The organism is Pseudoalteromonas sp. BZK2, assembly GCF_014349195.1.
GTDB classification, from domain to species: domain Bacteria; phylum Pseudomonadota; class Gammaproteobacteria; order Enterobacterales; family Alteromonadaceae; genus Pseudoalteromonas; species Pseudoalteromonas simplex.
Window position 1 is genome coordinate 1 of the sequence record NZ_JACSOG010000020.1, and the last position, 84,452, is coordinate 84,452.

The window sequence follows — 84,452 nt, forward strand, 5'->3', positions numbered from 1 at the left end:
AGGTGCAAGAGCAGGCGCAGTTAACACTGTAGTAAACAACGCCCCCTTCTAGGGGGCTAATGCAAAGCCACCTTCTTTAGAAGGTGGATCTTTTACTTTATAATGCCGATAACAAAGACGCTTGTATACTCATTGGTTTTTAATGCAAACATCAGATTTATACCACCATTTTTTAGCACAATTGCTGCCTTTGCTGAACGCTCAGCAAAGTTGCTTTAGCGTTGCCTTATCTGGCGGTGTTGATTCGGTTGTATTGTTACATTTAATGAAGCAAGCTCAACAGCAGCACTCAGAACTTAAAATTGAAGCTGTGTATGTTAATCATGGTTTGAGCAAGTATGCTGATGAGTGGCAAGGGTTTTGCCAATCGCTATGTGAAGAGCTCGATGTCTCATTTAAAGCGGTGCAAGTTGAAATTCATCAGCGCTCGCGTACATCACTTGAGGCACAAGCACGAGAGGCACGATACCTAGCACTCGACGAAAACTGTATGTTAGGTAGTGTAATACTGCTTGGCCAGCACTTGAATGATCAACTTGAGACTTTCTTACTTCGTCTAAAACGCGGCTCAGGCTTGCAGGGCTTAGCATCAATGCCACAAACACGATTATTAGCGTCTGGGCGTGTGTGTTTTAGACCATTGATTAATATCTCGCGTGAGCAAATTGAACAATTTGCCGATGAACTTGCTATTACCCATATCACCGATGATTCAAATGTTGATGAGCGCTTTGATCGCAATTTTTTACGTCATCAGGTTCTGCCTATTTTAACGAAGCGTTTTCAAGGGTTTGAAAAAAGCGCAGCGCGCAGTATTCGGCTTTTACAGCAACAGCAATCACTGCTCGATGAATATACGCAAAGTGACCTTGCGCATTGCCAAAATTCGCAGGGTGGCTTAAGTTGTCAGGCAATTTCGCCCTTTAGCCAGCCCAGACAAGCAAACCTTGTGCGTGCGTGGCTGAATCAGTTTACCCATCAACTACCTTCTGAGAATCAGCTTCAGCAAATTATTGAGCAAGGTTTAACGGCAAAAGCCGATGCCCAGCTAAAAATTTGTTTGCAAAGCGGTGATGTTCGCCGGCATCAGCAGCATTGGTACTTTGTGAAAGAGCAGGCAATACCTGAGGCGATGGATATTGCTTTGCAAAGCGTTGAACTGATTGATGGCCGAAAACTAATAGTGAAAGTGGGTAAGGGTATTAGAAAACCAAAGCCCGATGAGCAAGTAAGGGTTGAATTTAATAAGCCGCAAGCACGTATCAAACCTTTACATAAACCCGGCTCAAACACCTTAAAACATTGGTTTAAAGATGCCAAAGTAGCTCCTTGGTTACGTGCGCAGACACCACTAATTTTTTATAACGATCAACTTGTGCAAGTTGTTGGCTACTTTGTTAGTGAACAGCACAGTGTTGAAGATGGAATTCTTTGGGAGACACTCTATGAGTGAACAACCTCATGTAGGTTTATCACTAGTTAATAAAGCACCACTTGGCTTTGCGTTGTCGGTGCTAGTGGCTGTAATTGCTGGTTTTGCTTATACAGAGCTGACAATAAATACACTTTTTTATGCACTAGCTGGCGGCCTAGTATGCTCATTATTGCTGCTAGGTTACTGGTCAGGCAAAGGCGGTATTTTCTTTATTCTGGGCGTACTTACGCCGCTGGCATTAGTGATGGTATCGCCCCTTACCACCATGGCTGCCTTGCTTTACTTATTAAGCGGCTTCTTCGCTGGTTTTTGGTTAGTATTATTTGGTTATAAACTTATAAACAAAAAAGCCTAGCGGGGGATGCTAGGCTTTTACTCAATTAGTAAGCTCTTGCGCAGTTTCTTCCTGCTGCTTTTGCCTTATAGAGGCCCTTGTCAGCACGGGCAAACACTTCGTTTTCGCAGTCTTGGTTGTTGGCTAGCGTATAACCAATGCTTGATGTTACATCATATTGAGCCATCAACCCTGAGTTAGCAACTAAGCTCATAATGCGATCAGCTATCACCTTATTGGTGGTAAACTCAGGGTCATCGATTAATAATGCAAACTCATCTCCACCAAAGCGGAAAATCGAGTCAGTGCCGCGCACACTACTGCGCAGTACGTTAGCAAATTCTTGTAACACATCATCGCCAATTTTATGACCAAAGTTATCGTTTACTTGTTTAAAGTTATCTAAATCAAGCAACATTAAGCTAAATGGGCGATGTTGACGGCGGCAACGTTCTAGCTTTTGTGCCAAGCTGTCATTAAATTGACTACGGTTATTTAAGCCTGTTAGCGCATCTTTAGTCGCTAAACGTAATACGCGGGTGTACATAAGCGCATTACGTAATGGGTAAACGAGGGCTGTATGGAGCTGCTTTAATTTTGCTTCAATCGCTTTACCCATAGGGAACTGACTAAAGTAAATTAGCTGCCCTAAGCGTTCACTTTCGATATCTAAATCAAAAGAGTACGGTGTTTGGCTGGTATCGCTGCCTGCGCTTTGTGACACTCCGAGTGCAGATTGGAACTGTAAGCCAGATAAATTGATTAGTTGCTTTGCGTGCTCGGCAAAAATAGTCAAAATTTCTTCGATTGATAACGTGGTTTGTAACTTTGCGACCAAATCGTGTGGACTATTTGTTTCATTTATTCGGTAATGCTCTGCCGAAAACGGCAGAAACTCGCCTCGCGCAGACACCCGCTGCGTCAAAATATGGACATTTTCCATGATAATTCTCCCCCCGGAGTGTTTAGATACTCCCATGTAGCGAGATTTGTGCCATATTTTTAAACTGGCCGAAAAACAGATGGTTGCTATATTTAAAAGAGAAACCAGTTTTGTCACTAAGTCTAGGGAGTTGATTGCTTGCAAAATGTGCTGATCCAAGTGTTTGGCTTGCTCGTCGCTGCCGTATTATTTGTTTGGTTTTTCAAGCGAATTGGTTTACCACCCATTCTTGCTTATCTTGCGACAGGTGTACTGGCAGGGAGTCATGGTATTGGCTGGATGGCGCAAAGCCATGAAATGCACTTTGTTGCTGAGCTCGGCATTGTGTTTTTACTGTTTAGCTTAGGGCTTGAGTTTTCATTGCCGCGTTTAATGGCAATGCGCAATATTGTATTTGGTCTTGGCTCCTTACAGGTCGTGGTAACCAGCATAGTGTTTATGCTAATTTTACTGCTGCTAGAGCACAGCCTTTTAAACAGTTTTACTATTGCTAGTTTAATGGCGCTGTCTTCAACGGCGGTGGTGGTGAAGCTACTTAAAGAATCTGGAGATTTAAACCAGCGCCGCGGCCAGTTGGCAATAGGGGTGTTGCTGTTTCAAGATATTGCTGTTGTCCCTCTGCTCATTGTTTACCCCTTGCTAGCCCAAAGTGGCTCTGAAGAAATTGCCGGTGCATTGGCTTTTGCACTTACTAAAGGTGCTTTAGTGTGTATTTTATTGTTCGGCATAGGTAAATGGATTTTGCCTAAAGTGTTTAGCGAAATAGCGCTGGTAAGAACCGATGAGCTATTTATGCTAACGACTTTATTGGTTGCCTTGTTTGCCGCAGGCCTGACTTACCTATTTGGTTTATCGATGGCGTTAGGCGCCTTTTTAGCCGGCATGATGTTAGGAGAAAGCCATTATCGTCACCAACTAGAAGCCGATATTAGACCGTTTCGCGATATATTAATGGGGCTATTCTTTGTGACTGTTGGTATGCAGTTAGATGTGCTTTATGTACTTAATAGTTGGTACTGGATCATCGCGGTATTAATTGGCTTATTGCTATTTAAAATTGCGGTGCTTGCTATTTCTGCGCAAGTGATGGGGGAGCGAAAGCAAGATGCGGTATCAGCGGGTATTATGCTTTGGCAAATGGGAGAATTTGGCTTTGTATTAATTGCACTTGCTTCGCAGCATTTGCTGATAAGCTCAGAGCAAGCTTCGTTTTTAATTGCAGTTGGCGTACTTTCGATGGCGCTAACGCCTTACTTAATTGAAAAAACACCGCTTATTCTCAAAAAACTTGGCCTTTTAAGCCATGCAGGACAGTACTGGCAACAGCCCGCGACAAGTAGCCCTTTGTATCAAAATCATGTCGTTATTTGTGGTTTCTCCCGTGTAGGGCAAACTGTTGCGCGCTTTTTAAAGCCAGAAGCAATTGAATACGTCGCGGTCGAAAGTAACCCTATCTTATTGCAAGAAGCGAAAGCGGCTGGTGAACCGGTTATATTTGGCCATGTGAATCAAAAAGATATTTTAAAATCAGCGGGCGTTGAGCGTGCAAGGTTGGTGATTATTACCTTTACCGATTTTGAGCAAACGCAAATAGTTGTTGATGCCATCAAACAAATAGCACCTGATGTAAAGATATTGGTACGAATGCGCGATGATACCGAAATGGAAACGCTTAAAGAACTCGGTGTTACTGAGGTGGTACCAGAAACCCTTGAAGCAAGTTTAATGTTAGTTTCGCATGTACTTTATATGTCTGGTGTGCCGATGACACGGATCATACGCCGTGTTAGTAAAGAGCGGCGCAACCGTTATAAGTTCTTAAATGGCTTTTTCACTGGCGATAAACTCGATGGTGAAGAGGCCAGTTCAGATAGGCTTGAGTATTTACATGTTATAGCTCTGCCAGAACACGCTTATGCGGTTAATCAGAAAATTAGTGAGCTTAAACTTGAGCAGCGCCGTGTGTCGGTTAGAGCGCTGCGCCGACAAGACCGTGAAATTGACGCGCCTTCATCACAAACTATTTTATTAGCAGGCGATATTTTAGTGTTGCAAGGTAAGCCTCGCCGAGTAGAGCGGGTAGAGAGGTTTTTACTCGACGGTATGGAGTAGCTATTAGCTACTCCAGCTCTAAGAATTTACGAATTTCAGGTAGCTTTTTAAGGCCATCTTGGTAGCCAATTTCAATGAGCTTTTGGGTATAACGTTTTTCAAACAGTAAGTAGCTTGTTAAACTCGATTGCGAACGTTTCTTAACACCAATCATACGTAGTAACACCTTAATTGCCATGGGCATGTCATCATAAAACTGAGCTGCGATTGCATTAAAGTTTTGCGATGGATTGATCACGCAAGTTTCAATTTGTTTAAGCTCTTGGTGTTTGTCGCGTGCAGGTAATAGGCTCAGCGTGCGATTGATACGTTGTAAACGCTCTAAATCAGACTGTAGCGTGTCGGTAAAGACGCTATCGAGTAAGTGGCCTGCAATATTCGAAAGACCAGGGTAATGAGGCTGATAACCCGGCGGATGCAATTCTTTTGGTTCATCAACACCAATAATAAAGATTTTTTCAGCACCTAAATGAACCGACGGACTCAGTGGCGAAAGTTGGTGAATAGAGCCGTCGCCGAAATAGTGGTTATACACATTCACACTTGGGAACACCATAGGTATGGCACTCGACGCCATTAAGTGCTCAACATTTATGCGGGTTGCTTGTCCTTCACGTTTTGCTCTGCGCCACGGCTTTTGTGTAAGTGACTGAAAAAATGCCACAGAGTCACCAGTTGTATAGCTCGAAGCAGTAATCGACACTGCATCTAGGTAGTTTTTATGCAGGTTTCGTTCGATACGCGATAAATCGAGTATTTCGTGTAGCAGTTTTCGCAGCGGCTTATTGTTCAGCAAACTCGCTGGTGGGTGATTTATATGTTCAGATTGAAAACTTGTAAGCATGTTGCGGGTAATATGCAAAAACACACTTAAAAAGTCGCTTTTATAAACTTGAGAGGTCGAAAAATTCTTCCAAACCCATTCAAGTTTTTTGCATGCTAAATGTGCACACGATGCATAACATGCTAATGCAGCGGAATTAATTGCCCCAGCTGATGTCCCATTAATAATAGTAAAGGGCAGCGGTGCTGTACGAGGCATGCTTTGCGTTATCGCTTTAAGCACACCAACTTGATAAGCCGCTCGCGCGCCACCACCTGTTAGTAATAAAGCGATTTTAGAGTGTTGTGTTTTTTTTAACTTACTGCTCATGGTTGCATTTAAATAGTTGTGCGTCTTTACTTTATTTATCAACTGTAAGTCTTTAAGCTAGAAGAAGCAAAGATTAGCTCAAGGCTAAATGGTTTTTTCGTATTTTTATCTGTTTTATTTTTAAGGGAGTGTCTATGTCAGAGCATTCGTCAGAGCCTGAAGTACAAAAGGGTTCATCAAATAACAACCTGATTTTTGCGGTGGTTGTGCTTATCCTTGTTGCTGGTGTGGCAGCGTTTATTTTATTGAAGCCTGAAGATAAACCAGTGCAAGTTGTTGAAGACATTGTTAGCGAACAAGCGCCAGTTGTTGAGTATCAAGAGCCAGAGCCTGACCCAGAACCTGAAGTGACAGAGCCTGAGCCAGAGCCCGTTGTTGTAGATACTGCACCAGAGCGCACTCCAGAGCCAGTTCCAGAAGTTGAGCAACTACCAACGTTAAATGAAAGCGATGAAGTGGTTGTTGCTCGCATGGATGAGTTACTAAGCGACCAAGTGATGAGCTTAATGGTGACTGATGATATTATTCGCCGTGGTGTTGTGTACGTTGATAACATCGCAAAAGGTAAAGTGGCAGTTAGCCATGCACCTGTAGAACGCCCTAAAGAGTCGTTTAAAGTTATCGAGGGCGATATTTTAACAATCGACCCAAATAGCTATGAGCGCTATACGCCGTACGTAAAATTATTTACCAGCCTTAGCGCTGCTCAAGTTATTCGTATGTATGATGAATATAAACCCCTTATCAGTGAAGCTTATGCAGAAATTGGTTACGAAGGTGATGCATTCACAGGCACGTTAGAAGAGGCGATTGATGTACTGCTTGATACGCCAGAGCCTAAAGGTGATATGCCACTCGTTCGTAACTCAGTTACGTATCAATATGCTTACTCTGAGTGGGAAAACTTACCCGATGCGCAAAAACAATTGCTGCGTATGGGCCCAGAAAATATGAAGAAAGTGAAAGCTGCGCTGCGCAACATTAAAGCTGAACTTGAAAAGTAAGCGATAACCCCCTTAATGACAGTGCGATTGTATACCAAGTATGCAATCGCACTTTCTTTTTCGAATACCCCTTGAATAACTGGCTAAAAGTAGAGATAATCCCTCCCGCGCCAAACAAGGCCCTCAATGGTAGTCTTATTGGTCCTCTCGCAACACTAGCAGGTGAACCTGGTCAGGCCCGGAAGGGAGCAGCCACAGCGTGTGACGTGTGTGCCGAGATGCGGCTGGTAAGACTGCCACCCAAAATTCTATTTGGGTGACTTATTTCATTTAAATTCCTTTTAAATTTTTTTAGAACCAATCTTTTATTCTTGTATTAATCTAACTTTCTTTGAGCTTTTTATTTCTTAAGTTATCAAGACATCCACTTTAAGGTTATCTAGACACCCAAGTTAAACAATATAAATTCCGGCTCAATGTTGATGATTTGATTGAAGATGACACAGCTGGTTAGGTACAGGTAATAAAGTTATTCGGACATCCACTTTTGTAGGTATTTTAATAACTAATTTTAAAGCCGGCTTGCTTAGTCGTTCTAAATTAATTTACAGATAAATGTAATGTTTAGGTGATTCTGTAGACATTGTCTGATTAGCGCCTGATTTGGGCAAACTTAGTCCAAATCAGGCTACTTTAAACATTTTCGAGTTTCGGTTTAGGTAAATAGTGCACGACTAGTGCTAATAGAGCTTCTTCGTTTTCGTTTCATGTGATTTGTGTAAGCTGTGATTGCTTGCTCTTTACCAGCCGTATTTTTAAACGAGCGAGTAAAGGAAGTGGTGAGTGTAAGCCAGTTGTCAGTACAAATATCTAGTCTTTCAAGTATTGGTAATGCATCTTCAGGGATTTTCCCTGGTTTATCTTCTCGTATTGAACGGCCTGTCCAATCTACAAGTTGCAGATATGTCTTGAGCTCAAATGGTAGTCCCTTAGGCATATGTTTACGTGGTTTACCTGCAAAGCGCATAAGTGATTTCGGTTGCTTATTATTTTGAGCTGCATTAATTCTAGATTTAATACTGGTGTAGTCAGATTGCTCAGGTAAATCAGCCGCTTTCGCTCTTACAGGGTTTAGGTCAACATACGCAAGGCAAGCTGCAAGAGCTGCTTCATCAAGTAAAGCTTGTGATTTAAAGCGACCTTCCCAAAAGCGTCCTTTGCACTCATCTTCTTGATTTGCTTGTCGTGCAATACTCTCATTAAGAACGCGCATAAACCAACTAATACTGCTGAGCCGTTCTCGATATAAATTTACTCTGGCATTAACCGCAGCGAGCTCGGTTTGTGTTAGCAATTCGCCATTTAAGAATCGTTGGCAAAGGAATGTACTTTTAAATAACTTGTGCCATTTAATCAGAATCGCTTTATTATTCAAACGCTTTGCTTTTGCTATATCAATATGAAGTACTAGATGAGTATGGTTACTCATAACCGCGTAAGCGCAAATATCAATACAAAATATACGACCAAGTTGAAGTAGTTTCTTTTCAACCCAATCGCGCCGGTGTTCATACGAACGACCTGTTAGTGGGTCTTGCCCGCACAAATAAGCGCGACGAACGCAGCGTGAAATACAGTGATAGTAAGGCGTGTTTGAAACGCTAATTAAGTTTCTACGAGGGGTTGCCATGCTCTTCTCCTCCATGAGTTGAACACTATAAGCTTAGCTGTAATTCTAAAGAGTGAGAAACAGAAAGTAGTTTATTCGCTTTTTTGTTAAACAATTGACAATTTGTTTCGCAAGTAATCTTAGGTTGATTATACTTTAAAAACTAGTAAGTTAACTCGAAATCATAAATGTTGACTTGCTAGAATCCCAACATATAAGTTTCTTTATTTCTAGCTCTTTTAGTATGTTGAGTAGTTCGGTTTCAGAAAGACAGCAATTCTGTTTTAGGTTATCAATAGAAATTTCTTTATTAGAGTTGTTAACTTTTGAGGCTAACATAATACGATAAATTAATTTTGACTTGCGATTCATAATGCACTCCCCACATTTGCATAGCATTTTATAATAAATTGCTACTCTCTAATTTGTTAAAGCTTGGTTTTGTTGAGGAAAGGCATTGCAAGCTTCCTCTATATAGTTTCATTACAAGCAAATTAGATGTGTTTATTATTAGATTTTATGTGTATTGATGATTTTTTCGACTATGAGCGATCTTTTTCGCTAAGTCAAATGCAATTGATATGCTAATTTTACCAAAAGTGGGTGTCTAATTACGTGATGTCTCTAGTCCTCTCTAAAGTAGGTGATTAATTATCTTTAAACATGGGTGTCTTTTTATCATTTCTCAATTAATTATCTTTAAACATGGGTGTCTTTTTATCATTTCTCAGACACTAGCTGTTGGGATTTAAACTGTTAGTGCTGGAGTCATGTTCTCTAATTATGGGGCCGTTTTTATTAATCAGATAAGTTTTGGCTGTGCTGTGAAATGGCATTATTTAAGGCTTCAAAGAGTAGATGTTTTTCAATGGGCTTACCAACATGGCAGTAAAAACCACAGTTCTTGTATTCTATAATATTTTCTTTCATGACATTTGCTGTTAACGCGATTACCGGAGTCGTAGGGTTTAATGCTCGAATGTGTGCACAGGCTTCAATCCCCCCCATTTTTGGCATTTGGATATCCATAAGAACGAGCATAGGGTTTATTTTTTTAAATAAATCTATAGCCTCTAAACCATCTTTGGCAAACTGAACATTGGCATTTGTTTCGGCCATTAAGGATTGAATGACCATAGTATTAAGTGGGTTATCTTCAGCAATTAGAACTGTTTTACCTTCAAGATTGGGAACATCAGTTATATGGGGGCTTTCTATGATTTGCTGCTGCTCTGCTATTTCTAGCGGTAAAAATATGGTAAAGCGTGTGCCTTCGCCTAATTTACTATCAACGTCTATAGTACCTCCCATCCGTTTAATTAAGTTTGTTGTTATTGACATGCCAAGGCCTGTGCCGCCAAAGCGGCGTGTAATACTATTATCAGCCTGTTGAAAGCGTTGAAAAAGATTTGCCAAACCTTCTTCACTCATACCTATTCCTGTGTCTAATACTTGTAACTCGATACCTGGGATTAAGTTTTTTACTTTTTTCTTTACAATAACTTGTATACCACCTTGCTCTGTGAATTTCACAGCGTTAGAAACTAGGTTTAAAATTATTTGCCTAATACGAACAGGATCACCAATCCATATATTTTCGACATTTTTGTCTATATCAATGTTTAGCTCGATAGACTTTTCGTTACAGATAGGTAAAAAATCAGAATTTATAGATTCAACTATTTTTATCAAAGAAAAGTTAACATTTTCGATTGTAAGCTCGTTCGCTTCCATTTTAGAAAAGTCTAAAATATCATTAATAATAGTAAGTAATGATCGGCATGAAAAAAGAGCTTTTGAGACAATTTCTATGTTTTGGGGCTTTTGAACATTAGGTTGCAGGATTTGTAGTAAACCCATAATGCCATTTAAGGGGGTTCTAATTTCATGACTCATATTAGCAAGAAATTCTGATTTAATTCTTGCCCCTTCTAATGCTTGATCAGTTAAAGCTTGTTGCTCTTTATATGAGGTAGATAGCTTTTTAAAGTAAAAGAGCAAAATACCAGCCAAAAGTACAATCGTCAGAATATGAACTGTATATGCAAATTTAAAGTTTTCATTAATCGCCACACTCTTTTTCTTAAGCATGGTGTTTACGTGGCTTTCAAAGTCAGATAGAGCTGCAAGGGCTTTCGCATCATCAACTTTTACAATGTCGTCAATAGCTTCACTAGAAGCGCCTTGTTCAATCATTTTGAGCGCTAAATCAAGCTTTTCCTCATAATTAGCTAGGGTCGTTCTTACACCGCCGAGAGCTTGCTTGTCGTAATTTTCTACAGCTTCTAGCTTTTCAAGTATTACTTTTATTTCGTAAATTTCTTTTTTTATACTAGGGAGGTAAAGATCAACATTTTTTCTTAAAATTAGATTTTTAAAGTGGTGTATAAAGCCACCATATCCTAACCTTTGCACCAAGGTGTCATGTAAAACATAAACGTTGCTTGCAGTATTGGAATAATCACGCCATTGGTTATCAACATGCTTGTAAAAGAATAATGAAGTCACTGTTAGCAGAATGACTAATATAATCACAATTACCGCGTTTACTCTCAGCCTTGTTTGAGTTTTCTTTAGCGATTGAGTCATGAGTCTTGTACCTACTAATTAGTAACTCTAAGCATAGCATTTAAAAAGACAATCCGTGACTTTTATTACTTAAGTTTTACCTATATCATTATTTAATAATACTTAATTATGTTTTATGTAAGGCTATTGCTACCTGTGTTAAGAGTTTCTGATTTTCGACTGCATGGATACAGAAGGGAGAGCAATGCGGGAGCAATTGCCGAAAATAACTAAATAATGAAATTTTTGCTTTGTTATCAACGAGGTTTTATTGCCTCAAAATAGTCTACCTAATTAAGCGCATAGGTATTAGTTTTTGCTATTAAATCGTGCAGGGTGCTCATAATAGAGTAATCATTTTTTATTTATCGTTTCCCACTCTGGCGAGTTACCTATTTTTTCGACTAAGAAATCTATAAGAACTCTTACTTTAGCCGTAAGTACATTTGATTTCGGGTATACAAGCCAGATAGCGCTGTTATCACTTATTTGATAATCAGGTAAAACTCGAATTAAAGAACCTGCTTCTAGCTCAGTATGAATATTCCACAATGAACTCATACAGATACCCACGCCAGCTTTTGCTGCTATACGCATACTTGCGCCATCATCACACAAAATGCGTGGCTTACTTTTTTCAGGTGGAAAACTAAAATGATCGCTGCAATTAGGGGTAATTAACTTACGGGGTTTGGTATTTAAAAACACTAATAATTGATGTTGGATAAGCTCTTCAGGATTCCTCGGTGTGCCATTACGAGCCAAGTAGTCTGGTGAGGCACACAATATCCGAGTGTCTTTGGCAAGGCGTCTGCAAATCAAGCTACTATCTTCCACAGCGAGGTTTCTCAGTGCTAGATCAAACCCTCCTTCAATTAATTTAACTTGGCCATCTGAGAGCATGAGTTCAAGGTTTATATCTGGGTAGCGGTCTAGGAATTCTGGCAAAATAGGCATGATAAAGCGCTGCGCAAACGTACTTGATGCAGCAAACCTCAATGTTCCGCTAATATTAAGGTTACCTTGTCCTAAGGTTGCAAGCGCGGCTTCTTGTTGAGCAAGGATCTCTTTGGCATAAGGTAAAAACTCCATGCCAGCAAGTGATAAAGTTACTTTCCTTGTCGTTCTGTGGAATAGGTCTGCTCCAACTTGCATTTCTAATTTGGCTAACCAGGCACTTGCTACAGATGGAGTAAGGCCCAGCTGCTCGCCTGCAGCACTAATGTTGAGTGTCTCAGCCGCTAACACAAATAGTTTAATGCAATTAGTGTCCATCAATTATCTCGAAAATCAGAATTCTGATTCTTTTTATACGTTATTTATTCGTTTTATCCAAAGCCTTAAGCTTTATTTGTAAAACTAAACATGACAAATGCAACTAAAGGGGAGAGTTTCAAATGTGAACGTAAGCCGTATTTATCAACTGCATAGCAGTGATGAATTTATTTCTTTGACTAACTTCACTGACCCCTTATTAAAAGGAATCATTATGTATGCCTAAAACAATTCTATTAACAGGCGCTACAGATGGCATTGGCCTAGAGACGGCAAAAAAACTTGCTTCATTAGGTCATACGCTTTTACTTCATGGTCGTAGCCAGCAAAAGCTTTTACAAGCAAAAGAGTTGATAGAGGCGCTTTATAGCGGTGCAAAAATTGATACGTTTTTAGCAGACTTATCAGAGCTAAAACAGGTGGTTGAATTAGCCAATCAGATCAAAGCTAAATATTCACATATTGATGTACTGATCAATAATGCTGGCGTTTTTAAAATAGCAAATAATCTAGGCGAGGGTGGTCTAGATGTACGCTTTTTAGTGAACACGATTGCGCCTTATATTTTGACCAAAACTTTATCTGCTCTTATGAATGAAAATAGTCGCATAGTGAACCTATCTTCAGCGGCGCAAGCACCGGTTAGTATTGCAGCACTTAAAGGCTTGCAAGCATTGTCTGATAGCAGTGCTTATGCGCAAAGTAAATTAGCGCTAACTATGTGGACGCTACAATTGGCAAAACAATGGGCAGACAATACTCCTTCTTTAGTGGCAGTTAATCCAGCCTCTTTTTTAGGAAGCAAAATGGTTAAGGAAGCATATGGTTCACAAGGAAAAAATTTGGCTATCGGGGCTGATATTTTAGTTAAGGCTGCGTTAAGTGACCAATTTACAGGTATGACTGGCCGTTATTTTGATAATGATATTGGTGCATTTTCGAACCCACATCCAGATGCGTTTGATACAGCAAAAAATACTACTTTGATTATGGCGATGGACGAAGTTTTAACTCGTCTAGATGTAAAAATTTAGAGCTTATTTTTACGATAGCTTTTTTACAGCCGCAACCAATAAAAACACTAGGGATAATTATGAAATACGAAGGATTTACAACATTCACGACCACTCAGTCTGGTGGTGTATTAACTGTTACGTTTGATTTTGGGCCAGTTAATGTTCAGGGCCAAGAAATGCTTGCTGATTTAAATAGTTTAGCAATGCGTTTAGAGCGAGATAAAAACACTAAAGTTGTTATTTTTCAATCAGCAAACCCTGAAATTTGGGTTTGCCACTATGATACTGAACTATTGAAAGATATGTCAGTTGAAGTTGTTTCACGCGATGAAGCGAAGCCGCTGGACTTACAATCAATTTGTGAGCGCTTAAGTAAAGTGCCGCAGGCAACAATAGCAAAACTAGAAGGTTTTGCACGCGGTGGTGGCCATGAACTAGCGCTAGCGCTTGATATGCGATTTGCAGCTCGTGGTAAGTTTAAATTTATGCAAATGGAAGTTGGTATGGGTATTTTACCCTGTGGTGGCGGTGCTTCAAGAATGGCTCGCCAGACAGGTTTAGGTCGTGCTTTAGAAATTATTTTGAGTGCCCGTGATTTTGATGCAGATGAGGCTGAGCGCATGGGTACCATTAATAAAGCGCTTAACCCCGATGAGATTGATGAATACGTTGATACGCTAGCAAACCGAATTGCTCAGTTTCCTGCTGAATCAATTAATGCATGCAAACAAATGGTATATGAATCAATTGATAAGCCAATTGCGGAGGCATTAAAAGCAGAAGCATATTGGTTATATCAAGCAACCAGTAAAACACCTGCAATTAAGCGCTTCACTATTGCCGATGAGCAAGGCCTTGAGCATGACATAGAAAATCAGCGTAATTGGCCGGAGTTAGTGATGAAGGTACAAGAAATAAATTAGTACTGTGCTAACAACAAGATTTGTAACCCCAAGAGAGTTCTCTTGGGTTTGCTATTAGAGGAAATTTAATATGTTAAAGCTATCATCACTAACAACAAGTGTAGTACTTATTGCTGCATTTTCAGCCGCTGCTGATGAAAAAAGGTTGGATAAGTCTGAACTTGTCCCCTTAGAGTCTGTAAACTGGGGATATTTAAACCCTCTACGTGGTGACAAAAGCCCTGGCGCAGCAAACTTATGGGGCGACAGAACAATAGATTCTGCAACCGGTATGCTAGTGCGCTTTAAACCGGGCTTTTCATCTCCTGCGCATATTCATAATATTTCATACCGTGGCATTGTCATTAAAGGACTGATGCATAATGATGACCCAAATGCGGAATTGGATTGGATGGCAACAGGGTCATTTTGGACGCAACCTGCAGGGCAAAATCACATAACAGCTGCTAAGGCTGAGACCAATCTCATATACCTTGAAATCGATGAAGGGCCTTATTTGGTTAAGCCTTCTAAGGCGCAGTTTAATAATGGCGAGCACTCACTCAATCTTCATTCAGACAACATGGTATGGTTCAATAGTGATGAGTTAACGTCATTAGACTCTAAAAAGGTTACCCTTACCCCTCTTTGGCAAAAACAAAATCAACAAGGTGTTTTAGTTAAACTTGATGCGGGTTTTAATGGGCAATTAACAAGTGAAAGAGGTTCATTACGCGCAGTTTTGATCAGCGGCGAGCTTAACTACCGATCTGTTGAACATAGTGAAGCAAAACAAATTGAGGCTGGTAGTTACTTCTCGTCAGTTGCCGGTTTTAAACATCAGCTAAAGACTGAGGGTGGAGCAATCGTTTATGTGCGATTTAACAATAAACTACAGATCAGTGAACAATAACTATTTCAAAAGATAATGCTTTAAATTAACTAACTCTACTGTACTTTTTTTGTACTTGCTGTATCTTAAGTTGGTACGCAATTTTAAGGTTTCATTGAGTGTAGACTAACACTCATATGTTAAGTGGAGTAAAGGATATGCACGCACACACAGTTATAGAGTCAGCAGCAACTATTCAATCGGGTGTCGCAAAAGCGGATGGTAAGCTTGTAGTTACTGAACAAGACATTGTTTTTGAACCGTTTAATAAAGAGCTAGGCTTAGGCCCATACACATTTTCCCGAGCGCAAATCAATAACGTTGGTAAGTGTTCAGGTAAAGGCGCGGGTATTTTGCCAATCACAGCAGATGGAATTCGCATAACTTTAAATAATAACGATATATTTGAGTTCATTTTAGCAAACCCAGATGAGTGGCTAAGCGTACTAGCTCACTAAGCAAATCTTCAAAAAGACGGCATATTTTAGCAACTTGTCATAATATGCCGTGTTAGCTTTTCATTAATTAATTTCCTTTCTTCGCAACTATTTACACTTAAAAACAGCATACATTGCTATACATTCACACCCTAGCAAGGCATCATAACTTTTTCTAAGGAGAGGTTATGATGCTTAAATCTTTGTTACCACTGGTTTTATGTACCAGTTCTGCAATAGCTGCAACAAATCTGCCGGATAATCGTCATATTGTTGTTAAAGGTGAGGCTGTTGTGCGTACAGCCCCCGACAGGGCTGACATCACGTTAGAGTTTGAAGCTGTTAAAGCTGAAAGCGTGCAGGCTAAGCAGCAAGTCGATGAACAAGTAAATAAACTCCTTGCGGGCTTAAATAATTTCTCAATAGACGAAAAAAGTATCTCTGCGGGTCGAATTTTCGTAGAGCCGAACATGCGCTATGACGAAAACGATAACCAAGTTAAAGATGGTTTTCGAGCCACGCGAAAGGTCAAAGTCAGCCTTAAACAACTCTCCCTTTTGGATGGCTTTTTAAACTTTGCGCTTAAAGTGGGTGTCAATCAAATCGATCAAATTCAACTTTTATCAACCAAAGCCTCAGATTACGAGCAAGCCGCTCTTGATAAAGCAGTAGCGAATGCCAAACAGCAGGGAAGTAGCCTCGCTAGCGCATTCGAAGCGAAACTTGGTCGGGTGTATAGTATTCAATCGCAAGAGGTAGGTAGTCACTTTGGCTATGGCAGCAACACAAATATTGAACGAATCATGGTAACGGGCTCACGTATTAATACAGTCCCAGAAGGTAAGTATTTACAAGAATCGATTACCTTCAGAGCAAGTGTCAATGTTGTGTTTGATTTAGTTTTGGAATAATTAATTCCCTGTTTTTAAAACATCAAGGCAGCCTATGAATCTTTAAAAGCAGCTTTGATTTTGTTTCTTCTCTTTTCATTGCTAACAAGGTATTGATTGTATTTAGTTTATCTCTTTATGGGTGGTGAACGCTTAAAAGTTGAGAATTAAATATTTTACCCCAAGTGTGTTTTTCAGAATAAAATATCTTGATTTTATAATTTATTACTAATATTGTAGCCGCATTGTAACAATAAAGTTGTTACCAATTGTTGTTCTTAAGAGCATTTATGTAGTTTGTAGTCACAAAATCTCTCACTTTACAAAAACTATAAGGTTACAGTTCCATGAATAAAAAATTCTCAGCGCTAGCGGCTGGTGTTAAAAAAGCACTTATTCCTACTTTAGTTTTAAGTACATCAGTATCTGTTTATGCAGCTGATCAACTGCCAGAAAAGAAAAAAGCAACTAAAGAAGATATCGAGCAGATTGAAGTAAGAAGTTATGCTGCATCAGTTGAGAAAAGCATTAATATGAAGCGCTTTTCAAACAGTGTAGTTGATGCCGTTTCTGCTGAAGATATTGGTAAATTTCCAGATCAAACTGTCGCTGATGCACTACAGCGTATTCCGGGTGTACAAGTTGAAAAAGACCTAGGTGGTGAAAGCGACCGAGTTAGTATTCGTGGTACTGCACCGCATTTAAATATTACCTTGTTAAACGGGCAAAACGTTGCTTCAGCAACTGCTTCAGCTTCAATTACGCGTCCTTCACGAGGGTTTAACTACTCGCTGCTACCAGCTGAATTAGTAGATACGCTTGAAGTATATAAGTCGGCAGAAGCAGACATTGATGAGGGTTCTATAGGTGGTACCGTTGTTGTAAAAACTCGTAAACCGCTCGATAGTGAAGCGAATTACGCAGCGCTCTCTGTTAAGGCTTATCATTTTGAAAATGCTGAAGAAACTAAACCGTACCTTTCTGGTTTGTATTCGTGGAAAAATGAAGCACAAGATTTTGGTTTTAATCTAGGATTTGTTCATAAAGAAACTGCGACCCAACGTGATAGCAAAGAAGTTCGATTCGGCTATCGCAGTACCGATGCAGATCAAGATGGCAACGCAGAGTTTTACCCTGGCGCGGTAGGCTATAACCGATACGCAAGTGATAGTGATTTAGATACCGCAACTTTGACGTTTCAATATGCAGCTAATGACAACGTAGATTTTGTTTTTAATAACTTATATTCAAAATCTGAGCATGAGTCATACGGAACATACTCAAGCGGCTTTATTTTGCAAAACATTGCAAATGTAGAAAATCCAGTCATTGTTGATGGCACTTTGATTTCGGGAGATCTGCCGGCCCATAATAATTTAGGATATTATGGCAATGCAGGTTATGAGGGGGAGTTTAAAACTCAAGCGCACGATTTAAAAGTGACATATAAAGCAGACAATTACACTGTTACAGGTCAGCTAGGTTATAGCAAGGCTGATGGTGAAGTAAGTGATGTTTACTCAGAATATTACGCAAATACAAGCGCATCATTTACATTAGACAATGGAACGCCAGATGTAACATTAGACGCTGATTTAAGCGCTGATGATTATCGCTTAGACTACAACCATAAAAATGACATATACAACGACTCAAAGGAAGTTTACGGGCAGCTAGATTTTGAGTATCTATTAGATGGTGACTTCTTCAAAGCAATCAAGGCTGGGGTTAAGTACCGAGAGCATTCAAAAGCTGCAAGTTTAATAAAAGCGAATTATCCAAAAGTATCATCAGATGGTGAACAATTTAACTTAGGCATGTTCGCAAGCGATTCGACAGATAATGCAATTTTATGGCAGTTTGATAATTCAAAATATGCTGATTGGATATCATCAACAACACCTTCTACAGCGCCATATGAACACCTTGATTACACATTCGATTTAGAAGAAACCGTCACCGCAGGGTATGTAAAAGCGGTGTTCGATCATAATAAGTGGCGCGGTAATTTTGGGGTTCGAGCTGTGAAAACAGAGCTAGATTCTCGTTCTGTTGAATACACAGGGCGCAGCTTTGCACCTGAAAATATTCAAGATATCAATAGCTCTAATAGCTACGATGATATCTTGCCGAGTGTGAATATCAACTACGACTTTACAGATGATGTGGTTGTGCGTTTTGCTGCGGCAAAAGTCATGTCTCGCCCGGATTATGACTTCTTATCTGCCCGCAAAAGTGGTTATTGTGCTGCAGCTACAGGCTGTAAAGGCTCTGAGGGTAACCCGAACCTGAAGCCTTACCGTGCGACTCAATATGACTTATCTGCTGAGTGGTACTTTAATGAATCATCTATTTTATCGTTTGCTTATTTTTATAAAGATATCGACTCATACATAACCAATGCCACTATTGAAAAACAATGGACCTGGACAGATCCTGATACAGGCGTGGAAGAAGTTCGTGATTTTTTAGTGACCCAGCCTCTGAACGGTTTAGGCGGTGAGAACTCAGGTTTTGAAGTTAACTACACGCAGAAACTCCCTTACGGCTTTGGAGTACAGACAAACTACACCTATTCAGATGCACAGTTAAAACAAACTGCAGAGCAAAAAGAGGCAGGTGAAGAAGCCGTTTTACCTAATAATTCAGAAGATACCTTTAACGCGACAGTATATTATGAAAACACAACCTTTAGTGCCCGTGTTTCTTATACTTATCGTTCAGAGTATTTCTACACTAACTATCTTGGTTTGAACCAATATAAAGATGGTTTTGGTCAGTATGATCTTAATATTAGTTACAATGTTACTGAAGATTTAAACCTTGTATTCCAAGCAATTAACCTCACGGATGAAGAGCAAGAAGCAACGTCGGGCAATAGCACTGGCATGTCAGATGCTAATCGCCCATTAGCGATACACGATTATGGTCGTCGTTTCTTACTTGGCGCACAAATGAAGTTTTAATTTTTCCTTTTGAATTTGATACATGTAGGCACAGCAAGTCTTTGTTGTGCCTTTTTTGTGGGGTATACAATGTACTTTAAAAACGTTTTCTCTTTGATAATATGCTTTGTTTTGAGTGCGTGCAGTTTCGTACAAATAAAGGAGATGTCTAATACTGAAAAGCAGTTGTTAGGTAACATCCATCAAGATCATGTTGCAAGGGAGTTTCGTGCGGCATGGGTTGCTACTGTTGCCAATATTAACTGGCCTGATGAGCCAGGGCTGTCAGTGATAGAGCAAAAAGAACAAGCTATTCAAATTCTTAATTCACTTCAAAAACATAACTTTAATACGGTTATTTTTCAGGTTCGACCGCAAGCCGATAGTTTGTATCAAAGCTCTTACGAACCTTGGTCTTATTACCTTTCTGGTGAGCAAGGTAAAGCGCCTGAGCCGTTTTATGACCCATTAAAATTTTGGATAGAGCAAGCACATAAACGAGGTTTAAAGTTGCATGCATGGATAAACCCTTATCGTGCTCATCATCATATAGGGGGCCCAATTTCAGAACAATCAGTTGTTGAAAAAATGAATGAAAAGGTAGTAAAACTCAAAAATGAGACCTATTGGTTTTTACCAACCGATCAAGCCGTGGTTTCACATACATTAAATGTATTAACCGAACTTGTAGATAGCTATGATTTAGATGGTATTCATTACGATGACTATTTTTACCCTTACCCTTCTTACAACAACGATGAAGATTTTCCTGATGCTGAACAATACAGGCAATATGTGGCTGAAGGCGGGGCACTTTCGATAGGTGATTGGCGTCGTGAAGCTGTAAATCAGTTCGTTAAACGCTTATATCAACGAGTAAAGCAATCGAAGCCTCATGTACTTGTTGGCATAAGCCCATTTGGTATCTATAGACCTGGTGAACCTGAAACTATTCGCGGGATGGATCAATATGACAAGCTGTTTGCTGATGCTAAGCTTTGGCTTAATGAAGGATGGCTTGACTATTTTTCGCCGCAACTTTATTGGCCAATAAACCAGTATGCACAAAGTTACCCGCTCTTATTAAGTTGGTGGCAATCTCAGAATACGCATGAACGACATCTGTGGCCTGGTATTAATGCGTTACGCTCATTTGATGAGGCCGGCGTTGATGAAGTCGTGAATCAAATCATGATTAATCGTGGTTTTTTATCAACATCACCCGGTACAGTGTTTTGGAATGTAGCAGCACTTGATGGCAGCCAATTGATGAGTGATGTGATTGCACAAGGCGTTTATCAGCATCAAGCATTAATACCAGAAACTCCGTGGATAGCTGCGCCGCACTTAGCGGCTGTTAATGTTGATATGAATTATGTTGGCGAAGACATCCATCTTACTTGGAGTCATTCTAATTCTGAGCAAGTATCACAGTTACTTGTCTATCTAAAATATGCACAGCAGTGGCAATATCATATCTACTCAAGTGAGGAGAGTGTAATTTCTGTTGCGGCCTCTGAAGGACAACGACCATTAGAGGCAATTAAGGTAATTGCTATTGATAGGCTCGGTAACCAAAGTGATGAGATTGAGTTGTTATTCCAATAGCACCTGTACTGCAAATACAAAAATTTGTTACGCTTTGGATAATCAAATTTTTAACCATAAAAGTGAATACAATGAAGTATTTTGCGGTCATTTTCTTAGGTTGCTTTATCTCATTTTCAACAGCTGCCGCAACAAAGCACATAAGTATTGTCAAACCTGTGGTTGCTGCGTTTAAGGCGGGTGATGAAGCTGCAATTGCTAAAAGAGTCCATTACCCGCTAAAGCGCAAAGCGCCGCTGCAAGCAATTGAAAATGAGCAAATGTTTATAGAAAAATTTGAGCAAATTTTCGATAAACAGTTTGTTGAAGAAATAGCTAACTCCAACATTCGCCATGATTGGGAAATGATGGGCTGGCGCGGCATTATGTTTGATTCAGGTAAACTGTGGCTGGATTTTGATGGCTCTATTTGGGCTGTGCCCTATGAATCAGAGACAGAAAAAGCACAACGCGAAGCGCTAATTGACGAGCAAAAACAAGCATTGCACAAAAGCCTGCGTGAATTCACAAAGTCGATATTAACGTGGCAAACAAAAAAGCATTTAATTCGTATTGATGAACTGGCTGATCATCAATACCGCTATGCGGCATGGAATAGGGATCAATCTATGCAAGATGAGCCAAGCCTGGTGATCACAGGGGGCACATTAAGCTTTGATGGCAGTGGAGGGAATCATTTTTATACCTTTACTAACAACGGTTATCGTTATGTCTGTCATGTTACAGCGCTTGGTACTGAACACTCGCCATCAGGGCTGTTAGAGGTGTTTAAAAATAATGTACAAATATTGTCTGAGCCTGTTTTAAGTTATTAGTATGTTCTTCTTATTTTGCACTACACTTATTCTTCCAAAGGAGTTTTTCTAAAGGAGTAAGTTATGGGTACAAAATTCTGGGTGATCAGAGCCGCTAAAGTTTTTACGCTGGTGTCTATTTTATTATTTATGATAGAAATTCTAAAAGGTCACGAGACACTCAGCGCGTTAGGTTTTGCGCTACTTTGGTCTTTTATTGCCACGGCCATTTTTATTGCAACCCGTTTATATCATTCATCAAAAGGGCGCCACTGTGCACTTTGTAATGACACCCCTGATGATAAAAAAGTAAGCTAACTTAGGTTATTAATAAACACGCCGCCCCAGACCAACACACAAATTGTTAGAGCAATCAGTACGGCTGCGGATCCTAAGTCTTTAGCTAGGCCTGATAATGGATGAATTTCAAGGCCTATTCGGTCTATGGCGGCTTCAATTGCCGTATTGACGACTTCAGCAAACATCACAAATAGCACTGATACAAGCAGCATTATTTTCTCATACAGGCTGATCTGCCAGACAAAAACCACTGCTATGGCAAGGACCAACAGTATCAGCTCTTGTTTAAAAGCAGACTCATGCTTTGCTAACCACGTGAATGCTCGTTGGGAGTTTTTGAATGCGAGGAGGATACGTTTAATGCCAATGGGTTTGTTAGTGCTATCAAATTGCATAGTTTGAAATCTCTATTTCGTTAGCTTTGTGTTGAGCAAGCATTAAAAATATCTTGCTCTGGGCGATATTCAGTGCTTTGTATATGAGTTAAGCCAAGTAGGGTGTCAAAAATGTTATCGTGCGAAAAAGCATGGTTACGCTGCTGTTCGATACATTGATTAAAGCGGGTATCGGCCAGTTTATTACTCCAAAATAGCATAGGCACATGGGTTTGCTCTTTAGGCGCTAATGCATATGGGAAGCCATGTAAGTACAAGCCTTTTTCACCCAGTGATTCACCATGATCAGAAACATACAGCAGGGCTTTATCATCCGCCGGACTGTTTTGCAGTAATTTAATAAGCTTACTCAGCACTAGGTCGGTATAAGCAATGGTATTGTCATACGTGTTTGTCAGTTGCTCAGTGCTACAATTTTGAATATCGCTACGTGGGCAGTCCGGCAAAAATTTAGTGTATTTTTCTGGATAGCGGCGATAGTAGGTTGGCCCGTGTGAACCTATCATATGTAACACTATTAGTTGGTGCTTTGCACTACTTTTGGCAAGCTTTGCAGCTAATGCTTCAACCAATACTTCATCAAAACAATAGCGTCCGTCACAAAGTGGATTGCTCTTTGTGGGTTCTACCGTTTGTGAGTTTACTCGTGCGCAAACCCCTTTACAGCTGCTATTGTTATCAATCCACGTTACTTCGACACCACTTCGTTGAATGATATCTAGGGCATTTTCTTGGCTTTGCGCGATGCGCGAATCATAGTGATTGTGGTCTAAGCGCGAGAACATGCAAGTTACTGAAATGGCCGTTGCGGTGCCACATGAACTTACATCACTGAAATATTTAACGCCAAGTTTAGGGGTATATTGATTAGTTGGCTTGTCGTAACCTTGCAGTGAGAAATTTGCTGCACGGGCTGTTTCACCTACCACCATAATCGTCAGTGAACTTTGTTGCTTAGCTAATAGGTGCGGTGTTTTATCTAAGACTTTAAATGGTAAAGGTGGGTAAAAATAATTATCGCGTAGGTACTTATAGCCCGCAGTATAAAATGCAAAAGGGGTAATGTAGCTGGTTAATTGGCGATTATTACGCCCTACAGAGGCGTAATCTTTATAAAAAGGAACGGCAATAACAGCTACAGCAATAAACGCTGTAACGTTAAGAAATGCAAAGCTTTTAAGACGAATACGAAAGTTTCCGATAATTTTAAAGCGAGAAAACAAGTAAGCAGGCAGTACGCCTAGCACAGTAATAAAAGCGATAACTTGTACATTAAGATATGAAAATGCTTCGCCTGTATTTGTCTCTAAGATATTTTGCAGCATGCTTTTATCAAAGATAACACCGTAATTTAAGGTTGCATAAAACAACAATGATGAAACCACGATGCTTGTTAAAAGCACAGGTTTTACGAAGGTGATTAACGATAACCAACTTAACACCATTGCCGTCAGTGCTAATAAGAAAAACGGTACGCTTGCTATAAATAACCAATTGACATGTTCAGGTTTGCTGGCTGCTTCAAGCGTGTTAAATAAAAACAGGCCATTAAATGCAATCACCAAGTACAACGACACCAACCAGACAAATTGGCTGTAGCTAACGTGCCATTTTTGAGTAAAGAGTTGTTTAATTTGCATGCTCATAATCATTCCTCATCGCTACGATTTATTTGGTAAGCGATACAACTGTTCGGTATAAGCTAAATTGCTAAATAAGACGTGCGCTAAGGCTTTTTTGGCAAGCCCAACGCTGCTACCTGTGTTATCGATGGCAACTTGGGTTTTACTTGTAGGGTCATAGCGCCAATAGCTCACTTTTTGGTTTGGCATCAGGATCACGGCCTCACCATTTTCTACGTAAGCAAAGTTGTCGTAGTACTGCATCATGGCGCGCTCTACAGGGTATTGTTTCGTTAAATCATAACCAAGCATAGGGGTTGCTTGCTCAACGCCTAATAACGACAACAAAGTAACAGGTAAATCAATTTGGCTGACTAAGCGAGTATCGCGCTTTGCATCCATTTCACTATTTAAGATCACAGCAGGGATATGGAAAGATTTAAGCGGCACAGGCTCTGAACCAAACACGCGCACATCATGATCAGCAACCACTAAAAATACCGTGTCTTGCCAGTAATCTTGCGTTTTTGCTTTTGCGATGAATTTACCGAGTGCATAGTCAGCATATTTGATTGCTAGATCGCGTTTGTAGTTTTCTGGGTCGTGGCCTTCAGGCAGTGTTACTTTATCTTCTGGAATATCGAATGGGTCGTGGTTACTTGACGTAAACACAAGGCTGAAAAATGGTTTGCCTGATTTATTTAGCTCACTTAGCTCTATATCAGCTTGATTAAACAAGTCTTCGTCGCTTGCTCCCCATGAAGAAATAAACTCTGGGCTTTGCATGTCATTAATATCGACAATATCGCTAAAGCCATTGCCTAAGAAAAAGCTTTTCATATTATCGAAATGGCTTTCACCGCCGTAAATAAACTGGGTGGTATAGCCGGTGCGGCTTAATACATCAGCAAGTGAGAAAAAGTTACGCTGAGATTTAGAAAGTTTGACCACCGAGCGCGAAGGTGATGGGGTAAACCCAGTTGTTACCGCTTCGATACCGCGCACTGAGCGTGTGCCAGTGGCATATAAGTTATCAAACCCCCAGCCTTGTTGATAAAGCTTATCTAGTTCAGGGGTCACTCCAATGCCACCTAGTTCGCCAACAAAGCGTGCGCCTAAGCTTTCTTCTAAAATAATCACTAAATTCTTTTGTTTGCCTGTGTTAAAAGGTGTGTTGTTGGCAAGAGTAGGAATAGTTCCAGTGATAAACTGCTGTTTATAGGCTGCTTGCTTTACTGTTTGTAAAATCTCATCACGTGGCATAGTACCGTATAAACTACTGGCATTTTTTTCATTGCCCATATTCTTAATAGCAAATGCGACACTGTAAGTTGAATTAAGGGCTAAGGAGTTAACCAGTGAGTCACTTGAAAAGTACACTAATGCAGGGTTTAACGGGCGATGGCTTACAGTGCCTCTTGCGCTAATTAAGCAAACTAATAAAGTCGTAAAGAGTATCACCACTTGGCTAACCGTTTTAGCATTTTGCTGTTTGCTAAATGCAGCATTAATATAACGATACGCAAACACACAGCTAAGCGTTGCAATAATTAAAGTGCTTATCATGGCAAACAGGTGGCCATGTAATAGCATAGAAAAGACTTCTTGAGGGTAGTCTAGGTATTCAACAAATAAACGATTTGGTCGTACATCGTATTGGGTAATAAACGCGGGGGTCGAAGCCTCAACAACCACGATTAAAGTCACAACTATGCTGCTATAAAGAGTAAAAACATGCTGAAAAAAAGCGGTTTTGCTGCGCACAAGCAGATCAGCGAGTAATATCAAAACAGCCAAGGCTGACAAGTAGCCTAAACTACTTAAGTCGACTCTTAAGCCGCCAAATAAAACGGCTAGGCTATCGCCATCAGCTAACCTTTGGTGTTGCCATACAAGCAAGGCTATTCTCGACAGTATAAAAACTGACATTAAAATTAATGAAAAACGGAACAAAGGTTTTAAAACAGAGAGTTTTGCTGTCATAGTCGTACTTACTTAATCGAAACTACGGCAATACTAGGAGTCGAAACTTAAGAAACCCTGATGGTAATCTTAATATTTTCTAAACTAGAAAAACTTCAGTAAATCTTAAGTGAACCTTAAGATTAAAAGCGTAACCTGATGACGCTAAAGCGGTTTTTGCCTAAATGAGTAACTTATGAAATTGTTGATTATAGAAGACTCGGTGTCATTAAGACGTAGTCTACGAATTGGCCTTGAGAACCTAGGTTTTACTATTGATGAAACCGGCGATGGTGCTGAAGGTTTGAGTATGGCAATGACAGGTGAGTACGAATTAATCATACTCGATATTATGTTACCCAGTATTGATGGTATTACGTTATTACAAACCATAAGAGCAAAACAGCTTGATGTGCGTGTGCTAATTTTATCTGCCAAGCAAGAACCAGAAGACAGAGTGAAAGGGTTACTCACCGGGGCCGATGATTACCTGACCAAGCCATTTTCGTTTGATGAGCTGCACGCAAGGTTATTAAATTTAATGCGTCGAGGCGGCCTGAAAACAATTAGCGATGTGATCTATATTGATAACTTGGCTTTAAATTTACAATTAAAACTCTTGCAAGTTGATGAGACTGTAATCGATTTAACCCCCAACGAATATAAAATAGTCGAGTGTTTATTTAGTAACCAAAATAAAGTGATCACTGCTGAAAAGTTAAGTACTTATATTGCAGGGCAATATGATCTAGTTTCAAAGAACTCTATTGAAGCGCATTTATCCTCAGCGCGTAAAAAGGTGAGGGCAGCAGGTAGTGAACTACCTATTCAAACTAAGCGTGGTTTTGGTTATATCATTCAAGGAAAATAATGAAGTCAATTCGCAGTAGGTTAGTAACCACATTATCGATTACTATAACTGGACTGGTACTAAGTATTTTAGTTGCTACTGATATCGCCGTTGATAGTTGGATTGATAACGAATTTAATCGTGGCATGAAATCCAAAGCCGGTATGCTTATGTCATTGATTGATATTGACGAAGAAGGAATTGATTTTGATTTTTCAGGGCTGTTTATGCCTGAGTTTTCTGGAAATACAGAAACTGAGTATTTTCAACTTTGGTCGCAGTCTGGCGTGTTCGCGCGTTCAGAAAGTTTGGATCTTTTCTCACAAAAGAGCTTACCTTTAGAAAAAATTAAACTGGGCGAGACAAAAATCATCAATATCGAGTTACCTGATGGTCGAAATGGTCGAGTTATTTATACTCGCTTTATACCGCCTTTAGACCTAGATGATGATGAAGACCTCACTGAAGGTGTTAACACCTCTTTGCAACAACCCATCACGTTAGCTTATGCAGCTTCATCAGAAGAAGTTGATTTTGTTTTATGGCTAATCGACGTTATTTTTGTTGTTTCTACTGTGTCGGTAATTGTATTCATTCGTCTATTTGTGCGTAAATCAGTCGACAGTTCTCTAGCGCCGCTGAATAAACTAAACCGGGATATTAGCCAGCTGAGTATTGCTGATAAAAATGCTGTAATCGCGATAGAAGAACCTGTCAAAGAGTTGCAACCCATTGTTGATAGCTTAAATGCTTTTATCCAAGAAAACCGCCAGCTTTATTTTCGAGAAAAACGCTTAACCTCAGATATTGCTCATGAGTTAAAAACGCCGATTGCTGAGCTTATAAATATGGCTGAAGTGGCCATTCGTTTCCCAAATGAAAAAGAGCTTGAGGAAGACTTTAAACCCGAAGTGCTAAAAATTAGCCAGCGCTTAAAGAGTATTGTGTCGAACTTATTACTACTGCATAAGTACAGTGATGAAGCACTCCCAAAGCAAGATGCATGTGATTTAAATCAGGTTATTTTGCGCACCTTAGAAAAGTGTGATTTAGAGCGGGTTAAGTTTGAGTTTCAAGATGATATTCCCGCCGTTGTCAGTAACTTATTTGCCCTTGAATCAATTATCACCAATCTTGTAAATAACGCGAAACAATACAGCCCCGATGAGAGCATCGTGATTGTAAGCACGCTATTTAGTAAAGATGATAAGTTGTATCTCTCTGTTACAAATGAATTAAAAGTCCCATTAACAGAAGATGATTTGAGCCAGTTATTTGATCCACTCTGGCAAAAAGACAGTGCCAGAACCTCTAATGATAACTTTGGGTTAGGCTTATCTATTGCCAAATCGTTAAGTAAAGCAATTGATGCTGCACTTCAGGTGTCGTTAAGTGGGCAAAACATAACCTTTAGTTTGATTATTTCTTAAGGCTTTGCAGGCGTTTAATATGTGTGCAACACTGAGGTTATCAAAAAGAAATTAATAACAATAAGGAACAACACGATGGGAAAAATTATAGGTATTGCTTTAATCGTTATTGGTGTGGCGCTAGCCGTATGGGGATATAACGTTTATGATTCTGCAAGTGCGCAAATTAGCCGTACTTTTAGTGGTGATACACCAATTGAAGCTTGGCTCGGTATGGTCGGGGGCGCAATTTGCGCAATTGTGGGTATTTTAAAAGTTAAATAACCGCAAACATTGAAATCAATTAGCTAATACCTGATACTGTGTTTATATACAGTGTCGGGTTTGGCTATGAAAACACAATTACCAGCAAAATATTATTTAAGTCACTTCTTTGAGCTTGCTGAATTTATTCAATCTCAGTGCAAGCATCTGCTTCTAGCAGAGCAGCAGTTATTTCTTGAAAAACTCCTTCAGCTTGATGAGCAAAGCTTATGTACTTTGCTACGTATATATTCTCGAAAGCCAAAAATCGTTGCGTTGTCATCTTTAAATTATGAAGAGATCCCCAACCTGCACGGTGCTATTTTTAAGCTAAAACAGCAAGGGCTGGTGGCACATCCTAGTAGTGACGAATTAGATCTATTGCTTGAGCATTTAACCAAGCCAACCCTGTTAACCTTATTAGCAAATGATGAGTTAATGGCGACTAAACCTGATTACAAAAAGTCAGCCAGTAAACAGCGCTTGACCCAACTGTGTAAAGAGCATATTGATCGCAACCACAGTGAATTAGAGGCGTTGTTTAGTCAGTTCGTGGTCAATAGCCGTTGCCAGTATTATGAATACTTTGAGTTTTTACATAGCGGCCGACTAAGTGGCGGCGATATCAATCATCAAAATCGTTTTGTGATGCGTGATTTAGGGATTGCAAAAGTGCGAGCTGATGTGAGTGAGAGCATCTCTCGTTTTCAAACGCTAGCCGAAGCACAAACGCATTATCAATTAAATAAGCTGCGAATGCAGTTCAAAGAAAGTGACTCAGAATCACAGTATCAAAATTTAGCCCAAGCGCTTTTAGCCATTAGCTGTGAAGATGAATTAGCCCAGAGTATCAAAAACAAGTTATTGATCCGTTTGTATAAGCAGCTTAAAGAGCATGACTTAGCATTTGCATTTGAATTACTTGAGCACTGTGAAGGCAGTAGTGAAGCGCAAGAGCTGGCAATTCGTCAGCGTTACAAACAAGGTGATAAAAATTGGGTTGAACAAAAGCTTGAGCAAGTTATTCAAGACCCGCTTGATGATGGCATTTTATATTTTGCAGAGGACTTTTTACAGCGTAAATATAATAAGCAACAACGCTCACGCCTAACACAAATGCTCATTGATACAGAGCATCAATTAGAGGTTGATGATATTTACCGTGGCGATGTAGAGCAAGGAGTGTGTGAGCATTATCAACAGCTGGGTAATACGGTTTTTTTTACCGAGAATAATCTTTGGTTGAGCTTCTTTACCTTAACGTTTTGGCAAGAGCTCTTTATAGAGACTCCGCACCCGCCGTGTAATGAATTTGATCTTTATCCAAAGGTGTTGCTGGCTGATTGTTTTTACACAGTGCAACAAACACAAATTGAGCAAAAGCTTGCCAAATTCACTAGTAATGAAGCCTTATATAAATATGTTTGCAAAAACGTAGGGCAGTTTTATGAAGCCCCCAATAGCGTGTTTGTGTGGCACAGCGACATGTTAGAGCCGCTAGAGGTATTAATAAAACACAGCCCGCTTGCAAATTTAAAAGCGCATTTACTACAAATGACAAAAACCTTTAAGCAGCTCAAAGATGGCTACCCAGACTTGATGGTGTTAAAGGGGGATACACTCACCTTTGAAGAAGTGAAAGCCCCTGGCGACAAATTAAGACGCAACCAACTTGTCAGTATTGAGGTGTTAAAACAACAAGGCTTTGCAGTAAATATCGTTGCGGTAAATTGGTTTAATGATCCGAATCGTATTTACAGTGTGGTGGATATAGAAACCACCGGCGGCGTACAAGGTAATAATAAAATTACCGAAATAGCGGTTGTGCAGTTACAAGCGGGTGAAGTAATCAATCAATGGGCGAGTTTAATCAATCCTGAGCGCAGTATTCCTGCTTTTATCACCAAGTTAACGGGGATAAACGCTGCTATGGTTCGTGATGCGCCACGCTTTGAAGAGATTGCCGATACACTGCGCTCACTATTAAAAGGCAGTGTATTTGTTGCTCATAATGTGAATTTTGACTTCGGCTTTATTCGCAAAGAATATGGTGCACTTGGGCAAGGCTTTAAAATGCCAAAGCTATGTACTGTAGTTGAATCACGAAAGGCATTTCCAAAGCTTAAGTCATATTCGCTTGGTAACTTAGCGGCACATTTTGAATTGAATTTAACGAATCACCATAGAGCGTTAGCTGATGCAACTGCCACAGCAGAGTTGTTAAATCTGATTCAACAAACACAATCAAAAAAGGCGAGTTAAACTCGCCTTTTCACTTAGCTATGTCGTTATTCGTATTCGATAGGGTCGGTAACCTTGTTTAATGCAAAGGCTTCTAAGCGCTCTTGGCAAGCACCACATTTACCACAGGCCTTGTCGCGGCCGTTGTAACAGGTCCACGTTTGGCTGTAGTCAAGACCCATTTTTAAACCGTCTGTCAAAATGTCGATTTTGGTATTGTTTAAGTATGGGCTGAAAATTTCAACAGCGTCGTAGTTGGCAATACGGCAAACATCATCCATTTTTTGTACGAACTCAGGGCGACAGTCTGGATAAATTGCATGATCGCCTGAGTGGGCACCGTAATAAACTTTACTAGCCTTTAAAGACACCGCATAACCCACAGCCAGTGAGAGTAAAATCATATTGCGGTTAGGCACAATTGTGCTCTTCATGCTTTCTTCTTCGTAGTGACCTTCTGGTACTTCGATATCATCAGTTAGTGATGAGCCACCAATCAATTGGTTGATCGCTGAAATATCAACAATCTTGTGAGAAACACCTAACTTTTCACATACTTGAGCAGCTACTTTAAGCTCTTTAACATGACGCTGGCCGTAGTCGAAAGACAGGGCATACACTTCGTGGCCTTGTTGCAGGGCTTTATTTAATACGGTAAATGAGTCCATACCGCCGGAATAAATCACAACTACTTTTTGCGTCATATCTGTTTTGCTCTTACTTTTGATAGAGGTTTACTTCAGGGCGCGATATACTACACGGCTCGGGCCTAAATAACAATTTTTGCGCGTGTTTTTGGTTTTTTGATGGTATGTATTTTATACCGTTGCGTCGTAAGTGAGATGTCTTTTGTACAAAATTAACGAAGTGTTTGAAACAATTCAAGGTGAAGCGAGTTTTACGGGTACACCTTCAATCTTTTTACGTTTACAAGGCTGCCCTGTGGGTTGTGCTTGGTGTGATACAAAACAAACATGGGACGTTGATAATGTGTATAAAGTGTCACTTGATGACACCGTTGAGAAAAAAGCAGACTCAGATCATTGGGCAGAAGCAACAGCAGAGCAAGTGTTAGCGCTATTTAAAGAACGTGGCTACAACGCAAAACATGTGGTGATCACCGGTGGTGAGCCTTGCATGTACGACTTAAATCCAGTGTGTGAATTATTACATGCAAATGGCTATTCGACTCAAATTGAAACCAGCGGTACATTTGAAATTTTAGTCCCTGAGCAGACATGGGTGACTGTATCACCAAAAATTAATATGCGTGGTGGCTATAAAGTATTACGCAGTGCAATGCAGCGCGCTGATGAGATTAAACACCCAGTGGCAATGCAAAAGCATGTGGAAGAGCTCGAAGACTTATTCTTAAAAACAGGTGTGAATCCACGTTTAGTGTATCTACAACCAATTAGCCAAAAGATCTCAGCAACTAAACTTGCTATTGAAACTTGTATTGCAAAGAACTGGCGTTTATCGGTTCAAGTACATAAGTATTTAGGAATTAGCTAGGGTTTAGCCGTTAGCCGTCTGATCTGACCCCGATAAAGTAGACACGGGGTTTAATATTTCCAGTTAAAAACAAAAAAGCGTTGCACCATGGCAACGCTTTTATACTATGTTCTTGTAACTATCAATTCTGCGCTAAATAGTCCAACACCACCTGATGATGGTCTTTGGTTTTGAACTTATCAAACACATGTTTGATTTTACCGTCTTGGCCTACAAGGAAGCTAATACGATGAATTCCTTCGTATTCTTTACCCATAAACTTCTTGTAACCCCAAATACCAAAGGCATCAGCAATCGCGTGATCTTCGTCGGCTAATAAATCAAAGTTAAGCTCTTTTTTGGTTTCAAAATTCTTTAAACGCTTGATTGGATCAGGGCTGATACCTACAACACGTGTATTTAATTTAGCTAGCTCAGCTTTTTCATTACGTAAGTTTTCTGCTTGCACAGTGCAACCTGGTGTTGATGCTTTAGGGTAGAAATAAACCAGTACTTGCTGCTCTTTTAAAAGATCAGCGAGTACGATAGTTTCGTCATTTTGATTTTGTAAACTAAAAGCTGGGGCTGTGTCGCCTGCTTGTAATGGATTAATTGTTTTCATGCTTTGCTCCTTAGCGAATGCGTCTGAAAATATAATCTACGTTCAAACTACGAGAAAGATCTTCAAAGCTCACTTTAAAGTTATCAATATCGACTTCAACAGGAATATTAAACTCAAGTTCACAGCGCATTTTAAGCTCGTTATCTTCATCATAAGTGTCCGATTTAAGAGAACAAATGCTGATGTTGTTATCAGCAAAAAAGCGCGTAACTTTACTTAATGTTCCTGGTGTATCAATACCTGTGTATTCGAGGGTGTAACCGGCACAAAATTCACATGCAACATGACTTGCAGTGCGTTTCATCATGGTTAAAAGGCCTAGTTCCATTCCTTTAGTTGGCAAAGTATGTTCAATGCGGCTAATTGCCGACATATCACCTGCTAGTAGCATGATAAAGGTGAACTCGTTGCCCAAAATAGCAATGCGACTGTCAATTATATTGCAATGGCAATCACTCACTAACTGAGTTAATTCGCTGACGATACCGGGTCTATCTTCGCCAATCGCAGTGAGTACTATCTGATGATTTGTAAAAGCAGTCATGGAATTTTAAATACCTAGTAATTAACAATACCAATGGATATAAGCTTGATTAAGCTTTAATTTCACGTGAGTTTAATACCGCACGGCGGCGAAGTTTAACATAATTTGCTTAGTTAACGATAGCGACGATTAATTAAGCCGTGAATAAAGTGCGCTCTTTCTTGTTTTTAGGGGCATCAGAAAGTACCATAGTTAAAATTTTGCAAGGCGATAAGCATTCAAACACGTTACGCTAGCCCAATCTATTCGGGTTTTTTGCATAAAAACAAGAAATGTAAAGTTAAAAGTGATTTTACAGTGAACCAAATCGGTATTACCCACTCATATATTTGTTAAAAGAATTAAGGGTTTGCTAAGGAGAAATATCTGTGCAGTATTGGATCTCAAAGGCGCTTGCTGTAAGCGTAATGGTAAGTTTAACTGGGTGCGGTGTATTTACCGACGAAGCGCACCACAAACGCAATTATCGTGCTAATCAACCAGTCAAAGCACCTGAAGGTTTAGCGCAACCGGCTCAAGATCCGACATATAAAATGGACGTTGCGCAATACGACAATAACCCTGAAGCGAAAAACTACCGTCCGCCAGCACAGGTTATTACCATTGCTCAAGGTAGTTGGGTAGAAGAGGGTGACAAAGATGCGCGTGTTTATTTTGATAAAAACGACGGTATTGTTGATTTAGACGAGTTTATTTGGGACTCGATCCACGCCGTGTTGAACGAAAAAAATACTTCTGCAATAAAAGAAGATAAGCTTTTAGGAAGTGTTGAAACAGATTGGTACACAATTATAAAACCAGAAGATGGTTGGTTTTGGGAAAGCGAAACCGAAGTATCACAACAACGTTTCTTATTTACTATTGAAGAAAAATCGCACCAACGTACTGCGTCATTAAATGCTAAGTTAGTAGATTATAAAAGTGATAGTCAACCACTTACACCGCTTTTACAGCAACAGCTAGAAGTGCGTGCGTTAAACCAAGTTGTCGCTGAATTTGATTATCGCTATCGTCAACTTGAAGTTGAAATGCGCAAAAAGCAAGGTGTTATCTCGTTAGAGATGGGGTTTGATGACAAAGGGAATGCAGCTTTAGTGACTGAGCAGGACTACTTTGCTGTGTTTGAGCGTTTTTCAGGTTTCTTAGAGCGCTTATCTTTCACTATTGTAGAAATTGACCAAGATCGTGGCTTGATCACGGCTGATTATAAAAAGCCAGAATCAAGTGTATGGGACTCAATTTGGGGTGAAGAGTTAGCTGAGCTGCCAATTGAAGATGGCCAATATCAAATTCTTGTTAGTCGCACTAAAGAAGGTGGCACAAGCTTAACGTGGATGGATTCTGCAGGCACAATTCTTGAGCCAGGAACAATGAATGATCTCCAGCAAGCATTAGAGAATGCACTGCGTCAGCGCGGTATTAATATTTAATAATTATAATAGTTAAAACCACCACAAAAAGAGCTTAGCCGCTCTTTTGTGGTTTTTACAGGTTGAAAATATGTCTAACTTAAACACAGCCCATCGCAGTGACTTGCGAACCTTGTTTACCTTTTTCGTTCCCTCACTTATAGGTGTCTTCTTGTTTATGACGCCGGTACCCATAGGTGAGGCAATGACCATTCCGATTGCTGTTATGGCAAAAGCTGTGCAGGCGTGGATAGCTCCTTTCGCGCTTGGTTTAATTACGAGCATTGTTTGCATTACCGGTATTTTATCTTTAGTGATAAAGTTGTTTAAACCGCAGCCATTACTTAAGTTCTTTTTAATTAAACATTTATTTGATGTTAGTTGGCTTTGGCTGAGTGTTCGATTACTGGGTATGGTTTTTATCGTTTTGACCTACACAAAACAAGGGCCTGAAATGATTATTTCCGGTAATACCGGTGCACTGGTTTTAAACGACTTGTTGCCTGTGTTGTTTTCTGTGTTTGTTTTAGCGGGCTTACTATTACCGTTATTATTAAACTTCGGCTTGTTAGAGCTAGTCGGTACCTTATTAACTAAAGTGATGCGTCCACTTTTTGGTGTGCCAGGTCGCAGTGCGGTTAACTGTGTAGCATCTTGGTTAGGTGATGGTAGTGTGGGTATTTTGATGACCGCTCGTCAGTATGAAGATAAACATTATACACAACGCGAAGCTGCCATTATTGGTACTACTTTCTCTGCAGTATCAATCACCTTTTGTTTAGTTGTTATTGGCCAAGTAAAGCTTGAACACTTGTTTGCACCGTTTTATTTAACAGTGTGTTTGGCGGGTTTTGTTGCGGCATTAATTGTGCCTCGCTTACCACCATTACGCTTCAAAAAAGACCTATATTTTGATGGCTCAGAGCCAGATAAAGACGCAGAATCAGTGCCTGAAGGTAAAACATTAGTCTCTCATTCACTTGATGTGGCGCTTGCCAAAGCACGCACTGCACCGGGTTTTGCTGGTACAGTGAAAGAAGGTCTACATAACGCCTTTGATATGGTATTCGCTGTGTTACCTGTCGTTATGGCTGTGGGCACATTTGCCTTGATTATTGCTGAATATACGCCAATTTTTGAATATATGGGCAAGCCGTTTGTGCCATTTTTAGAGCTATTACAAGTACCTGAAGCTGAGGCCGCAGCACAAACAATTATGGTTGGATTTGCTGATATGTTTATTCCGTCAATTCTTGCAGCGGGTAGTATTGAAAGTGATGTAACACGGTTTATTATCGCAGCAATGAGTGTGACGCAATTGATTTATATGTCGGAAGTGGGAGCACTGCTTTTAGGTAGTAAAATTCCGGTTAATATTATCGAATTGTTCTTCATCTTTATTTTAAGAACTTTAGTGACATTACCGGTGATTGTCTTAATGGCGCATTGGTTAGTTTAATCTTAGCTAAAGCATTAAATAGAAAAGCCCTGATTATTCATCAGGGCTTTTTTTATCTTCATTATCATCGCTTTTAGGCACTTTGAAGTCCATTTTTGCTGCATGTTTTAGCAACATAAGGTTACCAATTACTACACCAAACACAGCAACAACAATGGCTATAATTTGCCAAGTTTCCATCTTGAAATCCTGCCGATATACACAGCGATATAGTAGCACTTAAAATCGTCTTGCATAAGACAGTGAAATAAAATCAAGGCCAGGGTTAGGGCTCTTGAAACCCGCATTTGAGTAATGTAAATATCTAAGTGCTAAGCTTGAGTCGTCACCTAAATCCGCAACTAGACCCAATCTATCTTCAAACTGATAGTGAGTACTAACGTTTTTGCCTGCAAAACGGGTGTCGTCCAACAGTGAAACGCCAATTCCAAACTCCACATAAACAGGCATGTTTTTCACATTAAACACAGGGTATTGGATCACCGGAGACATAGCTAACACGATATTAGTTTGATGTTTGTTGTCTTTGCCATACTGCCAAATATTAAAACTAGATTCGAAGTACAAACGGGCGTGTTGTAAGGGCAACTTTTCATTGGGTACATGGTACTGATAGGCCAGTTTTAGACCTTTTACATCACCTTCACCTTGAATGTAATCAATGGCATAACCATGATTTGAAGCTGAATAACTTGGTGCTGCTAAAAGAGCAGCTGCACTCAAAATAAGTGCTTTTAACGGCTTTTTAAATTTCATTTCGGTACTTCTCATTATGTCGATGAGCAAGTAAATAAGGCGGTGTTAGGGGCTTTTCAATGTGCAAAAAAACACAGAAGCTGTGCACATTCTCATATTTCTTAGCAATTAGCTGAAAACTATGGAAAAAATCGATTGGTGCTTAATTGGCATTAAAACGGTGTCAGATTGTTTCTTTTTTTACGGATTTAATATCGGTATATTAGCGAAAATTTTCGTTGAGAGGTGAATACGATGACCAAACTAATTAACTCATTTTTATTAATTGCAGCATTTTTTGCTGCATCTGCTTTTGCCAGTGAAGACCGCTCGCCTAAGCAACTATTAGAATCAGTCACAGCAGATTTATTTGTTGATATCGCAAATGTAAATGCGAAAGGCGATGCAAGCTCAGAAGCAATGGCGAATATTGTAGAAAAACGCTTATTGCCGCACATGGATATTAAGTTTGTATCGTATAAGCTTTTAGGTAAGCACATTAAAGGGCTGCGCCGTGAACAAGCCGTTGATTTTATTGCTGCGGTTGAGCATTACTTAACAGTGACTTATGCCGGCGCGCTAATGAAATACACAGGCCAAAAAGTAATTTTTGATCAATCACAACTCATCGACGATGATTATGCAACTGTTAAGACACAAATTGTTGATGACAATGCGCCAGCCATTGATTTGCACTTTAAATTACGTCAAGGCAAAGATAAGCAATGGAAAGTATACGATATCGTTGCTGAAGGTATCTCACTGTTAAGCGCAAAGCAAAAAGAAGTGCTGCAGCGCATTAGCCAAGTTGGCATTGATGAAGTGACACACGAATTAGCAAGTAAGTAAGTCAGCTAAAAAGCGCGATTACCTTCACCTCATCGGGCTTTTTAGTTACTTTCAGTCTCCAACCAAGCAGTGAGTACCGTCCATGTGCCGCTGCTTTTCTATTTTCTTTAAAAATCACCTACTTTGCGCTAGCACCTGTAACCCTCTGTGGTAGAATCATACTACTTTTCTTGTTTACCAGAGTATCTGTCAGATACTGTGTTATTGATGACAATATTAAGCAAACTGTCAGTTAAATTTTGCTATAACTAAGTGCTTAATTAGACATCGAATAATGTGCAGCGGAGTTGTGTTTTTTTAATGGAAAATGTACTGATTTGGCCAAAGGAATACCCGTTACTGATCAAAGGATTAGCTGAGCAAAACGGGGCTTATATTTTAGACGCTTTAGAAGCTTGGCCGGCATGTCGTTCTACTAATGAAGATGACGGTGTGTGTACGACGGTTCTTCCGCCTATTTACTATCTTACATGGTTGACTCCTCTTGAACCGTTTGAAGAGTGTTATTTCCAACACATCTCTGAATTTGATGAAGCTGCGCTGCATTACATTAATGCTATGAAAGCGCACTTTTTAGAAAACGACTACACCCCTGAGAGTCTTGTTTTAATGTTATGCCAGCGCTTAGAGAAATACGCTAGCGCATTTGCTCAATCGGCTGTTAAAACACCTATAACTTTGATTCACCAGTTATTTAATCGTCGCTATTTTACTGTGATAGAACATGTGCTTAATCACGGTGCAAAAATGTCTGCGGACGATGTATTAGAGCTGTGGACCGAAGTTGACTTTAGAGAGCGTTTTAGTGGTTTTATCCCTGATTCAGTGGCTGATCTTGAATCATTAACGGCGCTTGCAGCTGAAAAAGTTGCTCACGGTGAAGATTACTTCACTTTACTAAAACTTGTATCACCTGATGTTGACTCAGCATCGTTACTTGAACAAGCTTTACTTGCCCACTTGAGCCACGAAAATGCTAAACAAACCATGGCAAAGCGTTTTATTGAGCAAGGCGCAACAGGTGCATTAGCAGACGAAAACGGTAAAACAGCCTTTATGTGGGCAACCGAAAAAGGCTATGTGAATGTGGTTGAGACAATACTTGAACATCAAGATAAAAAAGCCCAAGACAATAAAGGGAATACTGCATTACATTACGCTGTATTAGCCGAGAATGGACCTTTACTGGTGTTGCTTTTAAAAGCGGGCTATGACTTTAGAGTTCGTAACAACGATGGTCTAAGTTGCTACCGATTAGCTGTAAGCATTAAAGCAGATAACTTAGTGAAGTGCCTTGAACATGACTTTGGCATTAAAGAGCTTTCGCCAGAAGGGCAGTTTGATCGCGTTAAAAAAGTGCACTTACTCCACGCGATTGTAACTGTGTTACTACCTGTGCAGTTGTTCTTCTTTTTTGACGATAGCATTGCTATTAAAAGTGAGTTAACGCTGGGCTTTACATTAGTTTCTATCTTATGCTTTTTCTTTGCTACAAGTTTAAAACGCTGTGCGCTATACCCGCATATTCGTCATCCATGGGGGCTGTTTATTTTAAGACTTTTTTCACTATTTAGCTTAATTGGCCAAGTGGGTCTAGCAAGTATTGTCGCGCTAGCCACCTTAGCAGAGTTGGTGTGAACGCATAAAAACTAAATAAAGTGACATAAAAAAACGGCAACCTTGGTTGCCGTTTTTTGTTTTACTTAAGCTAAACGAAAGTGCTTATTTATCGTGCTCATGTGCCGCTTTTTCTTCGGCCAGCTCTTCTTTTAATTTACGTATCTTAAGGCCAAGCTCTTGCCCGCGATGGCGAGCATAATAAGTGCAACCAATAAACATCAGACTGGCAAAGATTAACTCAAGTAATACCCAAATCAGCTGTTCTTGTGCGACCCATAGTAATGTAAAACCATGGATAAAATAGAACATCACGATAAAGTTTGCCCACGCGTAGGTATAAGGCTTATCTTGAATAATCCCTTTTAGTGGTAATAGAAGAGGGAGTATATAAATAACAAAGATAAAGCCGTTACTGTGGCCTTCTCTTGGGGCAATTAAAAACAACCAAACTGGCATTAAAATTAATAAGCCGATATAACCAATCAGTGCAAAACGTTGGAATCGTTTAGTAATTGGCTTTTTGGCAACAGGCTGATTTAGCTTTGGTTCCAAGCTCATTGTAATTTACTCGTAATCAGTGCCAAGCGTTTTCCAACACTTTGGCAAATTTTAATTTCGTCTTTACTTAACACATTGCTGTTATTGCTACCGGCCACATGAGTCGCACCGTATGGCGTACCACCAGTTTCTGTTGCTAATAATTCAGGTACCTCATAAGGCACACCGAGTAACATCATACCGTGATGTAACAACGGCAGTGATAGATTCAACAAGGTAGCTTCGTTACCACCGTGCATACTGCTCGATGACGAAAATACACAAGCAGGTTTATCTATTAGCTGACCTTTAAGCCATAGATCACTGGTGGTTTCCCAAAAGCTTTTTGCTTGTGAGGCCATCATGCCAAATCGAGTAGGGGTGCCAAAGGCCAAGCCATCACAATTAATTAGATCATCTTTGCTGATCACAATATCGTGTGGCTGACGCTTTATAAACGTGCGCAATAAAGCAGTTGTTCCTTGTTGCTCAATCGACTCGGCTATCTCATGTGCCATTGCTTCTACAGAGCCATGGCTTGAGTGGTATAGCACAACAATGTTTGTAGTCATTAAAGTACGCTTAATACGTTTTCTGGTGGACGACCTAGAGCAGCTTTGCCGTTATTTTCAACAATTGGGCGCTCGATTAGCTTTGGATTGGCAGCCATTGCAGCAATTAATTTGTCTTCGTTTTGCTCGTTTTTAAGCTCAAGCTCTTTGTAGATATCTTCTTTAGTACGCATTAATTCACGCGCTGAAGTAAAGCCCAATTGGCTAATTAAGGTCGCAATTTGCTGCTCATTAAGTGGTGTTTTTAGGTATTCAACAACACTTGGTTGTACGTTATTGTTCTCTAATAGGGCAAGTGTTTCACGCGATTTTGAACAACGTGGATTATGATAAATAGTCACAGACATGGTGTGTTCTCACATTTAATAATTTGGCTTATTTTAGGGCAAGCGCTGCGAGACTTAAAGTCTCGCAAGCTCTTTTTGTAATTGACGGTATTGCGTGAGTAGGGCTTTTAAACGTTGTTGCTTAACTAATTCTTCAGGCTCAACAAAGTTTAGTGCTTTTTGAATTTCATCAGCTGCCTTTAAATAAGCACCATACTGGGCCAGTACATTGGCATGCGCTTCATGATAAGAAGCCATATTCTCTTGCTTTTTGTAGACATCAGCAATCAGCTCTTTGGCAAGGTTGTTCTCAGGTTTTGCTAACAAGTAAGATTTTAAAATACGTTCAGCAAGGTCAAATTGTTTTGCTTCCATCGCAGCATTTGCATAGTTTAAGGCAATTACCTGATTGTTAGGTCTATCGATATCTAATTTAGCTAAAAATTCCACCGCTTCATTCGCTTTACCTTGCGCAATGAGTAAGTCGGTGTGTGTGTCTATATAAAATAAGTTCTTTGGATCTTGCTCTAGTAATGGGTTCAAAATGCTGGCTGCTTCATCAAGCTTTTTTTGATCCAACAAGCTAATACCCAAACCATATTTAAGTGCAGTGTCGTTATGAACGGTATTTTCACGCATTAATTTACGAAATAAATCTTCCGCGGCTTTTGACTTCTGCTGATAACGAGCAATAACACGGCTCTTAGCTAAGTTAAACTCTAGGCTATCGGAGTAGTGCCTTTTTGGATACTGCTCGGCACGTAAGCGCACATCAGAGACACGGCTTTCTGGCAATGGGTGAGTCAGCAAAAATGCGGGCGGCTTATATTTGTAGCGAATTTGTGCAGCAAGTTTAGTTAAAAATTCACTCGATTGGCGAGGATCAAACCCAGCATTATTTAAGGTCTGCATGCCAATTCGGTCTGCCTCTTGTTCAGCAGCACGACTATGAGTTAATTGACTAAACGCCGCTTGTGTCTGGTTTGCTGAGATAATTGCAATACCAGCATCAGGTGCAACAACGGTAGCTAAAATACCAGCAATCATACCAGCGATGGTTAACGCGCTGTTATCTTGCTGTTGTTGAATACGACGCGCTAAATGGCGCTGTGTTACGTGGGCAATTTCGTGCCCAAGTACTGAGGCAAATTGACTTTCGTTATCGGCTTGTGCCATGAGCCCTGTATGCACACCTACATGACCACCATAGAACGCAAAAGCGTTGATTTCAGGGTTATTAACCCAGAAAAAAGAAAATGGAAAACGAACATCGTTGGCGTTTGCGACTAAACGGCGGCCCAAGGTGGTCAGATACTCATCAAGAACAGGGTCATTGACAACGGGTGATGAGCCACGAATTTGCATCATCATCACTTCACCGATTGCTTGTTCTTTTTCAATCGGTAAGGCTTGTAATGCCGAGGTCCCTAAATCGGGCAGCTTAAAGTTAGTTTGTGCCTTCAACGGCTCACTGTGCAATATCGAAAATGTCAGTAATGCACTACACAGTGTAATAAAGGCTAATTTTAGTCGCATCTTATTCCTTGTTGATTTGCTCACCTAACATGACTTTTGCTAAATCTATTTCGTCGCTGCATGCTCGGCTGTCTTTTTCGCACAATTGATAGAAATCTTTTATTGTGACTCCATCTAGCTTAACAACGTTCAACTCCCGTTGTAAAAAAGTTATGATTTTATGCGCTACTTTATGAGCATGCAGAATTAAGGCTTTGTCAGCTTTGTCACCTCTTTCAAAGTAAAAAGCGATGAATTTATGAAGCTGGTTAAAACGAATAAGGTTTTTCATGGTGTGCGGATCCCACACCTTAAATTCCATAAAGCGGTTGTCTTTGATGTATTGGTCCACCGTCACATCTTTTGCATAAGGGTAGGCCCATAATTCGAAACCTCGGTCCGTAAAGCTTTGATGCAAAGCAATGCGCGGTTTTTGCTCACAGACAATTTCGCCCATGTCGGTTTCATGGCCACCTAATAAATCAAGGTTCCAGTTGCGTGGGTCAATTAATTGTTTAACGGCATTATCAAAACCGTGGTCTAAAATCCCTTCAGATTCGCTAACCGATGATGCGACCATATGATAAAAAGGCGGCAGCTCGCCCCAGTTTATTTGTTTTTTATACCAGTTTATCTCTTTAAGAGTTGGATTCGCAGGTAATTGCGCTTTATTATGCGAGCCAGGCATCAGGTTTCCTTTACTACCAGTTATTGAATAAGGATAAACTATTGTTTTGCGTGTTTTAAGAAAAAAATGAGTTGTTTCTCATTATAAAGACTTATTTTAGCAAGGTGCCTACATCTTATACTTATTATTCATATTAATAACGCAGTTGATTCGCTATGTTAACGGTTGATTTAAGGGACTATAAGTGCCCTCAACAATTTATTCAGTTTAAATTAGGGTTGAATAAGGCAGTATCGGCTCAACAAGCCGTGACTTTTACATTTAATGCTGCTGAGGCAACGGACGATATGCAGCGATTTTTAGAAAAACATCATTACCATTTTAAAATTGACCTAGAATTAGGTGTGCTAACAGTGGAGCCCATTCGTGTTTGAGTATGTAAAAGCCTGGTACGAAAATAAATTTTCTGATCCCCATTCAGTAACCTTGTTGTTATTGCTTATTGCAACCTTTGCATTTTTCTACTTTTTTGGTTCGTTAATCGTGCCTGTCTTAGTTGCCTTGGTAATTGCCTATTTACTAGATTGGCCTGTTGCTCACTTAGAAAAGCTGGGTTTGAAACGGTTTACCGCAACGATTCTAGTTATGCTGGTATTCAGTGGCTTGATGATTATGATTATTGTCGGCATGGGGCCTGTGCTTTGGCAGCAAACCAGCAATCTAGTTCAAGAAACGCCTTATATGATCGAAAAAGGTAAAGCACTGCTGTTACATCTTCCTGAAGATTACCCAAGTTTGATTACTGAAGATCAGGTTAAATCAATTGTTACCAGTGTTGAGACCAAAGCTATTGAGTTTGGTCAGTTGGTGCTATCGGTGTCATTAACTTCGATAAAAGACGTTGCAGCTTGGCTGATTTATCTTATTTTAGTGCCGCTCTTAGTGTTCTTTATGCTTAAAGATAAATTAGAGCTCACGCAAAGTGCTGAGCGTTTATTGCCTAAGCAACGTCGCTTGATCATTCAAGTTTGGCAAGAAATGAATCAGCAAATCATGAATTATATTCGCGGTAAGGTATTTGAAATTTTAATTGTTGGTACTGCATCTTTTATCGCTTTTGCAGTGCTTGACCTTCGCTATGCGGCTTTACTCGGCGTATTAGTTGGCTTGTCTGTGCTTATTCCATTTGTAGGGGCGGCATTGGTGACCATTCCTGTCGCTGCAGTGGCGTTATTCCAGTTTGGTTTAGAAACACAATTTTGGACTATTTTAATCATCTATGGCGTGATCCAAGCACTTGATGGCAATGTGTTAGTGCCGTTATTGTTCTCTGAAGCGGTAGATTTAAACCCTGTGTTTATCATCGTTGCGGTATTGTTTTTTGGTGGTTTATGGGGCTTTTGGGGCGTGTTTTTCGCAATACCGCTGGCTTCTTTAGTAAAAGCGCTTATCAATGCCTGGTCTTCTAAGCAGGTTGAGCTAATAGAAAATTAGCTTAGTCTTAAAAAGTATAGAAAACGCACTTTACTGACTAATTGATTATTATAATTTAGCCGTGAAAAATGTAAAATAGGTTATAAGATATACCTTTTAGTAATATGGTGCGTTTTTCATGGCAAATTTTTACCTTCCTGACGATGCTAATCAGCAAATTTATTTAGATGCGAATGCAACGACTCCTGTACTTCCTGAAATTGCCGATGTGGTTTCGCACACGATGCAAGTCTGTTTTGGTAATCCATCAAGCTCTCATATTACGGGTATTCAAGCAAAACACTTATTAGAACAAACACGTAACAAAGCACGTGAAGTCATTGGCGCTACCGACGGCGATATTTTATTTACCTCGGGTGCAACAGAAGGTATTCAAACGGCGGTTGTTTCAACGCTTATTGCTGCAAAAAATCATCAAATCGAGAATCCGGTATTACTTTATGGGGCAACAGAGCATAAAGCGGTGCCAAATACGCTAAAACATTGGAACAGTGTACTTGATATCAACGCGCAGGTATTAGCTATTCCAGTAGATAAAAACGGTATTTTAGATCATGAGTTTATTCGTAAACATGCTGCGAATGCACTGATGATTTGTACTATGGCAGTAAACAACGAAACCGGTGTTTTCCAAGACTTAACCACTATTGAGCAATTTATTCGTAGTGAAAACAATAATGTGGCTTGGATGGTTGACTGTGTACAAGCATTAGGCAAAACCAACTTGGCGCTAAGCCAAACAACCATTGATTACGCCCCATTCTCTGGTCATAAATTGTATGCGCCTAAAGGCATTGGTGTACTTTATATTCGTAAAGGCAGTGCATACACGCCATTTATTGCTGGCGGCGGCCAAGAAAGTGGTATGCGATCTGGTACCGAAAATTTACCGGGCATTGCCGGTTTGAATAAGTTGTTCTCGTTATTGCTTGATAAACAAAACCAGACTTTTAAGCCAATTGAGCAGCTACATGCTTTTCGCGAGCAATTATTAGCTGCATTAACAGACACCTTTGGTAGCATTACGTTCAATCACAGTTTTGAGCATTCGGTGCCAACAACGTTGAACTTTGCGGTGAACGAATTAACCAGTAAAGAAGTGATGGACTTATTTGATGCTGCGGGTATCCGTGTAAGTGGCGGCTCGGCATGCAGCTCAGGTGCAAATCGTAGTTTTGTTTTAGACGCGATGGGAGCCAGTGATTGGCAAAGTGAAAACGCGATACGTATGTCGTTTGGCCCAGCTGTTAACCAACAAGAGATTGATTTTGCTTGCGACAAAATACGTTCTTTAAAACCGATTCTAGAAGCAAACTGCTTAGTGGTATCTGATAGTACATCGCCGCAACACGAAGTTTGTGCGATTGGCTTAACACAACTTCGCCATCAAGCAGCGTGCTGCTGGCTTTATGTCGACAGTGATAAAAGCGCTGTGGTGATTGATCCTATCATTGAGCTTATTCCACGTATGGCGAAAATTGTCGCGACACAAGGTTTAACAGTAAAAGCGATTATCGATACCCATAACCACCAAGAACGTTTATCGGCCCGTTGTTTATTATCAAAAGAGCTCGCAGAACGTTATGTTGCTAATGAGATAGACGAACTTGGCTGGCCAAAAGATTCAGCAACCATCGAATTAAGCGATGCGCGCTTAACTAAAGTAGCAACACCAGGTCACAGTGACGATAGTGTTAGCTATTTATTATCAGATACGCAAAGCGGTGATATCAGCTATTGCTTCTGTGGTGATTTAATCTTACCAGGTGGCTTAGGTAACACAGCAATTACTGGTGGCGATGCTGCGAAAATGGCTCAGTCTTTAAAGCAGCTTGCTATGGTAGTACAAGATTCAACGGTGATTTGTTCTGGTCATGATTATCAACAATGTTTTGCTATGGATTGGCATGCGCAAAAAGCAACGACGCCGTTACTTGCACAACTATTAAGTGAGCTAGTATCAGATGATGAGTTTGTTGAATTAAAGCAACAAGCTGATGAGCAAAAGCATACTGTAAGTCATTCTCTATGTGGCTATGTTGAAACACTTGAAAGTGCGCCGATGAAACAGCTAGTCGCAACCGATGCGAAATCAATGTTAGATGATAAGGCAACTTACCTAATTGATACACGTGAACCGTATGAGCATGGAGCGAATAATTTAGCAGAGTTATTCACTGTTGCTGAGAGCAAAGTGATTAACATTCCACTCAGTCGCATGGCAAACGCCATCGTGCAAGGGCAGCTTGATAAAGCGCATAGCTACATTTTGGTTTGCCGAAGTGGTAATCGTTCAAAACAAGCGGCTAACAATTTGTCGCAGTTAGGGTTTGAAAATGTTTATAACTTAAATGGTGGTTTAGCATTGCTTTAACAAGCAATACCAATTCGCTTAATTAAAAAAAGCCGCTATAGAGCGGCTTTTTCGTAACTTGTATAAATTAGGCCGTTGTAGGGCCTGAGCTTTCCCGTACTACTAATGAAGGGGTAAAGGTCGTGATGATGTCTTTATCTTGATTACGTGCACCACGGGTTTTTCTAAACAGTAAACGGGCTGCATGCTGCGAAATTACATCATTCGCCTGATGTGCTGTGGTTAGTTTAGGCCAAGTCTGACGCGAGAACGGTGAGTCTTCGAAGCCCGTAATTGATAGCTGCTGTGGAATTTCGATACCCATTAAGCGTGAGGCGAATAACGCGCCCGCTGCCATTTCATCGTTACCGCCAAGTAGGGCTGTGATGTTTTTCGGGTTATTCTCACCTAACAATGCTTTTGCGCCTTCTACACCTGATTCAAAAGAATACTGGCCTTCGTAGATGAGCGCGTCATGCAATGGAATGCTGTGATCTTTTAACGCGGCCTGATAACCCTCTAAACGTTCAGTTGTTGATTTATGCTCTTTGTCACCGCATAAAAAACCAATATTTTTATGGCCAAGCGACAGTAGGTGAGCGGTGATTTCGTACGCAGCTGCGTAATCGTTCACATAGATACAAGTGTCTTGGTCTTCTTCAGTAGGGCGGCCAGAGAGTACGCGAACATAATGAATGCCCATCTCATCTAGCATATCAATAATGCTATTTTGCTCTGACAGCGGTGGCGTTAATACAAGGCCAGCTAAGCGAGATCGCTTGATCATGGTTTTAAAGTCTTCTTCCATGTTGCCATCCAGATAGTTACATGGATGAATAACCAGCTCATAGCCTTCTTCTTTACAACGCGACAACACACCGTTTTGCATGTCGATGACATAATAAGCATTCGGGTTGTCATAAACTAAACCAACAGTAAAAGACGATGTGCCTGCTAGGTTACGAGCAGCAAGGTTTGGTTGATAGTTTAACGTGTTAACAGCGTCCATCACTATATCGTACGTTTTTTTTCTGACCGATGGCTCTTTATTAATCACTCGTGAAACGGTTTTCATTGAAACACCTGCGAGCTTGGCTACATCATTAATGGTTACTTTCATACTGTTGCTTTATAGTTGGTTATATTTTTATTATAATATTATCGTTCAGGTATTCACCAGACGCTTTTTCTTATATGTACATCTATATTTAATATAAGTTAGTTAGTGTATCTAATGTTCTACCAAATTAGCAGTAAAATAATTGAGATAATTTTTATGATACCGGTGTCAAAAGAGAAAAATTGCGCTATTATCTCGACTATAAAATGTAAAAGTAGAACATTGACAGCGTTGTCATTTTAACTTAGTGTTGATTTCACACCGTGTTTTTAATTGCTGTCTTTATTCAATATAATAAAAAGATAGTTAAGAATCAGTTTGTTGCAAGTTTTGAAGGGGATTAAATATATGAGCAGCCGTTCGCAATTAGCTAGTTGGCAAGCACTATCTGAAAGTGCCAAGAAGATGAAACAAATTCATCTTAAAGATTTATTTGCCAAAAATAGCACGCGTTTCGAGCAATTCTCTGCTCAGATCCCGGGTGTATTATTCGATTACTCGAAACAACAAATTGATAAAACTGTTTTTGAACAATTAATTGCTTTAGCGAAAGAGTGTGATATTAGCGCATGGCGCGAAAAAATGTTCAGTGGTGAGAAAATTAACATTACTGAAGACCGTGCTGTACTTCATACTGCTTTACGTAACCGCGCTAACACAGCTGTAATGGTTGATGGCGAAAACGTAACAGATGCTGTTAACGCTGAGCTTGCTAAAATGAAAGCCTTTGTTGGTAAGGTACGCAGTGGTGAGTGGTTAGGCTACACAGGAAAAGCAGTAAAAGATGTGGTTGCAATTGGTGTCGGTGGTTCAAATCTAGGCCCACAAATGGCAACAGAAGCGCTTGCTGCTTATGCTGATGGCACATTAAATGTTCACTATGTATCAAATGTTGATGGTGTTCAGATTGCATCTGTTTTACAAGGTTTAGACGTTGAGACAACGTTATTTGTTATCTCGTCAAAAACGTTTACCACCTCAGAAACCATGACTAACGCTAAATCGGCTGTTGAGTGGTTTTTACAAACGGCACAAGCGCAAGAGCACATAGCTAAGCACTTTGTAGCTGTAAGCACCAATTTAGAAAAAACAGCGGCCTTTGGTATCGCTGATGAAAACGTATTCACAATGTGGGATTGGGTAGGCGGTCGCTTTTCTTTATGGAGTGCGATAGGATTACCAATCGCCCTGTACCTAGGCTTCGAGGCGTTCGAAGAAATCCTAGAAGGTGCGTTTGAAATTGATGAGCATTTTAAAAATGCTGAATTTGAAAATAACGTACCATTATTAATGGCGCTTTTAAGTGTTTGGAACACAAGCTTTTTAGGTTATACAGCGCAAGCTATTTTACCGTATGATCAAGCACTACACATGTTACCCGCGTATTTACAGCAAGGTGAGATGGAAAGTAACGGTAAGCATGTTACTTTTGCAGGTGAAACGGTTCCTTACACGACGGTTCCAATTATTTGGGGTATGACAGGTATCAATGGTCAACATGCTTTTTACCAATGTCTACACCAAGGTAATGTAATTGTACCTGCTGACTTTATTGCTTCAATTGAGCCGCAAGTCAATGTAGGCAAGCATCATGATATTTTATTATCAAACTTCTTTGCACAAACCGAAGCGATGATGGCCGGTGTTGATGCAGAGCAAGTAACTGCAGATTTAACCGCGAAAGGTAAATCTGAAGCAGAAATCTCAGAATTATTGAATCACAAGATTCACCAAGGCAATCGCCCAACAACGTCAATGTTATTAGATAAAGTTGATGCGAAAACGGTAGGACGATTAATTGCGCTTTATGAGCACAAGATCTTCTGCCAAGGCATTATTTTAGAAATCTGTTCATTTGACCAATGGGGTGTAGAGCTAGGTAAGGGACTTGCCTCTAAAATTGAAGCTGAATTATTTGATGATGCAGTCAGTCATCCACATGATAGTTCAACCAATGGACTGATCGCTTACTATAAGACACATCGTAAGCAGTAAAAAATTCGCAGTATTAGCTGCAAACCGAATACCTTTGAACGGGTAGCGCTGGAGTTCTTAGGGCCTGTATTTTTGTGAGAGGATTTACAGAGCCCCTAAGACTCATTTACTTCAGCCAACATAAAAAGAATGAGTAAGCTACTTACAAACAAATTCAACAGGCTTTGTTAAAGGATATTGTCTAACAGGCCACATCAACCAGATAACAACACGCACTGCCATATTGCATGAATTGGATGAACATGGCATTGCCAATGTAGAGAGTGATATATGTTAAATCCATTTGATATCGTAATTTTTGGGGGCGGCGGGGATCTTGCGTTACGTAAGTTACTTCCTGCAATGTATCGCGCTTATCAAGAGGGCAACCTTCCTCAAGGTTCTCGTATCCTTCCTACGGTACGTGAAGAAAGCAAACGTAAAGAATACATCGAAACAGCACATAAAGCGTTACAAGACTTTTTAGGTAAAGGTGAGTACAACGCAAAAGATTGGAAAGCGTTTTCAGCTTACCTTGTGCCAGTTGTATCAAATGTGACTGAAGCAGATGATGACTGGGACAAATTAAGAGATATTCTTGATGAACACGACGCTGACAAGTCTCGTGTTTTTTACCTTTCTTTACCACCTGCAGTGTATGGTAGCTGCTGTGAAATCTTATCAAAGAAAGGTCTAATCACAGAAACATCTCGTGTTGTTGTTGAAAAACCGATTGGTTACTGTGGTGAATCTGCTGAAGCAATCAATGCAAAAATTGCTGAATACTTCAAAGAAGAGCAAGTATTCCGTATTGACCATTACTTAGGTAAAGAAACAGTACAAAACTTAATGGCACTACGTTTTTCAAACTCATTGTTTGAAAACCTGTGGGATGCAAAATCAATCGATAACATCCAAATTAGCTTATCGGAAACAGTGGGTCTAGAAAGCCGTGCTGGTTTCTACGATAAAGCGGGTGCATTACGCGATATGGTACAAAACCACTTGCTACAATTACTTTGTTTAGTGGCAATGGAATCACCAAATAAACTAAACGCAAACAGCATCCGTACTGAAAAACTAAAAGTACTTGAGTCGTTACGTCCGTTAGTGGCTGAAGATGTTGATGCAAACATTGTACGTGGTCAGTACGTACCAGGTAACTTAGACGGTAAAATCGTCCCTGGTTACTTAGAAGAATTAAACGAAGGTGCGAGTAAAACAGAAACTTTTGTTGCTATTCGTGCGCACATCGATAACTGGCGCTGGGCTGGCGTGCCTTTCTATCTTCGTACTGGTAAACGTATGAAAAAGCGTTGTGCTGAAATCGTTGTTGAATACAAAAAAGTATCTCACAACGTTTATACCGACAACGTAGGTAACATTGAGCCAAATCGTCTTGTTATTCGTCTGCAACCAGAAGAAACAATTCAATTAACACTGATGTCTAAGCGCCTTGATAACCTTGAGATGCAATTAGAACCAGTGACCATGAACATTGAGTTATCGCAAGCGTACAGTAATGGTTTTCATTCAGATGCCTATAAGCGCTTAATGTTAGATGCCGCAGCAAACAACCCGTCGCTGTTTATTCACCGTGATGAAGTGCGTCAAGCATGGAAATGGATTGACCCAATCATCGAGCGTTGGCAAGAAAAAGGTGCACCATCGTTATACCGCGCTGGTACGTGGGGCCCTGAAGATGCAGATGAGCTTTTAGAAGAAAACAACCACGTTTGGTTTAACACAGGCGATAAGGCGTAATTAAGATGGCAACAATTGTTGAAAAATTCTTTGCAAACAAAGACGAATTAACAGCTGAACTTTCTTCAAGCCTTGAACAAAGCCTTGTTGCTGGTATTAAAGAAGATGGCCGTGCGGTATTGATGGTGTCGGGTGGCTCATCGCCAGCACCTGCTTATAAGCACTTATCAAACCTTGAACTTGATTGGGCAAGCATTGATGTTGCTATGGTTGATGAGCGTTGGGTTGATGCTGATCATGAAAAAAGTAATGAAGCATTTATCAAAAGCACGCTATTACAAAACCATGGCGCAGCTGCTAATTTCGTGACAATGAAAAATGACGCATTAACGGCGCAAAACGGTGTAGCTGAATGTGAAGCTGCATACAAAGCATTAAAGCGTCCTTTTGATGTGACGATTTTAGGCATGGGCCCTGATGGTCATACGGCTTCTCTTTTCCCTCATGCCGAAGGTCTTGAACACGGTCTAGCAACAGATGATTTAGTATGTGCAATTAATGCCATTGAAAGCGATGTAACAGGTAAAATCACTGAGCGTATGACGTTAACTTTATCTGCGATTGCAGATTCTAAAGTTGTGAAGCTTTTAATTAGTGGTGAAGAAAAACTCGCTGTTTACAAGCAAGCGAAAGAGGGCGGTGCAGTTGCTGACATGCCTTTACGTGCAGTATTGAATCACCCACATATCAATATTGAAGTTTATTGGGCACCTTAATCGCTCAATAAAACTCTATGCCAAAAGCGAGCTATTATGCTCGCTTTTTTGTTTTTAAATACTTACCTTGAATACCAATCCGCAATAATACTTAATCATTTTGAGGGATTAAACCTGTCGCTAACGGCGTTAAAAATTTCTGATTTAGAACAACTAAATAACGAAATTTTGCCTTGTTATCAACGAGGTTTTATTGCCTAAAAATAGGTCACTTAATTAAGCGAATTGGTATAACAAACAGTATTGAATAAATACACTTTCTTTAAATAGCCGATAAAGTGTTAGACAAGTACAAAGGGGCTCTATATAATTAAAAATGACAACGCTGTCATTGTTATTGATTGTTATTCTCAATATTCCCTTTAACTCATTCTGCCCAGAAAAAGTTAAAAATAATTTGTACATGACAGCGCGCTTTTAGAAACACGTTAGTTTTTTAAGCTAATTTATTGTTAGATAACAGGTTTTATATAACTTTTAGTTATGGTTAATAAATGCCCAGTGGAAACTAAAGCTTACAAAAATACATGTAATTTTTAGCTAATTTCAAAAACTCATCCTTTTGGTCTTTTCATCTGCAATATCACTCATGCTATATTTGCGCCGTTTATTTGTAACAATTCTTAAAAACTCAATATTAAATATTAGTTATATCAATAACTTGATTATTTCGTTGTAAATTTTTTGCACAAATTAACCAAAAAGATGTAGCACAAATGTAATTTAGAGTGTATGGTTTGTTACTAGATGACAGCGTTGTCATCATCACTGGGCAGAAGTGATATAAAAAACCAACAAAATGATTCAAGGGGAATCCTGTGTTAGCTAAAAATTTTAAGAAAAGCTTATTAGCAGTTAATATCGGCCTCGTAATGAGTGCTGGGTTCACTGGCGCTGCATACGCAGCAGATGAAACTAAAGTTCAAGAAGATGTTGAAGTAATTGAAGTTCGCGGTATTCGCCGTTCACTTGAAGCTTCAATGAATACTAAGCGCTTTGCTGACAGCGTTGTCGATGCTGTATCTGCAGAAGACATCGGTAAGTTTCCTGATGGCGATGTAGGTGAAGCACTAGGTCGTATTTCAGGTGTTGCTGTTAACCGTCAATTCGGTCAAGGTCAGCAAGTGTCTATCCGTGGTGCTTCAAGCCAATTAACACGCACACTTTTAAACGGTCAAACTGTTGCATCAACAGGTTGGTATGACCAACAATCAATCGACCGTAGCTTCAACTATACGCTTTTACCACCTGAATTAGTTGGTGAAATCCAAGTTTATAAATCTTCTCAAGCTGACGTTGTAGAAGGTGGTGTTGGTGGTACTGTTATTGTTAACACTCGTAAGCCACTTGATCTTGACGCTGGTACAACTTTCTTAAGTGCAAAAGCCGACTACGGCACAATCTCTGAAGAAACAGACCCTCAAGTTTCTGGCTTATTTAGCTGGAAAAATGACGAAGAAACATTCGGTTTATTAGGTTCAGTATCTTGGGCTGAAACAAACTACCAACGTAACGGTATCGAATCACTGATCGGTTGGGGTGATATTGTTCCTACTACGTTCCAACAAGAGCGTGAACGTACAGCATTAAATGCAACTTTCCAGTATCGTCCTACAGAAAACCTAGAGCTAGGTTTAAACATCATGAGCCTTGAGTTAGATGCAAACAATGCAAATACCTCAAACTTCGTAATGTTCCCTGACGACAAAGAAGCAGCTTGTGAGCAAACAAATGCATCAGGTACATGTACTTTCTATCGTCGTACTGGTGAAGGTGTAAATCCAGGTTGGACTCAAACTTGGGCACGTATTGCGAGCATGTCATCTGACACAGCTGATTTCAGCCTTAAATACGAAGGTGAAAACTTCACATTAAAAGGTCGTTTCGGTACAACTGAATCAGAAGGTGGTACAGACCTTACTGCAAACTACGGTAACTTCATTGGTGTTCCATCTGATTACGCGGGTACTTATGATGCAACTGGTGATGTGATCAAAATTGATATCAATAACAAATACTTTGAAGCATCAGATTTTGCAGGTCCATTATCTCCAGCTGGTTGGGCACTTAAAAAGCAACCTAACACAGATGAAGAAACTTACGCACAGTTAGACCTTTCTTTCCCTGTTGATTTTGGTGCTATCACAGCAATCAAAACAGGTTTCCGTTGGGCTGACCATGAAGTAAAACAAGAGACTTACTCAACTACTTTAGTTGATACATTACCAACTGGTGATGGTGAGACTTACTACTCAGGTACTATGTCATCAGGTGCTGGTTTCACTTTACCAAAGCCAGATTTTGACAAAATGGTAGCAGATGCACGTGCTGCAATTGTAAGCTTCGATAATGATTCAGCTGTATACCGCTCAGGTTACGGTACAATTGAAGAGGAGAACTTTGCAGTTTACGCAATGGCAGAGTTCTCTGCAGAATCTATCCGCGGTAACTTCGGTTTACGTTATATCTCTACAGATGCAGAATCAGATTACTACGGTTTTGCAAACGGTGAGTACGAAAGCTCTCTAAGCACAGATAAAGCGAGCTACAACGACGTATTACCTAGCATCAATATCGCTTTCGATTTAGCTGAAGATGTAATTTTACGTACCTCTGCAGCACAAGTAATTGCTCGTCCTAACTACACAGATATGTTCTCTGCATCATCTTTTGCAGGTTACGCTGATGGTACAGCAAATAACGAAGTACTAACTAAAGGTAACGTAGGCCTTAACCCATTCAAAGCAACTCAAGCTGATTTAGGTATTGAGTGGTACTTTGATGGTGACGGTATGGTAAGTGCAACTTACTTCTTCAAAGACATCACATCATTTGTTACTTCAAGCCAAATCTTGAATCAACAAATCGGTGTTGTAGACCCAGATACTCAAGGTGATAACTGGACGCTATCTACTAAGCTTAATGCAAGTGGTGGCCAAATCGAAGGTATCGAGCTACAAATTCAAGATGGCTTTGACAGTGGCTTTGGTTACTCAGCAAACTACACATTCGTAGATGCACCATCAGAAGCAGAAAACTACCCAGATATGATCCCATTATTCTCAGATTCGTCTAAGCATACTGTGAACTTAGTGGGTTACTATGAAACAGATACTTACTCAGCACGTTTAGCTTATAACTGGCGTTCAGAGTACATGATCCGTGAGCTTCCTGGTTTCTACGGTAACCGTGAGCACCAATCATACGGTACACTTGATTTCAGTGCTAACTACAGCGTAACTGATAACATTGACGTAACGTTTGAAGCTGTTAACTTAACTGAAGAAGACAGCGTACAAATCGGTGTTGCTCCTTCTGATGCAGAAGTAGTTCCTGAGCTTCGTAACGGCTACCCAGCGTGGAGCTTTGAAGGTGAAGCACGCTACAAGCTAGGTGTATCACTACGTTTCTAATTTGATTTAGATAACGAAATTAAGAAAGCCCAGCTCGCACTGGGCTTTTTTGTGAGTAAAAAGTGGGCGAGTGAAAATGATAAAAAAAATCGCAATTGTTGGTGGCGGAACAGCTGGTTGGTTAGCTGCAAACCATTTAGGCCATGCGCTTTTGCAAAGCGGTATTGAGATCACATTAATCGAGTCACCTAATATTGCCAGCATAGGTGTCGGTGAAGGCACTGTTCCTTCGATGCGCAACTCTTTGCAAAAGTTTGGTATCAGCGAAAGTGACTTTATCAATGAATGTGATGTTACTTTTAAGCAGTCAATCAAGTTTGTAAATTGGCTAGATAAACACAAACATGGTGCTAACTTTTACCATCATTTATTTGATCACCCACATATATTTGGTGAAGATTTAACGCAGCAGTGGCTTGCTGAGGGTAACGGTAATGATTACGCCGAGTTTGTTTCTAAGCAACATGCGTGTTGTGAAAATAACCTAGCACCGAAAACAATTTCGACACCGCAATATGCAGGTATCAATGGCTATGCCTATCATTTTGATGCTAAAAAGTTTGCTGCATTCTTAGGAAGCCATGCCACGCAACATTTTGCTGTAAAACACCTGTTTGCAGAAATTAAAGATGTCAGCTGTGATGAGCAAGGTTTTATTACACACCTAATCGACTCAGAAGGTAACGCCTTAGAATTTGACTTTATTATCGATTGCTCTGGTTTTTCGGCTGCCTTTATAGGGCAAAAACTGGGGGTGGGTTTTGTTGATAAGTCAGCTAGTTTATTAACTGACACTGCAATCACCTTGCAAGTACCGACACAAAGCGATGATGAAATACCGCCTTACACTATTGCTACGGCACACCAAGCTGGTTGGATCTGGGATATTGCGCTCACAGAGCGAAGAGGAGTGGGGTTTGTTTATTCATCTAAGTATATGAGCGATGAGCAAGCACACGCTAAATTGCATCATTATTTAGGTAATAAATTTGAGCACTTAACCCCAAGAAAGATCCCGATGAAAGTAGGGCACAGAGAAAAAATGTGGCAGAAAAACTGTGTCGCTATAGGGTTGTCGCAAGGCTTTGTTGAGCCACTTGAAGCAACTGCCATCTTAATTGCAGACTTTTCTGCGGGGTTATTAGCTAAACGTTTTCCGCGTACCCGAGAGGACATTAACTTAGTTGCTGATGAATACAATCAGCAGGTGAATTATGTATGGCAACAAACGTTTGATTTTATAAAAATGCATTACTGTATTTCGGATAGAACTGATTCAGCCTTTTGGCGTGATAACAAAAAAACCGACCAGTTATCAGAAAAACTAAAAAATAACCTAGCACGCTGGCAGCGCTTTACACCGGTACGCGAAGACTTTGCCAGTAAGTTCGATTTGTTCGACTTAGAAAACTACTTATACGTACTGTTTGGTATGCATTATGTACCTGCCAAACAGCAAACTAAGCAGAGCGACAATCAACAAGTTGCTAAACTTAAACAGCAGCGCGTCAATCAGCTATTAAGCGAGCTACCTAAGCACAGAGAACTGTTAGATAAAATAAAGAAATTTGGCTTACAGAAGTACTAATTTTATTAACTGAGCTGGCTAATACGTATTAGCCAACTCAGTCGATTCTAAAAAATGAGGAGATAGATAAACGACTGTTATTTAAATCATTACAGTACTTTTTGTGATTTAAAAGAGTTGCGCTATGTAATAGATTACTTTTATAAATTACGAGCCTATTGACCTTGGCTTCAACATCCACCACTTTTTCAAAAAGCGCTGTTGTTTCATTTAAATAGCCAGGATGAGTTGCGCTGTGTTTTTCTGTATCAGCAATCATGTTATGCACGCTATTTTGGTTATCAGCCGTCACTTTAATAATGTTCTCAGGTAGGTATTTATATATGCCTGTGCCACCCCATTCTTTGTCTGACAAATAATGCACTGCTGCAAATGTTTTATCATCCGTTGAATCAATATGTGGCATACGCTGCAAGGTATTTAATTCATCCGCATTTTGAGTAACTAATGAAAGTTTACAGCGGTGAAGATATAAATTATTTTCGCCGCTAGTAATGATCCCTTGCTCTAAAAGTTCGTTAACTAGCTGCTCAAAAGCTCGGTAGTAGGGCGCAGGCATTTCATCTCGTTTGCCTGGGTAGAGTGTGCCATCGCTGCCAAAAGGCTGGAAGTAGGCTGTTTCTGTAGCAAATTGATAAACTGGCTCAAGGTTGTGCAAAAAGCCATCAACGATAATAACGGTTTCATTAATTTCACCAATAAATACTTGGCTTACTTTATAGTCTTTATTTAATTGATAGCCTTCCATTATTTGCCTCAGTCATCCCGTGTTTGTTGAATATACTAACAAAAATAGTGGCTTATGCGTGATAATATTTACTTGATCGCAGCTTGTTTTTTCATCACTTAAGGTTAATTAGCAACATGAGTAAATTTGTTAATTTATAATGTACAAACTGCCACAAAATTTTCACTTCCTTTTTGTTGCCAAAACCTATAGGCTTTGGGCACTAACAGCAAAAACATATTATAAAATTAACGGAGCAGTATCATGGCGGAGCAACAAGTACAGCCTTTACATAACGAAAAACATGCCAACACTAAAATTCAAAATGGCATCAACATTGAGTTCATGAAAACTCAGCACTTAGTACCTGTGGTTGCACACGAATTTGCACGCATCGCAAATGAATTCCCAATGGCATTTGTTAAAAACAACGAATCAGGTAAATTTCAAGCAGTTGCTTTATTTGGTCTAGAGCCAGGCGAAAACCTTTTCATTCAAGACGGCAAATGGACAGCAGCATTTGCGCCTATGTCTATGACTCGTTACCCACTTGGTCTTGTTAAGCATCCAGAAGCTGACCAATTTGGTATCGTAATCGACGAAGCAAGCCCACTTGTAAGCGAAGAAACAGGTAATGCACTTTTCGAAAACGGTGAAGAAACTGAATACCTTAAGCGTCGTAAAGAAGCACTTGTTTCTTTCATCGAGTTCTCTCAGGTAACTGAAGCATTCACTAAGTACCTTGCAGACAAAGAGCTACTAGTAGCTCAAACGCTAACTGTAGAAATCAAAGGTGAGAAAAAAGACATCAACGGTATCTACCTTGTTGACGAGAAAAAACTTAACTCACTAAGTGATGAAGAGTTCTTAGACCTTCGTAAGCGTGGCTATTTAGCACCAATCTACTCTTTCTTAACGTCTACTCACCAAGTAGCACGTTTAGCACGTTTAAAAGCAGCTCAAGCTTAATTTTAAACTGCTGAAAAAAAGCGCCATTAGGCGCTTTTTTTGTTTCTTTCGTCTGTTAAAGCTTGAAAACCAGCGACGAATTATTCACATTGGGCTTACAAACTAAAATAAATATAAGTGCCCCTATGTTAAAAACATTACTCACCTCAGCCATTGCCCTTAGCGCATTATCATTTAGTACTTTCTGCCATAGTAGTGATCAACCTTTCGCTATTGCTATTCATGGTGGTGCTGGAACAATTGAAAAAAGCCGCTTCACGCCAGAGCAAGAAAAAGCTTACCGTGCAAAACTAAAAGAAGCCGTTGAAACAGGCTATGCCGTGCTCGAAAAAGGCGGTGAGAGCCTAGATGCCATTACTGCGGCAATTAATGTGCTTGAGAACTCGCCGTATTTCAACGCTGGTCGCGGTGCTGTATATACTTATGACGGTGCACATGAGCTTGACGCATCGATTATGGATGGTCGTACACGCCAAGCAGGAGCTGTTGCTGGGGTTAAACACATTGAAAACCCAATTAACTTGGCGCGCTTAGTGATGGAAAAATCAGTGCATGTTATGCTCAGCGGTCAAGGTGCCGAAGAGTTTGCAAAAACTCAAGGTATGCCGCTGGTTGAAAACAATCTTTTCGATACTGAAAATCGCTACAAAGCGTTATTAAAAGCAAAAGAAAAGCTCGATAAACAAAAAGTCACCAGCAAAGACTACCAAGCTGCACACAAAGCCCTGCCAGTTAATTACAAAATGGGCACTGTTGGAGCGGTTGCACTTGATAAAAACGGTAATATCGCCGCAGGTACCTCTACAGGTGGTATGACAGCAAAACGTTTTGGTCGTGTGGGTGATTCACCTGTGATTGGTGCAGGAACCTTTGCTGAAAATGAATCATGTGCAGTATCTGCGACAGGTCATGGTGAGTATTTTATTCGCTACAATGTGGCAGCTGATATTTGTGCTCGCGTAAAATACCAAGGTAAAACCATTGTGGAAGCAGGTAACGAAGTGATCCACGATGTATTAATGCCTGTAGGGGGAACTGGTGGTGTGATCATCATTGATGCTAAAGGTAACATCAGTTTGCCGTTTAACACCGCTGGTATGTATCGTGCGAGTAAATCGAATACATCACCAACGTATGTGGGTATTTTTAAAGACGAGTAATTACCTGTAACGTATCTTCAGGCAATAAAAAACCGAGTTTCACAACTCGGTTTTTTATCGCCACCAAAGTTATTGGCGATTAATTTTTACCTTGAAAGGTGTTTCATCTTGATTCGTTGAGCGATAAGGGTTGATATCTAAACCGCCACGGCGTGTATAACGGGCATACACTTCAAGCTCTTCGAGGTTTAACTGCTGCATTAAATCGCAGTAAATACGCTCCACACATTGCTCATGAAATTCGTTGTGAGTTCTAAACGAAATTAAATATTTTAATAAGGCTTCATGGCAAATCGCTTGGCCTTTATAACGAATAATCACACTCGCCCAATCAGGCTGTGAGGTGATCAAACAGTTCGATTTTAGTAAGTGACTATGTAGGGTTTCTGAGACAATCTCATCACCATTATGGCGAAGTGAGCTGGCATCAATATCATAGCTAGTGATTTCGATATCCAGATCATCAATACATTCGCCCGGTAACGCTGAAAATGGCAAACAATTGAAATCATCAGCTTGGTATAAAGTAATGATCACCGGTGCATTTACCGCATCGGATAAGTCTTTGCTCAGTGCTTGATGTACGTCATCCGGCGTCTCAAAACGTGTTTGATTAAAGCTGTTTAGGTACAATTTGAATGACTTTGACTCAATGATGTGACTGCTTTGACAAGGAAATACAAACGTTGCCACAGCGACCATTGGCTTACCCTTGCTATTTAGCCACGATAATTCATAGCCAGTCCAAATATCTTGCCCTTTAAACGGTAAGTTATCTTCGCTAACACCTAATGCATCACGGTTTAATTTACGGGCAATAGGAAACAGTAAACTGGGTGTGTAGGTATCTACATACTCTGTGCTTTTACCAAGAACACTGTTTTTTAGTTCGGGTGAGTTGCTGTAATCTGTCATCTTTACACTTTTGTAGTTACAATGGCGGCATTATACCTAAAGCCAATGAGTTTCGCAGTATGTCTGTTTCTACAAAACTAGATAAGTTACATCAAGCATTTAGTGAAAAATGCCTCGAACGCACAGGAAAGCTTCCTGTTATTGAACATGATACAGCATGGCCAAGTCCATGTGAGCAGGGCGAAGTAGATGAGCAGGGGCTTATTCAGTGGTGTGCAACCCCACAACAACCTGCTGGCAGTTTAGAAGACTTAGCCAAGGCACTAGAGTTATCGTTTCCTGAAGATTTAAGCCCATTGTTTGGTCATGTCTATGCGGGTAATTTGTTATTGAGTATTGATGATCATCACATTGAACTGCTACAAGCATGGAATGAAGATGATTTTAGCCGCTTACAGCAAAATATTACCGGTCACGTGTTAATGAAGCGCAAGCTAAAGCAGCCAGAAACCGTATTTATTGGTCTTACAGAGCAAGATGATCTACTGATCACTGTATTAGTCGAAAGCGGTGAGGTTTGCTTAGAGTATGTGGGTAAAAAACCACATCATGTGCTAGCGAATAGCATCAGTGAGTTTTTAGACAAAGTAACGGTGTAAATTCAATAAGTAAAAAGGGGCGGTTGCCCCTTTTGTGTATCTGGTTATTACCTTTATTAGGTTATTGAAAGTCCCACGAGATATTCGAAACAATGCCACAGGGCTCGCAACGAAAATCAAATAAGCCAAACCATGGCTCTGGTAATTTCCACTCGCCATCGCAGCTTGGGCAGCGACGTTTAAGCTCTGACTCTTTGTCAACGCCGCCTACACGGTATAAATAGTAATAAACCGGCTTCTTGGTTAGAAAACTAATACGTTTCGTGATATCACGACCACGGCGGTATAAGTCACTCTTGATGCTAGTTAGCTCTTCAAGCGCAGGAAATTCACAACGGGTTGCACCATTGATCTGAATTTGATCGCACGCTTGCCAGTCTTCTTGCCATTTAATGAGTGTTTTGTAATCGCCATTGGCAATTGCTGGAATGCGAAATAACGGTACAGGCAAAAAGTCATCACCACAATAAAGCGGGCTACAGGTGTGCACGTACGTGGTATACAAAATATAGCATGACGGATCATGACACATGTCTGCGCCATTTGAGTGAATGTCTTGGCCGACCACTTTAACTTTTGGTGCCAGTAAGCCTGCAGTGTTTAATTGCTCAATGCTATGTTTTACAAACGGGCTATGGTTGAGCGGATGCATCGCATCTTCGGTTGGGCACATTACACGAGTAATGAAAAATCCATCTTTTAAAACCGTTGGAAATTCATCACCAATAATTTGGCCGTTAAAACGAAGCGCATTCACTAGGCGGTTTATCGCCTGTTCAGCAAGCTCTAGGGTAGTATCTTGGTAGCAATCAAAAGTCAGATCGACAACAAACATTATTTTTTCTCAAGCAGTGCTAATAACCTATCTAATTTTGCTTCAATACGATCCAATTGACTTTCTTTTGGTGTACTCAGTTGTTCATTTGACGGGTTATTGATGAAATTATTAATTGAATCCGGATTGTTTTTATATTGGCTAACCGCAGCGATGATCACAGGCATCGGCATTGGTTGGGCTAGCTTACTTTTAGTTAAGGCAACTGTCGGGGTTTTACCTTCATCAAGAAGGGTTTTAATTGCATCAAATACAACGGCATTCATTTTTGTATAAACTCTTTTATAAAGACTAAAAAGCACCGCAGTATATGGGCTGCAGTGCGCGCGTATGGTAGCAATAATAGATGTGGAGTGAAATTACTTTCCTAATTTACGAGCTAAAAGAATGTTATTTAAGCTCGTAAATTAGGTCGCAGGCGTTACTGGCGTAACCTTGCGTCTAATTCATCAATCACCTCGCTCCAAGCACCATCTTCTGCAAGTGATTCTGCTAAAAAGTGTTGCTGAGCTTCATCCCAAAAAGGCGCTTCCTGCAATAGGGTTGTATCAGACAGTTGATGGGATGCTATAAAAGCATCTATTTCACTTTCTTTGCTCGGTAAACCAAGTTGTGCAAATAGGGTCGAAATATCATGTTTTGTCGTATCCATAGTTCTGCTCCTTGTGTATGGCGATAATTATTACTGCTTGAACTTAATGATGATGAACCGCAGTTTAACTTACGCTGAATTTGTCTTTAATCGCTGTAGGGTATATACCTTATAGTCTAGTACGAAAATAATAAAACAAATAAAAGGATGAGTATTTTGACAGTTGCTGAACCCGAAACCTTAAGTGTGCAATACCTTAGTGCTGAAGATATTAGCACTGCCGCAAGCCTTATTTATCAAGCCTATCATGATGATCCCGTTCTTCAGAATGTATTAGGTTTTCAACAAGATAACCCGAGTAAATATGAAACTAAATTACGTGCTTTAGTACGTGAAGAGCTAGCAAGTTTCTGGCAAGAAAAGCAGCCTCTAATAGGTCTTTACTCACAAAGTAGATTAAAAGCCATTGCCTGTGTATTTGATTCGGCAAGTGAACTGCAAGCTGAACGATACTGGCATTGGCGCTTAAAACTGATGCTTAGTGCGGGTTACTTGCAAACCAATCAGCTTATAGAAAAAGAGCGCACTATTCGTGAAGCGCTCTCGAGTAAAGGCCATTATCTGTTTTTAGCCTTTATAGCCGTTGACCCACATTTTCAGGGGCAAGGTTTAGGCAGATATCTGCTACGAGGTCTTGATGATTTAGTTGAGTCAAGCAATCAAGCAAGTGGTTTAGCCGTATTTGTTACTCGCTCTGAACAGCGCGAATTCTTTAGCTCTGAAGGGTTTGAAGTGTTCAAAGCATTAAGCTTTAACCAAGTTGAAGGTGACTTGATGTTCAAAGCAGCAAATTGACAAAAGGACGTTTTGGAAATAGCAATGTGAGATAAATCTCACATTGCTGTGCGTTTTATCAGTTTAATGCCTTTAAATTTGTACCCATAATTGCTTATTGCAATGATTTTAAAGGATTTATTGTTTTTGTCATTTTTGTGACTTAGAAAAAATTACTTTTTATGCCTACCAAGATATCCGCATTTCTCTAAACTTAATCATGTCAAGAAGACGCAGGTTCAACGACTGAACTGATGCCAAGGATTAGGATTGTGGCAACAAAGCAAGAAGCTTAGCAGGAAGCAAAGGGACAAGAGCTAGGGAAGCAAGGAAGAACAAGGACACTGCCAGGATGCAGTACAATCGCGGAGCGATTGAAAAGGACTGACCAAAGGATGATTTTAGCAGGAAGCTAAAGGAGCGTTTGGAAAACGAAGTGGATAGCCATTGACGGCAAGAGGACGGCACTAGGATGTGTTAAATGTTACATGAGGTAGCATGGTGGGTGTATAGGATGTATACCCGTTCAGGGGAAAGATAAAAAGGCAGCTTCGGCATAAGTAAGGATACTTAATCATGGAAGTAGCAAGATTGGGGCGTGGCTAATAGCTACGCCTTAGTTCTTTCTGGAGGTTGCACTTCTCGCACTTGCAATTATTCTTGTATAACTCGCAACTCGCAACTCGCAACTCGCAACTCGCAACTCGCAACTCGCAACTCGCAACTCGCAACTCGCAACTCGCAACTCGCAACTCGCAACTTAAATCTTATGTGGCGGTATTACGACACTTTTAAGTAATTCATTTTCCATGATCAAAACGCCTTGATACACGTTTTGTCCATCACTTGAAAACTCAAAAATAAATTCGCTTTTGATACCTGGTTTGCCGCTTTTTAAAATACCAAGTCGGCGTTTATTGCAAGCAACACTCATCAATTGCACATTTAATTGCTCAATTTGTCTTTGTGCATGAAGATTAGCTGCTTCGGCTACTTTTCTGTTTAACCAAAAAAAATAGATGATGCTGCCAATGATGATGAGTGTCCACAAGCCTGCCATTTACGAGAATAACCTTCCAATTGCGCGAGCGAGAGTTTCGCTACGATTTTCTTTTCTTAATAAACCTAGTAGGTGAGGGCGAATACTAGGAATTGCAACTAAATCGGTGAAAATACTCACAAACAGTTGCTCAATCTCAGTGTGGTGCGCACAGCAATCCATAAACACATGTAAGCGTTCTGGGTCTTCAAGCGTGCTAAAACAGCGTCCCGCAATCGTTAATAGTACATCTGACTGGGTGTTCATATCAGAGCATAATACAAAATCAACAAGTTGCGCAGTTAAACCTTGTGCTGGTGTTTTTGATAAGCTTCTAAGAGCTGCAACAAGAGCGATGTCGTCTTTATTTTCTATGGCGTTTAAACCATAGGCTAACAATTGCTCTGCAAACACGGGTTCGATTGCAACATGTTCAAGCATTGCACTTAGCGGCTGTAATACTTCGACTGGTAATTGCCCCCAAGCGGCTTGTAGATTTGCTAAATTGTTGTCGTTATCTAAACGCATCGCAAAGTCTGCAATACCTTGTACTGCAACACTTTGCCAATTATCAAATCCTAGTTTGCCTGAGAAATACAGCTGCGCATATTCGTAATACTGTGAAGCACTTTGTTTAAGTAAACATTTAACCTGTGCATTAAATGCTGCTAGCTTGTTGGCGTTTGGCGTAAATACATACGGGTTGTTGTCTAATTTGCCTTCGGCATTTTCACCGGTAATTTCTGTACCAAGCGCTTCAATTACCATATTTGCGAAGTGATCGCGGCTTGCGCTTACAAGACGGCTTTGCTCATCTAGGGGGAATTTTAAAAACCATACATAAGGTTCTTTAGATGCTTTTACATCCCAAAATTGAATAGCAAGCCAAGCATGACCAGCAAGCGGGTATGGGTAAGGGATTTTTGTTTCTTCAATGGCAAGAAATTGTTTTTTGTCTAATTTCGTGATGTGTCTGCCAATATCGAAGGCACGCCAAGTGGTACCTGCTGCATCCAGAAGTTGCCCTAAGGTGGCGATCTGCTCAGTCATAAAATCTCAATTACCGTAATTAATCTATATCAGCCGCGAATTATACGCCATACCATGGCGCCTTGGAACAGGGTATACTAAGCACAAAGGTATTAAGAGTTTTACAATGCATCAACAGACTTTGGCGCTGCTGCGCGAATTAGAATCCACATTACAACGCCATTCACTTTGGCAAACAACACCGATTGACCCAAGTGCACTCAATTCTGGTGTACCGTTTTGTCATGACACCATGGCTTTTGAGCAATGGCTGCAATTTGTTTTTCTTGAAAAAATGCATACCCTCATTGCACATGCCCAGCCTTTACCCCGTAATTTTGCAATTGCACCTATGGCTGAAATGATGTTGGCACAACACAACGGCGGTAATGATGTGATTAACGTTTTACAAAAACTCGATCAACTTTTGAGTGATGACTAAGATGCAAGAGAGTGTTAAGCCACAATTTGATGAGTTAACGATTCTGTACCGCGATGAAAATTACATTGCGATTGATAAACCATCAGGTTTATTGGTTCACCGTTCGTTTTTAGACAAACACGAAACCCAATTTGCGATGCAAATGCTGCGTGACCAAATTGGTCAACACGTGTTTCCTGTACATCGTTTAGATAGACCAACGTCAGGCGTATTACTGTTTGCGTTAAGTTCAGAAGCAGCCCGTGATATGAATCAGTTATTTATTGATGGGCAAATTGAAAAGCGTTATTTAGCTTTAGTAAGAGGCTTTTTAAACGAATCAATCTTCTTAGATAAACCTTTAAAAGAAGAGCTTGATAAAATTGCCGATAAGTTTGCTGATCAAAATAAAGCACCGCAAGAAGCACAAACGAAATTTCATTGCCTGCACCAAGCAAGCTTGCCTATTCCAATTGGTAAATACCCAACAGTTCGTTACTCGCTGGTGGAATGTTTTCCAAAAACTGGCCGCAAACATCAAATTCGTCGTCATTTAAAACATTTATCATTACCAATTATTGGTGATGTAAATCATGGTGATAATCAGCATAATCAATTTTTTAGAGAGCATTTTCAGCTTCGTCGTTTAATGTTATTTGCCTCTGAATTAAAGTTTGTGCACCCTTATAGCAAGCAACCAATAACAATTAGAGCGCCATTAGGCGATGCAATGTTAACGATTTGCCAGCAACTTGGCTGGCCAACAGAAGAAAAGGATTATTATGGCAACCATTAGTATTTTTGTCGGCAGTGTTTACGGCGGTGCTGAGCGTTTAAGCGAACAAGTTATTGAAGTCATTGAAAAGTCTGAGCACCAAGCGCAATTAGTTGAAAATGGCACGGTTGATGACATGCTGGCTGCGTCACATATTTTAGTGATCACTTCAACGACGGGTCAGGGCGATATTCCTGATAACTTAATCGCTTTATATAGCCAATTAAATGATCAATTCCCACTGTTAACAGGCAAGCAATACGGCATTATTGCTATGGGTGACCGCAGCTATGGCGATACGTTCTGTGGTGCAGGTCGCAGTTTTGATGAGCTGTTTCGTGATTTACAGGCAAAACCTGTCGGTCATCGTTTAGAAATTGATGCCTGTGAAGATTTTGAGCCTTGGCCTGTAACTGATCCATGGTTAAATGAGTGGCTGACGAAAATTAGTTAATGCCTCTTATTGGCAAGTGTCTCTTAAAAGTGCTGATTGAATAAGCAATTGGCACTTTCCCCTTGGTTTTTCGAGTACAGAATCTGTGACCTTGGTGATATACTAATGAATCATTTTATGAGGCTGTTATGATTTCAAAAAACCAACTGAAACTAATTCGTGCATTAGGTCAAAAGAAATACCGTAAGCAATATAACCAGTACCTTGTTCAAGGCGAAAAAAATGTACTTGAATTACTAAACAGTGGTTTAAGCATTGCTCATATTTTTGCGACTCCTGCATTTATTGCTGCGCATCAAACAGCGCTTGCAGCCCATAAAGTCATTGAAGCAGATGAAGACAGCCTAACTAAAGCCAGTACACTTGTTAGTAACAACGCCGCAATTGCTGTTGTTGATATGCCAAGTCAGCAAGCATTACCCACATCAGGACTTATTTTAGCCCTTGATGGCGTGTCGGATCCGGGGAATTTGGGCACGATTATTCGTGTTGCTGATTGGTATGGTATTAAGCATATTGTTACCAGCACAGACAGTGCGGATGCTTATAATCCGAAAACTATTAGCGCAACCATGGGTTCATTTGCTCGCGTGTGTGTCTCACAAACTGATTTAACCAGTTACTTACCAAGCCTAAAGCTCCCTGTGTATGGTGCATTTTTAGAAGGTGAGAACATCCATAAAACTGCTCTTAAGCAAGATGCCGTATTACTCATGGGCAGTGAATCGCATGGTATTCGTGCTGATTGCGAAAGCTTAGTTACTGATAAAATAACCATTCCGGCTTATGGCCAAGCAGAATCGCTTAATGTTGCAATGGCAACGGGTATTATTTTAGATAATTTTAAGCGCCACGCTTAACCTTTTACCCTAAAATGGGTTAAATTGAAGAATAACAATAAAAATCGGTAAAACAATTAGATGCGCTTAAGCACCATAAAATTAGCGGGTTTCAAATCGTTTGTTGAACCCACTAAGATCCCATTCCCTGATCAGATGACGTGTGTTGTCGGCCCGAACGGCTGTGGCAAATCAAATGTCATTGATGCAGTGCGTTGGGTGCTAGGTGAAAGCTCAGCTAAAAACTTACGTGGCGATGCCATGACCGATGTTATTTTTAACGGCTCAACTAATCGAAAGCCAATTTCACAAGCCTCTGTTGAGTTGGTGTTTGATAACACCAGTGGTCATTTACCGAATACCTTTGCTGATCGAAACCAAGTGGCGATCAAACGCTTAGTGACTCGAGATGGCCAGTCAATTTATTTTCTAAATGGCAGCAAATGCCGTAAGCGTGATATTACCGACATCTTTTTAGGCACAGGTCTTGGCCCGCGCAGTTATGCGATTATTGAGCAGGGCATGATCTCGCGTTTAATTGAGAGTAAACCGGCTGATTTACGTGTTTTTTTAGAAGAAGCAGCGGGGGTTTCAAAATACAAAGAGCGTCGTCGTGAAACTCAAACCCGCATTAAAAGTACCCGCGAAAACCTTGAGCGATTGCTTGATGTAAGGCAGGAGTTGCAAACACAGCTCGATAAACTTGCAGTGCAATCAGTCGATGCAAAAAAATACCGAGAGCTAAAAGCCACTGAGCGCACCTTAAAAGGGCAAATTGCGGTTTTAAAATGGCAGAAGTTACACCAACAACAAATCGATAAAGCTGAGCAAATCAATAAACTTAAAGAGCAAATTCAGTTCTTTAGAGAAGCGCACTCTGGCCACGATGATGTTTTAGCAAGTCTTGAAAATCAGGTGCAACTTGAGCAGCAAAAACTGCAAGACGCCCAGCAGGCTCAGCATCAAACTCATACAGAGTTAACCCGCAAAGAACAGCAACAGATCAGCTTAAAGCAGCAACAGCAAACACTTAGCCAAAACCTTATCAAACAGCAACAACTGCAGTTACAAAATAAAGAGCTGCAAGAAGAGCAACACGCTTCAGCCGCCATTTTACAAGAGCAGCTACAAGAAGCGATTGAGCAAAGTTTACTGTGCGCTGAGCAAGTTGCAGAGGTTGAAGAGCAAGTTGCTCTACAGCAGCAACAAACGCAAAGCGCCAATGAGCAATATCAAAGTACCTTACAGAAAAGCCAAGCTCATAGCAGTGATATTAATGTTGCAAAGAATCAACAGGCTCACTTTGCCCAGACTGTTGCGCAACTTGAGTCTCAGCAGACACAACTTGCCGCTGAAATTAGTGAACTCGAAGCGACCCCAGTTGCAGCGCAAATTGCAGAGCAACAACAGCATATTCAAACACTGACGAAGGAGCTTGCGCAGCAACAAAGTGCGCTAAATAAGCTCACTCAAAACCTAGAACAAGCGGATAAAGAACAACAGCACTTAGAGCAGGATTTAAAGCGGGTTCAGCAGCACAGTAATGAAAATAGAGCCAGCATAGCTGCGCTTAACTCTTTGTTATCAGAGCAAACCGACAACGAAAGTGTCTCTCTATTGGCGCAGTTAAAGGTGGCTTCTGGCTTTGAGCCGCTAATTGAACAAGCCCTACTTGGCCTTGAGCATCTAAAGGTCAGTCAACATAAAGAGCCTAACAGTGTTTGGCCTGCAGCTGATGATGAGTTACCAAAAGAGTCATTAGCTAATTATATCGAATCGGGTGCTTACCCTGATTTATTAGCACGGTTTGCATTTCAACCTTGTTTTGATGACGCTATTTTGGCGGATCCATATTGGCTGGCTGTGATTGATGAAGAGGGCTGTATGCATGGTCGTAACTTTCATACCGATGCCAATAAAGACGCCGACAATTCTTTGCTTTTAAAGCATGCTCAGCTAAGTGATGCACAGCAGTTAGATGAAGAACTCAACGAGCAATTAGAAACTAAGCAGCAATTGCTAAATGAGCATCTAGCTCACAAGAAAACGCTTATCGCCGATAAAGAGCAATACAGAGAGCGAATTCACCAAGCGGCTCAGCAGATTGCATCGGCCAGCACTCGACGCGATATGCTATTAGAGCAGCAAACCCAGTGGCAAAACCAGCTTGTTAAGTTACAACAGCGTCAAACCTTACTGGCTGAACAAAAGCAAAATGCTGACGAACAGCAACAAACGCAGCAGTGTTTACTTGAGCAATTGTTAGAGCAGCAATTAGAACTTGAAACTGAGTTAGAGCAAGCAAAACACCAACAAGGTGAGGCAAATAACCGCTATCGCCAAGTGGCTTCTATGCTTGAGCAATATAAAACGCAAGCCCATCAAGCTAATTTGACTGAACAAAAAGCTCGCAGTGAGTGTCAACTTAGCGAAACCAAACTTCAGCATGCAAATGCCGCCCAAAGTGCTGCCAGTGAAGCTGTATTAGAGCTCAACGAGCAACTAGAAGAGCTAGTGATCCCGCTTGAAGAAGTAGCAGAGCAAATTATGCTATTGCTTGAAAAGCATCAACAAAGTGACGTTGAGCTGAAAAACTTGCAAGCGGCCTTGAGTCAAGCTAAAAAGGAGCTTGCTGATAAGCAAACAGCGTTGAAATCATCGCAATCTGAGTTGGTGACGTTACAAGAGCAGTTGCAAGCATTAGCGCTGGATGAGCAAAGTTTAATCGTGAAGGCGCAAGCTGCGTTAGAGCCACTTGAAGAACTGGAACAAAATTTAAAAACAGTACTTGAAGAACTGCCTGACAATGCCAATTTAAATAGCATGCAAACGAGGCTTACAAAAACCACGCAAGCATTAAATGAACTTGGCGCGGTGAACTTAGCGGCAATAGATGAGTTTGAGCAGGCTAAACAGCGCAGCGATTATTTAAATCAGCAGCTTGATGATTTAACACAAGCGTTAAATACCCTTGAAGGGGCGATTCAAAAAATCGACCGAGAAACAAAAAATCGTTTCAAGGCGACCTTTGAACAAGTAAATACAGACTTTGGGGAGTTATTCCCAAAAGTGTTTGGTGGCGGTAGTGCTTACCTTGAATTGACCAGTGATGATCTACTTGAAAGTGGGGTGAGCATCATGGCAAGGCCACCAGGCAAGAAAAATTCGACAATTCACCTGCTTAGTGGTGGAGAAAAAGCGCTGACCGCATTATCATTGGTGTTTTCAATATTCAGGCTCAATCCAGCTCCATTCTGTATGCTAGATGAAGTGGATGCGCCATTGGATGATGCGAATGTGGGTCGTTTTTGCCGTTTGGTAGAAGAGATGTCACAATCAGTACAATTTATTTATATCAGTCATAACAAGATTGCTATGGAAATGGCAGGCAGATTGACCGGTGTAACTATGGCTGAACCAGGTGTATCACGTATGGTCGCTGTAGATATAGAACAAGCTGTGCAAATGGCACATGCATAAAATTTAGGCATATCAAATAATAAAGGTGAGGGGATGGCCGAAGAATTAAGATGGGCTTTAATCGTAATCAGTGTATTTGTCATTGGTGGTTTATTAATTCACGGCTTATGGTCGGTGCGTAAAAAGGACAGCCCAGATACGCCTTCAGTTGAACGGGTTGAACCGAACGAAACAACCAGCGAGGTTCAAGAGCCTGCAACTGCAAAACCGCAAGAACGTGATGAGCCAGAGTTTGGTGATTTAAGCTTTTCAGCAGAAAGTCACGACGAACCAGCTGTTTCAGAACAGGTTGTTGAAGAGCCTGAAGCTAAGCAACAAGAAGTTGAAGAAGAGCCAGCAGATGCACAAGCTCCAACCGATTTCATTATTGTGCATTTACAAATGCCAGAGGGCTTAACAATGGATGGCAGCCAATTATTGCCAGCCGTTAATATGTTAGGCTTTAAGTATTCTGAAGAAGGTTTCTTTAACCGTCACTTAGACCCAGCAGGCACAGGCCCGGTGTTATTCCGTTTAGTGAATATGTACAACCCAGGCACGTTCGATATTGATAATATGGAACAGTTCAGCACTGCAGGTGTTAGTTTATTTATGACCTTACCATGTGATGGCGACGGTCTAAGTGCATTCAACATGTTGCACAGTGCAGCTAAAAAGCTAGCCGATGAATTTGGTGCAACGATTTTAGATAGCAACCGTGAAGAAATGACGGTTGAAAGCGTTCGTGAGTATGTTGAGAAAGTTCGCAGCTTTTCATCATAATCGCACACACAGAGTATAAGTATTAGGCCACTTGGCGTTAAGTCGTCTAAGTGGCTTTTTTATGTAGATTTTTGAGGTTTTCATGTCCAGCCCTATCTTTGAGCAAATTAGCCAACTTCGTGCCCAGTTAGAAGAGCATAACCATAATTATTATGTGCTGGATGCACCGAGCATTCCTGATGCTGAATATGACCGTTTAATGCGCGAATTAAGCGCCCTTGAGCAAGCTAATCCTGAGTTTCAAAGCCCAGACTCACCAAGCCAAAAAGTCGGTGGTGCTGCACTTGATAAGTTTGAGCAAGTTACTCACCAAGTGCCCATGTTGTCACTTGATAATGCGTTTTCAGAAGAAGAGTTTGCCGCCTTTAACCGCCGTATCAAAGAGCGTTTAATGGATAACAAGGAGCTGACTTTTTGTTGTGAGCCAAAGCTTGATGGTTTAGCGGTATCAATTATTTACCGTGATGGGGTTTTAGTTCAAGCAGCTACCCGTGGCGATGGCATGGTAGGTGAAAACATCACCCAAAACGTGAAAACAATTCGTAATGTGCCGCTTAAGTTACGTGGCGATGATTTTCCAGCAGAGCTTGAAGTGCGCGGTGAAGTATTTATGGATAGCGCTGGTTTTGCCAAACTAAACAGTGAAGCCGAAAAACGAGGCGACAAAGTCTTTGTTAACCCGCGTAATGCTGCTGCTGGTAGCTTACGACAGCTTGATTCTAAAGTAACAGCAAAACGTCCACTGATGTTTTATGCCTACAGCACTGGGCTTGTTGCCGATGGGCAGTTACCAGAAGATCACTATCAACAGCTTGCTAAACTGACCGATTGGGGTTTACCTCTTTGCCCAGAAACAAAACTGGTTGAAGGCCAGCAAGCTGCACTTGATTATTACCAAGATATATTGACGCGTCGAAGTAGCCTTGCCTACGAAATTGACGGTGTGGTAATAAAAGTTAACGACAAAAAACACCAAGAGCGTTTAGGCTTTGTGGCACGTGCGCCGCGCTGGGCAATTGCTTTTAAATTCCCTGCGCAAGAAGAAATCACCCAATTACTTGATGTTGAGTTTCAGGTAGGGCGCACTGGCGCAATTACCCCTGTAGCACGATTAGAGCCGGTATTTGTGGGGGGCGTAACGGTATCTAACGCAACGCTGCATAATGGTGATGAAATTGCCCGTTTAGGCGTTAAAATTGGCGATACTGTGATTATTCGCCGTGCGGGTGATGTTATACCACAAATTACCCAAGTTGTCCTTGAGCGTCGCCCTGACGATGCGAAAGACATTGAATTTCCTGCTACCTGCCCAATTTGTGACTCACATGTGGAGCGCATTGAAGGTGAAGCGGTTGCCCGTTGTACTGGTGGTTTAGTGTGCCAAGCGCAGCGCAAGCAAGCAATTAAACATTTTGCGTCACGTAAAGCCCTTGATGTTGATGGTTTAGGCGACAAAATTGTTGATCAACTCGTTGATCGTGAGCTTATCAAAACGCCTGCTGATTTATTTATCCTTAAACAAGGGCATTTTGAATCACTAGAGCGAATGGGTCCAAAGTCTGCTAAGAACTTAGTTAATGCGCTGCAAGATGCTAAGCAAACAACCTTAGCTAAATTCCTATACTCGTTAGGTATTCGCGAAGTGGGTGAAGCAACCGCGCAAAACTTAGCAAACCACTTTTTAACACTAGAAAAAATCACTCAAGCAAGCGTTGATGCGTTAACTGAAGTAAGTGACGTGGGTGAGATCGTTGCCAAGCATGTACGTGGCTTCTTTAGCGAAGAACACAATATGGCAGTTGTAAATGCGTTAGTTGAGCAAGGTATTCACTGGCCAGAATTAACCGCGCCAAGTGCCGATGCGCAGCCATTAGCGGGCTTAACTTACGTGCTGACTGGCACATTAAGCGAGCTTAACCGTAATGATGCAAAAGCGCGTTTACAAGCGTTAGGTGTAAAAGTATCGGGTAGTGTATCGGCGAAAACAGATGCGCTGATTGCAGGTGAAAAAGCGGGCTCAAAATTAACCAAAGCACAAGACCTAGGCATTGATGTGTTAACTGAGGCTGATCTTATTGCGCTTTTAAGTGAGCACAATGGATAGTCTATTGCAGGCACTGTCGTCAGTTGCTTTAACAATCGGCAGCTGGCTGCAACCACACCTTTACAATATTTCATTACTGCTGGTGGTGTGCTTTTTATCCTTGTATGCAAACGACATTATTAAAGTGACCAAGCGCTTTGTCGCGCGTCGTCACTTTATTATACGCGTGCTTTGCTTTGTGCTGGTCACAGGGTTTGGTATGGGCTTACTTGTGGTGTTTGTAACTCCATTTTTAAGTAAGTTGCTAATGCTACTCGGTGTTAAATGGCTGGCGCTTACACTTACAGCTGCGTTTTTGGTACTCGGCATCATTGCTGATAAGAAGAACCAAATATGAATCGCTACGGGCCAGAATACTGGGATAAACATGGCGCTTATCGAACCCCAGTAGCGTTTCATTTAACTTTGTTAGTATTGTTACGCAGTTACTTTATATGGATTATGGCGGCGCTCAGCCGTCGCCCTGATTTAGATATCATGTCGCTGTTTTTTAAGTCGAAAAGCGATTTCTTTACAGCCATTGCTATAGCAGCAATCGCCTTATTACCGGCGGTGATCTTTTGTTTACGCCGACCTCAAGAAAACGCCGAAAGTGCAAAACGTCTGTCGTCTATTTGGCGATTTATGCGCTGGCCATTAATTTTGTGTGCCATCACGGATTTAAGTTGGTTAACCTATCAGGCTGCACACAGTCATTATCAGTTTTCGTTTTTCTTAGCGTGCCAAATGGTGCTGGTATTATGGGTACTGTTATATCTATTAAAAAGCAGATATTTGTCGGTCTTTTTTAATGATTGGCCGGATCCAATTGAAAAGAAATAGGGTAACACTATGTTGGCAATTAATAAGCTTTTAGCAAAAATTTCACTCACTATCGCGCTGGTATTAATTGCTTTATGGGTATTTACGCCACTTTGGCACAGTGCTGCATTTTCGTTGTTTGTGATGCTGTGGGGCTTTATTACTTTATCAAGCCTTTATCGAGTAACTCCGTTATTTGTAGCGCGTAATCCCATTACTGATTTACTAAAGCGTGATGTAAATCAGCTAGCGCTGATAAGTCTGGCTGGTTTATTCGATTTTAAACGCAAAGCTGAGTTTGTTTTAATTGGCCAAATTAAGCAGATTGAAATCGGCGAAGGTATAATCCATGTAACGGATGTCAACGACCAGCAAATAACTGCAGTATTGAGTGTTGCTAGCAGCCAAATTAATAGCCATTTAGTACAGCTACTTTCTGAGCGTGAACGTGCACAAATAGATATCCGGCTGCAAAAACATTAATCACTAGACGCATGTTGCTTGCCCTTAGTAGGGCTTGTGATGTACTGTGCAACTGTTGTATTCAACCCTGAGGGAGCACTATGTTAACTTGGCAAGATATTTTAGAGTTTGCCCATAACGGCAACCCAACACCTCCAAGTCGAGTCGAAAAATCGCCATCTGAATGGCAAGCTGAGCTCGAACAAGATGCATTCTATGTTACCCGCTTAAAAGGCACCGAACGTCCTCACAGCTCTGATTCATGTACGATATTTGAACCTGGTCAATATGCGTGTGTATGTTGTGACAACTTACTATTTGACGGTGATGAAAAGTTCGATAGTGGCACCGGCTGGCCGTCATTTACTCAGCCAAGCAGTGTTGAAAGCATTGCCTATATCGCGGACTCTAGCCATGGTATGCAGCGTATTGAAGCTATTTGTAATGTTTGCGATGCACATTTAGGACATGTATTCCCCGATGGCCCGCCGCCAAGTGGTTTACGCTATTGCATGAATGCCATAGCGATGAAAAAACGCGACTAATGCGTGTTTAACCCATACTTAATCTAGGTACTGGGCAATGATGAAAATAAGGTGCTCACGGTGAATTGGCTTACTAATTATGTAGTCTGTCAAAATACTGGATTGCGCCTTATCGTCTTTTAATACCGATGCTGTAACCGCAATGATTGGAATATGCTTAAAGCGATCATCACTACGAATTAGCTGACTTGCTTCTAATCCACCCATCACTGGCATCTTTAGATCCATAATGATCAGATCAGGTTGGTTCTCTTCTACCTTTTTCAAGGCCTCTTCACCGTTTATTGCTGTATCTATTGTAAAGCTCCAGCGTGATAGAAATGACTCCAAGTACTCACGGTTGTATGGAATATCATCAACTATCAATATACGAGCTGGATTAAAATGATAGCTAGAAATAGCAGGGTAATTTCGATGTTTAACCTCTGTTTTTGATTCGGCAAATTCTATATTTGGTAGCAATACAATAAACTCGCTACCTTTATCTTTTTCACTAATTACAGATAGTTCACCACCCATCAATTTTATAAAGCGATGAGATATAGCTAAACCGAGTCCAGTGCCACCAAATTCAGAACTGCGTTGCCCTTGAACTTGCTCAAAATCATTAAAAATCAGCGCTTGTTGATCGGTTGGGATCCCCTTGCCAGTATCTTTGACATGAATTTTTATATTAATGTGGCCATCATTTTCACGTTCTTCAAAGTCAAAGTGAACTTTAACGCTACCATGTGAGGTAAATTTAATCGCATTACTGATCAAGTTTGTCAGTACCTGTCGAACTTTATTGCTATCAAGTAAAACAGGGGTTTTAAATTCAGGGTGTGAAGTGATCTGTAAATCTAGATCCTTTTGAGCGCTGAGCTGCAAAAACATCATACTTAGTTCATGGCACATCGTCGGAATTTCGACCCTTTCCATGTCCAGCTGCATTTTTCCTGCATCAATTTTAGATAAATCAAGAATATCATTGAGGACGTTTAGCAAAGAGCTGCCAGAGATCGAAATGGCTTCTAAATAGCGGCGTTTATTTTTATCAGTTTCACTGTCTTGGAGTAATTGGCTGAAGCCTAATACTGCATTAAGCGGTGTTCTTAGCTCATGTGACATATTCGCTAAGAACCTGCTCTTAGCTTGGTTTGACTGCTCGGCTTGCTCTTTGGCATCCAAGTATTCTTGAGTTCGTTTTGCAACGGTTTCTTCTAATTGACTATGTTGCTCATGCATGCTGTTTATTTGTTGTCTTACTGCAGCACGCATCATTTTAAAACCACTGGCAAGAGTGCCAATTTCATCACGACTTTTAATATTTATTGGGCAATTTAGATCGCCAGTGGTAACTGCATGCGAAAACTCAACTAATTGCTCAATAGGCTGTAAAATAATTCGGCGTATAATGATATAAGCAATGAGTAATGCAGTAAGTAAGTAAATTGCGAACAGTGATACAGCATTGCTGATAATTGATTTAGTTTTTAATGTTAAATCAATATCTGAAAAACTAACAATAACATAGCCAATATTTTCATCTTGGGCGTTATTGATTGGAACTGCTACAGCATATTGTTGATCTAAAGTGATGATAGAATTTTGTTTTGGATTGAGCTGCTTTATTATCGTTTGATTTGTTTCTAAGGTATCGACTTTGCTGTAATCAGGGTGAGCGGCAATAAAGTTATTCTGATCGATAAAGTAGATTGTCTTTAAATCATCAAATGTATTATTTGCCAGAATACCTTTAAGAGTGATGCCTTGAATTTTTAAAACCCAACTACCTACTGTATTGTCTTTTGTAAGGGTCTTTATCTCTGAGAGCATAGGTGAAACGATGGCATTAGCTTTTTCACTCATATTCAGCAAGGTTTGCTCTTTTAACTCAATAACATGTAAAGTTGTACTTACCCCTAAAATCAACGTAATAGTAAACCCAATAATGAGTAGGATTTTATGAGCAATACTGACTCTCATTGTTTATTTTCACTCCTTGTTTGTAATGCCCGCATATTAACATTAATTTTTGCATCAGTAGCTTTTATTGATTGCTTTATGTCTGCTCCATAAAAAATTTGACTAAATGTTTGCGATATAAGCTCACCGACAACTGGAAACTCAACCATCCCAGCTTGCAAACGGTCAGGAGTAGCATGCTCAAATACCCATAACATGGCTTTATTAAAGCCTGGTTTGTTTACGAGAGTAAATAGTTTCTCGTGCCACACCTTTTGTCTTGGCGGTGAGCCGCCTGTACTTAATAATGCCGCTGTTTGCTCACTGGTTGCCCACTGAATAAATAACCACGCTGCTTTTTTTTGATTTGATTGGTTATTAATTGCGAATGCCCAAGACCAAGGAGATGTTTCACGGGCGACTGGACCGGCTGGTAACGGCGCGGCTTCCCATTTATTCCAAATATCTGATTCTTCAGCGGTATCTATTTCATTATAAAAATGAGAGGCTAAAAACGCCGAAGCAAGTTGACCTTCTTTAAATAGTCGACGAATTTCATAAAAGTGCAGCAAGCGACTGTTATCAGGATTGCCGAATCCCGTTACAAGGTCTCGGTATGCTTGCAGACTTTGTGCTGTTTGAGGGCTATCAAAAACAGACTGACCTTGCGCGTCAATTACTTCAGCACCATAAGCACGCATAATGGGTAACACTGTCCAAGTGTTTAATCCTGCACCTGGCAGAGTTCGGGAGGCAAATGCGTGCATGCCATTTAAAGATGGGGTGCGGTCAATTGCCTTTTGAAGCTTAATTTTAGTCTCTTGTAGTTGCTCGTACGTGTCGGGTACCGCTAAGTTAAAGTGCTCGAACAGATCTTTACGATAAAAATAAATCGGTGCAGAGAAATCAAATGGTAACGAGTATAAAGCGCCATTGATTTTACAAAGAGCCAAGCTACGTTCGCTAATATCTTCTAACTGATACCAAGCTTTGTCTGTGAGTTTTGGGTTATCAATATAGGGTTGTAGGGGATCTATCCAGCCTCGACTTTGTGCTTCACCCAAAAAGGTTATACCCATTGGCAGTACATCATAGAGGCCTGTATGCATACTTAAATCTTGGTGGCGACGAACACGCATTTGAGATTGTTCTAAGGCATGAAAACCTACAGATATCCCTGTTAACTCTTCAAATAGAGGGATATATGGTTTTAGGGCCAAAAATGCAGGCTGCTCATCTGCTAATATGTTGATATGTGTACCAGACTCACTTTGCCAGTTTATTTTGGCTTGCTGCCAATATTGCAACATTGCAGAAGCTGAACAAATAGGGCTTGTAATTATGAAAGATGCAATAAGGAGATGCTTTATTAATTTCAAAAAGATGCTCCATGAAGAGGGTTATTCAGAAAGCTTGATATTTAACTTGGCAGCTTGTGCTTTTATTTTATCAAACCTCATAGCTTGTTCATCTTCTAAAGACTGAGACGCTAAGAGGGTGTAGCACTTTCTTGCAAGCATTAAGTTGAAAGACTGCCCTTGACTGCTTGTGTCAAATAAACACTGTAGCAGATTTAACGCAATACTGGCATTTTTAGGCATAATTCTAAATGCTTGTGTGAATGCCTCAAGCGCAGTATTGAGCTGGCCTTTATTAAACTGCGTTACAGCGTGGTTATTGAGCTCTTTCGGGCCAAGCTTAATATCACGTCGCTCAGTTTGCTGTTGTTGAATATAACGTAAATACACCGGATCGCTTACTGACGGGTGGCGTTCACAGTGAGTTATTATTTGGTTAAACAGCATCTGTGCTTTATGGTGAAAACCAAGCTCATGAAACGCTTTCGCTTTATCGAGCGCTCCATCTACAGAGCGAATCTGAGTGTCACTTTCATCAAGTTGATTGATAAGTGCTTTAGCTTTTTGATGTTCATCTTTTAAATAATGTAAACGTGCGTTAAGAACATCAATTTGTGTTTGATTATTACTATTCGGAAATTGTTTTTTTAAATCACTCAAATATTGATTTGTTTGTCTTGAAATGCGATTAACTTGATCGGTTTGATCCGTCGTTAAGGCAAAATCAATCCCTGCACGAGCCGCATTTAGGTACACATCAGGGTTGTCGTGAATTGAGTGTTTAGCATAACTAGCTATATCTTTTTGGGTTAAATAATTTTTCTCGTAGTCATGATTAAGTAATGAAACATGGCTAAGCGTTTTTTGCCTCTCGATATTGCGAGGTGCAATTTCAACAGCTTGGCTGAAAAAAAGCTGTGCATCATCAAATTTATTGAGCTTTATCTCTAACTTTCCGAGTAAATCCAGAGCTACTAAGCGTGTTTCACTCCTTTGTAGCATAGTCCTCAACATTCTATGAGCGAGAGTATGCTCATTATTTGCAATTAAAGCTTCCACTAAACCAACTTTTGCCCATGTAAATTTTTGAATATCGAGCACAGATTTGAAAAATGCTTTGGCTTGTTCATTTCTGTTTAAACGAAGTAGGGCATCGCCTTTTAATCTCAATAAAATCGCACTGTAACTATTCGATTTGTTTTGTAGTAATTGATCAATGCTCTTTATAGCTTTTGAGTCGTTTTCATCATCAATCAACTGGTATATATTTTTTAGATGATGCTTTCGCAATAAAACTTTTTCAATTCTATTTTTTAAGTCGTAAATAGTAAAAGGTTTAACAAGAAAGTCATCCGGCTGCAGCTCTAAAACACTATGAACCAAAGAACCACTGGTTTCTGCAGATATAAATATAAAACCTGTGGAGTTTTTAATTAGGCGTTTAACTTTAAGTTCTTCATAAAGCTGATAGCCATCCTGGTGTTTACTTAGATTAAAAGAACAAACAATGAGATCAAACTGTTCTATTTGACACTGTTCTTTGGCTGCAATAGCGTGTTCTGCAAATCGCAACTGACGAAACCCCAATCCCTCTAGAGACTGCTTCATATAGCTTTGAGCAAGTGCTTGCTCTTCGACTATTAATATTTTGGCTTTCGAAAAAATCTTTGCGGGCATTAGACTTGCGACCGAGTATTGTTAACAGTGACTATAATAAACAGTCTAGCTGCTGACAAGGCAAATTACAGCTTTTGCAACGATTTAAAGTTTAGCTTTGGGCTATATCAATAAAGTGAGAAGTGATGAGTAATAGACTTTAGAAGTTAGATATTAGAAGTTAGATAGTAGAAGTTAGATAGTAGAAGTTAGATAGTAGAAGTTAGATAGTAGAAGCGGTTGTTATATGTGGTGGGTCGTACTGGACTTGAATCATCGAGCCTGTTTTTTGTAAAGAATGGCGATGCTTTTTTAATTTAGATAGAAAACAAGGAAGTATTTAATGAAGTATTTATAAGTGGTGGGTCGTACTGGATCTGAATCATCGAGCCTGTGTTTTGTAAAGAGTGGCGATGCTTTTGAAAATTAGAGATAAAATAAAGAAGATTTAAAGAAAGTATTTATGAAGTGTTTATATGTGGTGGGTCGTACTGGACTTGAACCAGTGACCCTCGCCTTGTAAGGGCGATGCTCTCCCAACTGAGCTAACGACCCACATATAAATTTTTAAGATTAAATGGTTGGTCTTACTGAACTTAACCACCGAGCCTTTTCGTTGTAAAGAGTTGCGATGCTCTTTGCTCCAAAAAGTAATGGTGGGTCGTACTGGACTTGAACCAGTGACCCTCGCCTTGTAAGGGCGATGCTCTCCCAACTGAGCTAACGACCCATATAATCTTTTTCTTCGCTACCATTTTTAACTTTTTGCTTTAAAAAGTAAATGGTGGGTCGTACTGGACTTGAACCAGTGACCCTCGCCTTGTAAGGGCGATGCTCTCCCAACTGAGCTAACGACCCGCGAAGAATAATCTAAATGAAAACACCATCAAAGTTTATTTAATGGTGGGTCGTACTGGACTTGAACCAGTGACCCTCGCCTTGTAAGGGCGATGCTCTCCCAACTGAGCTAACGACCCATTTAGATTTTTGTAATATGAACACCACTTTAAAAAATGGTGGGTCGTACTGGACTTGAACCAGTGACCCTCGCCTTGTAAGGGCGATGCTCTCCCAACTGAGCTAACGACCCATATTACATACAGCAAATTTTCTTAATGGTGGGTCGTACTGGACTTGAACCAGTGACCCTCGCCTTGTAAGGGCGATGCTCTCCCAACTGAGCTAACGACCCATTAAGAATTTAGATATGAACACCATTAGGGAATAATGGTGGGTCGTACTGGACTTGAACCAGTGACCCTCGCCTTGTAAGGGCGATGCTCTCCCAACTGAGCTAACGACCCATATCTAAAACAACTCATTGCTGCGTTGTTGTGGGGCGCTATTATAGATAGAGTTGTAAATGTGTCAACACTTGAATGAGTAAAAATGTGTTAGATGCAGCTTTTATAAACAATGACATGGCATTTAAGCATTTTTTGGCGAACAAATATGCAATTTACATTCATAAGCTTATATTCAGAGCTTGATCTATAGCTCTATGACCTAGGTAAATCATTCTAAAATGATATGAATACAGCAAATCTTTAAAACGGTTTTTCATATCAATAAATTTGCATCAGTTAATTGCACTCTACTTAGCACTATTAAAAACAAAGCAGGGTAGGGTGAAGTCGTTTTATTTAAAGCTTTAGGTAATGAATTTTATTTTGCATATAAATGTATACCTTTTTAAGGGAGTAAATTAAAAAAGCAAAGAGCCTTTGATAACAAACCAGCAATGAAATTAGCCCAAAATAACTAATTTGATAGCACTTTGTATAAAATACCTCCGCAACGGATTGATATTTAGTCAGCTTGTTGAAATTTAAATCATTTAAATAAACTTAGATAAAAAACTGTTGACTTTATTTGGGGGGCTGCATAGAATGCGCCCCGCACTCAGCGATACACAACCAACATTAATTGGTGGTGTGTATGCAAGTCGGGGCTATAGCTCAGCTGGGAGAGCGCTTCGCTGGCAGCGAAGAGGTCTGCGGTTCGATCCCGCATAGCTCCACCAGATTTGCATAGTGTTTGTCCTAGGGTTGCAGTTTTCTGCGTCCCCATCGTCTAGAGGCCTAGGACACCGCCCTTTCACGGCGGTAACAGGGGTTCGAATCCCCTTGGGGACGCCACTTACTTTAAGTAAGTGAGCAATTGCCAAGAAAATAAATATGTTAGTCTCGAGTACTTACATGTTATTTTAGTAACCTTAACTCCGATATGAGTAAAACTATCATTTAATGTCCTAGTGACACACACTGTGTCCCCATCGTCTAGAGGCCTAGGACACCGCCCTTTCACGGCGGTAACAGGGGTTCGAATCCCCTTGGGGACGCCACTTACTTTAAGTGATGTGTTATTAAAAGCTCGTCTGAATCGAGTCTAACTATTCAGTTGTCCTAGTGACACATTTTGTGTCCCCATCGTCTAGAGGCCTAGGACACCGCCCTT

Annotated in this window: 74 protein-coding genes, 10 tRNA genes and 1 other RNA gene; 49 read left to right on the forward strand and 36 right to left on the reverse strand. The window is 40.4% G+C overall.

Features of this window, described 5'->3' with window-relative positions; all coding sequences use genetic code 11:
- Positions 1 to 142 precede the first annotated feature (142 nt).
- Both tilS and BIZ38_RS13140 read left to right on the forward strand, forming a co-directional pair.
- Positions 143 to 1,453, forward strand: coding sequence for a tRNA lysidine(34) synthetase TilS (tilS, locus tag BIZ38_RS13135; RefSeq protein WP_187490465.1), 1,311 nt, complete (start codon positions 143 to 145; stop codon positions 1,451 to 1,453).
- Positions 1,446 to 1,790 carry a hypothetical protein gene (locus tag BIZ38_RS13140; protein WP_166341542.1) on the forward strand — a complete coding sequence of 115 codons (345 nt, stop codon included), beginning with the start codon at positions 1,446 to 1,448 and terminating at the stop codon, positions 1,788 to 1,790. The genes tilS and BIZ38_RS13140 overlap by 8 nt, the downstream gene beginning before the upstream one ends.
- Positions 1,791 to 1,815: 25 nt before the next feature.
- On the opposite strand, the gene BIZ38_RS13145 is transcribed toward BIZ38_RS13140, so the two are convergent.
- A complete protein-coding gene (locus tag BIZ38_RS13145; protein ID WP_054553099.1) occupies positions 1,816 to 2,712 on the reverse strand; it encodes a GGDEF domain-containing protein in 897 nt (298 codons plus the stop codon).
- 138 nt (positions 2,713 to 2,850) lie between these two features.
- On the opposite strand from BIZ38_RS13145, the gene BIZ38_RS13150 reads away from it, so the two are divergent.
- Positions 2,851 to 4,824 (forward strand): monovalent cation:proton antiporter family protein, encoded by a 1,974-nt coding sequence (locus tag BIZ38_RS13150; protein ID WP_054553098.1) that lies wholly within the window; start codon positions 2,851 to 2,853, stop codon positions 4,822 to 4,824.
- 7 nt (positions 4,825 to 4,831) lie between these two features.
- Here BIZ38_RS13150 and BIZ38_RS13155 read toward each other — a convergent pair whose 3' ends face one another.
- The gene (locus BIZ38_RS13155) at positions 4,832 to 5,977 is read right to left on the reverse strand and encodes a patatin-like phospholipase family protein (RefSeq protein WP_138599329.1); all 1,146 of its coding nucleotides are present in this window, start codon (positions 5,975 to 5,977) and stop codon (positions 4,832 to 4,834) included.
- A gap of 134 nt (positions 5,978 to 6,111) precedes the next feature.
- On the opposite strand from BIZ38_RS13155, the gene BIZ38_RS13160 reads away from it, so the two are divergent.
- Together BIZ38_RS13160 and ffs are read left to right on the forward strand one after the other, a co-directional pair.
- On the forward strand, positions 6,112 to 6,981 hold the full coding sequence (locus tag BIZ38_RS13160; RefSeq protein WP_187490466.1) for a DUF3014 domain-containing protein: 870 nt from the start codon (positions 6,112 to 6,114) through the stop codon (positions 6,979 to 6,981).
- Between the two features lie 136 nt (positions 6,982 to 7,117).
- An RNA gene (gene ffs / locus BIZ38_RS13165) (signal recognition particle sRNA small type) lies at positions 7,118 to 7,214 on the forward strand.
- Positions 7,215 to 7,636: 422 nt separating this feature from the next.
- Here ffs and BIZ38_RS13170 read toward each other — a convergent pair.
- From BIZ38_RS13170 to BIZ38_RS13180, 3 genes are all read right to left on the reverse strand, one after another.
- Complete coding sequence (locus BIZ38_RS13170; RefSeq protein WP_187490467.1) at positions 7,637 to 8,611, reverse strand: transposase; 975 nt, start codon at positions 8,609 to 8,611, stop codon at positions 7,637 to 7,639.
- Between the two features lie 777 nt (positions 8,612 to 9,388).
- The gene (locus BIZ38_RS13175; protein WP_187490468.1) at positions 9,389 to 11,179 is read right to left on the reverse strand and encodes an ATP-binding protein; all 1,791 of its coding nucleotides are present in this window, start codon (positions 11,177 to 11,179) and stop codon (positions 9,389 to 9,391) included.
- 333 nt (positions 11,180 to 11,512) lie between these two features.
- Positions 11,513 to 12,433, reverse strand: a complete 921-nt coding sequence (locus BIZ38_RS13180; RefSeq protein WP_138600024.1) for a LysR family transcriptional regulator — start codon at positions 12,431 to 12,433, stop codon at positions 11,513 to 11,515.
- Positions 12,434 to 12,651: 218 nt separating this feature from the next.
- Between BIZ38_RS13180 and BIZ38_RS13185 the strand changes: the two genes are divergently transcribed.
- The 9 genes from BIZ38_RS13185 (at position 12,652) to BIZ38_RS13225 (ending at position 22,235) form a co-directional block, all read left to right on the forward strand.
- Positions 12,652 to 13,467 carry an SDR family NAD(P)-dependent oxidoreductase gene (locus BIZ38_RS13185; RefSeq protein ID WP_187490469.1) on the forward strand — a complete coding sequence of 272 codons (816 nt, stop codon included), beginning with the start codon at positions 12,652 to 12,654 and terminating at the stop codon, positions 13,465 to 13,467.
- A 59-nt stretch (positions 13,468 to 13,526) separates the two neighbouring features.
- Positions 13,527 to 14,372, forward strand: coding sequence for an enoyl-CoA hydratase/isomerase family protein (locus tag BIZ38_RS13190; RefSeq protein WP_187490470.1), 846 nt, complete (start codon positions 13,527 to 13,529; stop codon positions 14,370 to 14,372).
- Between the two features lie 70 nt (positions 14,373 to 14,442).
- Positions 14,443 to 15,264 (forward strand): DUF4437 domain-containing protein, encoded by an 822-nt coding sequence (locus BIZ38_RS13195; RefSeq protein ID WP_187490471.1) that lies wholly within the window; start codon positions 14,443 to 14,445, stop codon positions 15,262 to 15,264.
- 137 nt (positions 15,265 to 15,401) lie between these two features.
- Entirely contained in the window at positions 15,402 to 15,701 is a 300-nt protein-coding gene (locus BIZ38_RS13200; RefSeq protein WP_187490472.1) for a hypothetical protein, read from the forward strand.
- Between the two features lie 167 nt (positions 15,702 to 15,868).
- The gene (locus BIZ38_RS13205; RefSeq protein WP_187490473.1) at positions 15,869 to 16,591 is read left to right on the forward strand and encodes an SIMPL domain-containing protein; all 723 of its coding nucleotides are present in this window, start codon (positions 15,869 to 15,871) and stop codon (positions 16,589 to 16,591) included.
- A 326-nt stretch (positions 16,592 to 16,917) separates the two neighbouring features.
- Positions 16,918 to 19,536 (forward strand): TonB-dependent receptor, encoded by a 2,619-nt coding sequence (locus BIZ38_RS13210; protein ID WP_187490474.1) that lies wholly within the window; start codon positions 16,918 to 16,920, stop codon positions 19,534 to 19,536.
- Positions 19,537 to 19,680: 144 nt separating this feature from the next.
- On the forward strand, positions 19,681 to 21,123 hold the full coding sequence (locus BIZ38_RS13215; RefSeq protein ID WP_262387610.1) for a glycoside hydrolase family 10 protein: 1,443 nt from the start codon (positions 19,681 to 19,683) through the stop codon (positions 21,121 to 21,123).
- Positions 21,124 to 21,194: 71 nt separating this feature from the next.
- The gene (locus tag BIZ38_RS13220; protein ID WP_187490476.1) at positions 21,195 to 21,938 is read left to right on the forward strand and encodes a hypothetical protein; all 744 of its coding nucleotides are present in this window, start codon (positions 21,195 to 21,197) and stop codon (positions 21,936 to 21,938) included.
- A 63-nt stretch (positions 21,939 to 22,001) separates the two neighbouring features.
- A complete protein-coding gene (locus tag BIZ38_RS13225) occupies positions 22,002 to 22,235 on the forward strand; it encodes a hypothetical protein (protein ID WP_054553756.1) in 234 nt (77 codons plus the stop codon).
- Here BIZ38_RS13225 and BIZ38_RS13230 read toward each other — a convergent pair.
- From BIZ38_RS13230 to BIZ38_RS13240, 3 genes are read right to left on the reverse strand one after another with little or no spacing between them, the layout of a single operon-like run.
- Positions 22,232 to 22,612: a diacylglycerol kinase gene (locus BIZ38_RS13230; protein WP_054553755.1), complete on the reverse strand. Its 381-nt coding sequence runs from the start codon at positions 22,610 to 22,612 to the stop codon at positions 22,232 to 22,234. The genes BIZ38_RS13225 and BIZ38_RS13230 overlap by 4 nt on opposite strands.
- A gap of 20 nt (positions 22,613 to 22,632) precedes the next feature.
- Positions 22,633 to 24,258: a phosphoethanolamine transferase gene (locus BIZ38_RS13235; protein ID WP_262387611.1), complete on the reverse strand. Its 1,626-nt coding sequence runs from the start codon at positions 24,256 to 24,258 to the stop codon at positions 22,633 to 22,635.
- 15 nt (positions 24,259 to 24,273) lie between these two features.
- Positions 24,274 to 26,217 carry an LTA synthase family protein gene (locus tag BIZ38_RS13240; protein ID WP_187490477.1) on the reverse strand — a complete coding sequence of 648 codons (1,944 nt, stop codon included), beginning with the start codon at positions 26,215 to 26,217 and terminating at the stop codon, positions 24,274 to 24,276.
- 175 nt (positions 26,218 to 26,392) lie between these two features.
- Here BIZ38_RS13240 and BIZ38_RS13245 point away from each other — a divergent pair, with 175 nt between their 5' ends.
- The 4 genes from BIZ38_RS13245 to BIZ38_RS13260 all read left to right on the forward strand — a co-directional run bounded on the left by BIZ38_RS13245 (position 26,393) and on the right by BIZ38_RS13260 (position 30,981).
- A complete protein-coding gene (locus BIZ38_RS13245) occupies positions 26,393 to 27,067 on the forward strand; it encodes a response regulator transcription factor (RefSeq protein WP_054553753.1) in 675 nt (224 codons plus the stop codon).
- Positions 27,067 to 28,476, forward strand: a complete 1,410-nt coding sequence (locus BIZ38_RS13250) for a sensor histidine kinase (RefSeq protein WP_187490478.1) — start codon at positions 27,067 to 27,069, stop codon at positions 28,474 to 28,476. Before BIZ38_RS13245 ends, BIZ38_RS13250 begins: the two co-directional genes overlap by 1 nt.
- Positions 28,477 to 28,551: 75 nt before the next feature.
- Complete coding sequence (locus BIZ38_RS13255; RefSeq protein ID WP_054553751.1) at positions 28,552 to 28,740, forward strand: DUF3185 family protein; 189 nt, start codon at positions 28,552 to 28,554, stop codon at positions 28,738 to 28,740.
- A 66-nt stretch (positions 28,741 to 28,806) separates the two neighbouring features.
- Positions 28,807 to 30,981 carry an exonuclease domain-containing protein gene (locus BIZ38_RS13260; protein ID WP_187490479.1) on the forward strand — a complete coding sequence of 725 codons (2,175 nt, stop codon included), beginning with the start codon at positions 28,807 to 28,809 and terminating at the stop codon, positions 30,979 to 30,981.
- Positions 30,982 to 31,007: 26 nt separating this feature from the next.
- Here BIZ38_RS13260 and queC read toward each other — a convergent pair whose 3' ends face one another.
- A complete protein-coding gene (gene queC / locus BIZ38_RS13265) occupies positions 31,008 to 31,688 on the reverse strand; it encodes a 7-cyano-7-deazaguanine synthase QueC (protein ID WP_283235031.1) in 681 nt (226 codons plus the stop codon).
- A gap of 121 nt (positions 31,689 to 31,809) precedes the next feature.
- Between queC and queE the strand changes: the two genes are divergently transcribed.
- Complete coding sequence (gene queE, locus BIZ38_RS13270; protein WP_138619883.1) at positions 31,810 to 32,475, forward strand: 7-carboxy-7-deazaguanine synthase QueE; 666 nt, start codon at positions 31,810 to 31,812, stop codon at positions 32,473 to 32,475.
- Positions 32,476 to 32,596: 121 nt separating this feature from the next.
- On the opposite strand, the gene bcp is transcribed toward queE, so the two are convergent.
- Positions 32,597 to 33,076 (reverse strand): thioredoxin-dependent thiol peroxidase, encoded by a 480-nt coding sequence (gene bcp / locus BIZ38_RS13275; protein ID WP_138600011.1) that lies wholly within the window; start codon positions 33,074 to 33,076, stop codon positions 32,597 to 32,599.
- A gap of 10 nt (positions 33,077 to 33,086) precedes the next feature.
- Positions 33,087 to 33,620 carry a glycine cleavage system protein R gene (locus tag BIZ38_RS13280; protein WP_138617785.1) on the reverse strand — a complete coding sequence of 178 codons (534 nt, stop codon included), beginning with the start codon at positions 33,618 to 33,620 and terminating at the stop codon, positions 33,087 to 33,089.
- 368 nt (positions 33,621 to 33,988) lie between these two features.
- On the opposite strand from BIZ38_RS13280, the gene bamC reads away from it, so the two are divergent.
- Positions 33,989 to 35,050: an outer membrane protein assembly factor BamC gene (gene bamC, locus BIZ38_RS13285; protein ID WP_187490480.1), complete on the forward strand. Its 1,062-nt coding sequence runs from the start codon at positions 33,989 to 33,991 to the stop codon at positions 35,048 to 35,050.
- 70 nt (positions 35,051 to 35,120) lie between these two features.
- Positions 35,121 to 36,488, forward strand: a complete 1,368-nt coding sequence (locus BIZ38_RS13290) for a YjiH family protein (RefSeq protein WP_138617783.1) — start codon at positions 35,121 to 35,123, stop codon at positions 36,486 to 36,488.
- 33 nt (positions 36,489 to 36,521) lie between these two features.
- Here BIZ38_RS13290 and BIZ38_RS13295 read toward each other — a convergent pair whose 3' ends face one another.
- Both BIZ38_RS13295 and BIZ38_RS13300 read right to left on the reverse strand, forming a co-directional pair.
- Positions 36,522 to 36,668 (reverse strand): DUF2897 family protein, encoded by a 147-nt coding sequence (locus BIZ38_RS13295; RefSeq protein ID WP_082389286.1) that lies wholly within the window; start codon positions 36,666 to 36,668, stop codon positions 36,522 to 36,524.
- A gap of 39 nt (positions 36,669 to 36,707) precedes the next feature.
- On the reverse strand, positions 36,708 to 37,244 hold the full coding sequence (locus BIZ38_RS13300) for an acyloxyacyl hydrolase (protein ID WP_138600009.1): 537 nt from the start codon (positions 37,242 to 37,244) through the stop codon (positions 36,708 to 36,710).
- Positions 37,245 to 37,478: 234 nt separating this feature from the next.
- Between BIZ38_RS13300 and BIZ38_RS13305 the strand changes: the two genes are divergently transcribed.
- Positions 37,479 to 38,072 (forward strand): phospholipid-binding protein MlaC, encoded by a 594-nt coding sequence (locus BIZ38_RS13305; RefSeq protein ID WP_187490481.1) that lies wholly within the window; start codon positions 37,479 to 37,481, stop codon positions 38,070 to 38,072.
- A gap of 300 nt (positions 38,073 to 38,372) precedes the next feature.
- The gene (locus BIZ38_RS13310) at positions 38,373 to 39,710 is read left to right on the forward strand and encodes an ankyrin repeat domain-containing protein (RefSeq protein ID WP_138617780.1); all 1,338 of its coding nucleotides are present in this window, start codon (positions 38,373 to 38,375) and stop codon (positions 39,708 to 39,710) included.
- Between the two features lie 84 nt (positions 39,711 to 39,794).
- Here the strand turns inward: BIZ38_RS13310 and BIZ38_RS13315 are convergent, their stop codons facing one another.
- From BIZ38_RS13315 to BIZ38_RS13335, 5 genes are read right to left on the reverse strand one after another with little or no spacing between them, the layout of a single operon-like run.
- A complete protein-coding gene (locus BIZ38_RS13315) occupies positions 39,795 to 40,250 on the reverse strand; it encodes a DUF2069 domain-containing protein (RefSeq protein ID WP_187490482.1) in 456 nt (151 codons plus the stop codon).
- Entirely contained in the window at positions 40,247 to 40,801 is a 555-nt protein-coding gene (gene wrbA, locus BIZ38_RS13320; RefSeq protein ID WP_187490483.1) for an NAD(P)H:quinone oxidoreductase, read from the reverse strand. Before wrbA ends, BIZ38_RS13315 begins: the two co-directional genes overlap by 4 nt.
- Positions 40,801 to 41,148, reverse strand: a complete 348-nt coding sequence (gene arsC, locus BIZ38_RS13325; RefSeq protein ID WP_054553738.1) for an arsenate reductase (glutaredoxin) — start codon at positions 41,146 to 41,148, stop codon at positions 40,801 to 40,803. Before arsC ends, wrbA begins: the two co-directional genes overlap by 1 nt.
- 54 nt (positions 41,149 to 41,202) lie before the next feature.
- On the reverse strand, positions 41,203 to 42,663 hold the full coding sequence (locus BIZ38_RS13330; RefSeq protein ID WP_187490484.1) for a M48 family metalloprotease: 1,461 nt from the start codon (positions 42,661 to 42,663) through the stop codon (positions 41,203 to 41,205).
- A 1-nt stretch (position 42,664) separates the two neighbouring features.
- On the reverse strand, positions 42,665 to 43,330 hold the full coding sequence (locus BIZ38_RS13335) for a hypothetical protein (RefSeq protein WP_054553736.1): 666 nt from the start codon (positions 43,328 to 43,330) through the stop codon (positions 42,665 to 42,667).
- Between the two features lie 155 nt (positions 43,331 to 43,485).
- Here BIZ38_RS13335 and BIZ38_RS13340 point away from each other — a divergent pair, with 155 nt between their 5' ends.
- The 3 genes from BIZ38_RS13340 (at position 43,486) to BIZ38_RS13350 (ending at position 47,138) form a co-directional block, all read left to right on the forward strand.
- Positions 43,486 to 43,704 carry a hypothetical protein gene (locus BIZ38_RS13340; RefSeq protein ID WP_054553735.1) on the forward strand — a complete coding sequence of 73 codons (219 nt, stop codon included), beginning with the start codon at positions 43,486 to 43,488 and terminating at the stop codon, positions 43,702 to 43,704.
- Complete coding sequence (locus BIZ38_RS13345) at positions 43,697 to 44,764, forward strand: AI-2E family transporter (protein ID WP_054553734.1); 1,068 nt, start codon at positions 43,697 to 43,699, stop codon at positions 44,762 to 44,764. Before BIZ38_RS13340 ends, BIZ38_RS13345 begins: the two co-directional genes overlap by 8 nt.
- Before the next feature lie 118 nt (positions 44,765 to 44,882).
- Positions 44,883 to 47,138, forward strand: a complete 2,256-nt coding sequence (locus BIZ38_RS13350) for an aminotransferase class V-fold PLP-dependent enzyme (protein WP_187490485.1) — start codon at positions 44,883 to 44,885, stop codon at positions 47,136 to 47,138.
- Positions 47,139 to 47,205: 67 nt separating this feature from the next.
- On the opposite strand, the gene BIZ38_RS13355 is transcribed toward BIZ38_RS13350, so the two are convergent.
- Positions 47,206 to 48,237, reverse strand: coding sequence for a LacI family DNA-binding transcriptional regulator (locus tag BIZ38_RS13355; protein WP_138600002.1), 1,032 nt, complete (start codon positions 48,235 to 48,237; stop codon positions 47,206 to 47,208).
- Positions 48,238 to 48,585: 348 nt separating this feature from the next.
- On the opposite strand from BIZ38_RS13355, the gene pgi reads away from it, so the two are divergent.
- The 5 genes from pgi to BIZ38_RS13380 all read left to right on the forward strand — a co-directional run bounded on the left by pgi (position 48,586) and on the right by BIZ38_RS13380 (position 57,692).
- Complete coding sequence (gene pgi, locus BIZ38_RS13360; RefSeq protein ID WP_187490486.1) at positions 48,586 to 50,232, forward strand: glucose-6-phosphate isomerase; 1,647 nt, start codon at positions 48,586 to 48,588, stop codon at positions 50,230 to 50,232.
- A gap of 270 nt (positions 50,233 to 50,502) precedes the next feature.
- Positions 50,503 to 51,975 carry a glucose-6-phosphate dehydrogenase gene (gene zwf / locus BIZ38_RS13365; protein ID WP_054553730.1) on the forward strand — a complete coding sequence of 491 codons (1,473 nt, stop codon included), beginning with the start codon at positions 50,503 to 50,505 and terminating at the stop codon, positions 51,973 to 51,975.
- A gap of 5 nt (positions 51,976 to 51,980) precedes the next feature.
- Positions 51,981 to 52,691: a 6-phosphogluconolactonase gene (pgl, locus tag BIZ38_RS13370; protein ID WP_138600000.1), complete on the forward strand. Its 711-nt coding sequence runs from the start codon at positions 51,981 to 51,983 to the stop codon at positions 52,689 to 52,691.
- An 872-nt stretch (positions 52,692 to 53,563) separates the two neighbouring features.
- On the forward strand, positions 53,564 to 56,104 hold the full coding sequence (locus tag BIZ38_RS13375) for a TonB-dependent receptor (RefSeq protein WP_171041571.1): 2,541 nt from the start codon (positions 53,564 to 53,566) through the stop codon (positions 56,102 to 56,104).
- Positions 56,105 to 56,180: 76 nt separating this feature from the next.
- A complete protein-coding gene (locus BIZ38_RS13380; protein ID WP_187490487.1) occupies positions 56,181 to 57,692 on the forward strand; it encodes a tryptophan halogenase family protein in 1,512 nt (503 codons plus the stop codon).
- A 37-nt stretch (positions 57,693 to 57,729) separates the two neighbouring features.
- On the opposite strand, the gene BIZ38_RS13385 is transcribed toward BIZ38_RS13380, so the two are convergent.
- Positions 57,730 to 58,440 carry a DUF6445 family protein gene (locus tag BIZ38_RS13385; RefSeq protein WP_187490488.1) on the reverse strand — a complete coding sequence of 237 codons (711 nt, stop codon included), beginning with the start codon at positions 58,438 to 58,440 and terminating at the stop codon, positions 57,730 to 57,732.
- A 243-nt stretch (positions 58,441 to 58,683) separates the two neighbouring features.
- Here BIZ38_RS13385 and BIZ38_RS13390 point away from each other — a divergent pair, with 243 nt between their 5' ends.
- Positions 58,684 to 59,388 carry a SapC family protein gene (locus tag BIZ38_RS13390; protein ID WP_054553727.1) on the forward strand — a complete coding sequence of 235 codons (705 nt, stop codon included), beginning with the start codon at positions 58,684 to 58,686 and terminating at the stop codon, positions 59,386 to 59,388.
- Positions 59,389 to 59,513: 125 nt separating this feature from the next.
- Positions 59,514 to 60,548 (forward strand): isoaspartyl peptidase/L-asparaginase family protein, encoded by a 1,035-nt coding sequence (locus BIZ38_RS13395; protein ID WP_187490489.1) that lies wholly within the window; start codon positions 59,514 to 59,516, stop codon positions 60,546 to 60,548.
- A gap of 69 nt (positions 60,549 to 60,617) precedes the next feature.
- On the opposite strand, the gene queF is transcribed toward BIZ38_RS13395, so the two are convergent.
- Positions 60,618 to 61,463, reverse strand: coding sequence for an NADPH-dependent 7-cyano-7-deazaguanine reductase QueF (queF, locus tag BIZ38_RS13400; RefSeq protein ID WP_187490490.1), 846 nt, complete (start codon positions 61,461 to 61,463; stop codon positions 60,618 to 60,620).
- A 59-nt stretch (positions 61,464 to 61,522) separates the two neighbouring features.
- Here queF and syd point away from each other — a divergent pair, with 59 nt between their 5' ends.
- A complete protein-coding gene (syd, locus tag BIZ38_RS13405; protein WP_166341495.1) occupies positions 61,523 to 62,062 on the forward strand; it encodes a SecY-interacting protein in 540 nt (179 codons plus the stop codon).
- Between the two features lie 61 nt (positions 62,063 to 62,123).
- Here the strand turns inward: syd and BIZ38_RS13410 are convergent, their stop codons facing one another.
- From BIZ38_RS13410 to BIZ38_RS13420, 3 genes are all read right to left on the reverse strand, one after another.
- Positions 62,124 to 62,897 carry a Zn-ribbon-containing protein gene (locus BIZ38_RS13410; protein WP_054553724.1) on the reverse strand — a complete coding sequence of 258 codons (774 nt, stop codon included), beginning with the start codon at positions 62,895 to 62,897 and terminating at the stop codon, positions 62,124 to 62,126.
- A complete protein-coding gene (locus BIZ38_RS13415; RefSeq protein ID WP_055021916.1) occupies positions 62,897 to 63,163 on the reverse strand; it encodes a hypothetical protein in 267 nt (88 codons plus the stop codon). Before BIZ38_RS13415 ends, BIZ38_RS13410 begins: the two co-directional genes overlap by 1 nt.
- A gap of 155 nt (positions 63,164 to 63,318) precedes the next feature.
- Positions 63,319 to 63,549 (reverse strand): DUF2789 domain-containing protein, encoded by a 231-nt coding sequence (locus BIZ38_RS13420; protein ID WP_036969581.1) that lies wholly within the window; start codon positions 63,547 to 63,549, stop codon positions 63,319 to 63,321.
- Between the two features lie 147 nt (positions 63,550 to 63,696).
- Between BIZ38_RS13420 and BIZ38_RS13425 the strand changes: the two genes are divergently transcribed.
- Entirely contained in the window at positions 63,697 to 64,344 is a 648-nt protein-coding gene (locus BIZ38_RS13425) for a GNAT family N-acetyltransferase (RefSeq protein WP_054563618.1), read from the forward strand.
- Positions 64,345 to 65,083: 739 nt separating this feature from the next.
- Here BIZ38_RS13425 and BIZ38_RS13430 read toward each other — a convergent pair.
- Together BIZ38_RS13430 and BIZ38_RS13435 are read right to left on the reverse strand one after the other, a co-directional pair.
- Positions 65,084 to 65,383, reverse strand: coding sequence for a DUF3301 domain-containing protein (locus BIZ38_RS13430; protein ID WP_054553721.1), 300 nt, complete (start codon positions 65,381 to 65,383; stop codon positions 65,084 to 65,086).
- Positions 65,384 to 66,412 (reverse strand): DUF3549 family protein, encoded by a 1,029-nt coding sequence (locus tag BIZ38_RS13435; protein WP_187490491.1) that lies wholly within the window; start codon positions 66,410 to 66,412, stop codon positions 65,384 to 65,386.
- A 106-nt stretch (positions 66,413 to 66,518) separates the two neighbouring features.
- Between BIZ38_RS13435 and BIZ38_RS13440 the strand changes: the two genes are divergently transcribed.
- The 11 genes from BIZ38_RS13440 to msrB all read left to right on the forward strand — a co-directional run bounded on the left by BIZ38_RS13440 (position 66,519) and on the right by msrB (position 77,034).
- The gene (locus BIZ38_RS13440) at positions 66,519 to 66,833 is read left to right on the forward strand and encodes a YqcC family protein (RefSeq protein WP_187490492.1); all 315 of its coding nucleotides are present in this window, start codon (positions 66,519 to 66,521) and stop codon (positions 66,831 to 66,833) included.
- A 1-nt stretch (position 66,834) separates the two neighbouring features.
- Positions 66,835 to 67,608 carry a tRNA pseudouridine(65) synthase TruC gene (truC, locus tag BIZ38_RS13445; protein ID WP_187490493.1) on the forward strand — a complete coding sequence of 258 codons (774 nt, stop codon included), beginning with the start codon at positions 66,835 to 66,837 and terminating at the stop codon, positions 67,606 to 67,608.
- Positions 67,595 to 68,041, forward strand: a complete 447-nt coding sequence (locus BIZ38_RS13450) for a flavodoxin (RefSeq protein ID WP_187490494.1) — start codon at positions 67,595 to 67,597, stop codon at positions 68,039 to 68,041. The genes truC and BIZ38_RS13450 overlap by 14 nt, the downstream gene beginning before the upstream one ends.
- Positions 68,042 to 68,169: 128 nt before the next feature.
- Positions 68,170 to 68,901 (forward strand): RNA methyltransferase, encoded by a 732-nt coding sequence (locus tag BIZ38_RS13455; RefSeq protein ID WP_138599990.1) that lies wholly within the window; start codon positions 68,170 to 68,172, stop codon positions 68,899 to 68,901.
- Between the two features lie 60 nt (positions 68,902 to 68,961).
- Entirely contained in the window at positions 68,962 to 72,360 is a 3,399-nt protein-coding gene (locus tag BIZ38_RS13460) for a chromosome segregation SMC family protein (RefSeq protein WP_187490495.1), read from the forward strand.
- 33 nt (positions 72,361 to 72,393) lie between these two features.
- On the forward strand, positions 72,394 to 73,122 hold the full coding sequence (gene zipA / locus BIZ38_RS13465; RefSeq protein WP_138599988.1) for a cell division protein ZipA: 729 nt from the start codon (positions 72,394 to 72,396) through the stop codon (positions 73,120 to 73,122).
- 82 nt (positions 73,123 to 73,204) lie between these two features.
- A complete protein-coding gene (gene ligA / locus BIZ38_RS13470) occupies positions 73,205 to 75,226 on the forward strand; it encodes an NAD-dependent DNA ligase LigA (protein ID WP_187490496.1) in 2,022 nt (673 codons plus the stop codon).
- Complete coding sequence (locus BIZ38_RS13475; RefSeq protein ID WP_054553712.1) at positions 75,219 to 75,563, forward strand: DUF3392 family protein; 345 nt, start codon at positions 75,219 to 75,221, stop codon at positions 75,561 to 75,563. The genes ligA and BIZ38_RS13475 overlap by 8 nt, the downstream gene beginning before the upstream one ends.
- Positions 75,560 to 76,048, forward strand: a complete 489-nt coding sequence (locus tag BIZ38_RS13480; protein ID WP_187490497.1) for a DUF2919 domain-containing protein — start codon at positions 75,560 to 75,562, stop codon at positions 76,046 to 76,048. The genes BIZ38_RS13475 and BIZ38_RS13480 overlap by 4 nt, the downstream gene beginning before the upstream one ends.
- Before the next feature lie 9 nt (positions 76,049 to 76,057).
- Positions 76,058 to 76,510 carry a hypothetical protein gene (locus BIZ38_RS13485; RefSeq protein WP_187490498.1) on the forward strand — a complete coding sequence of 151 codons (453 nt, stop codon included), beginning with the start codon at positions 76,058 to 76,060 and terminating at the stop codon, positions 76,508 to 76,510.
- Positions 76,511 to 76,590: 80 nt separating this feature from the next.
- Positions 76,591 to 77,034 (forward strand): peptide-methionine (R)-S-oxide reductase MsrB, encoded by a 444-nt coding sequence (gene msrB, locus BIZ38_RS13490; protein ID WP_187490499.1) that lies wholly within the window; start codon positions 76,591 to 76,593, stop codon positions 77,032 to 77,034.
- Between the two features lie 18 nt (positions 77,035 to 77,052).
- Here the strand turns inward: msrB and BIZ38_RS13495 are convergent, their stop codons facing one another.
- The 10 genes from BIZ38_RS13495 to BIZ38_RS13540 form a co-directional block, all read right to left on the reverse strand.
- Positions 77,053 to 79,002, reverse strand: coding sequence for an ATP-binding protein (locus BIZ38_RS13495; protein WP_054553708.1), 1,950 nt, complete (start codon positions 79,000 to 79,002; stop codon positions 77,053 to 77,055).
- On the reverse strand, positions 78,999 to 80,360 hold the full coding sequence (locus BIZ38_RS13500) for an extracellular solute-binding protein (protein WP_138599981.1): 1,362 nt from the start codon (positions 80,358 to 80,360) through the stop codon (positions 78,999 to 79,001). Before BIZ38_RS13500 ends, BIZ38_RS13495 begins: the two co-directional genes overlap by 4 nt.
- Before the next feature lie 21 nt (positions 80,361 to 80,381).
- Entirely contained in the window at positions 80,382 to 82,016 is a 1,635-nt protein-coding gene (locus tag BIZ38_RS13505) for a response regulator (RefSeq protein WP_054553706.1), read from the reverse strand.
- Positions 82,017 to 82,474: 458 nt separating this feature from the next.
- Positions 82,475 to 82,550 (reverse strand) — tRNA-Val (locus tag BIZ38_RS13510).
- Positions 82,551 to 82,649: 99 nt separating this feature from the next.
- Positions 82,650 to 82,725: transfer RNA gene (locus BIZ38_RS13515), tRNA-Val, on the reverse strand.
- Between the two features lie 52 nt (positions 82,726 to 82,777).
- Positions 82,778 to 82,853: transfer RNA gene (locus tag BIZ38_RS13520), tRNA-Val, on the reverse strand.
- A 43-nt stretch (positions 82,854 to 82,896) separates the two neighbouring features.
- Positions 82,897 to 82,972, reverse strand: a tRNA-Val gene (locus BIZ38_RS13525).
- Positions 82,973 to 83,009: 37 nt separating this feature from the next.
- Positions 83,010 to 83,085, reverse strand: a tRNA-Val gene (locus BIZ38_RS13530).
- A gap of 26 nt (positions 83,086 to 83,111) precedes the next feature.
- Positions 83,112 to 83,187: transfer RNA gene (locus BIZ38_RS13535), tRNA-Val, on the reverse strand.
- 36 nt (positions 83,188 to 83,223) lie between these two features.
- Positions 83,224 to 83,299 (reverse strand) — tRNA-Val (locus tag BIZ38_RS13540).
- A gap of 643 nt (positions 83,300 to 83,942) precedes the next feature.
- Between BIZ38_RS13540 and BIZ38_RS13545 the strand changes: the two genes are divergently transcribed.
- The 3 genes from BIZ38_RS13545 (at position 83,943) to BIZ38_RS13555 (ending at position 84,339) form a co-directional block, all read left to right on the forward strand.
- A tRNA-Ala gene (locus BIZ38_RS13545) sits at positions 83,943 to 84,018 on the forward strand.
- 39 nt (positions 84,019 to 84,057) lie between these two features.
- Positions 84,058 to 84,133 (forward strand) — tRNA-Glu (locus BIZ38_RS13550).
- A gap of 130 nt (positions 84,134 to 84,263) precedes the next feature.
- A tRNA-Glu gene (locus BIZ38_RS13555) sits at positions 84,264 to 84,339 on the forward strand.
- Positions 84,340 to 84,452: the final 113 nt, after the last annotated feature.

Excerpts from the sequence above, each read along its gene's own strand:
- tilS (WP_187490465.1), top strand. The coding sequence starts at position 143 with ATGCAAACATCAGATTTATACCACCATTTTTTAGCACAATTGCTGCCT.
- BIZ38_RS13140 (WP_166341542.1), top strand. The coding sequence starts at position 1,446 with ATGAGTGAACAACCTCATGTAGGTTTATCACTAGTTAATAAAGCACCA.
- BIZ38_RS13145 (WP_054553099.1), bottom strand. The coding sequence starts at position 2,712 with ATGGAAAATGTCCATATTTTGACGCAGCGGGTGTCTGCGCGAGGCGAG.
- BIZ38_RS13155 (WP_138599329.1), bottom strand. The coding sequence starts at position 5,977 with ATGAGCAGTAAGTTAAAAAAAACACAACACTCTAAAATCGCTTTATTA.
- BIZ38_RS13160 (WP_187490466.1), top strand. The coding sequence starts at position 6,112 with ATGTCAGAGCATTCGTCAGAGCCTGAAGTACAAAAGGGTTCATCAAAT.
- BIZ38_RS13170 (WP_187490467.1), bottom strand. The coding sequence starts at position 8,611 with ATGGCAACCCCTCGTAGAAACTTAATTAGCGTTTCAAACACGCCTTAC.
- BIZ38_RS13175 (WP_187490468.1), bottom strand. The coding sequence starts at position 11,179 with ATGACTCAATCGCTAAAGAAAACTCAAACAAGGCTGAGAGTAAACGCG.
- BIZ38_RS13180 (WP_138600024.1), bottom strand. The coding sequence starts at position 12,433 with ATGGACACTAATTGCATTAAACTATTTGTGTTAGCGGCTGAGACACTC.
- BIZ38_RS13185 (WP_187490469.1), top strand. The coding sequence starts at position 12,652 with ATGCCTAAAACAATTCTATTAACAGGCGCTACAGATGGCATTGGCCTA.
- BIZ38_RS13190 (WP_187490470.1), top strand. The coding sequence starts at position 13,527 with ATGAAATACGAAGGATTTACAACATTCACGACCACTCAGTCTGGTGGT.
- BIZ38_RS13195 (WP_187490471.1), top strand. The coding sequence starts at position 14,443 with ATGTTAAAGCTATCATCACTAACAACAAGTGTAGTACTTATTGCTGCA.
- BIZ38_RS13200 (WP_187490472.1), top strand. The coding sequence starts at position 15,402 with ATGCACGCACACACAGTTATAGAGTCAGCAGCAACTATTCAATCGGGT.
- BIZ38_RS13205 (WP_187490473.1), top strand. The coding sequence starts at position 15,869 with ATGATGCTTAAATCTTTGTTACCACTGGTTTTATGTACCAGTTCTGCA.
- BIZ38_RS13210 (WP_187490474.1), top strand. The coding sequence starts at position 16,918 with ATGAATAAAAAATTCTCAGCGCTAGCGGCTGGTGTTAAAAAAGCACTT.
- BIZ38_RS13215 (WP_262387610.1), top strand. The coding sequence starts at position 19,681 with ATGTCTAATACTGAAAAGCAGTTGTTAGGTAACATCCATCAAGATCAT.
- BIZ38_RS13220 (WP_187490476.1), top strand. The coding sequence starts at position 21,195 with ATGAAGTATTTTGCGGTCATTTTCTTAGGTTGCTTTATCTCATTTTCA.
- BIZ38_RS13225 (WP_054553756.1), top strand. The coding sequence starts at position 22,002 with ATGGGTACAAAATTCTGGGTGATCAGAGCCGCTAAAGTTTTTACGCTG.
- BIZ38_RS13230 (WP_054553755.1), bottom strand. The coding sequence starts at position 22,612 with ATGCAATTTGATAGCACTAACAAACCCATTGGCATTAAACGTATCCTC.
- BIZ38_RS13235 (WP_262387611.1), bottom strand. The coding sequence starts at position 24,258 with ATGAGCATGCAAATTAAACAACTCTTTACTCAAAAATGGCACGTTAGC.
- BIZ38_RS13240 (WP_187490477.1), bottom strand. The coding sequence starts at position 26,217 with ATGACAGCAAAACTCTCTGTTTTAAAACCTTTGTTCCGTTTTTCATTA.
- BIZ38_RS13245 (WP_054553753.1), top strand. The coding sequence starts at position 26,393 with ATGAAATTGTTGATTATAGAAGACTCGGTGTCATTAAGACGTAGTCTA.
- BIZ38_RS13250 (WP_187490478.1), top strand. The coding sequence starts at position 27,067 with ATGAAGTCAATTCGCAGTAGGTTAGTAACCACATTATCGATTACTATA.
- BIZ38_RS13255 (WP_054553751.1), top strand. The coding sequence starts at position 28,552 with ATGGGAAAAATTATAGGTATTGCTTTAATCGTTATTGGTGTGGCGCTA.
- BIZ38_RS13260 (WP_187490479.1), top strand. The coding sequence starts at position 28,807 with ATGAAAACACAATTACCAGCAAAATATTATTTAAGTCACTTCTTTGAG.
- bcp (WP_138600011.1), bottom strand. The coding sequence starts at position 33,076 with ATGAAAACAATTAATCCATTACAAGCAGGCGACACAGCCCCAGCTTTT.
- BIZ38_RS13280 (WP_138617785.1), bottom strand. The coding sequence starts at position 33,620 with ATGACTGCTTTTACAAATCATCAGATAGTACTCACTGCGATTGGCGAA.
- BIZ38_RS13290 (WP_138617783.1), top strand. The coding sequence starts at position 35,121 with ATGTCTAACTTAAACACAGCCCATCGCAGTGACTTGCGAACCTTGTTT.
- BIZ38_RS13295 (WP_082389286.1), bottom strand. The coding sequence starts at position 36,668 with ATGGAAACTTGGCAAATTATAGCCATTGTTGTTGCTGTGTTTGGTGTA.
- BIZ38_RS13300 (WP_138600009.1), bottom strand. The coding sequence starts at position 37,244 with ATGAAATTTAAAAAGCCGTTAAAAGCACTTATTTTGAGTGCAGCTGCT.
- BIZ38_RS13305 (WP_187490481.1), top strand. The coding sequence starts at position 37,479 with ATGACCAAACTAATTAACTCATTTTTATTAATTGCAGCATTTTTTGCT.
- BIZ38_RS13310 (WP_138617780.1), top strand. The coding sequence starts at position 38,373 with ATGGAAAATGTACTGATTTGGCCAAAGGAATACCCGTTACTGATCAAA.
- BIZ38_RS13315 (WP_187490482.1), bottom strand. The coding sequence starts at position 40,250 with ATGAGCTTGGAACCAAAGCTAAATCAGCCTGTTGCCAAAAAGCCAATT.
- wrbA (WP_187490483.1), bottom strand. The coding sequence starts at position 40,801 with ATGACTACAAACATTGTTGTGCTATACCACTCAAGCCATGGCTCTGTA.
- arsC (WP_054553738.1), bottom strand. The coding sequence starts at position 41,148 with ATGTCTGTGACTATTTATCATAATCCACGTTGTTCAAAATCGCGTGAA.
- BIZ38_RS13330 (WP_187490484.1), bottom strand. The coding sequence starts at position 42,663 with ATGCGACTAAAATTAGCCTTTATTACACTGTGTAGTGCATTACTGACA.
- BIZ38_RS13335 (WP_054553736.1), bottom strand. The coding sequence starts at position 43,330 with ATGCCTGGCTCGCATAATAAAGCGCAATTACCTGCGAATCCAACTCTT.
- BIZ38_RS13340 (WP_054553735.1), top strand. The coding sequence starts at position 43,486 with ATGTTAACGGTTGATTTAAGGGACTATAAGTGCCCTCAACAATTTATT.
- BIZ38_RS13350 (WP_187490485.1), top strand. The coding sequence starts at position 44,883 with ATGGCAAATTTTTACCTTCCTGACGATGCTAATCAGCAAATTTATTTA.
- BIZ38_RS13355 (WP_138600002.1), bottom strand. The coding sequence starts at position 48,237 with ATGAAAGTAACCATTAATGATGTAGCCAAGCTCGCAGGTGTTTCAATG.
- pgi (WP_187490486.1), top strand. The coding sequence starts at position 48,586 with ATGAGCAGCCGTTCGCAATTAGCTAGTTGGCAAGCACTATCTGAAAGT.
- zwf (WP_054553730.1), top strand. The coding sequence starts at position 50,503 with ATGTTAAATCCATTTGATATCGTAATTTTTGGGGGCGGCGGGGATCTT.
- pgl (WP_138600000.1), top strand. The coding sequence starts at position 51,981 with ATGGCAACAATTGTTGAAAAATTCTTTGCAAACAAAGACGAATTAACA.
- BIZ38_RS13375 (WP_171041571.1), top strand. The coding sequence starts at position 53,564 with ATGAGTGCTGGGTTCACTGGCGCTGCATACGCAGCAGATGAAACTAAA.
- BIZ38_RS13380 (WP_187490487.1), top strand. The coding sequence starts at position 56,181 with ATGATAAAAAAAATCGCAATTGTTGGTGGCGGAACAGCTGGTTGGTTA.
- BIZ38_RS13385 (WP_187490488.1), bottom strand. The coding sequence starts at position 58,440 with ATGGAAGGCTATCAATTAAATAAAGACTATAAAGTAAGCCAAGTATTT.
- BIZ38_RS13390 (WP_054553727.1), top strand. The coding sequence starts at position 58,684 with ATGGCGGAGCAACAAGTACAGCCTTTACATAACGAAAAACATGCCAAC.
- BIZ38_RS13395 (WP_187490489.1), top strand. The coding sequence starts at position 59,514 with ATGTTAAAAACATTACTCACCTCAGCCATTGCCCTTAGCGCATTATCA.
- queF (WP_187490490.1), bottom strand. The coding sequence starts at position 61,463 with ATGACAGATTACAGCAACTCACCCGAACTAAAAAACAGTGTTCTTGGT.
- syd (WP_166341495.1), top strand. The coding sequence starts at position 61,523 with ATGTCTGTTTCTACAAAACTAGATAAGTTACATCAAGCATTTAGTGAA.
- BIZ38_RS13410 (WP_054553724.1), bottom strand. The coding sequence starts at position 62,897 with ATGTTTGTTGTCGATCTGACTTTTGATTGCTACCAAGATACTACCCTA.
- BIZ38_RS13415 (WP_055021916.1), bottom strand. The coding sequence starts at position 63,163 with ATGAATGCCGTTGTATTTGATGCAATTAAAACCCTTCTTGATGAAGGT.
- BIZ38_RS13420 (WP_036969581.1), bottom strand. The coding sequence starts at position 63,549 with ATGGATACGACAAAACATGATATTTCGACCCTATTTGCACAACTTGGT.
- BIZ38_RS13425 (WP_054563618.1), top strand. The coding sequence starts at position 63,697 with ATGAGTATTTTGACAGTTGCTGAACCCGAAACCTTAAGTGTGCAATAC.
- BIZ38_RS13430 (WP_054553721.1), bottom strand. The coding sequence starts at position 65,383 with ATGGCAGGCTTGTGGACACTCATCATCATTGGCAGCATCATCTATTTT.
- BIZ38_RS13435 (WP_187490491.1), bottom strand. The coding sequence starts at position 66,412 with ATGACTGAGCAGATCGCCACCTTAGGGCAACTTCTGGATGCAGCAGGT.
- BIZ38_RS13440 (WP_187490492.1), top strand. The coding sequence starts at position 66,519 with ATGCATCAACAGACTTTGGCGCTGCTGCGCGAATTAGAATCCACATTA.
- truC (WP_187490493.1), top strand. The coding sequence starts at position 66,835 with ATGCAAGAGAGTGTTAAGCCACAATTTGATGAGTTAACGATTCTGTAC.
- BIZ38_RS13450 (WP_187490494.1), top strand. The coding sequence starts at position 67,595 with ATGGCAACCATTAGTATTTTTGTCGGCAGTGTTTACGGCGGTGCTGAG.
- BIZ38_RS13455 (WP_138599990.1), top strand. The coding sequence starts at position 68,170 with ATGATTTCAAAAAACCAACTGAAACTAATTCGTGCATTAGGTCAAAAG.
- BIZ38_RS13460 (WP_187490495.1), top strand. The coding sequence starts at position 68,962 with ATGCGCTTAAGCACCATAAAATTAGCGGGTTTCAAATCGTTTGTTGAA.
- zipA (WP_138599988.1), top strand. The coding sequence starts at position 72,394 with ATGGCCGAAGAATTAAGATGGGCTTTAATCGTAATCAGTGTATTTGTC.
- ligA (WP_187490496.1), top strand. The coding sequence starts at position 73,205 with ATGTCCAGCCCTATCTTTGAGCAAATTAGCCAACTTCGTGCCCAGTTA.
- BIZ38_RS13475 (WP_054553712.1), top strand. The coding sequence starts at position 75,219 with ATGGATAGTCTATTGCAGGCACTGTCGTCAGTTGCTTTAACAATCGGC.
- BIZ38_RS13480 (WP_187490497.1), top strand. The coding sequence starts at position 75,560 with ATGAATCGCTACGGGCCAGAATACTGGGATAAACATGGCGCTTATCGA.
- BIZ38_RS13485 (WP_187490498.1), top strand. The coding sequence starts at position 76,058 with ATGTTGGCAATTAATAAGCTTTTAGCAAAAATTTCACTCACTATCGCG.
- msrB (WP_187490499.1), top strand. The coding sequence starts at position 76,591 with ATGTTAACTTGGCAAGATATTTTAGAGTTTGCCCATAACGGCAACCCA.
- BIZ38_RS13495 (WP_054553708.1), bottom strand. The coding sequence starts at position 79,002 with ATGAGAGTCAGTATTGCTCATAAAATCCTACTCATTATTGGGTTTACT.
- BIZ38_RS13505 (WP_054553706.1), bottom strand. The coding sequence starts at position 82,016 with ATGCCCGCAAAGATTTTTTCGAAAGCCAAAATATTAATAGTCGAAGAG.